Below are 98,484 nucleotides of genomic sequence, written 5' to 3' on the forward strand. Positions count from 1 at the left end.
GCGGACTCGGGCGACGCGGACTCGGGCACCGGGGCACCTGACGGCGCCGCGGGGTCCCCGGTCGCCGGGGACCGGCCCGGCCTCTACGGCGGATCCGGCGCCGAGGTCTGCGACGCCGCGGGGATGGCCGCCTACCTCGCCGAGCACCCCGACCGGGCTGCCGCCTTCGCCGACGTCGAGGGGATCCCGGCCGACGGGATCGACGAGCACCTCGCGGCGCTGACCCCGGTGGTGCTGCGGTTCGACACCGCGGTCACCAACCACGGCTTCGCCGACGGACGGGCGAGGCCCTTCCAGTCCGTCCTGCAGGCCGGCACCGCCGTGCTGGTCGACGAGTCCGGGGTGCCGCAGGTCCGCTGCATCTGCGGCAACCCCCTGGAGCCGCCCGCCGAGCGCCCCGACCCGGACCTGCGGGGGGACCCGTGGCCCGGGTCGTCGCCGGACCAGGTGGTCGTCGTGGAGCGCAGCGCGGCGCGGGTGGCGGAGTTCGTCCTCGTCGACGACGCGAGCGGGGTGGTCGAGGCCCGGCCCGCCCGCACCGCCGGCGCGGCCGACCGTGTCGTCGACGCCGTCCTGGCCGAGCAGGCCCTCGCGTTCGGCAGCGACCTGCCGGCGTCCGCGACGGGGAGCGGGACGACGTCCGCGGACCCGTCGCCTGCCGACCCGTCCGGCGCCGGGGCGACCCCGCCCGTTCCGTCGCCGTCCGGCGGCGGGGACACCTCCCGCCGGCCCGGCGGGACGGACGACGGCGCCCCCGCCGAGGAGGCACCGGGCGAGGAGGCGCCCGCCGAGGAGCCACCGGCCGAGGGGCCTCGCAGCGGGGAGACACCGGCCGAGGAGCCACCCGCGCCGGTCGAGGACACACCCGCCGAGGACAGGCCCGCCGAGGACGCACCGGCGGAGGAGGCACCGGCGGAGGAGGCACCTGCTCCGGCCGAGGAGGTGCCGGCCGAGGAACCAGCCACCGAGGAGGTGCCGGCCGAGGAACCGCCCGCCGAGGAGGCACCGACCACGGAGCCACCGGCCACGGAGCCACCGGCCACCGAGGACGTGCCGGCCGAGGAGTCACCCACCGAGACCGAGGAGCCACCCACCGAGGAGCCACCCACCGAGGAGCCACCCACCGAGGAGCCACCCACCGAGGAGGCTCCCGCCTCGTGACCGGCGCCGGGTCCCCCGTCGCTCAGCGCGCGGCGGCGGCGTAGCGGTCGGCCACCACCCGCAGGTGGTCACGGACCTCCGGCGGGGACACCACCGTGAAGGCCGCACCGGTGAGGCCGAGGGCGGCCACCGCCCAGTCGACGTCGTCGGCCTCGATCCGCACCCGGCAGCGCCCGGGGCCGTCGTCGGTCACGGTGGCCCACGGCCCGATCCGGGCACGCACCTGACGCGCGGGTGCGCTCACCACCGCCTCGGCCACCAGCCGTCCCCAGGCGCCGCCGATCCGCTCGCGCACGTAGACCGCGGCGTCCCGGGCGGGGAAGCGGCGCGGCCCGAACACCGCACCGGTGCCGCGCGGGGCGTCGAGCCGGTCGAGCCGGAACACCCGCCAGTCGCCGCGGTCGAGGTCCCAGCCGACGAGGTACCAGCGGCGCCCCAGCGCCACGAGCCGGTGCGGCTCGACCGTGCGCTCGGTCCGCTCCCGGTCCGGCGGCGCGTAGCCGAAGGCGATCCGCTCCGTGTCCCGGCAGGCCAGCGCCACGGCGGTGAGGACGGCGGGATCGACGGCGTCGGCGCTCCCCGGCGGTGGGGCGACCCCCGCCGGGACGGTGACCGCGCGCAGCGCCTCGACGCGGCGGCGCAGCCGGACCGGCATGACCTGCACCAGCTTGGCCAGCACCCGCACCGACGTCTCGGCCATACCGGCGACGGGACCGGCGGCGGCCGCCTGCAGGCCGACGGCCAGCGCGACCGCCTCGTCGTCGTCGAGGACCAGCGGCGGCAGCGCGGCGCCCGGGGCCAGCGTGTAGCCGCCGTCCACCCCGCGCGAGGCGTCGACGGGGTACCCGAGCTCGCGCAGCCGGTCGACGTCGCGGCGCAGCGTGCGCACCGAGACGCCGAGGCGGCCGGCGAGGTCGGCACCCGACCAGTACCGCCGGGCCTGCAGCAGGGAGAGCAGGCGCAGGGTCCGGGCACCGGGGTCGCTCACGGGCCCATCCTCCCCGACACAGCGGACAGGATCTGTCCTCAATGGCCGGGAGCATGGTCCTCACAGACGGACGACGACCACCCGGAGGACACCGTGACCGCTGCCACCGCCCCCACCCTCACCGGCGAGCGCGCCGACCTGCTCGAGACGCTGGCGACCCACCGGTGGTTCCTGCGCCACACCGTGGCGGGCCTGACCACCGAGCAGGCCACCCGGCGCACCACCGTCAGCGAGCTGACCCTGGCCGGCATCGTCAAGCACGTCGCCATGACCGAGGCCTCGTGGGCCGACTTCGCCGTGCGCGGGACCGCGGCCATGGAGCAACCCCCGGAGGAGTGGGCGCAGCAGTGGGTGCTCGGGCCGGGCGAGACGCTGGAGACCGTCCTGGCGCTCTACGCCGACGTGGCCGCCCGCACCGACGAGCTGGTGCGCACCGTCGACCTCGACTCCTCGCACCCGCTGCCCGAGGCCCCCTGGTTCGAGCCCGGCGCCGTCCGGTCGGCCCGGCGGGTGTTCCTGCACGTCGTCGCCGAGACCGCGCAGCACGCCGGCCACGCCGACATCCTGCGGGAGGCCCTCGACGGCCAGAAGACGATGGGCTGACCACCGGCGGCCGGACGGTGTGCGCGCGGGTGCACTTCCCAGGTCCGGGAGTGCACCCCTCCGCACACCGTCCGCGGGCGCCGTTGTCCCCGGAGCTCCTCCCTGGGCCACGGCACGTCCCGGGTCGTCGAGAATGCGGTGCCGGCTGCGTCCCCGGGACACCCGTGGCCACGACGGGCCGCGCGACGGCGGAGGAGAGCCACCGTGACGATCCGGCGGATGGACCACGTGAGCGTCGTCGTCGACGACCTCGAGGCCGCGAAGGCGTTCTTCGTCGAGCTCGGCATGGAACTGGAGGGCGAGGCGCCGATCGAGGGACGCTGGGTGGACCGCGTCAACGGGCTCGACGGCGTCCGGGTCGACATCGCGATGATGCGCACCCCGGACGGCCACGGCCGGCTGGAGCTGACGAGGTTCCACTCCCCGGAGGCGGTCCGCGCCGAGCCGGCGGACGCACTCGGCAACACCCTCGGCCTGCGCAGCGTCATGTTCGCCGTCGACGACGTCGACGCCACCGTCGCCGGCCTGCGGGCCCACGGCGCGGAACTCGTCGGAGAGGTCGCGCAGTACCAGGACAGCCACCGGCTCTGCTACGTCCGCGGCCCGGCGGGGATCATCGTCGCGTTGGCCGAGCAGCTCGGCTGACCCCGGCCCCGCACCGCGCACGTCCGGCCGTCGGCCGCTGGGAACCAGCCGCCAGGGACGCGGGAGGAGCGCACGGGATCCGCCCGGACCGGCCCTAACCGCCGGGCGGGGCGGCCTCCAGCTCGGCCACGCGGGCGGCGGCGCGGTCGCGGTCGGCCGCCGCCCGCTGCGCCGCCCGGTCGGCCGCACCCGCCCGCCGCTGGGCCGTCCCGGCCTCGGCCTCGGCCGCCACCGCCTCCTCGCGGACGCGCGCGAGCTCGGCGGCGAGCTCCTCGGTGCGGGCGGCGAGCTCACCGGCCCGTCGCGCCGCCCGGCCGGCCCGGTCGCGCGCCGCCCGGGCCGACCGCGCGGCCTCGTCGGCCAGGTCGGCTGCGGCCTCGGCGTCCTCGCGGGCGTCGGTGAGCTCCCGGCGCCACCGCTCCTCCTCCGCCGCCCGGCGCCGCTCCTCCTCCGCCGCCCGCCGCTGCTCCTCCTCGGCCGTCCGGCGGTCGCGCGCCCGCCCGCCCGCGGCGGGCGCGGCGGGTGCCCGGCCGGCCGGCGGCGGCACCACACGCAGGTCGGGACGCGACCCCAGGCCGGTGCCCGTGGACGACAGCGCGCCGGTCAGCCGGCCGGCCAGCAGCGCCTCCCCCGCCGCGGGGTCGGCCAGCGCGGCCCGCAGCGTCTGCTCGACCTGGTCGGCGACGGCGTCGCTGAGCGGGTGCCCGAGCCGTGCGGCCACCGCCCGGGCCTGGCGGGTCAGGGCGGCCAGCAGCCGCGAGCGCTGCGTCCCGAGGGCGCGCAGCTGGTCGCCGGCGAGGCTGTCCTGCGCCTCGCGCATCAGCCCGCCGAGCTCGACCAGCCCGGCGATCTCGTCGGGGTGCTCCCGCACCAGCGCGTTGCAGGCCCAGGCCGCCGTCGAGGGCTTGCCGAGTGCGGCGACCTCCCGCGCCAGCGCCCGGTCCCCGGCCGCGCGGGCCCGGCGGGCGGCCTCGGTGCGGGCGGCGACGAAGTCGCCAGGCGCCACGCCGTAGAGCTCGTCGGCGACCTCGTCGAGGTCCACGGGGGCCTCCTCCCGGTCCGCGCCCGACGCCGACCCTGCCACGGGACGATCCGGCGGGCCGCAGGACGTTGTCCTGCGCGGTGTGCGGGTGGTCCACTGCCCGCACCGGACGTGAGGAGACCCGATGACGACGTGCGGACACCTGGACCAGGTCCGGGACGTGGCCCCCGACTCGACCGCGGGCTGCAGCGACTGCCTGGCGATCGGGTCCCGGTGGGTGCACCTGCGGATGTGCCTGTCGTGCGGGCACGTGGCCTGCTGCGACTCCTCGCCCAACCGGCACGCCACCGCCCACTCGACCGGCACCTCCCACCCGGTCATCCGGTCGATGGAGCCGGGCGAGGACTGGCGGTGGTGCTACGTCGACCGGACCGTCGTCTGACGCGGCCGTGCCAGCCAGGGCCGCGCGGGTGCGCCCGCACGGCCCCGGTGGCACGGTGGGCGGCGGAGGACGGCGCCGTCCCCCGTCCGGACACCCGTCCCGACCCGCCGGCGCACCTCCGGCCGGCGCCCGAACTGATGCCGGAGGACTCAGCCATGGTCCCCTCCCCCGCCTCTCAGCCCAGCGCCGCGCCGGTCCCCACCGGGCCGCCGACGGTCCTCTTCGTCGGCGCGTCCGACGCCGGCGGCTCGCAGATGGCGGCCGCCCTGCTCACCCGGTGCGCGGGCGGCCGGGTGCGCGCCCTGTCGGCCGGGTCGGTGCCGGCCGCGCGGGTCGACCCGGCGGCCGTCGCGGCGATGGCCGAGCTCGGCGTCGACCTCTCCGCCCGCTTCCCCAAGCCGCTGACCGCCGACGCGCTGCACGTCTCCGACGTCGTCGTCAGCCTCGGCGGCGCCCGGCGCTGCCCGGTGCTGCCCGGCACCCGCTACCTCGACTGGCCGGTCGCCGACCGGGGCGCCACCGACGTCGACGGCGTGCGCGGGGTGCGCGACGACCTCGACCGCCGCGTGCGCGGCCTGTTCGAGGACCTCACCGGCCGGGACCCGGAGAGCCGCTGACCGAGCCGGGTGCGCAGGTCCCGGGGACGATCCGGGCCGCGCGGCCGCCCCCCGGCCCTAGGCTGGGCACGCCCACCCCGCCGGCGTCCGGAGGTCCCCGTGCTGCTGCGTCTGCTCGGCCTGCTGCTCGCCGTCTGGATCGTCGTGACCGTCGTCGGCTGGGTCGTCGAGGGCCTGTTCTGGCTCGCCGTCGTCGGCCTGCTGCTGCTCCTCGTCACCGGCGCCCTCGGGGTGCGCGAGCGCATCCGCCGCTGACCCCGGACGCGGCGGCGCCCCGGCCCGCAGCGTGCGGACCGGGGCACCGGGAGCGGACGGTCAGTGCCTGGTGGCCACCGCCACCGGCCGGCTCAGCCGCACCCCGGCCGCGGCCGCGACGCTCACCGCGCCCAGGAGGGCGATCGCGGCGCCCAGCCCGCCGAGGACGCCGGTGAGCCCGAGGACGACCAGTGGGCAGGCGAACTGGCCGGTGAACAGCGCCGAGGTCCACACCCCGGTGGCGCGTCCGCGCTGCTCGAACGACAGCGAGCCCAGCGCCCAGGACAGCATCGCGGGCAGCAGCAGACCGTTGCCCAGTCCGGTGACCACGGCCGCGACGACGACGGCCGGGACGGTGTCGGCGAACCCGAGGCCGAACAGGCCGATGCCGGAGAGGGCGAAGGCGGCGGGCACGGTGACCGTCGGACCGAGCCGGGCCAGGCGGCCGAACGAGAAGGCCCCGACCGCGGTGCCGAGGGAGCCGATCGCGCTGATCGCGCCGATGGCGCCGGGGGACTCCACGCCGATCGCGTCGAGCGTGAAGGACAGCTCGACGATGAGGACGTAGAACACCAGGCCGCCGACGAGGGTCACCCCGACCGGGACGGCGAGCTGCGCCCACGGCAGGCGCGGGAGCCGCTCGTCGCGCGCCAGCCGAGGCGCGGGCTGCCAGACGTAGCGCGCCGCCAGGGCGGCCAGCGGCAGGCTGACCGCGTAGAGCCAGAACGGCGCCCGCCAGTCCTGGGCGCCCAGCGCTCCGCCGACGCCGAAGAACACCGTGGCCGAGACGGTCGTGAACACGACCTGCAGGCCGAAGTAACGCTCCCGCTGCGCGCCGGAGAAGTAGTCGGCCAGCAGGGTGGTGCAGCACGTCATGATCGCCGCCTCGGTGAGGCCGACGACGACCCGGCTGGCGACGACCATCTGGAGGGAGTCCAGCCACAGCGGCGCGGTGCCGGCGAAGGCGTAAACCACGAGGGCCCCGACCAGCAGCCGCTTGCGGCCGACGCGGTCGACGATGCGGCCGGCGATCACCGCCGTCAGCCCGATGACCAGGGCCGGTGCCGTCAGGACCACGGGGGTCAGCGTCTCCACGCCGGGGGTGCCGGCGAAGGCGTCCTGGATGCGCGGGAGGACCGGGGCGAGCAGCACCGCGCCCAGCACCGACAGGCAGCTGGAGAACAGCAGGACGAGGGCCTGCGCCCTGCCGGCGGGGCGGCCGGTCGCCGGGTCGACGGCGATCTCCTCGACGCTCGGGACGGCGTCGCTGCGAACTGACACGGGCACACTCCGGAGGACGGGCGCCGGTCCCGGTGATCGGCGTCACTGGCCGGGAAGTGTCAGCAGCCACGAGCCGGAGCGGAAATCACTTCTCCCGGGGTGCGGTATCACCCAGGTCGATGCCCTCGCGGGCGCCGGGCGAGACGGCCATCTCCGCGGCCCGCGAGACGACGTCGCGCAGGTACCGGTGCTCGGGGTCGTCGTCGTAGACCGGGTGCCACCACATGGCCTCCACGAGCGGGCCGGCCTCGAACGGGGTGGGCAGTGCCCGGATGCCCGACCCGAGCGGCAGCAGGTCGACCAGCCGGCGCTGCAGCAGTGCGATGCGGTCGCTGCCGGCGACCAGCACCGGCACGGTCAGGAAGCTCTCGTTGACCACCTGGACGCGCGGCTCGATGCCGAGCTGGCGCATCTGCCGCGCGGCCGGCGTCGACGCCGTCTGCCCGTGGTAGGTGGCCACCCACGGCAGCCGCTCGAGGTCCTCGACGGTCAGGCCGTCGTCGACGACGGGGTTGTCGGCGGCCACCACGCACACCCACTCGTCGCGGTAGAGGTCGCGGTGGGACAGGTCGCCGACGAATCCGTGGGGCAGCAGCAGCAGGTCGGTCGACAGCAGGACCTGGTGCGCGGTGTCGACCATCGCCGGTGAGTGCGGGGTCAGCCGCAGCCGGGTGTGCGGCGCCTCCTCGGCGAGCAGCTCGGCGATGGTGTCGCCGAGGACGACGACCACGTAGTCGCTGACCAGCAGGGAGAACTCCCGCGTCGACGACGCCGGGTCGAAGCCCGGCTGCGCGGTGAAGACCCGCTCGACGCCGGTGAGCGCCACCCGCACGAGCTCGCGCAGCTGCACCGCCAGCGGCGTGAGGCGGTACTCGTTGCCGACACGGGTGAGCAGCTCGTCGCCGAAGTGGCGGCGCAGCCGCGCCAGGGACGCCGACAGCGCCGGCTGGGACAGCCCCATGCGCGCTGCGGCGCGGGTGACGCTGCGCTGCTCGAGCAGTGCGTCGAGGGACACGAGCAGGTTGAGGTCCAGGCTCGCGAGGTTCACGGGCGCGACGCTAGTGACCCGGCGCGGTATCGGCGCCGTCTATGGCTCCCATCAGACATCTCGTCTTCCGCGGCGGGCCGTTTCCCCGGACGGTGGTCCGCGTCACCACGAGGAGGACCCGAGTGCCCGACCGCACCTACCTGGACACCGCCGAGCTCGACCGCACCGACCCCGAGGGCGCGATCGCGGCCGCGGCAAAGCGCTGCTCGAACTGGGGCCGCTGGGGTGCCGACGACGTGCTCGGCACGCTCAACCTCCTCACCGAGGACAAGCGGCGCGAGGGTGCCGCGCTGGTCCGCCGCGGGGTGAGCTTCTCGCTGTCGCAGCGCTTCGACGCCGACGGCCCGCAGAAGGGCTGGCGCCGCCGCACCAACCCGGTGCACACGATGCTCGACACCGGCACCGACGCCGAGCGCGGCGTGCAGGGCTTCCCGCACGGCATCGGCGGCGCCGACGACGTGATCGCCATGCCGCTGCAGGCCTCCACCCAGTGGGACGGCCTCGGCCACATCTTCGACCACGGCGACGCCTGGAACGGCCGCCGCGCGGGCGACGTCGTGACCAGCCTCGGCGACGCCGTCACCGGCATCGAGACCGTCGCCGACCGCATCGCCGGCCGCGGCGTGCTCCTCGACGTCGGCCGCGCGCGCGGGGACGACGGTGAGCTGCCCGACGGCTTCGCCATCACCCCCGCGCACCTCGAGGCGACCATCGCCGCGCAGGGCGACACGGCCCGGGTCGGCCGCGGCGACCTGCTGCTGGTGCGCACCGGCCAGCTCACCCGCGCCCGCCGCTCGGTGGCCGCCGGCACCGGCTGGGGCGACTACGCCGGCGGTCCCGCGCCGGGCCTGTCCTTCACCAGCGCCGACTGGCTGCACGCCACCGACATCGCCGGGATCGCCACCGACACCTGGGGCTTCGAGGTGCGGCCCAACGAGTTCGACGTCGCCTTCCAGCCGCTGCACCAGGTCGCCATCCCGCACATCGGCCTGTTCCTCGGCGAGCTGTGGGACCTCGACGCCCTCGCCGCCGACTGCGCCGCCGACGGCGTCTGGGAGTTCTTCCTCGCCGCCGCCCCCCTGCCCGTGACCGGCGCCGTCGGCGCCCCGGTCAACCCGATCGCCGTCAAGTGAGGGAGGCCCCCGTGCCCGCCGTCAGCACCGTCCTCGTCGTGGGGGCCGGCCTCGCCGGCGCCGCCACCGCGATCCGCCTGGCCGAGGCCGGCGTCGCCGTCGACCTGGTCGAGATCAGGCCCGAGGTGGCCGCGCTCGGCTCCGGCATCACCCTCCAGGGCAACGCGCTGCGCGAGCTGCGCACCCTCGGTGTCTGGGAGCAGGCGTCGGCCGCGGGGTACGCGTTCGACGTCACCGGCATCCGGGCGCCGGACCCCGCCGGCAGCGTCGTCGCGGAGATCCCCGACGCGCGCACCGGCGGCCCCGACCTGCCGGCCGTCATGGGGATGTCGCGTCCCGAGCTGGCGCGGATCCTCACCGACCGGGCCGCCGAGGTGGGCGTGAAGGTCCGCCTCGGGACGACGCACACCGAGCTGCGGCAGGACGGGGCCGGCGTCGACGTCGCCTTCGCCGACGGCTCCACCGGCCGCTACGACCTCGTCGTCGGCGCGGACGGCCTGCGCTCCTGGACCCGCCGCGCCCTGGGCATCGAGCTGGAGACCCGGCCGATCGGCATGGGCATCTGGCGCGCGTTCGGGCCCCGCCCGGCCAGCGTGACCCGCACCGACCTGTACTACGGCGGGCCGTCGTTCATCGCCGGCTACTGCCCCACCGGCGAGGACTCGCTCTACGCCTACATCGTCGAGCCCGCCCAGGACCGCTCCACGCTGACGCCCGAGGAGCAGCTGGCCACGATGCGCCGCCTCGCCGAGGCCTACCACGGCCCGTGGGACGACGTCCGCGAGACGCTCACCGACCCGTCCCGGGTGAACTACACCTGGTTCGAGACGCACGTGCTGCCCGCACCGTGGAACCGCGGCCGCGTCGTGCTGATCGGCGACGCCGCGCACACCTGCCCGCCCACGATCGCCCAGGGCGGCGCCCAGGCCCTCGAGGACGCCTACGCCCTGACCGACCTGCTGCTCACCCGGCCGGTGCTGGACCAGGACCTCTGGGACGCCTTCACCGCCCGCCGCTTCGACCGCGCCCGCACCGTCGTCGAGGCCTCCAACCAGCTCGCCCAGTGGCAGCTCGACCACGTCCGCGGCGACATCCCGGGGCTCATGCGCTCCGTCGCCCAGCTCGTCTCCCAGCCCGCCTGACCAGCCTTTATCGCGATAAGGGCTCCTCCTCGGAGAGAGACACATGACCCAGCGCCTGATCACCCACCTGCGGCACGTCGACCTCGCCGTGCCCGACTTCGGCAAGCAGCTCGACTTCTTCTCCGGCACCTGGGGACTGAGCACCGAGCACACCGACCCGGGACTGGCCTTCCTGGCCGCCGAGGGCTCGCCGGAGCAGTACGTCGTCCGGCTGCGCGAGTCCAGCGACAAGCGGATCGACCTCATCAGCTTCGGGGCCAAGGACCGCGCCGACGTCGACACGCTGGCCGGGAACCTGGCCCGCGACGGCGTGCAGCTGGTGCACGAGCCGACCGACCTGCAGACCCCCGGCGGCGGCTACGGCTTCCGGTTCTTCGACAACGAGGGCCGCACCATCGAGGTCAGCTCGGACGTGGCGGTGCGGCAGCACCGGGCCGTCGAGGAGGGCGAGTCGATCCCGGTGCGCCTGTCGCACGTGGTGGTCAACTCCGCCGACCCGGAGGGCACGGTCGCCTTCTACGAGAAGCACCTGGCCTTCGCCCTGTCGGACACGCTCATGCACCCGCGGATGGGCAACATGATGTGGTTCATGCGGACCAACGCCTGGCACCACTCCATGGCGGTCGCCCGCGGCCCGCACGCCTCGCTGCACCACGCCAGCTTCGAGATGCGGGGCATCGACGAGTACATGCGCGGCACCGGCCGGCTGCTGCGCGCCGGCGTCGAGAAGATCTGGGGCCCGGGCCGCCACATGGCCGGCAACAACACGTTCTCCTACTTCCTCGACCCGCACGGCAACACCGTCGAGTACACGACCGAGCTCGAGGTCGTCGACGAGGACACCTGGCACCCGCACCTCTACGACTTCAGCGACCCCGAGGTCTCCGACCAGTGGGGCACGGCCAACGCGATGAACGAGTTCGTCGCGAAGAAGTCGTTCAACGACCCCGACAAGGGTCTGTTCGTCGCTCCCCCGGTCTGATGCGGTTCGCCACCTGGGAGGCCGGCGGGGTCGTCTCCGCCGGCGTGGTCAACGACCTGCCCGACGGCAGCCCCGGGCTGCACGCGCTCCCCGCCCGGACGACGGTGCTCGACCTCGTCCGGGCGGGGCTGCCCGCCGCCCTGGAGGCCGGCGCGGCGGCCCTCGCCGGCCCCGCCGTGCCGCTGGACGACGTCCGGCTGCTGCCCCCGCTGCAGGCCCCGACGGTGCGCGACTTCGTCGCGTTCGAGGAGCACGTCGAGGGCGTGCGGAAGGCGATCGACGGCGCCGCCGGCGTGGTCGAGGAGTGGTACCAGGCGCCGACCTTCTACTTCACCAACCCCTACGCGCTGGTCGGCGCGCACGACGACGTCGCGGTGCCCCCGGGCTCGCAGCGCTTCGACTTCGAGCTCGAGGTCGCCGTGGTGGTCGGGCGCGACGGCGCCTCGCTGACGCCCGAGCAGGCGCGCGAGCACGTCTTCGGCTACACCGTCCTCAACGACTGGTCGGCCCGCGACCTGCAGGCCCGCGAGATGCGGGTCAACCTCGGCCCGGCCAAAGGCAAGGACTCCGCCACCACCCTCGGCCCCTGGCTGGTCACCGCCGACGAGCTCGAGCCGTTCCGGGACGACGACGGGTTCCTCGCCCTGGACATGCGGGTCAGCGTCAACGGCACCGAGATCGGCCAGGACCTGCTGAGCAACATGGGCTGGCCGTTCGAGGAGCTCGTCGGCTACGCCTCGCGCGGCACGCAGGTGCGGGCCGGGGACGTCCTGGGCTCGGGCACCTGCGGCAACGGCGGCTGCCTGGCCGAGCTGTGGGGCACCCGCGGCGAGGCCGCCCCGCCGCCGCTGCGCCCCGGCGACGTCGTCGAGATGACCGTCGAGGGCATCGGCACCATCCGCAACCGCGTGGTGCCCGGCGTCGACCTGCCCCCGGTGCGCGCCGCCCGGCCCCGGCCGCGCACCCGCGAGCGCCCGGCGTGAGCCTGTCCGGGAAGGTCGTCGTCGTCACCGGCGCGGCCCAGGGACAGGGCGCGGCCGAGGCCCGGCTGCTGGCGGCCGAGGGCGCGACCGTGGTGGCCACCGACGTGCAGCCGGAGCCCGCCGAGGACCTCGGCGGCGCGGCCTACCGACGGCTCGACGTCACCGACGCCGCCGGCTGGGCCGAGCTGGCGGAGGCCCTGAGGAGCGGGCACGGCACCGTCCACGGCCTCGTCGCCAACGCCGGGATCACCTGGCGCGCACGGCTGGCCGACCTCGACCCCGCCGACCTCGCGCGGGTCACCGAGGTCAACGTCACCGGCACGCTGCTCGGCATCCAGGCGCTCACCCCGCTGATGACCGGCGGCGGCTCGATCGTCGTCGTCGGCTCGGTGGCGGCGCTGACCGGCCACTTCCCCGTCGCCTACACCGCATCGAAGTGGGCGCTGCGCGGCCTGGCCAAGGCCGCGTGCCTGGAGCTCGGCCCGCGCGGCATCCGGGTCAACACCGTGCACCCCGGCTACGTCGAGACGCCGATGACCGCCTCGGCGGCGCCTGCGTTCCGCGCCGCCAACGTCGCCGAGACCCCGCTCGGCCGCACCGGCACCGTCGACGAGGTGGCGCCCCTGGTGGCCTTCCTGCTGTCCGACGGCGCCTCCTTCGTCACCGGCGCCGAGATCCCCGTCGACGGCGGGATGACCGCCCACGGCGGCGTGAAGTCCATCAGCGACGCCGTCCGCACCGCCTGAGAGGAACCACCCGTGTTCGAGTACTTCCCCACCGGTCCCTACACCTGGAACCTCGGCGTCGTCGCGACGCTGAACTCCGGCGGGCTGATCGACGAGGTCGACCGCGCCTGCCGGCCGATCAAGGACGCCGCGAACGCCGGGGAGGACGCCGGCACGCCGGAGTTCCTGCGCGCCTGGACCGCGCTGACCGACCAGCTCGTCGCCCAGGCGGAGGAGGCGGAGAAGGCGGGGCACGTCCGCACCGCCGGGCAGCTGTGGTTCCGCGCCAGCAACTACCTCGCCCAGGCCGAGCGGATGCTCGCCTCCTCCGACCCGAACCGGGTGCCGACCTACCGGCGGATGCTGGAGATCGCGCAGAAGGCGTTCGAGACGCACAGCCCGCGGGTCTCGCGGGTGGAGATCCCCTACGAGGGGACCACGCTGCCGGCCTACTACTCCCAGGCGCCGGCGGCCGACGACGGCCCCGTGCCGGTCATGGTGCTGGTCAACGGGCTGGACTCCACCAAGGAGCACATGTACGCCTCGAACCACTGGGAGGAGCTGGCCGCCCGCGGCATCTCCTGCCTGATGCTCGACCAGCCCGGCACCGGCGAGGCGCTGCGCCTGCAGGGGCTGACCGCGCGGGTCGACACCGAGGCGTGGGCCGGCGCCGCCGTCGACTGGCTGGAGCAGCGCGACGACGTCGACGCCGCCCGGATCGGCATCGTCGGCTGGTCGCTGGGCGGCTACTACGCCCCGCGGGCCGCCGCGTTCGAGGAGCGCTTGGCCCTGTGCGTGGCGTGGGGCGCCAACCACGACTGGGGTGCGGTGCAGCGCCGCCGTCGCCAGCGCGAGGGCGAGCGCCCGGTGCCGCACTACTGGGAGCACGTGCTGTGGGTGTGGGGCCAGGAGGGCGACGAGGACCACCTCGACGCGTTCCTCGACTTCGCCGACCAGGTGACCCTCGAGGGCGTCGTCGAGCGGATCACCGTGCCGTTCCTGGTCGCGCACGGGGCGAACGACCGGCAGATCCCGCTGGAGATGGCCCACCGCTCCTACGACCAGGCCGTCCACTCCCCCAAGCGGGAGCTGCGGGTGTTCACGCCCGAGGAGGGCGCCACCGAGCACATCGGCCTGGACCACCTGCCGTACGTGAGCACGTTCATCGCCGACTGGGTGGCCGACACCTTCGCCGAGCTCGGACGCGGGCGGGCGTCGTGAGCATGCTGTTCGTCAAGCTGCCGGTGCGCGACCTCCCGGCGGCGCGGGCCTTCTACGAGGCGCTCGGCTTCCGCGTCGAGGAGACCTCCTCCGACGAGGGCGAGGCGGCGGTCGTCCTCGGCGACGAGCTCGTCCTGGCGCTGCACACCCGGGAGCGCTTCGCCGCGCTGCTGCCCGGGGAGGCCGGCGACCCGGCGCAGGCGCCGACCGTGGTCCACACCCTCACCGCGGACAGCCGCGCCGACGTCGACGACCGGGTCGCGCGGGCGGTCGCCGCCGGTGGCCGGCCCGGGCTGCCCGCGCGGGAGGCGGACGCCCGCTACACCGGCAGCTTCGCCGACCCGGACGGCAACGTCTGGGAGGTCGTCTGGATCGACCAGCTGCACGTCGTCAACTAGGCGCCGGACGTCGACCTGCTGCCGTCTCCCGAGCGCGGAGACGGCAGCGGGTCGACGACGGGCGGTCAGGCCACCTGGAACGAGCGCTTCGCCAGGCCGACGAAGAAGCCGTCGACCGCGGTGGTCACGCCGGCGGTGGGGTCGGTCGCGGCGCCGAGCGTGACGAACAGCGGCGTGAAGTGCTCGACCGTCGGGTGGGCGTAGCGCAGCCCGGGCGCACGCAGCCGGAACCGCGCCAGCTCCTCGACGTCGCCCCGGTCGAGCGCGTCGGCGGCCCACGCGTCGAAGTCCGCCGACCAGCCGGGGACGACGTCGGGCCGGCTCCAGTCCAGGTAGGGCAGGCCGTGGGTCATGAAGCCCGAGCCGACGACGAGCACGCCCTGCTCGCGCAGCGGCCGCAGGCGCTCGCCCAGGGCCAGCAGCGTCGTCGTGTCGTGGGTGGGCAGGCTCAGCTGCAGGACCGGGACGTCGGCCTCCGGGTACATCACCTTCAGCGGCACCCAGGCGCCGTGGTCGAGCCCGCGGCCGCGGTGCTCGAACACGTGCGCGGTCTCCGGCAGGACGGCGCGCAGCTGCTGCGCCAGCGCGGTCGCGTCCGGGGTGTCGTAGCGCATGCGGGCGTACATCGGCGCGAAGCCACCGAAGTCGTAGACGAGCTCCGTCGGCGCGGTGCTGGTGATGCCGAGGGAGTCGGACTCCCAGTGCGCGCTGACGATGAGGACGGCCCGCGGCCGGGGCAGCGCCCGGGCCCAGCCGGCCAGCTCCCGCATCCACGCCGCGTCCTCGAACGTGGGCGGGGCGCCGTGGCTGAGGTAGAGCGCCGGCAACAGGCCGTCGTCCGGCGTCCACGCGCGGTGGCCGCCCAGCGCGGCCACGTGCTTGAGGTGCGCCCGGAACGGGTGCCGCGGGTCGATGAGCGCGTCGGCGGCGGCGGTGGGGTGCACGGCTAGCCCGCCAGCGGGAGGTCGAGGTCGGCCAGGTCGACGTCGGCCAGGTCGAGGTCGGCCAGGTCGAGCGTGTGCTGGGTGTGGTCGCGCTTGACGGCCAGGTAGCGGGCGTTGGCGGCCGACAGGTGCACGCCGGTGGGGACCCGCTCGGTGACGGCGACGCCGAGCAGCTGGAGCTGGGCGGCCTTGTCGGGGTTGTTGCTCAGCAGCCGCACGCGGCCGGCGCCGACGGCGGACAGCATCTGCGCGGCGGCGGTGTAGTCGCGCTCGTCCTCGTCGCGGCCCAGCGCGAGGTTGGCCTCGTAGGTGTCGAGCCCCGCGTCCTGGAAGGCGTAGGCGTCGAGCTTGGCGTACAGGCCGATGCCCCGGCCCTCCTGGCGCAGGTAGAGCAGGAACCCGCCGGCGTCGGTGATCCGCTCGACGGCCTCGCGCAGCTGCGGGCCGCAGTCGCACCGCTGCGAGCCGAGGACGTCGCCGGTGAGGCACTCGCTGTGCGGCCGCACCAGGGGCGCCTCGCCGCCGGCCGCCGAGCGGGCCAGCGCGCCGCGCCAGTCGCCGAGGCCCAGCAGCAGGTGCTCGCGGCCGTCGGCCAGCCCGTCGAAGGTCGTGACGTCGGCCGTCGTGGCGTACCCGTCGGGGAAGCGCATCGGCACGGTCACGCGGGTGCGCACCGTCGCCGTGGGGGCCGCGACCGGCGCGAGGTCCGCGCCGAGGGAGAGGGTCATCGAGCCTCCGTTTCGTTGTCTCTACAACCATGACCCTAGTCCCAGGAACTTGAAGGCACAAGTGAACGGGGGGACGATGTCGTCGTGGAACCCCGGTGGCTCAGCGACGAGGAGATGACGGCCTGGGTGCGCCTGGTCGCCGTCGTGGAGCTGCTCCCCGGCGTCCTCGACGGCCAGCTCCGCCGCGACGCCGGCCTGACCCACTTCGACTACCTCGTGCTCGCGATGCTGTCCGAGGCGCCGCGCCGCACCCTGCGCATGACCGAGCTGGCCACCCGCACCAACGCCACGCTCCCCCGCCTGTCGCACGTCGTGCGCCGGCTCGAGGAGCGCGGGCTGGTCGAGCGGGCGCCCTGCCCCGCCGACGGGCGGGCCACCAACGCGCGGCTCACCGACTCCGGCTGGGCGACGGTGCGGGCGACCGCGCCGGGGCACGTGGCCACCGTCCGCGAGCACGTCCTCGACGCGCTCACCCCCGAGCAGGTCGGCCAGCTCTCCGCCATCGCCGAGGCCCTGCTGACCCGGCTCGACCCCGACCGGCGCCTCTACGTCCGGCAACTGGCCGACGACCCGGGCACCTGCCGGGACCGCTGAGTCGTCGGGCCTCGACCACGGGGTCGCTCAGCCCACCTCGACCCGATCGCTCAGCCCGCGATGCGGGTGGCCATGCCGGTGTAGTCGACGACCAGTCCGTCGTCGTCGACGGTGAGCTCGAACGCGCCGTGCGCGTCGTCGGAGTACCGCCACCGCCGGGGACCCAGTCGCCGGTAGGTCTGGTCGATGCGCGTCACACCGAGCGCCGGCACGTCGACCCACGCCACGGGCGTGGTCGCCTCCTCCCCCACCGCCAGCGATGCGAGCCGCCGGATGGGCAGGGTGTTGGTCAGCGGGGTGGCGGCGACGTCGACGTCGACGCAGCCGTCGAGCCCCGGCGCCGGCTCCCCGTCGCGCGACCACCGGCGGTCGGCGTCGACGGTGAGCAGCAGCCGCCGCTCGCCCTCCGCGGACACCGCGGACGCCTCGACCGCCCGCGTCGCCCACCCGTCGTCGGCCTCCACGCGGAACGAGCACGCGAGCAGGGTCTGCGGGCCGGCCAGCACCTCGGTGCCGTGGAACAGCCAGCCGCCCGCGCGCCGCTCGACGCGCGCCAGGCTGTGCCCGGCGTCCTCGTCGGTGCGCCGCCACGCCACCACCCGGGTCCGCATGCGGGCAGGCTAGGAGCCGCCACCGACGGGACGGGACCCGCCGACGGGCGAGGGCACCCCGGCGGAGCGCGCGAGGACCGCCGCCTGCACCCGGCTGGTGAGCCCGAGCTTGGCGAGCACGCGGGAGACGTGCGTCTTCGCCGTCGCCTCGGTGATGACCAGCGCCGCGGCGACGTCGGCGTTGGCCATCCCCTGCCCGAGGCAGCCCAGGACGTCGAGCTCCCGCGGCGTCAGCGCGGCGAGCTCGGGCGGCGGTGGCTGCGTTGGCGGTGCGGCGGTCACGAACCTCTCCAGCAGCCGGCGGGTCACCTCGGGTGCGACGACGCCCTGGCCGCCGGCGACGCGGTGGACGGCGTCGACGAGCGTGGCGGCGTCGGCGGACTTGAGCAGGAAACCCGCCGCTCCCGCCTGCAGCGCGCCGAAGACGTACTCGTCGAGGTCGAAGGTGGTCAGGACGAGCACCTCGGCCAGCCGCGCGCCGACGACGCCGCGGGTGGCGGCGATGCCGTCGGTGCCGGGCATCCGCAGGTCCATGAGGACGACGTCGGGGCGCAGCGCCCGCGCGGCGCGGATCGCCGCGGCACCGTCGGCGGCCTCGCCCACCACCTCGATGCCCGGGTCGCCCTCCAGCAGCAGCCGCAGCCCGCTGCGCACCGCCGGGTGGTCGTCGGCGAGCAGGACGCGCACGCTCACCGCGCCACCTCGACGGGCAGCTCGACGGGCAGCTCGACGGGCAGCTCGACGGGCACGGCGACCGGCAGCTCCGCGGCGACCGACCACCGCGAGCGCGTCCCGTCGGCCCAACCGGCGGCGAAGCGCCCGCCGAGGGACTCGGCGCGCTCCCGCATGGTGAGCAGGCCCAGCCCGGCGCCCGGCACCGCGCCGGCGGGCCGGCCGTCGCCGCTGTCGACCCGGAGCACCAGCCGCCCGTCCGTCACGTCCACCGCGACCTCCGCGCGGCCGCCGGGCGCGTGCTTGACCGCGTTGGTCAGGGCCTCCTGCAGCAGCCGGTAGGCCGCCTGCTCGACCGCGGCCGGCAGCGGCGGCAGCGGTCCGGCGTCGAGGGAGACCGCCAGCCCGGCCGAGCGGGCGCCGGCCACCAGCCCGTCGAGGCGGTCCAGCCGCGGCGCGGCCGCGACCGGCCCGTCGCCCGCACGCAGCAGCAGGATCAGCGCGCGCATCTCCTCCAGCGACGTCAGGCCGGCCGCCCGGATGGCCTCCAGCGCCGCCCGCTCGCGGTCGGCTCCCCCTCCCGGCGCCGGTGGCCGGGCCAGCGCGGCCTCGGCGTGCAGGGCGACGGCCGAGACGTTGCCGGCGACGGCGTCGTGCAGGTCGCGCGCCATCTGCGCCCGCTCCTCGGCCCGTGCCTCCGCCGCCCGCAGGTCGGCGAGGTCGCGCAGGTCGTCGGCCCGGGCCCGCGCGAGGTCGGCCAGCTCCCGCTCGCGCCGCACCGCCAGGCCCCACCACAGCGGCGTGGTGACCAGCGCGAACGTCTGCAGGCCCAGCAGGACGGTGATCCGCACGTCGCCGGTCGCCGTCCACCCCAGGACCAGCGACAGCACCACCAGCGCCCAGGACGCGGCCCGCAGCCGCAGCACCGCCCGCGACCCGGCGAGCAGGGCCGCGCCGTAGACGAGGTCGAACAGCACCAGCAGCATCCCGAGGCTGCCGCCCAGGGCGACGTCGACGGCGAAGAGCGCGGCACCGGCCAGCAGGGCGGCGACCGGCCGCCGGCGCTTGCCGAGCATGACCAGGCAGCCGAGGACCAGCGGGACCGCGTGCAGCCAGGGGGAGTCCCTTGGCGCGCCGCTCCAGATCCCCACCAGCCCGGCGGCGAGCAGGAGCAGCCCGGCCAGCCCGGTGAGGACGGCGTCGCTGACGTCGCGGGCGCGGTCGGTGCCGCGCACCCGCGTGACCCACACGTGCCGGAGGAGGGCGAGCAGTGCCACCCGTGCATCCCAGCACGGCCGCCGCCGTCCGACGTCCGTCAAAGGAGGTATGCGGGAGGCCCGGGACACCTCCTCCGGCCGACGACGGCGGCCCCCGCGACGGCGAGGGTCGGACCGTGGACCCCGAACTGCTCGCCCTCGTCCCCCTCGCCCTGGTCGACAGCACCAGCGTCGGCACGCTGCTGCTGCCGGCGTGGTTCCTGCTCGTGCCGGGCCGGGTGCAGGCCCGGCGGCTGCTGGTCTTCCTCGGCACGATCGCCGGCTTCTACCTGCTGGTCGGGCTGGCGCTGCTCGCCGGCGCCCAGGCGCTGCGCGACCGCGCCGCCGAGCTGGCCGACTCCCCCGCCCTGGCCGTGCTCCAGCTCCTCCTCGGGGCGGCGCTGTTCGTCCTCGCCTTCGTGACGGGCCGCGGGCGCGACGGCGACCGCCGGCCCGGCCGGGTGCTGCGCTGGCGCGACCGCGCGATGGGCGCCGGGGAGGACGGGGCCGGCGGCGGGACCGGGGTGCTCGTCGGGCTCGCCCTCGGCGCCGGGCTGCTCGAGGTCGCCACGATGCTGCCCTACCTGGCCGCCGTCTGGCTGCTCAGCGCCTCGGACCTCGGCGCGGTGGCGCAGGGCGGGGTGCTGGCCGGCTACTGCCTGGTGATGGTGCTGCCGGCGCTGGTGCTGCTCGGGCTGCGGCTGGGGGCCGCCCGGTGGGTGCAGCCGCTGCTCGCCCGGGTCGGCGCGTGGCTGGAGCGCAGCGGCGCCGAGACCACGGCCTGGGTGGTCGGCATCGTCGGCTTCCTGCTCGCCCGGGACGCCGTCGGGCGGCTGCCCGCGCTGACCGCGCTGGTCGAGGGGATCGGCGGAGGAGGAGGCTCCTGACCGGACTCTCCATCGGGTGTGCCGCCGCGGCTCACGGGTAGGGGCCGATCGAGTGGTACACCACCGAGCAGAGGAGACCCCCGTGACGATCCCCGACACGACGACCCGCGACGCCGCCACCGGCCAGCGCGACATCAAGTCCCACGAGACGACCAGCTTCGCCGACCTCGGCAAGGAGATGTGGTCCTACCTCACGGGCAAGGGCGCGGCGATCAACTACGAGTTCGTCGACATGACCGTCGAGGTGCCCCGCGAGACCGGGCCGCAGGCGCCGCGCGCCACCTGGAAGCTGAACGGGACCCTGCGCATCACCACCGCCGAGAACGCCAGCCGGGGATGACGCCCGGGGACGGCCTCTTCCCCGCGCGCGCCCTCGAGGTGACCGGCGACCTCCGCCTGGAGGTCGACGGCGTCCCGGTGCGGGTGGAGGCGTCGGGGTCGGAGATCGCGGTGCGGTCGACCGACGTCCGGCGGCTGTTCAGCGCCGTCCGCCTCGCCGGCGGAGCGGCCACCCAGGGCCCGCCCGGCCGCGCCGAGCTGGCCCGGGTGGCCGACACGCTGGCCGAGCACGGCCTGACGGCGCGGCTGGAGGGGCCGGCCGGCCGGGTGCTGAGCCTGGGGGCCGACGTCGACTCGGGGGCGGGGTCGGCCCTCCTGGGTACCCGGCGTGCACGGCTGCACCCGGCCGGCGCGCTGCACACCGGCGGCGCCGCGCCCGTGGCCGCCGGGCTGCTTCTCGTCGCGCTCGCCGTCCTGGCCCGGCGCCGCCGGCGCTGATCCGCGCACCGGCCGCCATCCCCTGTCCGGGGACGGCGGCCGGTGCGGGCTCAGGCGGTGCGGGCCTCCTGCCACAGGTCGATGCCGGCATCGACGGCGTGCTGGTCGATGCGGGTGAGCTCGTCGTCGGAGAACTCCAGCCGGTCGAGCGCGGCGACGTTCTGCTCCAGCTGCGCGACGCTGCTGGCCCCGATGAGCACGCTGGTCACCCGGGGGTCGCGCAGCCCCCACGCCAGCGCCATCTGCGCCAGCGACTGCCCCCGCTCCTGCGCCATCCCGTTCAGCGCCCGCACGTGGGCGAGCGTGGCGTCGTCGAGCAGGTCGGTCGACAGCGACTTGCCCTGGCTGGCCCGCGAGCCCTCGGGGATCCCGTCGAGGTAGCGGTCGGTGAGCATGCCCTGGGCCAGCGGGGAGAACGCGATGCAGCCGGCGCCCACCTCCTCCAGGGTGTCGAGCAGGCCCTCGGTCTCGATCCAGCGGTTGAGCATCGAGTAGCTGGGCTGGTGGATGAACAGCGGCGTGCCCAGGTCGGCGAGGATCGCCGCGGCGCGCGCGGTGTCCTGCGGCGAGTAGCTGGAGATGCCGGCGTAGAGGGCCCGCCCCGACCGGACGGCGGTGTCCAGCGCGCCCATCGTCTCCTCCAGCGGCGTCGTCGGGTCGGGACGGTGGGAGTAGAAGACGTCGACGTACTCCAGCCCCATCCGGCGCAGCGACTGGTCGAGGCTGGCCAGGACGTACTTGCGCCCGCCGCCGCCCTGGCCGTACGGGCCGGGCCACATGTCGTAGCCGGCCTTGGTCGAGAGCACGAGCTCGTCGCGGTAGGGGCGGAGGTCGTCGCGCAGGTGCCGGCCGAAGTTGGTCTCGGCGCTGCCGTAGGGCGGGCCGTAGTTGTTGGCCAGGTCGAAGTGCGTGATGCCCAGGTCGAACGCCCGCCGCAGGATCGCCCGCTGCCGCTCGAACGGGACGTCGTCACCGAAGTTGTGCCACAGCCCGAGGCTGATCGCCGGCAGGTCCGTGCCGCTGCGGCCGGTGCGGCGGTAGGTCATCGAGTCGTAGCGGTCCTCGGCTGCGGCGTAGGTCATGCGCCGATCCTGCCCCCGGCCCGGTCGACGCGAGGCGGGTGGTCATGCTGGCCTCCGGTACGGAACGGCACCGGTCGGGACAGGGGTGGGCATGGGAGTCGTCAGCGGGGTTCAGGTGGCGGGGCCGTCGGCCGGGCGGTGGGCGTCGTGACCGACGTGCGCCCGGTCCGCGCCGAGGACGCCCTCGACCTCGCCGCCGTCGCCGCGTGGCTGGCCGGGCACGCCGACCCCGGGCGGGCCGGCGTCGACCTCTCCGCCGTCCCGGAGGTGCGCCAGTTCTCCGGCGGCGTCTCCAACCTCACCTACCTGCTGCGCTACCCCGACGGCGACCTCGTGCTGCGCCGGCCGCCGCGCGGGCAGCACACCGGCACCGCGCACGACGTCGCCCGCGAGTACCGCATCCAGGAGGCGCTGGGTCGGGTGCTGCCCGCGGTGCCGCGGACGGTCGCGCTGTGCGAGGACACCGCCGTCACCGGCACGCCGTTCTCCGTCGTGCGGCGGATCGAGGGGCCGATCCCCCGCCGTCGGATGCCACCGGGCGTCGACCTCTCCCGCGAGCAGGTGGCGCGGCTGTGCACGAACGTCGTCGACCTGCTGGTCGAGCTGCACCGGGTCGACGTCGACGCCACCGGGCTGGCCGGGCTCGACCGCGGGCCGGGCTACGTGCGCCGCCAGGTCGACAACTGGACCGGGCGCTACGCGCGGGCACGCACCCGCGACGTGCCGTCGTTCGCGCGGGTCACGGCGTGGCTGGCCGCACACCAGCCCGCCGACCGGCCGCACACGCTGGTGCACAACGACTTCCGCCTCGACAACGTCGTCCTCGACCCCGCCGACCCCACCCGCCCGGTCGGGCTGCTCGACTGGGAGCTGGCCACCGTCGGCGACCCGCTCATGGACCTCGCCAGTGCGCTGGGCTACTGGATCCAGGCCGACGACGGCCCGCTGGTGCGCCGCCTCAGCCGCCAGCCGACGACGCTGCCCGGGATGATGACCCGCGAGCAGGTCGTGGCGCACTACTGCGCGCGCACCGGGCATCGGGTCACGAACGGCGAGTGGGCCTGGTACGAGGTGTTCGGCCTGTTCCGCGTCGCGGTGATCGCCCAGCAGGTCTGGGCGCGCTACCGGTCGGGGCAGACCACCGACCCGGCGTTCCGCTCCTTCGGCGTCGCCGTCCGGCTGCTCGAGCGGCGCTGCCTCTCGGTGATCCGGCGCGCCGGCCGGCTCACCCCCGACCGCGCCGCCGCCCAGGTGGGCAGCCCGCTGCTGACCCGCCGGCGGATCCGGCCGCGCCGGTGGACCCCGCCGGCGTTCCACGATCCCGGCCCCACGGCGCCGCTGCGGATCGCCCGCCGGCTCGACCCCGGTGACCACGGACCCGAGGACGTCGTGTTCGACGCGGCCGGGCTCGCGGTGACCGGGCTGCGCGACGGCAGCGTGGTGCGGATCGACGTCGCCACCGGCGCACGCACGCCGGTCGGGCGGACCGGCGGGCGGCCGCTCGGTGTGGAGCCGTGCGCCGACGGCAGCGTGCTGGTGTGCGACCACGACCGCGGGCTGCTGCGCGTCGGGCCCGACGGCGCGGTCGAGGTGCTGGTGTCCTCGCTCGACGGCGAGCCGCTGACCTTCGCCAGCAACGTCGCGGCCGCACCCGACGGCACGGTGTGGTTCACGACGTCGACCGACCGCTGGGACGTCGAGCACCACCTCGGCGACTTCTTCGAGCACTCCGCGACCGGCCGGCTGGTGCGGCGGGACCCCGACGGCACGGTGACGACGGTGCTGGCGGGGCTGGGCTTCGCCAACGGCCTGGTGCTGGCGCCCGACGGCTCGCACCTGCTGCTGGCCGAGACCGCCCGGTACCGGGTGCTGCGGCACTGGCTGACCGGGCCGCGGGCGGGCACCACCGAGCCGCTGGTCGAGCTGCCGGGGTTCCCGGACAACCTCAGCCTGGGCAGCGACGGCCTGCTGTGGGTGGCGATCGCCGCGCCGCGCAACGCGCTGCTCGACCGGCTGCTGCCGCTGCCGGGCGTGCTGCGGCTGGCGCTGTGGAACGTGCCCGCCCGGGTGCGGCCCGCGGCGACGCCGATCGCGTGGGTGGTGGCGTTCGACCCGGCCGACGGCCGGCGCGTGCACGACCTGCGCTCGGCCGACGCCGGGTACGGGTTCGTCACCGCGGTGGCCGAGCGCGACGGCACCGTGGTGGTCGCGGGCCTGCACGAGGACGAGCTCGCGGTGCTGGATCCGCTGGTCCCGTGACCGGGCCGGCCGGCCGGCGGGTGCTGCCCGACGGTCGGCTCACCGTGCGACCGCCGACGGCCGCGGACCTCGACGCGGTGTCCGCCGTGCACGGCGACCCACGCACCCACGTGCACGACCCGGCCGGACCCGATCCCGACCCGGAGGCCAGACGGGCGCGCCTGGTCGGCCGGCTCGCGCACCGGGAGCGGCACGGCTTCGGCTACGGACGGTCAGGCGGTCGGCCGCCACAGGTCGGCGTCCACCGAGCCGTCCTGGGGTCCTCCGGCGATCGCGGCCACAACCTCCCGGATGCCGGCACGGCCCTCCGGCGTCGGGGTCAGCGGGTAGACGTGCACGGCACCCTCGCAGACGGTGACCTCGACGTCCGCACCCTCGGCGGCGGCCCGGTCCCGCAGCCGCAGCGCGTCGGGCAGCAGCAGGTCCCGGGTGCCCACCCAGATCCGCACCGGGGCGAGGCCGGCCAGCGGGCCGTGCACCGGGCTCAGCCGCGGGTCACGGGGGTCGTCCCCGCCGGCCCAGGCACGACCGACCTCGACCAGTCCCGCGCTCGACAGCCACGGGTCGCGGGCCTCGGCGGCCGCGACGGCGGGGTCGGCCAGCGTGAGGTCCAGCCACGGCGCCAGCAGCACCAGGGACCGGGGCCGTGGCAGGTCGGTCCCCAGCAGCGCCTGCGCGAAGCCGAGGGCCAGCCCGCCGCCGGCGGAGTCCCCGGCGAGCACAACCTGCCCGCCCTCGCCGGCCAGCTCCCGGTACAGGGCGGTGAGCAGGCGGGCGGCGTCGCGGTGGGTGTGCTGCGGCGCCAGGCCGTACTGGGGCAGCACCACCCGGACGCCGGCGTCGGCCAGCCGACCGGCCAGCGTCCAGTGCTGCGGCGCCACCGGGGAGACGTAGGCGCCGCCGTGCAGGTAGAGCGCCGTGCGCGCGGCCGGGCGGCCGCGCGGGGCCACGGTGGTCACCTCGAACCCCTCGACGGCGCGGCGGGAGACCGCGTGCCGCCGCCGCACCGCGGCCGGCACCGGCGCCGGGCGCTCGGGCTCGGCCAGCCGCTCCCGGGCGCGCTCGGCGGAGGCCATGCGGGGCTTGCGGGTCAGCCGCAGCACGACCGCGACCGCACGCATCCGCAGGCTCATGTCCGGTTCCGGGGTGTGCTCACGTCGTCCTCCCGCTCCCTGCCGGCCGGCCCGGTCAGTCCCTCCGCCGCGACCGGCCCCACCAGGCCAGCAGGACGCCGGCCAGGGTGGCCACGCAGTACACGGCCATGCTCACCGCGTAGCCGCCGGGCAGCCACTCCAGCAGCCACCGGCGGTCCGGGTGGACCAGCTGGCGGACGACGCCTTGCGCGCCCACGAGGAGCAGCACCGCCCCGAGGACCTGCGCGGCGTCCGCTCCGCCGTCCCGGTCCCCGGGGCGGTGCTCGTTCACGGGACGTCCCGGCGCAGGACCCGCACCCAGCCGACCGCCATCGGGAGCAGCAGCCAGAGGGCCAGCGACGTCGCCAGCCGCAGCCAGCCCCGCCCCTCCAGCAGGCCCTCGTACATGGGGGCGGAGGTCGAGGTGAGGTCCAGCCAGTCCCGCACCCAGTGCAGCGCGGCGACGGCGTTCACCAGCACGGTGAACGCCGTGGGCAGCACGAAGTACAGGACGATGGCCAGCGGGGAGCTGAGCAGCAGCATGCCGAAGGCCACGCCGACCAGGACCGTCGCGACCTGCACCGCCAGCACCTGCCCGACCTGCCCGGCGGTCAGGGTCCAGTCGGCGGGGTCGTCGGTGACCAGCGGCGTCAGCAGGGTGCCCGCCACCGCCACCAGCGCGCTGGCGGCCACGGCCAGCACCGCCAGCACGCCCGCGGCGGCGACCTTGGCGGCCAGCACGCGCGAGCGCCGGGGCACCAGGCCGAAGGTGGTCCCGGCCGTGCGGGCGGACCACTCGCTGGTCACCAGCAGGATGCCCAGCACCGGCAGCAGTACCCCGACCGGCAGTTGGGCGCCGGTCAGGTGGCCGGCGAGGCTGCGGGCCGGCGGGTCGAAGAACACCTGCAGGACGACGACGGCGACCGCCGCCACCGCGACGGCCACGAGCAGCCAGGCGCCCGCGCGGGTGTCGTACGCCTTGCGCAGCTCCACCCGGACGAGCCGCGCGGGGCCCGGGGGCGCCGGCTCGGCACCCGCCGCCGGTCCGCGGCTCCGGAGCGGCGTCGTCGTGCCGCTCACGCCCGCACCTCCCCGACCGTCCCGCCGGCCGGGCCGTGCGGCCCGGCCGAGGTGAGCGACCGGAACAGGTCCTCGAGCCCGGCGCCCCCTGCGGGCTGCAGCTCGAGCAGCGGGACACCGGCGCGCGAGGTCGCCTCGCCGACGGCGCCCGCGTCGGCGGCCGCGATGACGGCGTCCCCGTCGGCCGGCCCGAACCCGATCCCCGCCGCGGTCAGAGCCCGCTCCAGCGCCGCCCGGTCGCGGGCGCGGACCCGCACGCCGGTGTCGGCCAGCAGCTCGTCCATGGCCCCCTGGGCGACCACCCGGCCGCCGGCGATGACGACCAGCCGGTCGGCCACCGCCTCGACCTCGCGGAGGAGGTGGGAGGAGAGCAGCACCGTGCCGCCCCGGTCGGCGAAGCCGCGCAGCAGGCCGCGCATCCAGAAGATCCCCTCGGGGTCGAGACCGTTGGCCGGCTCGTCGAGGACCAGCACCCGCGGGTCCCCGAGGAGGGCACCGGCCAGACCGAGGCGCTGCCGCATGCCGAGGGAGTACGCGCCGACCCGCTTGCGTGCGGCGGTGCCGTCGAGCCCGACGTGGTCGAGCAGCTCGGCCACCCGCCCGCGGTCCACCCCGAGCACCGTCGCCGCGAGGGTCAGCGCCTCCCGGCCGGTGCGGCCCGGGTGCTGGGCCGCCGCGTCGAGGAGGACACCGACCTCGCGGCCGGGGTTCGGCAGGTCGCGGTAGCGGCGGCCGCCGACCGTCGCCGTCCCGCGGGTCGGCGCCGCGAGCCCGCACAGCACCCGCAGTGTCGTGGACTTGCCGGCCCCGTTGGGCCCGAGGAAGCCGGTGACCGTCCCGGGTGCGCAGGTGAAGGACACGTCGTCGACGGCGGGGTGCCCGCCGTAGCGCTTGCTGAGGTGCTCGATGGCGATCATGCCGACGACCGTGGCCGTCCGCGGCCCTCCCCGGCATCGGCCACCCGGTCCGACCCGGCCGACGTCGGTCGGTCCCCGCGGCGGACGACGTAGACCTTGGTCGGTACCGGGAGTCGGGTCCCCTCCGTAGCGTCGACGGGGTGAGCACGGTCACCCGCGCCCCGTCCGGCGGCCTCGAGGACCCCGCGGTCGACCCGGCGCTGCTGCTGGCCGACCCGGCCGGGGCGCCCGACGACGTCCCGCGGGCACGCCGGTCGCCGCGGGACTGGATCGTCGACGTGGTCTCCTTCGTCGCGACCGTGGCGTTCGCGGTCGGCACGCTCGGCGAGATGACGAGCCGGCCGGTGCCTCCCCCGGACCCGCTTCTCTTGGCCGAGCTCGTCGTCGGCCTCGGCTCGTGCGTGGCCCTGTGGTGGCGGCGCCGGTGGCCGGTGGCCGTCGCCGTGGGGGTCACCACCGTCGGCGCGCTGCTCGACGCCGGCGGCGCCGCGATCCTGGTCGCGCTGTTCACGGTGGCGGTCCACCGGAGGTGGCCGACCGTGGTGGCCGTGACCGCGGTCAACGCGGCCGCCTTCGCCGCGTACGTCGCCGTGCGCACGGTCGACGGGATGCCGGAGCCGGTGTTCGTGTCCCTCGGCCTGGCGCTGCTGGCCGCGGTGGTGTCGTGGGGGATGTTCGTCCGTGCCCGCCGGCAGCTGCTCGCGTCCCTGCGGGAGCGGGCCGTCCGGGCCGAGGCCGAGCAGCGGCTGCGCGTGGAGCAGGCCCGCCACCTCGAGCGCAGCCGCATCGCCCGCGAGATGCACGACGTCCTGGCCCACCGGCTGTCCCTGCTGAGCATGCACGCCGGCGCCCTGGAGTTCCGGCCCGACGCCCCGGCCGCGGAGGTGGCCCGGGCGGCCGGCGTCGTCCGGGCCAGCGCCCGGCAGGCCCTCGTCGACCTGCGCGGGGTGATCGGGGTGCTGCGCGACGGCGCGGACGGCGAGGCCCCCGAGCGCCCGCAGCCGACCCTGGGCGACCTCCCCGCGCTGGTCGAGGAGTTGCGGCAGGCGGGCCTGCGGGTGCAGGCGGAGTACCGCGTCGCCGACCTGGGCTCGGTGCCGGCGGGGACCGGGCGGACGGCCTACCGGGTGGTGCAGGAGGCGCTGACCAACGTGCGCCGGCACGCCCCGGGCACCGTCGCCACCGTGGCGGTGACCGGCGGGCCGGCACAGGGCCTGACCGTCGAGGTGCGCAACCCCGCGCCCGCGGGCGGGACCCCGCCGGCGCTCCCCAGCGGGGGGACCGGTCTGATCGGTGTCCTGGAGCGGGTCAGCCTGGCCGGTGGCCGGCTGGAGCACGGCTGGACACCGACCGGCGACTTCCGCGTCCGGGTGGAGCTGCCGTGGTCGCCGGCGACCGCGTGAGCGGCCCGGCCGGCACCCCGGCGACGTCGGCCGGCCCGGTGCGGGTCCTCGTGGTCGACGACGACCCGCTGGTACGGGCGGCCCTCGCCATGGTCCTCGGCGGCGCCGCCGACGTGCTGCTCGTGGGAGAGGCCGCCGACGGCGACGAGGTGCCGGCCGCCGTCGGGCGGACCACCCCGGACGTCGTCCTCATGGACATCCGGATGCCCCGCACCGACGGGCTGGCCGCCACCGAGCGGCTGCTCTGCCGCCCCGGCGGTCCGGCGGTGGTGGTCCTGACCACCTTCGACGCCGACGCCGAGGTGCTGCGGGCGATGCGCGCCGGGGCGAGCGGCTTCCTGCTCAAGGACACCCCGCCGGCGGTGATCGTCGACGCCGTCCGCCGGGTGGCCGCGGGCGAGCCGATGCTCTCCCCCTCGGTCACCCGCCAGTTGATGGCCCACGCCGCCGGGACCGCCCGGGACGGTGGGGGCGGGGACACCCGCACCCCGGCGCGGGCGCTGCTGGACCGCCTCAGCGACCGGGAGCGCGACGTCGCGCTGGCGGTGGGGCGGGGACTGCCCAACGCGCAGATCGGGGCGGAGCTGTACATGAGCGTCGCGACGGTGAAGGCGCACGTGTCGCGCCTGCTCACCAAGCTGGAGGTGGCCAACCGCGTGCAGGTCGCGCTGGTCGTGCACGACGCCGGGCTGCTCTGAGACCGGCGCCCGGCGGCATCCGCGGGCGGCTCGGGCGGGCGGCTCAGGCGTCCGCGGCGGTGCCCGCCAGGTCGACGTCGGCGGCGGCGACCGTGCCCGCCGTGCGCCCGGGCGCGGCCGCGAAGCCCCAGTAGAGGTTGGTGTGCGCGATGACCTGCGCCACCGGCGGGGCGCCCCACTGCGACTTGTCGCCCGCGGTGTGCGCGTCACCGACCAGGACGGTGTCGTAGCCGCGGACCAGCGCCCCGTGCAGCGTGGCGCGGACGCAGGCGTCGGTCTCCGCGCCGGTGACCACCACCCGCCCGACACCCAGCCCGGCCAGCACCTGCTCCAGGTCGGTGTCCTCGAACGAGTCGCCGTAGTGCTTCTGCACCCGCGGCTCGCCGTCGGCCGGCGCGAGCTCCGGGACGACCTGCCAGTCCTCGCTGCCGCGCACCAGCTCCTCGTCGTCGTGCTGCACCCAGACGACGGGGACCTGCTCGGCGCGGGCCCGCTCCACCAGGCCGGCGATGGTGGTGACGACCTCGTCGCGGGCGTGCGCCCCGCCGACGACACCGTTCTGCACGTCGACGACGAGCAGTGCGCTGTGCGGCCTGTCCGGCAGCGTGGTCATGCGTCCCCTCCCGGGCGTGGACGTGTGCTCGGGGTCACCCTCGCACGCACCACCGACGGACTCAGCGCACGGTGTACGGGCCGGTCGGGACGGCGTGGTAGCCCTTCGCCCCCACGGTGCGCGCCAGCTCGCTGCGCGGCGGCCGGCCGGCGGCGAGCAGGTCGAGGGCACGGCGGAAGTCGTACTCCGGCGTCCAGCCGAGGTCGGCGCGGGCGGCGGCGTTGACGTAGACGCGGTCGAGGGACGGGAACAGCCGCCAGCCGAGCCGCTGGTACAGGGCCGGCGCGTCCGGGAACAGCCGGGCGACGACGGCCGGGGCGTCGGTGCGCAGCCGCGCGAGGTCGTCCCGGCCGAACGGCGTGGTGGCGCTGACGACGTAGCGGCCGAAGCCGAGCGCCGGTGCCCGGTCGAGCGCGGCGCGGTGGGCGGAGACGACGTCGGCGAGGTCGACGCGCCGGTGGAGCAGCTCGTTGACCTTGACGTTGTCGTCGTCGTAGGCGGCGCGGACGTCGTCGCTGTCGTCGCCCTCCGGGAAGAACCGGGAGGTGCGCAGCACGACCACGGGCAGTCCGCTGTCGCGGGCGACGAGCTCGCAGAGGTCCTCGGCGGCGACCTTGGTGGCGCCGTAGACGTTGCGGACCCGCGGCGGCACCTCCTCGGTGACCCACGCGGCCGGCTCCCCCGGCGCCGGCGTCAGCGCGCGGCCGAAGGCACTGGTGGTGCTGGTCACCACCACCCGCCCGACGCCGGCGGCCACGGCCTCCTCGAGCACGGTCAGCGTGCCGGTGACGTTGGTGTCGACGAACGCCTGCCGGTCGTGCGTGCCCACGTGCGGCTTGTGCAGCGTGGCGGTGTGCAGCACGGCCTCGGCGCCGGCGAGCGCGGCCCGGACGGCGGCGCGGTCCCCGACCGACGCCACGACGTCGGTCCACGGCGAGGGCAGCAGGTCCAGGCCGACGACCTCGTCGCCGGCGCCGCGCAGCACGCGGACCAGCGCCTCGCCGAGGTGTCCCGAGCTGCCGGTGACGAGGACGCGCACGGGCTCCACCCTGGCAGGGCGGCTCAGGCGGCCGCGAGCACCCTCCGCCGCGCGACGACGACGGCCGGCCGGCGGGTCTGCAGCAGCGCGCACACGGCGAGCGCGCAGACGGCGTCCAGCCCGGCGGACAGCCAGATCACCGTCTCGCCGGTGCCCGCGCCGTAGGCGGTCCAGGCCAGCGACGACGCGGCCAGCCCCCACCGCGCCGGCGAGATGCCCGACGTGTCCTGGGCGCGGTCGCGCAGCAGCCGCAGCGGCGGCAGGACGGCGGCGGCGACGCCGGCCACCCCGGCGACCGCGCCGAGGACGGCGGCGACCGCGGCGTCGGACGCGTTCGCGCGCAGCGCGCGGGCGGTGCGCAGCTCCGGCCGGGTGAGCAGCAGGGCACCCAGGACGGCGGTGTTGCCCGCGCCGACGACGACGTGGGTGAGCGCCTGGACCGGGTTGCCGGCCAGCAGGGCGAAGACGAGCCAGTGGACGTTCAGGGCGACGGTGAGCCAGGCCGCCGCCGGGGGCAGGCCCCGCGTGCGGCGCTGCAGGCAGGAGAGGCGGACCTGGGGCCAGAGGACGGTGGTGCTGAGGATGGCCGCGGCGAGGCCGAGGACGGTGAGCACGGGAGAGCGACGGTTCCGTTCGGGGGGATCTGCGAGGGGCACGGCCACCGGCGGGCCGCAGCCGCACACCGGTCCCCGGGCGCTCGTCGCCGTCGACGGCGCCGTGGGTCGGCCGGGGAGGTCATCGGCGGACCGCACCCCGAACGGAACCCGATCGACCGCTGTCGTCCTGTGACCTCCCGCACGGCGGGCCGCCGAGCACCGTCGCGGTGGACCAGCGCCGGGCGAGCCGTCCGGTGGACGAGCGCCGGCGCCGCGGCCGGCCGGACCCGGCCCGAGCCGGTCGGGGACGCCGCAGACGGCAGCGGCCGCCCGGTCGGGGGACCGGGCGGCCGCTGGACCGCGTGTGCCGGCCCGACAGCCGCCTCTCGGCGAGTGGCCGCTCGCAGCGGCAGGAGGTGAGGCCCGGGGGCATGGACCGGACCGGCACCTGCTGCAACGCCTCGGCGCGGCGGGCATTCCCGGGGGCGCCGGGAGAACGGCGGACCGCCGGCGCGGGTAGCCCGCCGGTCAGGGCAGGCCGGCCCCGCCGGGGACGAGGCCCGGGCCGGGCAGCGCGGCGACGGAGGTGACGACGTGGTCGACGAGCCCGTACGCGCGGGCCTGCTCCGGGGTGAACCACCGGTCGCGGTCGGAGTCGCGTTCGATCTGCTCGACGCTCTGCCCGGTGTGCCGGGCCTGCAGCTCGTTCACGTCGCGCTTGAGGCGGCGCAGCATGTCGGCCTGCACGGCGATGTCGGACTGCGTCCCGCCGACCCCGGCCGAGGGCTGGTGCACCAGGATCCGGGTGTGCGGCAGCGTGTACCGCTTGCCGGGCGCGCCGGCGGTGAGCAGGAACTGCCCCATCGAGGCCGCCATCCCGAACGCGTAGGTGGCGACGTCGCAGTCGATGAACTGCATGGTGTCGTAGACGGCCATCCCCGCGGTGACCGAGCCACCGGGCGAGTTGACGTAGAGGTGCACGTCGCGGGAGGGGTCGTCGGCGGCCAGCAGCAGCATCCGCGCGCACAGCTGGTTGGCGACGACGTCGTCGACCTCGCTGCCCAGGACGACGATCCGCTCGCGCAGCAGCCGGTCGCCGACGGCGTCCTGCAGCGAGTGGTGGGCGGTGGACTCTCGCATGGTCGGGGTGCGCACGGGGACCTCCAGGACGGCCGGGGACCGGACGTCCGGAGTCAATCGGGAAAGCGACGGGAATGCGCTCCTGAATGGCGCGGTTCCGCCATTCGCGCAATTCTTGTGCTCCTGGCGGAATGGTCTTGACAGCGCGGGCGAAGGGCTGTCGGTCCGATGCACCGCGTGATAACACTCGCGCATGGACGTGCACCTGCGGGACCTCCGGTACTTCCTCGCGGTCGCCGACGAGCTGCACTTCACCCGCGCCGCCCAGCGGCTGTTCGTCTCGCAGCCGGCCCTGAGCCGCCAGATCCAGGTGCTCGAGCAGCACGTCCGCGCGCCGCTGTTCGTCCGCTCGCCCCGCGGCGTGAGCCTGACCAGCGCCGGCCGGGCCCTGGTGCCCTACGCCCGGCGGACCGTCGACACCTGGGACGCGGCCCAGCAGGCCGTCGCCGAGGCGGTCGCCGCCGACAGCCGGACCCTCACGGTCGGGATGTCGATCGGCGTCGGCCGCGGCCTGGTGCCGGTGGCCGTCGAGGCCTTCCTCCGGCGCCACCCGGGCTTCCGGGTCGACTTCCAGCAGCTCCCCTTCGACGACCGGAGCCTCGGGCTCGACTCCGGCGTCAGCGACCTCGCGTTCTGCTGGCTGCCCCTGCCCGCCGACGGCGGGCTGGCCCACCGCGTGCTCGTGCGCGAGGAGCGGCACCTGGCCCTTCCCCGGGACCACCCGCTGACCGGGCGCGACGAGCTCACGATGGCCGACCTCTACGACGAGCCGTTCATCGCCCTCCCGGAGTCGACGGGCAGCCTGCGCGACTACTGGCTGGCCGTCGACGCGCGCGACGGCCACCCCGTCCGCATCGGGGCCGTGGTGCACGGTCCCGAGGAGGCGGTGACCGCGCTCGGCCGGGGGCTGGGCGTCGCCCTCATCAGCGCGGGCAACGCGGAGATCTACCGGCGTCCGGAGTACGTGGTCCGTCCCGTCCGCGGGCTGCCGCCGGGCGAGCTGGCCATCGCGTGGCGGGCCGACGACACCCGCCCGGTCGTGCACGACTTCGTCCGGTGCTGCGTGGCCGCTCTCGAGGACCCGGCTCCCCGGCCGGAGGCCGGCACGGTTCCCTAGGCCGGTGCGCGCACGGCCCCCGGCGGCGCCGGGACGGCGGGGCCCCGGGCGACGGCCTCGCGCCAGGCGACCAGCAGCAGACCGGACCAGGCGGTGCCGATCAGCAGCGAGGTGAGCGCCGTCGTCGGGGTGTCCCAGCCGAGGTGGACGCGGGACGCCACGAGCAGGAGGGCCAGCAGTTCCGCGCCGGTGACCGCGGCGGCGCGCGCTCCCCAGGGACGCCCGGCCGTGAGGAGCCCGGCGAGCGTGACCGCCGCGGCCGTCACCACCGGGACCTGCGCACCCAGCACCCAGTCGCGCACCGCGGGGTCGCTCGGCTCGGGGGACACGAGGCCGGTGAGGACCCCGGCGAGGGCCAGTGCGAGCAGCGGCACCAGCGCCGCCGCGAGGGCCGACGTCCGGTCGGACAGGTCCATCGCCCGGCCCTGTCCGCGGCGCCGCCGGCAGGTGAGGACCGCGACCAGGCCGAGGGCGAGCAGGACCCACGTGCTGCGCAGCGTCCCCACCACCAGCCACGCGACCGCGGTGAGGCGGTCGCCCCGCAGGCCCGCCAGCTGGTCGACCAGCCAGCCGTCCCCGCCGCGCAGCCCGCTCCAGGCGAACGCCACCACCAGCAGCCCGTACAGGGCCAGGGCGAGCACCACCAGCACCCCGGCCAGCAGACCCGCGGCCGCTCCCCGGACCGCGAGGCGCTGCGCCGGGGCACCGGGGTGGCGACGGCCGAGCGCCCGCACCGTGCGGGTCCCGCCGAGCCAGCCGGCGGTGGCGCGGACGACGTCGGGGTGCCGGCCGATCCAGTGGCCGGCCACGACCACCGCGGCACCGGCCAGCGCGACGACGACGAGGGCGCCCCCGCCGCGTCCGACGTACCGGCTCACCTCCGCGTAGGACGCCCCGACGGCGTACCCGGCGCCGGTCAGGGTGGCGCTCCAGACGACGGCCGACGGCACCGCGAGCACCAGGTAGCGCGACCAGGACAGCCCGGACCCGCCGGCCAGCCGCGGCACCACGGTGCGGGCGACGGTCACCCACCGCGCCAGCGCCACCACCGGCCGGCCGACGCGGCGGTAGAGGTCGGCCGCCCGGTCCCACCCGCGCTGCAGACCCGGACGCCGCGCGGGCGCGCCCCCGGCCGCCGTCCCCGCGCGCCGCCGGCCGGCGGCGAAGGCCAGGGCGTCGCCGCCGGACGCGGCCCCGGCGACGAGGACCGCCGCGACCCAGAGCGGGACGACGCCGAGCCCGGCGACGAAGCCGGTGAGGACGACCGAGGCGACGCTGGGCAGCACGACACCGGCGAGCACCGCGGGCTCGGTCGCGACGACCGCGCAGGTGACCAGCAGCACGAGCCAGGGCGGCAGACCGGCGAGGACCTCGATCACCGGCCGGGCCGGGGGCTCACCAGGGGACCGGCCGCCCGTCGCGGGTGAAGGTGCCGCTGGGCCCGTCGTCGGGCAGGTCGACGGCGTACAGGACGCTCGCGGCGCCGTCGGCGACCGGGCGCCCGCCGGCGCCGCCCATGTCGGTGGCCACCCACCCCGGGCAGACCGCGTTGACCAGCACGCGGCGGCGACGCAGGTCCGCGGCGAGCTTCACCGTCAGCATGTCCAGCGCGGCCTTGGACACCGAGTAGGCGGGCGCTCCCCCGGCGCCGGCGGTCTCGCCGAAGGAGCCGGCGCCGCTGGACACGTTGACCAGGCGGCCGCCGGGCCGAAGCAGCGGTGCCAGCGCCACGGCCGTCCGCCAGGCGCCGACCACGTTGACGGCGAAGGCCTCCTCGACCACGCCGAGGTCTGCCTCCGCCGCGCTCTGCCAGGTGTCGTAGTGGACGCCGGCGTTGTTGACCAGCACGTCCAAGCCTCCGTGCCCGGCCCGCAGCCAGGCCGCCAGCGCATCGACGCTGCCCTGGTCGGTGACGTCGAGCCCGCGGACGACGACGGGGCCGGTCATGCCCCGGGCCGCCTCCTGCCCGCGGGCCTCGTCGCGCGACCCGAGGACCGTGGTCACCCCGCGGGCGGCGAGCAGGCGCGCCACCTCGCGCCCGATGCCGCGGTTGGCGCCGGTCACGACGGCGACGCCGGTGGTCCTCACCGCCGCTCCGGGTCGGCGCCCGGGGCCCGCTCGGACCGGGCCGGGCACGCACCCACCGGGTCGTCGACGAGGACGGCCGGGACGAGCGCACCGGTGGGGGCCAGCAGCAGGACCCGCACCACCACGGCGGCGTCGCGGCCGGCCGCACCGTCCGGCCGGGGACGGCGGCTCATGACCACCGTCCGGCCCGGACCCGGCACGCGCGCCACGGCCCACCGCCGGGCACGGCGCGGCCGGCGGCCGGCGAGGCAGGTCACGACCGGGCGCCCGGTGCCGGCCGGCGAGCTCACCGCAGCGCGTCCGCGAAGTGCGCGCCGGCGAGCGACACCGCGTCGTCGACGTGGACGTCGCCGTCGTAGAAGTCGAACTGGGTGCCGTCCAGCCAGTGCTGGTCGACGTCGCCGGGCACCGCCGCCGCGAGCCGGTGGGCACCGAGCGGGACGGCGGCGTCCTCGCTGTGCACGAGGAGGACCGGCTGGCGCACCCGCCGCGCCGCCGCGATCGGGTCGTAGGTGAGCCACCCGGGCCAGGCCATGACGGCGAACCGGTTGCCCCACGCGGGCACCGCGCCGCGCAGCGGGTCGAGGTAGAAGTCGACGTCGAACGGCATGGCGGCCAGGGGGTCGCCGGACCCCACCGCCGGGACGTAGGTGACCTCCCCCGTCCCCTCGTGGTGGCTGCGCGCGCGGGCTCCGGCGGTCATGCGCAGCGCCACCTCGTCGGCCCCGCCGTAGGTGTCGGCCACGATCTGCGCGTCGTGCAGCCACGGCGCGACCAGCGCCAGGGCGCGCACCCTCCGGTCGGTGACGGCGTTGCTGACCGTGTAGCCGGCCGAGGCGCACACGCCGAGCGCGCCGACCCGCCGCGGGTCGACGACGTCCGCCGGCCGGCCAGGTAGCCGACGGCGGCCCCGATGTCGCGGGCCTTGAGGGCCGGCGACTCGTAGTCGCGCAGGGCTCCCCCCGCTGGCGCCGTAGCCGGTGTGGTCGAAGGCCAGGGTGGCGAAGCCCCGGGCAGCCAGGCGCGCGGCGTACCGGTCGGCCATCTGCTCGCGGACGCTGGTCCAGCTGCCGGTGACGACCACACCCGGCAGGGGTCCGCGGGCGTTGCCCGGCCGGTACAGCACTCCGGCCAGCGGGGTGCCGTGCGCGGGGAAGACGACGGCCTCGGCCGTCACGCCGTCGGTCCGGCGGCGCACCTCGTCACGGATCCGGGCCGGCGCGAGGCCCGTGCGGACGGGCATCGGCGGTGCGCTGGTCATGTGCCACCTCCACGGTCGGGGCGGACGGCGGTGCGAGGAGGGCGGAGGGCCCGGTCGAGTCCGTCCACGGTGGCGCGGGCCCGGCCCGGAGGCCAATACCGATGGCGATCGGCTCCGGCTATCGACCGTGCCGCCGTCCCCCCGAGGGGTGACGCCGCCGGGACGGGCGGTCGACCGGGGACGGGGAGCGGTCGATGACGTCCGGGCGACCACCCGCCGACCCGAGGACCGTGACATGAGCTCCCGTCCCGCGCTGCTGTGGCGAGGTGTGCACCGGCACCTGCGCCGCCCGGCCGACCTGGTGGAGCAGACCCGTCAGCTCTTCTACGTCCTGGCCCTCGTCCCGCTCGTGGTGGTCACGCCCGGGGCCGCGGTGCAGGCCGGTGGCGGCTGGTCGCGGGCGGCGGTGCTGACGGCCGGGGCCACCCTGGCCGGCTCGTGGACGCACCGCTACGTCACCGGGGTCCCGCGGTCGGCCCTCGACCTCGCCGACGTCGTGGCGATCACGGTCTTCGCGCTCGCCGCCCCCGGGCCGGAGTGGGTCTTCGGCGTGCTTCCCGGGCATGTACCTGCGCGCCGTGTACGGCCGGACGGCGCACGTCGCCGCCTACGCCGTGGCCATGTGCGCGGGGATGACGCTCGCGGCCCTCGCCTGGCCCGGCCTGCCCGGGCGCATGGAGGTCAACGACCCGGCGATCGTCTTCATGACCCTGCCGATCGTGGGGCTGACCGTCATCGGGGCGCGCCACCTGGCGGTGGCCCTGCTGGCGCGGGAGGCGACGCGGGAGCGCGACGCCGTCCTGGTGGCGCTGGGCGGGGAGCTGCTGGGCGTGACCGACCCGGTGGAGATCCGGCAGCGGGTGTGGGCTGCGGTCGAGGCCGTCTGCGCGAGCACGCCGGGCCTGCGGGCGCTGCTGGTGGGCGATGGCGACGCGGCCGGCCGGCCGGTGGTCGCCCGCAGCGGCGGCTTCGTGCACGACGTCGCGGTCCTCCCGCCCGCCGCGCTGGCGCCGGTGGCCGGCGGTGACGGCCTCGAGGTGGCCGACACCGCCCCGCTGACCGCGGCGACCGGGAGCGAGGCCGACTGGGTGGTGCTGCCGGCGCTCTCCGCCCACCGGCACGTGCTCCTGGCCGGGGCGCCGGGCGGGGTGCCGACTGAGGTCCTGACCGCCTTGCGGTCGCTCGGCACCCTGGCCGCGCTGGCGCTGCGGGCCGGTGACGAGCGCCGCGACCTGGAGGTGCGGGCCCGCACCGACGCGCTCACCGGGCTGGCCAACCGCGGCGCCTTCGCCGCGGCCCTCGACGACGCCGCCGCGTCCGGCACCACGGACGTGTGGGTGCTCTTCGCCGACCTCGACGACTTCAAGACGGTCAACGACGCCCTCGGCCATGCCGTCGGTGACCTGCTGCTGCAGCACGTCGCGGCCCGGGTCGCCGGGACGATGCGGGAGCAGGACGTCTGTGCCCGGCTGGGCGGTGACGAGTTCGCCGCGCTCGTCCGTGGCGCGACCGAGGCCGAGGCCCGGGCGATCGCCGAGCGGCTGGTCGAGCGGCTGTCGGCGCCGGTGCGGCTGGACGGCCGGCTGGTCCAGGTCGGTGCCAGCGTCGGTCTCGCGCCGCTGGTGCCCGGCGTCTCCGGTGACGAGGCGGTGCAGCGGGCCGACCTGGCGATGTACGCGGCAAAGTCCTCGGGCAAGAACCGGGTGCGCACCTTCTCCCCGGCCCTGCGGGACGCCGTGGGAGGTCGGACGCTCGTCGGTGAGCTGCGCCGGGCGGTCGACGAGGAGCAGTTCGTCGTCCACTACCAGCCGATCGTGGCGGTCGCCGACGGCCGGTGCGCCGCCGTCGGGGCGCTGGTGCGCTGGGCGCACCCGACGCGCGGCCTGCTCTCCCCCGCCGCCTTCCTCGAGGCCGCGGAGGACAGCGGCCTGATCGTGGCGATCGGTGAGTCGGTGCTCCGGCGGGCCTGCGCCGACGCGGCCGGCTGGTCCGACGACCGGCCCGTGGCACTGCACGTCAACGTCGCCCCCGCCCAGCTGGCCGACCCCCGCTTCCCCGCCGTCGTCCGGGCGTGCCTGCGCGAGAGCGGGCTGGCGCCGGCACGGCTCGTCGTCGAGATCACCGAGTCGACGGCGCTGGACCTCGGCGCGGTGCAGCCCGCGCTGGACGCGCTGACCGGGCTCGGCGTCCGGCTGGCCGTCGACGACTTCGGCACCGGTTACTCCGCGCTGACCACGCTTCGGACGCTGCCGGTGGACGTGGTGAAGATCGACCGGTCGTTCGTGGCCGGGGCCGGTACCGAGGTGGTCGACCGGGCGGTGCTCGAGGCGGTCGTGCAGATGGCCGGCCGGCTCGGGCTCGAGACCGTCGCCGAGGGCGTGGAGGACCCCGCGCAACAGGAGTTCGTGGCCCGCGCCGGCGTCACCACCGTGCAGGGGTACCTGCACTCGCGCCCGGTGCCCTGCACCGAGCTCGCCGCCTGGCTGGCCGATCCGGCCCGCCGGCCGGCCGGCGCGGACCTGACCGCCGGTCCCCCCGTCAGTCTCACCCCCGCCTGACCGCCCGCCCCGGGCGCAGTGCCGGCCCGGGTGCGGCGCCGGCGCGGCTCGGCGGTCCGCCCGGCCGCCCTGTCCCCGGGCCCTGTGCCCGGCCCTCGGGCGGGCCGGTGGACGACGGCCGCCCCGACCCTCCGAAGAGGGCCGGGGCGGGCCGGTGTCTCTGCCGGGCCCAGCAGTGCTGCCGGGCTCGGCAGGGGATGTCACCACGAGCGACGGGGACATCCCGAGCGGACCCGCCGGGACGCCGTGGGGCGTCCCGGCGAGCCGTGCCGTCAGCTGCAGCCGCTGGTGGAGCCGCAGCCCTCGCAGACGTAGCAGCTGCCGGCGGGGCGCATCTTCGTGCCGCAGGTCATGCACAGCGGCGCGTCGGTGGCGGTGCCGGTGACCAGCTCGAGGAGCTCGGCCGAGGAGTGGGCCTCCTTGACCGGCTTGTCCGCGATCTCGGGCTTGGCCGGCTGCTCGGTCGGCACCGAGCCGCGCAGCGCCTCGACGTCGACCTCCTCGGCCTCGACGACCTCGGCGGTCGAGGCGGAGCTGCCGTAGGTGCCCGCGACCTGCGCCGCGCGCTCCTCGGCGGTGAAGATGCCGAGGGTGGCGCGTGCCTCGACCGGCAGGTGGTCGAGGGCCAGGCGCCGGAAGATGTAGTCCATCACCGACTGGGCGATCCGGATGTCCGGGTCGTCGGTCATGCCGGCCGGCTCGAAGCGCATGTTGGTGAACTTCTGGATGTAGGTCTCCAGCGGCACACCGTGCTGCAGCGCGATCGAGATGCCGATCGAGAAGGCGTCCATGACACCGGCCAGGGTCGAGCCCTGCTTGCCCAGCTTGAGGAACACCTCGCCGAGGCTGCCGTCCTCGTACATCCCGGCGGTCATGTAGCCCTCGGCACCGGCGACGCTGAACGACGTCGTCATGCTCTGGCGCTTCTTCGGCAGCCGGCGGCGCACCGGGTGCGACGTCGTGGTGACCGGGGCGGCCTCCACCTCGACCGTCGCGTCCGCCTTCTTGGCCCCGTTCTTGGCGGAGTGCGCGTCGGACAGCGGCTGACCGACCTTGCAGTTGTCGCGGTAGATCGCCAGCGCCTTGAGGCCGTACTTCCAGCCCTGGAAGTAGATGTTCTCGACGTCCTCGACGGTCGCCGTCTCCGGCATGTTGACCGTCTTGCTGATGGCGCCGGAGATGAACGGCTGCACCGCGGCCATCATCCGGACGTGCCCCATCGGGGAGATGGCCCGCTCGCCCATCGCGCAGTCGAACACCTCGTAGTGCTCGGGGCGCAGGCTCGGGGCGTCGACGACGTGGCCGTGCTCGGCGATGTACTCGACGATCGCCTCGACCTGCTCGTCCTGGTAGCCGAGGCTCTTCAGCGCCCGCGGGACCGTCTGGTTGACGATCTGCATGGACCCGCCGCCGACCAGCTTCTTGTACTTGACCAGCGAGAAGTCCGGCTCGATGCCGGTCGTGTCGCAGTCCATCATGAAGCCGATGGTCCCGGTGGGGGCGAGCACCGAGGCCTGGGCGTTGCGCCAGCCGTTCTCGGCGCCGATCTCCAGGCACTCCTGCCACTGGGCGGTGGCGGCCTTGAGCACGTCGGCGTCGTCGGCGCCGACCGGGCGGATGGCGTCGTTGGCCGCGGCGTGCTTGCGCATGACCCGGGCGTGGGCGTCGGCGTTGCGGGCGAAGCCCTCGTAGGCCCCGACGATGCCGGCGAGCTCGGCGGAGCGCCGGTAGGCGGTGCCGGTCATCAGCGAGGTGATCGCCGCCGCGAGGGTCTGCCCGCCACGCGAGTCGTACGCGTGACCGGTGGCCATCAGCAGCGCGCCGAGGTTGGCGTAGCCGATGCCCAGCTGGCGGTAGGCGCGGGTGGTCTCACCGATCGGCTCGGTCGGGAAGTCGGCGAAGCAGATGGAGATGTCCATCGCCGTGATGACCAGCTCGACGGCCTTGACGAACGTGCGCGCGTCGAAGGTGCCGTCGTCCTTGAGGAACTTCATGAGGTTCAGCGACGCGAGGTTGCACGAGCTGTTGTCCAGGCTCATGTACTCCGAGCAGGGGTTGGACGCGTTGATCCGGCCCGTCTCGGGGTTGGTGTGCCAGTCGTTGATCGTGTCGTCGTACTGGATGCCCGGGTCGGCGCACTCCCAGGCGGCCTTCGTGACCTTGCGGAACAGCGCCTTGGCGTCGACGGTCTCGATGACCGAGCCGTCGAGGCGGGAGCGCAGACCGAAGTCGCCGCCCTCCTCGACCGCGCGCATGAACTCGTCGGAGACGCGGACGCTGTTGTTCGCGTTCTGGTACTGGACGCTGGTGATGTCCTTGCCGCCGAGGTCCATGTCGTACCCGGCGTCGCGCAGCGCGCGGATCTTGTCCTCCTCGCGCGCCTTGGTCTCGATGAACTCCTCGACGTCGGGGTGGTCGATGTCGAGGACGACCATCTTGGCCGCGCGGCGGGTGGCGCCACCGGACTTGATCGTCCCGGCGGAGGCGTCGGCGCCGCGCATGAAGCTGACCGGGCCGGAGGCGGTGCCGCCGGAGGACAGCAGCTCCTTGGACGAGCGGATGCGGGAGAGGTTCAGGCCGGCGCCGGAGCCGCCCTTGAAGATCAGCCCCTCCTCCCGGTACCAGTTGAGGATCGAGTCCATCGTGTCGTCGACGGCGAGGATGAAGCACGCGCTGACCTGCTGCGGCGCGCTCGTGCCGACGTTGAACCACACGGGGCTGTTGAAGCTGAACACCTGGTGCAGCAGCATCCAGGTCAGCTCGTGCTCGAAGACCTCGGCGTCGCCCTCGGTGGCGAAGTAGCCGTGCTCGCGGCCGGCGGCGGCGTAGGTGAGCACCACCCGGTCGATGAGCTGACGCAGGCTGGTCTCCCGCTGCGGGGTGCCGACGGCGCCACGGAAGTACTTCGTGGTGACGATGTTGGTGGCGTTGATGCTCCACTCGGCGGGGAACTCGACACCGCGCTGCTCGAAGTTCACCGAGCCGTCGCGCCAGTTGGTCATGACGACGTCGCGGCGCTCCCACGTCGCCTCGTCGTACGGGTGCACCCCGGCGGTCGTGTAGACCCGCTTGACCTTCAGGCCCTTCCCCCTGGTCGGCGCCTTGACGGCCCGACGCGTACGGCCTGCCGGGCGGTCCTCGATCTCGGTCACGAGCTCTCCCTCGGTGAGTGGTCCGGGCGGCTGGGGAAGAGAGCCACCCTGTTCCTATCTGGCGGTGCTGACGGTTTCTGGTCGTGCTGCGCGGCCGGCGGCGCTGCCGGCCGGTGGTCAGGTGCCGGGTGGCGCCGGCTGGGTACGCCCGCCACGACGGCGCGGCGCGGGCGGGTCGAGCTGCATGCCCGGCAGCGGAGGGGTGCCCCCGGTGTGGTGGCGTGCCCGCAGCTCGGTGATCTCCTTCTCGAAGTCCTCGACCGAGGTGAAGGCGCGGTAGACGCTGGCGAAGCGCAGATAGGCCACCTCGTCGAGCTCGCGCAGCGGCCGCAGGATCGCCAGGCCCACCTCGTGGCTGGGCACCTCGGCCACCCCGCTCGCCCGGATCGCGTCCTCCACCTGCTGGGCCAGCTGCTGGAGCTGGTCCTCGTCGACCGGCCGCCCCTGGCAGGCCCGGCGCACGCCGGCGACGACCTTGGAGCGGTTGAACGGCTCGCTGACGCCGCTGCGCTTGACGACGGCGAGGACGGCCTCCTCCACGGTGGTGAAGCGGCGACCGCAGGCCGGGCACGAGCGACGGCGGCGGGTGGTGGCCCCCTCGTCGGCCTCGCGCGAGTCGATCACGCGGCTGTCGGGGTTGTGGCAGAACGGGCAACGCACTGCGGTTCACCTCCTCCGGGAACGGGCTCGGCACCGGGACCCCGGTGGCGGACGGGACGTGCCGGCGGACTCCCCGGGTGCTGTGCGCACCCCGCCCGCCGGCCTCTGCTGCCGGCCTCTGCTGTGGACCTCCCTGGGGACATCCGGTGGACGTCCGGGGGAGGAGCTGAGGACGACCTGTGGAGGACTTCCTTCAGTGCAACTACTAGATGTGGGGGGACAGTAGGCCGCCCTCCACTACATCTGCAAGGCGAGGGCAGGCGTGTCTCTTCCGCCGAGACCCGGTCGTGACCCCTCCGTGACCACGGGCGAGCACCTCCCCCACCCGTCACACGACACGCCGCGACGAGCGGTGTGTCGGCGCGCAGGAGGCCGGTCGCGGGTGTAGACGCACCCCTCCCCGACCGTGGTGGGGACACGCGCCGTCCACCCACCGGCCACCACCCGGCGACGGACCGCGACCCCGTCGGGCACCCGTCACGGGACGACCGGGGGGCGACGCCCCCGGTCCGGCGGACCGCTCAGGCCGACGGCCGCACCGGCGGTCGCCCGCCGCGCGCACCGGGCACCAGGTCACCGACGCGGATCGGCCGGGTCAGCATGTCGTGGTCGCCGGCGGCGGGAGCCGCCATCGCGGGTGCGGCACCGGCAGGACCACCGACGGCGGGCGCGGCAACGGTGGGCGCGGCGACGGCGGGCGAGGCGACGGTGGGCGTGGCGACGGTGGGCGCGGCGACGGTGACGTCCGGCTGCCCGGCTCCGCGCTCGACGGGAGCGGCGTCGACCGCGGGGCCTCCCGCGACGGCGGGCATCTCCGTCGTGACGGCGCGGTGCCGTCCGGCGGCGGACCCGGCAACGGATCCCGCAGGGGCGCGGTGGCGGCCCGCGATGCCGGCACCGACGGCGGGCTGCTCCGCGGTGACGTCGGCACCGTGCCGGCGGGAGCGGCGGGGCCGGACGGCGGCAGGCGCCCCGGCCGCGGCCGGCATCGCAGCAGTGGCCGGCATCGCAGCAGTGGCCGGCATCGCAGCAGTGGCCGGCATCGCAGCAGTGGCCGGCATCGCACCGGTGGCCGGCGCCGGCGCGAGCGACAGGTGGCGCTCCGGCAGCCGCACGTCGGCCAGGCCGACCCACGTGCCGGCGCCCTCCACGACGCCGGGGACCTGGGCCCGCAGCTGGACCCAGGCCTCGCAGCCCCCGGTCTCGTCGTGCCGCCAGCCGAGCATCGCGCCCGGCACCCAGGCGCCGTCCACCAGCACCTCGACGTCCTGGGGCGATCCGAAGGCCACGGCTGACCTGCTGTTCACGGCTGCTGACACGCTCCTGACCGTAAGTGACCGTCCGCGGCCAGTTCGTGAGCGACCGGGCGTCGATGGTTGACGAACCGTGCCGGACGCTCTCGTCACTTCCCCGGAGCCCCTCCCGCCCCTCCGGCGCCACCGACGGAGGTCAGGGCACCTGCAGGACCTGGCCGGGGACGACCACGGAGCCCTCCAGGTCATTGAGGACCACGATCGCGTCGACGACGGCGCGCACGTCCTCGTCGGGCCCGGTGACGCGGTCGGCGATGGACCACACGGTGTCCCCCTGCTCGACGACGACGCTGCTCTCCCCCGCCAGGCGCAGACCGGGGTCCGGCGCCAGGACCTCCCGGCCCACGACGGCGCCCGCGAGGCCCGAGGCCAGGACGAGGACGGCGACCAGGCGGCGTCCGCGGCGGGTCAGCCGGACGGGCGGCGGGGTGCACCGGCCACGGACGAGGCCCCGCGCCGGCGCGGACTGCGGCGGGCGGCCGCCCGGCCGGACCGGGTCACGGCGGGTGCGAGGGGCCGCGGCGGCCGGGCCGGTGGTCCGCGGCGCCCGGTCGACCGGACGGTCGGGAACCGGCCGCAGGTGCCCGGTGACACGGGGGCCGGAGCCGGGCAGGCCGGCGGCGGGGACACGGGAGCGGGCTCCACCGGAGCCGTATCCACCGGAGACCGGCCCACCCGAGCCGGGCGTACCGGAGCGGGCCGCCACCGGGGACGGACCGACCGCAGCGGTGCGACGGGGTTGGCGACCACCCGCGCCCGCCGCTCCCTGCACCTCCTCGCGGAGCAACGGCCGCCACGGGACGCGGACCGCTGCGTCGAACTCCAGGACCGCCTGCCGCACGCTGCCCATGACCACTCCCTCGTCAGGCCCTCTCGAACACGCGTTCGACTCGAACGTGTGTGCGATGTCTACCGCATGGCAGTGACGGGGTCGACCCGACACGGACCCCGTTTCGAACACACGTTTGAAGTGCCGGCCCCGAGGCGCTACGGTCCGGTGAGCAGCCCTCCGCCCGCCGTCGGCGCCGACGCGGGCGGCGCCTGCCGGCTCGCGACCGGAGCCTCCGGTCGCGGGACGGACGGGCGCTCCGCCACGGGCGGTGGGCAGGACACGAGGGCCGCGGGGACGCGGCCGGCGAGGAGGAGACGTGGCGGGCACGAGCGGCACCGGCCAGGGCACGCGCGCGGGCACGGCCACCCGGCGCACCAGCGGCAGGCGCGAGACCGCCTCCGGCGGCGGGACGGAGACCGCCGCGGTGCGCACCTTCCCCGACCGGGCCGAGGCCGGTGACGGGCTGACCCAGCGCCAGCGCCGGGTCCTCGAGGTCATCCGCGACTCGATCGAGCGCCGCGGGTACCCGCCCTCGGTCCGGGAGATCGGCGAGGCGGTGGGGCTGTCCTCCGCGTCGTCGGTCGCCCACCAGCTGTCGGTGCTGCAGAAGAAGGGCTGGCTGCGGCGCGACCCCAACCGCCCGCGGGCACTCGACGTCCGGCTGCCCGGAGACACCACCGCCACGGCCGAGTCCGCGCCGGCGGTCCCCGCGGCCGCCGACGGCGCCACCGCGCCCACCTACGTGCCGCTCGTCGGCCGGATCGCCGCCGGTGGCCCGGTGCTGGCCGAGCAGGCGGTCGAGGACGTCTTCCCGCTCCCCCGCGAGCTGGTCGGCGAGGGCACCCTGTTCATGCTCCGTGTCGCCGGTGACTCCATGGTCGACGCGGCGATCTGCGACGGCGACTGGGTCGTCGTCCGTCAGCAGCCGACCGCCGAGAACGGCGAGATCGTGGCCGCGATGCTCGACGGCGAGGCCACCGTCAAGACCTACAAGCGCCGCGACGGGCACGTGTGGCTGCTGCCCCACAACGCCGCCTACGAGCCGATCCCGGGCGACGAGGCCACCATCCTCGGCCGCGTCGTCACCGTCCTGCGCCGCGTCTGACCGGTCCGCTCGGCGGTCCCGTGGGCGGGCCGCTCAGCCGGAGGACGGTGGGGCCGGCTGCCGGCGGAGCAGCCGGCCACCGATCCACAGCAGCAGCGTGGCCACGGCGGCCGCGATGAGCCCGGCGACGACCGAGGACAGGCCGGTGCCGCCGTCGTCAAGCAGGGCCGCCAGCGACGGATCCGCGGCCGCCGACGGCGTCGGGGCGGGGGTCCGCGCGGGGACCGGCACCAGCGTGACGTCGCCCGGCAGGCCCTCGCCGGCGACGAGGAGCGCGCTGCCGTCCGCGGTGAAGGACACCGCCTCCCCCTGGGGAGCGGGCGGCAGCGGGATGCGCACCGGTTCGCCGGCGAGCGCGGCCGGGACGTCGGCACCGGTGAGCGCCCAGACGTAGGCGTCGGTGTAGGTGCGCAGCGCGATCCGGCTGCCGTCGCGGGCGACCGCACCGCCCGTCACCAGCAGCTGCCCGGCCCGGCCCACCGGGCCACCAGGCGTGCCGGTCAGCGTGAGCGTCACCGTGCCGACGTCGGCCAGCGCCACCGTGCCGGCGTCGGTCAGCGGCGCCGCCGGGCGGTAGACGTGGCTGGCGCCCAGCACCTCCTTGGTGACCACGTGGGGAGTGCCGTCGGGGGCGACGAGCAGCGCCTCGGCGTCGTGCGGGCCGTCGGGGTAGGTGAGCCGGTACAGCGACGTCGTGCCGTCGGGCCGCAGCGCGATGAGCGCGACGGTGGTGCGGGTGGCGTTGTTGTCCCCGGTGTCGGCCAGCCAGACCGTGCCGTCGGGCCCGACACCGAGGTCCTCGGGGTCGTAGGGGTCGAGCGGCGCGACGGTCTCGTCGACGACCCGGCACGCCTGGTCGAGCACCGACACGGTCACCTGGTCCCCGCCGTCGGGGATGGCGAGCATCCGGTCGCCGACGTCGACCAGCCCGGACAGCTCGGCCAGCCGGGGGTCGGTGACCTGGCACCGCGGTGACGGTCGGGCCGGCTCCTCGGCCGACGCGGGGACCGCGGGGAGGAGCGCCAGCGCCAGACCGAGGCCGACCGCAGCGGCCCGCCGGGCGCTACGCGGGGGGACGGCCGACTCGGGCACTCGCCCAGCGTGACATCACGACTGCGTCGAGTGCGTGCACCACGCCCAGCAGCAGCACCCCGACGGCGGCACCGACGACCGCGTCGGTGACCCAGTGGAAGTCCAGCGACACCATCGCGATGCCGGTGGCGACCGGGCCGACGACGCTGAGCAGCCACAGGGTCCGCTGCACCCGCGGGTCGAGGCGGTAGTCGACGGCCAGCCAGCGGGCCACGCCCCACATGAGCACGGCGTTGGCCACGTGCCCGGAGGGGTAGCTGGCGCCGTCGCGGTGGAAGAAGGACCCCGGGTAGGCCGGCGCAGTGCGGCCGGTGCCGTACTTGACCGCGTAGACGACGAGCGTCAGCAGGACCAGGGCGGTGAGCACGCGCACCAGCGGGACGAGCGTGCGCCGGCGCCAGCACAGCCAGCCGACGAGCCCGGTCAGGACGATGAGGATGGTGCCGCGCCCGCCGATCTGCGTCACCGCCCACACCGGCCAGTAGCCCGGGGAGTCGCGCAGGTCCCAGCTGCTGACCACCTCCGAGACCTGGAGGTCGAGCCGCTCCAGCACGCCACGGCTGAGCAGGTCGGCGGTGACGGCGACGGCGACAGCGAACGCGGTCAGCAGCAACCACCACGGCGGCCGGCCGGTCGTCACTCCGGCGCGCGCGGGGACGGGGGCCGACGGGTCGCCGTCGGCCGGCGCTCCGGGCCCCGGCCGCACCGTGCCGCTGCTCAGACGGCCGCTGGTCACCCGGTCACGGTACCGGCCCGTGACCCGTCCGTGACCTCGTCGACCGCAGACGGCGAGCCGCCCGGGTGGCCGGCGGGGCGCCGGTCACCCGGGCGGGTGAGAGCAGGAAGGGGTCAGCCGACCGGTGCAGCGAACCGCTCGAGGGCGGCGGCGAGTCCGCCGTCGACCCGCGCGGTGAGCCGGGTGCCCTCGGCCTCGTGCTGCTCGCTCAGGACCTCGCCGTCGCGGTGGACGCGGGCGACCAGGTCGCCGCGGTCGTAGGGCACGAGCACCTCGACCTCGACGTCGGGGTGCGGCAGCCGGGCGGCCACGATCTCGCTCAGCCGCTCGATGCCCTCACCGGTCCGCGCCGAGACCCACACCGCGCCGGGCAGGGCCTGCCGCAGGGTGAGCACGTCGTCCTCGGTCATGGCGTCGACCTTGTTGACGACGATCAGCTCGGGCACCGCCGCAGCGTCGATCTCCCGCAGCACCACGTGCACCGCGTCGATCTGGCCGAGCGGGTCGGGGTCGGAGCCGTCGACGACGTGCAGCAGCAGGTCGGCGCCGGCCACCTCCTCCAGCGTCGACCGGAACGCGTCGACGAGCTGGTGCGGCAGGTGCCGCACGAAGCCGACGGTGTCGGTCAGCGTGTACTCGCGGCCGTCGGGCGACTGCGCGCGGCGCACGGTGGGGTCGAGGGTGGCGAACAGCGCGTTCTCCACCAGCACGCCCGCGCCGGTGAGCCGGTTGAGCAGGCTGGACTTGCCGGCGTTGGTGTAGCCGGCGATCGCCACGCTGGGGACGGCGTTGCGGTCGCGCGCCGAGCGCTGGGTGGCACGGGCGGTGGCCATGCCGGCGATCTCGCGGCGCAGCTTGCTCACCCGCGCGCGGATCCGCCGCCGGTCGGTCTCGATCTTCGTCTCACCGGGTCCGCGGGTGCCGATCCCGCCACCGCCGGCGACACGGCCACCGGCCTGCCGGGACAGCGACTCACCCCAGCCACGCAGCCGCGGGAGCATGTACTGCATCTGCGCGAGCTCGACCTGGGCCTTGCCCTCCCGGCTCGTGGCGTGCTGGGCGAAGATGTCGAGGATCAGCGCGGTCCGGTCGACCACCTTGACCTTGAGGATCTTCTCCAGCGCGTTCAGCTGGCCGGGGGTCAGCTCGCCGTCGCAGATGACGGTGTCGGCGCCGGTGGCGGCGACGACGTCGCGGATCTCGTTGGCCTTGCCGGAGCCCACGTAGGTGCCGGCGTCGGGCTTGTCCCGCCGCTGGCTCACCGCCTCGAGCACCTCCGAGCCCGCCGTCTCGGCGAGCGCTGCCAGCTCGGCCAGCGACCGGTCGGCGTCGGCCTGGGTGCCCTCGGTCCACACCCCGACGAGCACGACCCGCTCGAGGCGCAGCTGCCGGTACTCGACCTCGCTGATGTCGGCGAGCTCGGTGGACAGCCCCGCCACCCGGCGCAGCGCGCCACGGGCCTCGAGGTCGTAGGAGCCGGTGGTGTCGTCGGCCTGGTCGACCGGGCCCTCCGGCACGGGACGCGGGGTCCCGTCCGCGCGCTCGGCCCGGTCCTGCGCGTCCGCGAGCACGGCGCGGTTCTGTGCGGTCGTCATCGGGTCCAGCGTGACACGCGCGTCGTCAGCGGTCACCTGGGTTGTCGTCGTGTGTGCAGTCGTCGTCATACAGAGGGTGCAACACCGGACGAGCCCGCGTGCATCCCGCCGGCCGGCGGGTAGGGCTGCGGGCGAGGGCACGCACGACCACCGATCAGGGAGACAGCCGTGAGCACCAGCGACGACGCCGGCATCGACGACCCGGGCCGCGACCCCGTGGGCCTCGATGTGCCGCGCAACCCCTTCGGCGGCGCCGACCAGGACACCGGGGCCGGCTCGCCGCGGGGCACCGGCAACGTGGGCCCCGGGGACAAGCCCGAGGCGCCCACCGACGAGCCGGAGACCCGGGCGGACACCCCGGACAACCCCTAGGAGTCGAGCCACTCCGCGGTGAGCTCGCCGGCGGCGACCACCACGGCCGGGCCGTGCAGCACGGTCGTCCCCGGCGAGACGTCGACGGTCAGCCGGCCGCCGGGGACGTCGACGACGACCGTGCCCTGCTGCGGCCCGTCGGCCCCGGCGGCCAGCGCGGCGTAGGCGGTGGCGCAGGCGCCGGTGCCGCACGACCGCGTCTCGCCCACCCCCCGCTCGTGCACCCGCAGCCGCACGTGCGCGTCGGCGCCCTCGGCCGGGCGCGCGAGCACCTGCACGAACTCGACGTTGACGCCGTCGGGGAACAAGGCCGGGTCGACGCCGGGTGGCCGGGTGAGGTCGAGGGCGTCGAGGTCGGCGTCGGTGGCGCAGACCAGGTGGGGGTTGCCCATGGACACCGCCTGCCCGGCGAACGCCTGCCCGGCGACGGTGGCCTCGCCGCGGCCGAAGGGCCGGGCCGGCCCCATGTCGACCCAGTAGGTGCCGTCGGGCGACGCACCCACGCGGCGGGGGCCACCGCGGGTGCCGACGAGGACGCCGTCGGCGCAGGCCGCGCGGTCGAGCAGGCCCTCGGTCACCAGGACGTGCAGGAACAGCCGGATGCCGTTGCCGCACATCTCCGCGTGCGAGCCGTCGGCGTTGCGGTGGTCCATGAACCACTCGCAGTCGGCGAGGCGGTCGCCGAGGACATCGGGCGCGTCGGGCACGTGCACGCTGCGCACCACCCGCAGGACGCCGTCACCGCCGAGGCCCGAGCGGCGCTCGCACAGCCGCCGGACCAGCGCGGCGTCGAGGCGGTCCTCCGGCCAGCGGTCCCCGTCCGGGTCGGGCAGGACGACGAAGTCGTTCTCGGTGCCGTGCCCGAGGAGGAACCGGTCGCTCACCGCCCGATCGTACGGCCAGCGAGCAGCTCCCCCACCGCGCCGGCGAGGTCGGGACGGGCGGCGTCGAACCACGTCGTCGTGGCGTCGCGGCGGAACCAGGAGCGCTGCCGGCGGACGAAGCGGCGGGTGGTGGTGACCGTCCGCTCGCGCGCCTCCTCGGCGGTGAGCTCGCCGGCGAGCTGGGCGAGCACCTGCGCGTAGCCGAGCGCCCGGGACGCCGTGGGGCCCTCGCGCAGGCCCTTCCCCGCCAGCGCCTCGACCTCGGCGACGAAGCCCGCGGCCCACATCCGGTCCACCCGCTGCGCCACCCGGGCGTCGAGCTCGGCGGGCTCCCGGTCGAGGCCGACGACGACCGCCGGGTAGTGCGGGCGCGGCTCGGGGAGGGTGGCGCGGAAGGGACCGCCGGTCAGCTCCACGACCTCCAGGGCGCGCACGATCCGCCGCCCGTTGCTCGGCAGGACGGCGGCCGCGGCGTCGGGGTCCACGGCGGCCAGGCGGGCGTGCAGCGCGGCCGGGCCGGCGTCGGCGAGCTCGGCCTCCAGCCGGGCGCGGACGGCGGGGTCGGTGCCCGGGAAGTCGAGGTCGTCGAGGACCGCGCGGACGTAGAGACCCGACCCGCCCACCAGCAGCGGCAGCACACCCGCTTCCCGGAGCCGGTCGACCTCGGCGCGCGCCCGGCGGGCGTAGTCGACGACGGAGGCCGCCTCCCGGACGTGCCAGACGTCGAGCAGGTGGTGCGGCACCCCCCGCCGCTCGGCGGCGTCGGGCTTGGCGGTGCCGATGTCCATGCCGCGGTAGAGCTGCATGGAATCGGCGTTGACCACCTCGCCGCCGAGCGCCAGCGCCAGCTCGACCGCGAGCGCGGTCTTGCCGGTGGCGGTGGGCCCGACGACCGCGACGACCGGCGGCCCGCTCAGCTGCTCTGCCACGCGGCCACCAGGTACCCGACGCCGAACGGCGCCTCGTCGGCGAGCAGCCGGCCGGTGACCTCCCGGCCGGTCAGCAGGGCGCCGACCGCCCGCCACACCGGCACGCCCGCCGCCAGCAGCCGCGCGCCTTCCGCGGTGTCGAGGGCGGCCAGCGCCGCGGCGTCCCCGGCGGCCAGGGCGGCGGCGACGGCGGCGTCGAACGGGGCCGCGGCGTCGTCGAGGTGCCCGGGCGCCTTCAGGCTGCGGCGGGCGGAGCCGTCCCCCATGGCCAGCACCACGACCGGCCCGGGGAGCCCGGCGACGACGCCGGCCAGGTCCTGCGGGCCGACGCCGACCCGCGCGCCGGCGTGCCCGGTCGCGTCGAGCAGCCAGGCGCCGACGGTCAGGCCCAGGGGTGTCCGCCGGCCGCCCGGGCGCAGGCCGCCGTCCAGTGGCAGCTCGACGTCGACGCCGAAACCGCGCAGGTCCCCGCCGTCGCCGGGCCCGTAGCGACCCTCGGCGTCCGGGGCGACGACGACCACCACGTCCGGCCGGGCGGCGAGGACGGCGTCGACGGCCTCGGCGCAGGCGCCGCGAAGCCCGGCGGTGTCCGCCGCGGCCCGGCCGGCGACCTGCGGCAGCAGCAGCGGGGGGCACGGGCAGAAGGCGACCGAGACCGGTCCGGAGGGCGGGCTGCTCACCGCAGCAGTGTCGCGGATGCGGCGTGGGACACTGCGGTGCGTGTCGAGCACGGAGAACCCCGGAGCCAGGTCGCAGCAGGTCCCCGTCCCCGAGACGGCCGGCCCGGACGCGGTCACCCCCGACGCCGGGACGCCCGCCGCGCCCACCCCCGAGGCGGCCGCGCTGGCCGACCCGACGGCGGACGGGACGGCCCCGCCGGAGGCCACGGCGGAGGTGCAGCCGGAGGTGCCGGCGACGGTGCCGGCGCCACAGGAGACCTCCCCCACCGAGCAGACCGTCGCCGTCCCCGCCGAGCAGACCGTGACCGTCCCCGCCGAGGAGCCCGCCGCGGCCGAGGGCTCGGTGCCCGAGCGGACCGTGCCCGTCCCCGCCCGGCCGGCTCCCGCCGTGGCGACCGTCTCCGACCCCGCGCAGTGGGGCCGCGTCGACGAGGACGGCACCGTCTACGTGCGCACCGCCGACGGCGAGCGCGCGGTCGGCTCGTGGCAGGCCGGCGACCCGGCCGCGGGGCTGGCGCACTTCGCCCGTCGCTACGACGACCTCGCCACCGAGGTGTCCCTGCTCGAGGCGCGGCTGAAGGCGCACACCGGCAACCCGTCGGAGATCCGGGCCAAGGTACAGGCGCTGGCCGACTCCATCCCGACCGCGACGGCCGTCGGCGACCTCGACGGCCTGGCCGCCCGCGCCCGCGCCATGATCGGGACCGCCGACTCCGCCGCCGCCGAGTCGCGCGCCGAAAAGGCCGCCGCCCGCGCCGCGCAGGTCGCCCGCAAGGAGGCGCTGGCCGCCGAGGCCGAGCAGATCGCCGCGGAGTCGACGTCGTGGAAGACCGCCGGCGACCGGCTCAAGGCGATCGTCGAGGAGTGGAAGACCATCCGCGGCATCGACCGCAAGACCGACGAGGCGCTGTGGTCGCGGTTCGCCGCGGCGCGCGACGCGTTCGGCCGCCGGCGGGGCGCCCACTTCGCCGCGCTCGACGTCCAGCGCGGCGAGGCCCGCGCGGCCAAGCAGGCGCTCATCGCCGAGGCGCAGCAGCTGTCGACGTCCACCGACTGGGGCCCGACCAGCGCGGCCATGCGCTCGCTGATGGACCGCTGGAAGGCCGTGCCCCGCACCGGCCGCGACGGCGACGACGACCTGTGGAAGCAGTTCCGCGCCGCCCAGGACGTCTTCTTCACCGCCCGCGCCGAGTCCGACAAGGCCCGCAACTCCGAGCAGCTGACCAACCAGCAGGCCAAGGAGGAGCTGCTCGCCGAGGCCGAGAAGCTCGACCCGACCGGCGACCTGCGGGGCGCGCAGGCGGCGTTGCGGCGCATCCAGGAGCGCTACGACGCGATCGGCCACGTGCCGCGCGGGGCGATGCGCTCGCTGGAGGACCGCATGCAGGCAGTCGAGCAGCGGATCCGCGGCGCGGCCGACTCCGGGCGGGTGCGCTCGGCGCCGGAGAACCCGATGGTCACCTCGATGCGGGCAGCGGTCACCAAGGCCGAGGAGCAGCTGGCCAAGGCCGAGGCCGCCGGCGACGCCCGCCGCATCGACGAGGCCAGGGTGAACCTGGCGACCCGCCGCGAGTGGCTGGCCGAGGCCGAGCGGGCGGCCTCCCGCCGCTGACGCACGATCAGGTGGGCTCAGCGCCGCGCGTCCTGGCTCACCTCCGACGGTGAGCCAGGACGCGGCACGATCAGGTCACCTGATCGTGCGCGGGCCCCGTCGCTGACCAGCCGCCGGCTCGCTCAGCAGCCGCCGACGGGAGCGAGCGGGGGCGGGACGCCGATCCCCGGCATGCCGAGCGGGACGCCGGGCGTCGTCGGGCGGGTGCCGGCCTCGTGCGCGTCGCCGGCGCGGGTGCGCCGGTGCGACAGCAGTGGCCCGTCGGCGACGAGGTGGTGCGGCGCGGCCCCGGTGACGACGGTCTCGACGACGTCGCCGGGGCGCACCCCCGCGCCGCCGGCGAAGTGCACCAGCCGGCCGTCGCGGGCGCGGCCGCTCATCCGGCCCGTCCGCGCGTCCTTGCTGCCCTCCCCCGCAGCGGCCAGCAGCTCGACGGTGCGCCCGACCTGCCCCCGGTTCTCCGCCCAACTGATCTCGTCCTGCAGCGCGGTCAGCCGCAGGTAACGCTCCTGCACGACCTCCTTGGGCAGCTGGCCGTCCATGTCGGCGGCCGGCGTCCCGGGGCGCTTGGAGTACTGGAAGGTGAAGGCGCTGGCGAACCGCGCCTGCCGGACGACCTCGAGGGTCTGCTCGAAGTCGGCCTCGGTCTCGCCGGGGAAACCGACGATGACGTCGGTGGTGATCGCGGCGTCGGGCATCGCGGCGCGGACCCGGTCGATGATCCCGAGGTAGCGGTCCTGCCGGTAGCCGCGGCGCATTCGGCGCAGGACGTCGTCGGACCCGCTCTGCAGCGGCATGTGCAACTGGTGACAGACGGCCGGCGTCTCGGCCATCGCCTCGATGACGTCGTCGGTGAACTCGCGCGGGTGCGGGCTGGTGAAGCGGACCCGCTCCAGCCCCTCGATGCGCCCGGTCGCGCGCAGCAGGTCGGCGAAGGCGCCCCGGTCGCGGAACTCCACGCCGTAGGCGTTGACGTTCTGGCCGAGCAGCGTCACCTCGAGCACGCCCTGGTCGACCAGAGCCTGCACCTCGGCGAGGACATCCCCCGGCCGGCGGTCCCGCTCCTTGCCGCGCAGCGCCGGCACGATGCAGAACGTGCACGTGTTGTTGCACCCGACGCTGATGGACACCCACCCGGCGTAGGCGGACTCCCGCCGGGCCGGCAGCGTCGACGGGAACACCTCGAGCGCCTCGGCGATCTCCACCTGGGCCTCGGCGTTGTGCCGCGCGCGCTCCAGCAGCGCCGGCAGCGACCCCACGTTGTGCGTGCCGAAGACGACGTCGACCCACGGGGCGCGGCGGACGATCTCCCCGCGGTCCTTCTGCGCCAGGCACCCGCCGACGGCGATCTGCATGCCCGGATGGGCGTCCTTCACCGGGCGCAGGTGGCCGAGGTTGCCGTAGAGGCGGTTGTCGGCGTTCTCCCGCACCGCGCACGTGTTGAGCACGACGACGTCGGCGTCCTGGCCCTCCGGTGCGGCGGCGTAGCCGGCGGCCTCGAGCAGCCCGGACAGCCGCTCGGAGTCGTGCACGTTCATCTGGCACCCGTAGGTGCGCACCCGGTAGGTGCGCGGCGGGCTGGCGAGCTCGGTTCCCATGGCGCTGACGAGGGTACGGCGCGCGGCCGACGCCCCGTGGCGACCGCGGTGTCGTCACGGCCAGCGCTGATCCGTTACTGGTTCGTGATGACCTCGGGACCGCGCCGTCCCCCTGCGGCCCTAGTGTCTGCCGCGTGACCAGCCAGACCGCCGGAGGACCTCTCGTCCAGCTCACCGGCGTCAACAAGTGGTTCGGCGACCTGCACGTCCTCCAGGACATCGACCTGGGGATCGACCGTGGCGAGGTGGTCGTCGTCATCGGGCCCTCGGGTTCGGGCAAGTCCACGCTGTGCCGCACGATCAACCGGCTGGAGTCGATCCAGCAGGGCGAGATCAGCATCGACGGCGAGAAGCTCCCCGAGGAGGGCAAGGCCCTCGCGCGGCTGCGCAGCGACGTGGGCATGGTCTTCCAGAGCTTCAACCTCTTCGCCCACAAGACGATCCTGCAGAACGTCACGCTGGCGCCGACCCGCGTGCGCCGGCAGTCCAAGGCACAGGCCGAGCAGCGCGCCCGCGAACTGCTCGAACGCGTCGGCGTCAGCGCCCAGGCCGACAAGTACCCGGCCCAGCTGTCAGGTGGCCAGCAGCAGCGCGTCGCCATCGCCCGCGCCCTGGCCATGGACCCGAAGGTCATGCTCTTCGACGAGCCGACCTCGGCCCTCGACCCCGAGATGATCAACGAGGTCCTCGACGTCATGGTGGGCCTGGCCCGCGACGGCATGACGATGATCGTCGTCACCCACGAGATGGGCTTCGCCCGCAAGGCGGCCAACCGGGTCGTGTTCATGGACGGCGGCCGGATCGTCGAGGCCGCCGACCCCGAGACCTTCTTCACGGCTCCGCGCTCGGACCGGGCGCGCGACTTCCTGTCCAAGATCCTCAACCACTGACGTCCACGCACCACCGCACCGGGAGGACCCCCATGCGCACCACCCGCAACCTCGCCGCACTGGCGGCGCTCGGCCTGGCGCTGAGCGCCTGTGCCAGCGAGGCCGGCAACCAGGCGACGGAGTCGGCGGAGAACACCGCCGAGGTGCAGGAGGACGTCGAGTTCGACGCCGGCACCACGATGGCGGAGCTCAACGAGGCCGGCGCGATCACCATCGGCACCAAGTTCGACCAGCCCGGCTTCGGCCTGCTCAACCCCGACGGTGTCCCCGAGGGCTTCGACGTCGAGATCGGCAAGCTGATCGCGGCCGAGCTGGGCATCGCGGCGGAGGAGATCGAGTGGGTGGAGACCGTCTCGGCCAACCGCGAGCCGTTCATCCAGAACGGCCAGGTCGACATGGTGATCGCGACCTACACGATCAACGACGCCCGCAAGCAGCTCGTCGACTTCGCCGGGCCGTACTACCTCGCCGGCCAGGACATCATGGTCGCCGCCGGCAACCCCGAGGGCATCCAGGGCCCCGACGACCTCGCCGGCAAGAACGTCTGCTCGGTCGAGGGCTCGACCCCGGCGCAGAACATCCGGGACAACTACCCCGAGGCCACGCTGACGCTCTTCGACGTCTACTCGAAGTGCGCCGACGCGCTCACGAACGGCCAGGTCCAGGCGGTGACCACCGACAACGTCATCCTCACCGGCCTGGTCGCCGGCAACCCCGAGGGCTTCGAGCTGGTGGGCAACCCGTTCACCGAGGAGCCCTACGGCATCGGCCTGACCCTGGGTGACACCGACTTCCGCAACTTCGTCAACGACGTGCTCGAGGAGTCCTTCGAGAACGGCAGCTGGGCCGACGCCTGGGACCGCACGGCCGGTGCGATCACCGGCGAGGAGGCCCCGGAGCCGCCGCAGGTCGACCGCTACTGATGCCGGGGCGGGCCGTCGTCCGGGGGATCCCCCGGACGACGGCCCGCCGTCCGTCGGACCTCGGGAGGAGGCGCCGTGCAGTTCTACGCCGACAACGCGGGCCTGTTCTGGGACGCGTTCCTGACCACGCTCGGGATGTCCGTGCTGGCCGGGCTGCTCGCCGTCGTGCTCGGCACGCTGCTGGCCGCCTTCCGGGTCAGCCCGATCCTGCCGCTGCGCGGGCTGGCCACCTTCTACGTGGAGACCTTCCGCAACACCCCGCTGACGGTGGTCTTCTTCTTCATCATCTTCGGGCTGCCGCAGATCGACTTCGTCATCGGCTTCTTCCCCGGCTCGGTCCTGGCCGTCGGCCTCTACACCGCCGCCTTCGTCTGCGAGGCGGTCCGGTCCGGCATCAACTCCGTGTCCCCGGGACAGGCCGAGGCCGCGCGGGCCCTGGGGCTCACCTTCGGGCAGTCGCTGCGCCAGGTGGTCCTCCCCCAGGCCTTCCGGACCGTGGTCCCCCCGCTGGGCAACGTGCTGATCGCCATGGTCAAGAACACCTCGATCGCGGCGGGGTTCTCCGTGAGCGAGCTGAGCTCGCTGCTGCCGCGGCTGGTCAACGCCAACGCCGGTGAACTCGTCCTCGTGCTGGTGGGCGTCGTGGCCTGCTACATGGTGATCACGCTGCCTGCGGCCCTGGCCCTCAACCGCATCGAGCGACGGGTGGCGATCCTGCGATGAGCACCCCGGTCCTCTTCGACCTCCCGGGTCCCCGGGCGCGGGCCCGGATCCGCATCGCCACCATCGTGGGCGGGCTGCTGGTGCTCGCCGTGATCGCCTTCGTCCTGTGGCGGCTCGGTGGCAACGGCCAGCTCGATCCGGCGCGGTGGTCGGTGCTGACCGACCCGCGCACCGGCGTGCCGCAGGCGCTGGGCGAGGCGCTCGTGCGGACCCTGCAGGTGGCCGCCGTCGGCATGGTGCTGGCCACCGCGCTCGGGCTGCTGCTGGCCGTGGGCCGGCTGTCCGACCACCGCTGGCTGCGGATCCCGTCGGCGACGTTCATCGAGTTCTTCCGGGCCATCCCGCTGCTGGTGGTCATCTTCGCGCTGTACTTCGTGCTGCCGAAGTTCGGTGCCGAGATCAGCGCCTTCGCCGCGCTGACCGGCGGGCTGGTCCTCTACAACGCCTCGGTGTTGGCCGAGATCTTCCGCGCCGGCATCCTGTCGGTCGACCGCGGCCAGCGCGAGGCCGCCTTCGGGCTCGGCATGCGCAAGGGCCAGGTCATGACCCTGGTGCTGCTGCCCCAGGCCATCCGCCGGATGCTGCCGGTGCTGGTGGCGCAGCTGGTGGTGCTCCTGAAGGACAGCTCGCTGGGCTTCATCATCGGCTACTTCGAGCTGCTCCGGCAGGCGCGCAGCCTGGTCGAGTTCTTCACCCCACGCTTCGGCAACGAGTACACCTTCCAGCTCTACGTGGCGGCCGGCCTGATCTACATCGTGATCAACGTGCTGCTCTCGCAGGTCGCCAAGTACGTGGAAAAGCGCACCCGCCGCAACCGCAAGACGGCGGCCACCAGCGAGGTGGCGGCCTCCGCCGAGGCTCCGGTGGGCACGCCGGCCGGACCGGCCTGACCCGGGGCGGCGGGCCGGGGACACGGGCCGGTCACGGCGCGCACCTCCGGGCCCGTCGCCCACCCCGCTCGCCCGGGCTCGTCAGACCCGGCCGCGTGCCTGCCGATGGAGCAGGCGTGGACACCGCACTCCGCCCGATCGTGCCGCCGCTGCCGTCGCTGCCGTCGCTGGCGCGCCTGCCCGACGGGCAGACCGACGCCGCCCAGGACTTCGTGAACCGACTGCGCGCGGCCGCTCCGAGGTTCGCCGCCGCTGCGGGGGCGGACTCCGCCGTCGTCCGGGAGGTCGTACCGCCGGCCCGGCACCGCCGGGCGCGCTGCCGGGTGGTCCTGCGCGCCGCCGACGGCAGCGAGCGCGACCTGACCTTCCTCGGGCCGGTCAGCCGTGCCGCGGCACTCGCCGACCGGGCGTTCGCGTCGACCATCCAGCAGTGGCTGGACACCCGGCACGACGACGAGGGCGCCGGCCTGGTCCCCGACGACGAGGCGCCCGGTGGCCACGCCGTCGACCTCACCGCCTGGACGCCGCCGACGGCCGTCTCAGCACTGCCGACCGCGGTGGTCCCCGCGGTGGCGGCCGGGAGTCTGCCGACCACGGCGATGCCCCTCGCCTCCCTCGCCGGCCGCTCTCCCCACGCGGCCGTGCCCGCTGCCCGGGGCGGCGACCTGCCCACCGAGGCCATCACGGTGGCACCGGTCGCCGGCTGACCGACCCGCTCGGCCCGGGAGCCGGTGCCCGCGCAGAGTGCTGCGGCCGCCGACCCCGGGCCGACGGGGCGCTCCTGGCCGGGCCGCGTCGTCCGGCGGGGACGGGGCGGGGAGCCGCTCAGGCGTCCTGGTCGCTCCAGCCGGAACCGCCGTCAGCGTCGGCGAGGTCGGTATCGGGGTCCACGGCACCGAAGCCGGTCTCGTCCATCACGTCTCGGACGACACCGGCGGCCAGCCCACCGCCGTAGCCCTTGCGGGCGAGCATCCCGATCAGCCGGCGGGTGGCGGTGGTGCGGTCCACACGGCGTAGCGACGGCAGCCGCCGCTCGACCAGGCGCCGGGCGGCGGCCCGCTCGTCGTCGTCGTCGACCCCGGCGAGGGCCTGCTCGGCCTCCTCGCCGTCGACGCCCTTGGCCCGCAGCTCCGCGCGCAGCGCCCGGCGGGCGAGGCCACGGCCGGCCTGGCGGGAGGTCACCCAGGCGCGGGCGAAGGCGGCGTCGTCGATGAGGCCGACCTCGCCGAACCGGTCGAGGACGGCGGTCGCCGCCTCCTCGGGGACGCCACGGCGCGCGAGCAGGTCGGCCAACTGCTGGCGGGTCTTCGCCGTGCCGGTCAGTGCCCGCAGGCAGATGGCGCGGGCCACCGCCTCGGGGTCGGCCGGCTCGTCGTCGGCCCCGTCGGGGCCGGGGAACGGAGCAGCGGCGGCCGGGCCGTCCGGGTCAGGGGACGGCCCGGACCGCCGCTGTGTGCGGCCGGCGCGATCGCCGAAGCCCGACTCGCGGGCCCGGCGTCCGCGCCGGCCGCCGGACCGGTCGGGGTCGGTCCCCTCGGGGAGCGCCCCGGACCAGCCGGTCACCGGACGGCTCAGAAGTCAGCCGGCTCGGCGGCCGGGGCGTCGACCTGCGGGCCGATGCCCAGCTTCTCCTTGATCTTCTTCTCGATCTCGTCGGCGAGGTCGGGGTTGTCGCGCAGGAAGTTCCGCGCGTTCTCCTTGCCTTGGCCGAGCTGGTCGCCCTCGTACGTGTACCAGGCACCGGACTTGCGGACGAAGCCCTGCTCCACGCCGATGTCGATCAGACCGCCCTCGCGGCTGAAGCCCGTACCCCAGATGAGGTCGAGCTCCGCCTGCTTGAACGGGGCGGCGACCTTGTTCTTGACGACCTTGACGCGCACCCGGCTACCGACGGCCTCGGTGCCCTGCTTGAGGGTCTCGATACGGCGGATGTCGATCCGGACCGAGGCGTAGAACTTCAGCGCGCGGCCACCGGTGGTGACCTCCGGCGAGCCGTAGACGACGCCGACCTTCTCCCGCAGCTGGTTGATGAAGATGCAGGTCGTGCCCGAGTTGCTGAGCGCACCGGTGATCTTGCGCAGGGCCTGGCTCATCAGCCGGGCCTGCAGGCCGACGTGGCTGTCGCCCATCTCGCCCTCGATCTCGGCGCGGGGCACGAGCGCGGCCACGGAGTCGACGACGATGAGGTCGAGTGCGCCGGAGCGGATCAGCATGTCGGCGATCTCGAGCGCCTGCTCACCGGTGTCGGGCTGGCTGACCAGCAGCGCGTCGGTGTCGACGCCGATCGCCCGGGCGTACTCCGGGTCGAGCGCGTGCTCGGCGTCGATGAAGGCGACGATGCCGCCGGCCGCCTGGGCGTTGGCCACCGCGTGCAGGGCGACCGTGGTCTTGCCGGAGGCCTCCGGGCCGTAGATCTCGACGACGCGGCCACGCGGCAGGCCACCGACGCCGAGGGCGATGTCGAGGGCGATGGAACCCGTCGGGATGACCCTCATGGCGACCTCGGGCGAGTCGCCCAGGCGCATGACGGATCCCTTGCCGAACTGCTTGTCGATCTGGGCGAGGGCCATGTCGAGGGCCTTGTCGCGGTCCAGCGTTGCCATGCTGCTCACCTTCGGGGAAGTCACGTGTCGTGGAGTCGATGCGGTGTCGGAGGCGACGCTAGGCCGGGGGTCTGACACTTTCCGGGAACCGACTCGGCCTGTGGAGGGACGACCGCCCTGTGGACGCCACTGTAGGGCGAACAGGTGTTCGAGTCGAGCGACACGCGGGCCGGCCGCCGTGGGCTGTCGACGGCGGTGCGGTCGCCGGAGCGCTTGGTCAGTCCGCGGATCTCGATCACGCCGTCGACGCCAGGGACGCCGGGACCCTCGCCGCGTCGGCCGCCGGGACGGACCTCGCGGGCGGCGGCTACTCCGTGCGGAGTACGGCTGGGAGGGGGTCAGCGCTCCTTCGGCGGGATGTCGTACTCCTCGCAGATCGCCAGCCACACCCGGCGTACCGGCACCCCGGCCTCGATGGCGTCGACGGCGGTGCGCCCGCCGAGCGCGGCGAAGACGTGGTCGCGCGTGACGCTCTGGGCCCGCATCGACCCGAACCGCTCCTCGAGCCGGGACCAGAACTCCTGCAGGCGCACGCCTCCGACGCTAGCGCGCGTCCCCGTCGGCCCGGGGGGCCACGTCGGTGCGGGCCGCGTGGTCCGACATGCCGGCGCGCAGCCGGCGGACCAGTGCGGCGGGGTCGTCGGCGGCCAGGCGCAGCTCGTCGACCGGCCGCCCGCCGGTGCGCGCCAGCGGCAGCACCAGCGACGTCCGCAGCTCGACGTCGACCTGGGTGGAGGCGACGACGGCGAGCGACACCGCCCGCCGGCCGCCCTCCTCCGCGACGACGACGCTGCGCGACCCCTCGACGCTGCGCCGGCGCACCCGGACCGCGGCGACCTCCTCCCACGGCACCCGGACGTCGGTGGAGAAGCCGGAGCGCACCCGCAGCCCGGCGTCGTCGACGGTGTGCGGGTAGACGTGCATCGCCGCGAGCAGGCCGAGCATCCAGAGCAGCCCGTAGACGCCGACGACGAGCAGCGCGACCCGCAGCGAGGGCCAGGGCAGCAGCCAGTCGACCAGGGGGATCTCGACCGCGGACAGCACGATGAAGGTCCACAGCACCGGCGAGGCCGCCGACGCGTAGGGGAACGCGTCGGCCCCGGCCGGGACGTCGGGGCGGCGGCGGACCCAGCGGGTCAGGCTGCGCCAGATGCCGGACTCGAAGGCGACCGCCGTGCGCAGCAGCCCCCGGGCGGTCACGGGGCCTCCTCCACGGCGGCGCCGTGCGGGACCAGCGCGCGCAGCCGCTCCAGCACGTCGTCGAGCGCCGACACCAGTCCCTCGAGCCGCTCCCCCGACAGACCGCCGAACAGCTGCCCGGCCAGTTCGGCCTGACCGCGCCCGAGCTCGTCGAGCAGCTCCTCCCCCCGCGCCGTCGGGGTGACCAGGGTGGCCCGCCGGTCGGCCGGGTGCTGCTCGCGGGAGACCAGCCCGGCCGCGACGAGCCCGTCGACCAGGCCCGTGACGTTGCGGGCGCTGACGCCGAGGGCGTCGGCCAGGGCGCGCTGCGTGGTGGGACCCGTGGCCCGCAGCTGCCACAGCAGCGTGGTGCGGGCGACGGTCAGGCCGGATGCGGCCAGGGACGTGGCCATGTCGCGGCCGAGCAGCACCGTCAGCTCGAGCACGCGGTCGAGCGCGGTGACCCGCGAACCGTCGTCCGTCATCGTGAGCCTCCTACACCGTGAAGTCACTTCACGATAGCAGGCCGGCGCCTACGCTGGAGGCATGTTCCCCACCACCGGCTCGGCCACCTGGGACACGGTGCTGGAGATCGGCATCGCGCTGTGCCTGCTCGTCTCGCTGGTGCTGCTGTGGCGCAACATGCGCGGCCGCTGAGCGCTCAGCGCCGGACCCACACCACCGCCAGCGGCAGCACCAACGCCGCCGACACGGCCGACACCAGGCCGAAGCCGCCGGCGGCCAGCAGCGGCCCGCCGATCGCGCCGGCGACCGCGGCGCCCAGGCCCATGAGCAGGTCGGTGCCGCCCTGCGCCGCCGGGCGGACGTCGGCCGTCACCGACTCGGTGACCAGCGTGGACCCGGCGATCAGGCCGCACGACCAGCCGATGCCGAGCAGCAGCAGCCCGACGCCGAGCCGGCCCGCGGCCTCCGGCGGCGCGGTACCGGCGATCGCGGCGGCCGCGAGCAGCAGCCCCCCGCCGGCGGCGACGGTGGCCCGGCGCCCGGCCCGGTCGGCCAGCATCCCGACCAGCGGGCTGAACAGGTACATCCCGGCGACGTGCACGCTGATCACCAGGCCGACCAGGCGCAGCGTCGTCGCGTCGTCGTGCCCGCCGGCGTGCCCCATGTGCACCGGGGTCATGACCATGACGCCGACCATCACCGCGTGGGAGACGACGACGGCGGCCAGGCCCAGCCGCCCGTCGGGCGAGGACCAGACCGCCCGCAGCGCCTCCCGGGTGCGCCCGCGGGCGGGGGCCGGCGCCCCGGCCGTCGCCTGCAGCCGGCGGGACAGCAGCAGCGGGTCGGGACGCAGCCCGGCGAGCAGCACCGCGGCGACGACGGCGAACACCACCGCGGAGACGGCGAAGCCCCCGCCGAGCGCCGGCAGCCCGAGCGCCCGGCCGAGGTCGGCGCCGGGCCCGGCGAGGTTGGGACCCAGCACCGAGCCGACCGTCGTCGCCCAGACCACCAGGGACAGGTCGCGGCCGCGCCGCTCGGGGGCGGCGAGGTCGGCGGCGGCGTAGCGCGCCTGCAGGCCGCAGGCGGTCGAGGCGCCGAAGGCGAACAGGCCGGCCAGCAGGAGCGGCAGCGACGACAGCACGGCGGCCACGACGGTCACCAGCGCGCCGCCGACGGCGATCGCGTACCCGGCGGCCAGGCCGGCGCGGCGGCCGGAGCGGTCCGACAGCCGGGCGAGCGGGACGGCGAGCACCGCCGCGCCGAGCACGCCGGCGGTCTGCCCGAGGCCGGCCGCGGCGTCGCTGCCGGCGACCTCGCGGGCGAGCAGGCCGCCGACGGTGATGCCGACGGTGACGCCGAGCCCGGCCAGCGCCACCGACCCCGACAGGACGCCGACCGTGCGGCGCTGGACCCGTCCGACGTCGGGGGCCGCCTGCGTCGTCATCGGGGGGTCACAGGCCCAGCGAGCGGCCGATGATCTCCCGCATGATCTCGTTGGTGCCGCCGTAGATCGACTGCACGCGGGCGTCGCGCCACGCCTTGGACACCGGGTACTCGTCCATGTAGCCGTAGCCGCCGTGCAGCTGCAGGCACCGGTCGGCCACCTTGTTCTGCAGCTCGCTCGTCCAGTACTTGGCCATCGCCGCGTCGACGGCGGTCAGCTCCCCGGCGCCCAGCTGGCGGACGCACTCGTCGACGAACGTCCGCGCGATCGTCGTCTCGGTGTGCAGCTCGGCGAGGACGAACCGGCTGTGCTGGAAGCTGCCGACCGGCCGCCCGAACGCGGTCCGGCTCGTCACGTACTCGCGCGTCTGGGCGAGGACGGTCTCGCAGGCGGCCACCGCGCCGACGGCGATCGAGAGCCGCTCCTGCGGCAGGTTCTCCATGAGGTGGGCGAAGCCGCGGTTCTCCGTGCCGAGCAGGTTCTCGGCCGGCACCCGCACCTCGTCGAAGAACAGCTCGGCGGTGTCCTGGGCCTTGAGGCCGACCTTGTCGAGGTTGCGGCCGCGGGTGAAGCCGGGCATCCCCCGCTCCACCACCAGCAGGCTGGTGCCCTTGGCGCCGGGGGCGTCGGGGTCGGTGCGCGCGACCACGATGACGAGGTCGGCGTTGATCCCGTTGGTGATGAACGTCTTCGCGCCGCTGAGCACCCAGGTGTCGCCGTCGCGGCGGGCGGTGGTGCGGATGGCCTGCAGGTCGCTGCCGGTGCCCGGCTCGGTCATCGCGATGGCGGTGATCAGCTCGCCGCGGCAGAACCCGGGCAGCCAGCGGGCCGCCTGCTCCTCGGTGCACAGGTCGCGCAGGTAGGGCGCGACGACGTCGTTGTGCAGCCCGAACCCGAGGCCGCTGGCGCCGACGCGGGTGACCTCCTCGTCGAGGACGGCGTTGTAGCGGAAGTCGCGCACCCCGCCGCCGCCCCACCGCTCGTCGACGTCGAACCCGAGCAGCCCCTGCTCGCCGCCGGACAGCCAGACCTCGCGCGGCACGATCCCCTCGCGCTCCCACTGGGCGTGGTGCGGCGCCACGTTCTTCTCCAGCCACGTGCGGACCGTCTGCCGGAAGTCCTCGTGCCCGGACTCGTACAGGGAGCTGCGCATGCCCGGCAGTGTGCCCCACACCACCCCCCGGATCGGGCGACCCGTCCGCCGCCGGCGTCCGCGCAGGCCAGCGGACTGTCGTACCCCCGGGGACACTGGGGACGTGCCCGCTCTCGACCGGTTCTCCGCGCCCACCCGAGCGTGGTTCACCGGCGCCTTCGCCGAGCCCACGGCCGCCCAGGAGGGTGCCTGGGAGGCGATCAGCAGCGGTGAGCACGCCCTCGTCGTCGCCCCCACCGGGTCGGGCAAGACGCTGGCCGCCTTCCTCTGGTCCCTCGACCGGCTGACCAGCACGCCGCCGGCCGACGAGAGCCGCCGCTGCCGCGTCCTCTACGTCTCCCCGCTCAAGGCGCTGGCCGTCGACGTCGAGCGCAACCTGCGGGCGCCGCTGACCGGCATCGGGCAGGCCGCCCTGCGGCTGGGGCTGCCCCGGCCGGAGATCTCCGTGGGGATCCGCTCGGGCGACACCCCGGCCGACGAGCGGCGCGCGTTCACCCGCCGGCCCACCGACATCCTCATCACCACGCCCGAGTCGCTGTTCCTGCTGCTCACCAGCTCGGCGCGGGAGGCGCTGCGCGGGGTCGAGACGGTGATCGTCGACGAGGTGCACGCCGTCGCCGACAGCAAGCGCGGCGCGCACATGGCCGTCTCCCTCGACCGGCTCGACGAGCTGCTCGACCGCCCGGCGCAGCGGATCGGCCTGTCGGCCACGGTCCGCCCGATCGAGGAGGTCGCCACCTTCCTCGCCGGCGGCCGGCCGGTGCAGGTGGTGCAGCCGACGTCGGTCAAGCAGTGGGACCTCTCGGTCGTCGTCCCGGTCGAGGACATGAGCCAGCTGGGTCAGCCCACCGGGGAGCTGGAGGGGTCGGCGGCCGGCGACCAGCCGCGGACGTCGATCTGGCCGGCGGTCGAGGAGCGGGTGCTCGACCTGGTGGAGGCCCACCGCAGCACCATCGTGTTCGCCAACTCCCGGCGGCTGGCCGAGCGGCTGACCAGCCGGCTCAACGAGATGGCCTACGAGCGGGCCACCGGCGAGGCCGTGCCGCCGGGCACCAACGCCGCCGCGCTCATGGCGCAGGCCGGCTCGGGCGGCGGCGTCCCCGAGGGCGTGCGGCCGGTCGCCGCCGCCCACCACGGGTCGGTGTCGCGCGAGCAGCGCGCCGTCGTCGAGGATGCGCTGAAGTCCGGGCAGCTGCCGGCGGTGGTCGCGACGTCGTCCCTGGAGCTCGGCATCGACATGGGCTCGGTCGACCTCGTCGTGCAGGTGGAGGCGCCGCCCACGGTGGCCGCGGGCCTGCAGCGGGTCGGCCGCGCCGGGCACCAGGTCGGCGCGGTCAGCCGCGGCGTGCTGTTCCCCAAGTACCGCGGCGACCTCGTGCAGTGCGCGCTGGTGGCCGAGCGGATGAAGGCCGGCGCGATCGAGTCGATCCGCTACCTGCGCAACCCGCTCGACGTGCTCGCCCAGCAGATCGTCGCGATCGTCTCCGAGGGCCCCCGCACCGTCGAGGAGGTCGCCGCGCTGCTGCGCCGGTCGGCGCCGTTCTCCGGCCTGCCCGACTCCGCGCTGCACGCCGTCCTCGACATGCTCGCCGGCCGCTACCCCTCCGACGCGTTCGCCGAGCTGCGCCCGCGGCTGACCTGGGACCGGGTCACCGACACCCTCACCGCCCGCAGCGGCGCCCAGCGGCTGGCGGTCACCAGCGGCGGCACCATCCCCGACCGCGGGCTGTTCGGCGTCTTCATCGTCGGCGGCGGCGAGGGGTCCGGCGGGCGCCGGGTCGGCGAGCTCGACGAGGAGATGGTCTACGAGTCGCGGGTCGGCGACGTCTTCCTGCTCGGCTCGTCGTCGTGGCGGATCGAGGAGATCACCCACGACCGCGTGCTGGTCTCCCCCGCCCCCGGCCAGCCCGGGAAGATGCCGTTCTGGCACGGCGACGCCCCCGGCCGTCCGCTGGAGCTGGGCCGGGCGCTGGGCGCGTTCCTCCGCGAGGTCGGCTCGGCCACCCCCGAGAAGGGCCGCGAGCGGGCGCAGGCCGCCGGCCTCGACGACTGGGGCGCGGCCAACCTGCTCGCCTACCTCGCCGAGCAGAAGGCGGCCACCGGCCACCTCCCCGACGACCGCACGCTGCTCGTCGAGCGGTTCCGCGACGAGCTCGGCGACTGGCGGCTGGTCGTGCACTCCCCCTTCGGTGCGCAGGTCAACGCCCCCTGGGCGCTGGTGCTGGCCGCCCGGCTGCGCGAGCGGTACGGCGTCGACGTCGCCTCCATGCACTCCGACGACGGCATCGTGCTCCGCCTGCCCGACACCACCGGCGAGCCGCCCGAGGCCGACCTCGCCGTGCTCGACCCCGACGACGTCGAGCGGGAGGTGACCGCCGAGGTCGGCACCTCGGCGCTGTTCGCCAGCCGGTTCCGCGAGTGCGCCGCCCGGGCGCTGCTGCTCCCCCGCCGGGACCCACGGCGGCGCACCCCGCTGTGGCAGCAGCGCCAGCGCGCCGCCCAGCTGCTCAGCGTCGCCAGCGAGTTCTCCTCCTTCCCCATCACGCTGGAGGCCGCCCGCGAGGTGCTGCAGGACGTCTACGACGTGCCGGGCCTGGTCGAGCTGATGCGCGACGTCCGCTCCCGCCGCGTGCGGGTCGTCGACGTGCAGACGCAGGCCGCCTCGCCGTTCGCGCAGTCGCTGCTGTTCGGCTACGTCGGGCAGTTCCTCTACGAGGGCGACGCCCCGCTGGCCGAGCGGCGGGCGCAGGCCCTGGCGCTCGACACCGGCCTGCTCGCCGAGCTGCTCGGCCGCTCGGAGCTGCGCGAGCTCCTCGACTCCGAGGCGCTGGCCGAGGTCGAGGGGGAGCTGCAGCGACTGCCCGCCGAGCGCCACCCCCGCGACGTCGACGGCGCGTCCGACCTGCTGCGCGGCCTCGGCGACCTCACGCCGGCCGAGGCGGCGCTGCGCGGCGTCCCGGCCGCGTGGCTCGAGGAGCTGGTCGCCTCCCGCCGGGCGATCGTCGTGCGGATCGCCGGGGAGGAGCGCCACGTCGCCACCGAGGACGCCGGCCGGCTGCGCGACGCCCTCGGCACCGCGCTGCCCGTCGGTGTGCCCGAGGCGTTCACCGAGCCGGTCGCCGACCCGCTGGGCGACCTCGTCGGCCGCTACGCCCGCACCCACGGCCCGTTCCAGCCCGCCGAGGTCGCCACGCGGCTCGGGCTCGGCGTCGCCGTCGTCACCGCGACGCTGCAGCGGCTGGTCGGCACCGGCCGACTGGTCACCGGGGAGTTCCGGCCCGGCGGCAGCGGCCAGGAGTGGTGCGACGCCGAGGTGCTGCGTTCGGTGCGCCGCCGCAGCCTCGCCAAGCTCCGCCAGGAGGTCGAGCCGGTGCCGATCGGCACGCTCGCCCGCTTCACCCCGTCCTGGCAGTCGGTGGGCAGCCGCATGCGCGGGGTCGACGGCGTCCTGGCCGTCGTCGAGCAGCTGGCCGGGGCGCTGGTGCCGGCGAGCGCCCTGGAGTCGCTGGTGCTGCCGTCCCGGGTCCGCGACTACCGGCCCGCGATGCTCGACGAGCTCACCAGCGCCGGCGAGGTGCTGTGGGCCGGCGCCGGCGGGCTGCCCGGCGGCGACGGCTGGGTGAGCCTGGTGCCCGCCGACCTCGCGCCGCTGCTGCTGCCCGACCCGGTGGAGCTGCCGGAGGAGGGCGGCGTCGCGTTCGCCGTGCTGGAGCAGCTGGCGGCGGGGCAGGCGGTGTTCTTCCGCGGCCTGTCCGATCTCGTCGGCGCCACCGACGACGCCGCGCTCGCCGACGTCGTCTGGGACCTGGTGTGGGCCGGGCTGCTCACCAACGACACCCTGGCGCCGCTGCGCACCCGGCTGGCCGGCGGCGGCACGCACAAGCGCACCCCCGCGCCGCCGCGGGCCCGGGTCGACCGCGCCCGCTACGGCCGCCCGCGGCTGGGCCGGCCGGCGATGCCCACGCGCACCGGCCCGCCCACGGTCGCCGGCCGCTGGTCGCGGCTGCCCGAGCGCGAGGCCAACCCGACGCGGCGCACCACCGCCCGCGCCGAGGCGCTGCTCGAGCGGCACGGCGTGCTCACCCGGGGCGCGGTCATGGCCGAGCAGGTGCCCGGCGGCTTCTCCGCCGTGTACCCGGTGCTGCGCGCGTTCGAGGAGAACAACCGGGCGCGGCGCGGCTACTTCGTCGAGACGCTCGGCGCCGCCCAGTTCGGCACGGTCGGCTCGGTCGACCGGCTGCGCGCCTTCGCCACCCCCGACCGGGCACCCGAGGGCCCGGTGGTGCTCGCCGCCACCGACCCGGCCAACGTCTACGGGGCGGCGCTGCCCTGGCCCGACCGCGGCGGGCCGTCCGACGCGGAGTCCGCCACCGGGGTCGCCGTCGACGTCGGCGAGGGCACCGGGGGTACGGCCGGGAGCAAGCGGGCCAGCGGGCACCGCGCCGGGCGCAAGGCCGGGGCGCTGGTGGTGCTCGTCGACGGCGAGCTCGTGCTCTACGTCGAGCGCGGCGGCAAGACGCTGCTGTCGTTCACCGAGGACGAGACCGCGCTGAAGGAGGCGGCCACCGCGCTGTCGGGCGCCGTCGCGGCCGGGGCGCTGGGCCGCATGGTGTTGCAGAAGGCCGACGGCGCCTCGGTGCACCAGGACACCCCGCTGTCGGCCGCGCTGCAGGCCGCGGGGTTCGCGGCCACCCCGCGCGGGCTGCGGCTGCGCGGCTGACCCGACGGGCTCCCCGCGGCGCCGCGTACCGTTGACCGTCGCAGTCGTGAGGGATGAGGGAACAGGTATGGCAGCCGGCACGGTCCGCTGGTTCGACGCGGAGAAGGGCTTCGGGTTCATCGAGCCGCAGGAGGGCGGGGAGGACGTCTTCGTCCACTTCTCGGCCATCGAGGACACCGGGGGCTTCCGCACCCTCGACGAGGGGCAGCCGGTCGAGTTCGACGCCACGGAGGGGCCGCGCGGCCCGCAGGCCGACCGGGTGCGGCCCACCGGCAGCGCCCCGCGGGCCCGCCGGGACGACCGCGGGGGCTCCCGCGACGACCGCGGGGGCTCTCGCGACGACCGCGGCGACCGGGGCCGCTCCGGCGGGAGCCGCGCGCCGCGCGGTCTCGTCGTCCAGGGCACCGTCGCGCGCTTCGACGCCGACCGCGGCTTCGGCTTCATCGTCCCGGAGGACGTCTTCGTGCACGTCTCCGCGGTGATCCGCGGCGGCGACCTCGAGGAGGGCGACCGCGTCGAGTTCGAGCTCGTCGAGGGCAACCGCGGCCTGCAGGCCGAGTCCGTGCGGCTGCTGGCCTCGACGCCCCGGCGCGGCGGCTCCGACCGCCCCGCGCCCCGCGACCGCCGTGACGACCGCCGGGACGACCGCGGCGGCCGCGACCAGCGCCCGGCCCGCTCCGGCGGTGCCCGCGGCGGCGACGCCGGCGGCAGCGCCGAGGGCACCGTCCAGTGGTTCAACGGGGAGAAGGGCTTCGGCTTCATCACCCCCGACGACGGCGGCGACGACGTGTTCGTGCACTTCTCCGAGATCGAGGAGACCGGCGGCTACCGCGAGCTCGAGGAGGGCCAGCGGGTCGCCTTCACCCGCACCTCCGGCGCGCGCGGCACCAGCGCCACCGGCGTCCGCCCGCTGGACTGAACGAACGGCCACCCTCCTCCCCACGCCGCGCTCGCTCGGCGTGGGGACCTGGAGGGGGGCCGTTCCGTCCCGTCACCTGCGGGCGCGCAGCCAGGGGGCGAACCAGCGCGTCAGCCGCGGCATGACCACCTGGCCGAGCAGCACGACGACGACGGTCGCCGACAGCAGCAGCCGCACCGGCAGCGGCCACGAGGTGATGTGCGGGGCCACCAGCAGCGAGAAGCCGAGGGTGATGCCGAAGACGGCCGCGATGGTGAGCACGGTGAGCCGCCAGCGCGGGCCCGGCCGGGGCGGGGTCAGGGCGGTGAAGAAGCTGTCCAGCCCGGCCACGCGGGCGTAGTCGGCGCCCTCCGACAGGGACTCCACCCGCGCCAGCGCCGCGCGCCGCTCCGCCGAGCGCTCCCAGCGGGCCAGCGCCTCGCCGTCGGCGAACCGGTAGACCAGGTGGTAGCGGTTCGAGCCCGGCCCCGGGCGCAGCAGGCTGGTGCCCAGGTTGCCGGGGAACCGCTCGGCCAGGCCCAGGACCTCGCCGGCCCACTGCTCGAAGGCGGCCCGCCGGTCGGCGTGGACGTGGCGGGCGACGGTCACCGTGACCGGCTCCGCGACCCCGGAGACGTGCTCCGGGGCGATCTCCGGGGTGCCGGTGGGGGTGGGCTCGGGGTCGCGGCGCACGGACGGTCCAGCGTCCCCGGCGACCTCGCGCTTCCTGACCCCGGCGTGACCTCTCTCGCGCTCGAGCAGCGCGGATGCCCGCGGGGGACAATGAGGTCGTGCCCGAGGGAGACACCGTCTGGTTGGCCGCCAAGCGGATGAACACCGCGCTGGCCGGCCAGACGCTGCGCCGCGGCGAGCTCCGGGTGCCCCAGCTGGCCGCCACCGACCTCACCGGCCGCACCGTCGCCGAGGTGGTCTCCCGCGGCAAGCACATGCTCACCCGCCTCACCGACGGGTGGACGCTGCGCACCCACTACCGCATGGACGGCAGCTGGCACATCTATCGCAAGGGCGCCCGGTGGCGCGGCGGGCCGGCGTTCTCCATCCGGGCCGTCCTCGCCACCGACCGGTGGGACTGCGTCGGCTACCGGCTCCACGACGTCACCATGGTGCGCACCGAGCAGGAGGACACCGTCGTCGGTCACCTCGGCCCCGACGTGCTGGGCCCCGACTGGGACCTCGACGAGGCGTTGCGCCGGCTGCGGTCGCACCCCGACGAGCAGGTCGGCGTGGCGGTCCTCGACCAGCGCAACCTGTGCGGGCCCGGCAACCTCTACAAGGTCGAGGGTCTGTTCGTCTGCGGCGTGCACCCCTGGATGCGTGTCGCCGACGTCGAGGACCTGTCCGGCCTGGTGGAGCGCACCCGGGCGCTGATGCTGGCCAACCGCGACCGCCCGGAGCAGAGCACCACCGGCGACCTGCGCCGCGGCCGCGACCACTGGGTCTACGGCCGCAAGGACAAGCCGTGCTACCGCTGCGGCACCCCGATCCTGCGCGGCGACCAGGGGCCGGACCTGCAGGAGCGGATCACCTACTGGTGCCCCACCTGCCAGGCCACCGACGCACCCGTCGACCCGCTGGCCCGCACCGGCGAGCCCGACCACCCGCGCCCGCTCACCAGCGCCACCTGAGGACGGACACACCGCGGGCCCGGTCCGGGACCGGGCCCGCGGTCGTGCGTCAGGCGTTCTCGGGGCGCTGCGCCTGCTGCTCGGTCTTCTCGAACGACGGCGCCGCCGTGCCCGGGCCGATCGCGCCGGCCGCCCCGGTGCCGCCCTCGACGGCGGTCTGCCCGCCGCCCATGCCCGCGCGGATCTGCTCCAACCGCGAGGCGCCGGCGACGTCGAGGGTGGCCTTCTGCACCTCGAGCATGCGGCCCTCGACCGACGTCTGGGCCAGCTCGGCCTGACCGAGCGCGTTGGCGTAGCGGGCCTCGATCTTGTCGCGGACCTCGGCCAGGCTGGGGGTGTTCCCCGGTGCCGAGAGCTCGTTGACCTGCCGCATCGAGGCGGCCACGTGCTCCTGCATCTTGGCCTGCTCGAGCTGGCTCATCAGCTTGGTGCGCTCGGCCAGCGTCGTCTGCAACCGCATGCGGCTCTGCTCGACGGCTCCGCGTGCCTGCTCGGCGGCCTGCAGCGCCTCGTCGTGGCTGCGCTTGAGGTCCTCCATCGCCTGCTCGGCGGCGACCAGCTGGGTGGCGAAGGCCTGGGCGGCGTTCTCGTACTCCGTGGCCTTGCCGACGTCGCCCCGGCCACGCGACTGGTCGGCCAGCACCAGCGCCTGGCGGGCCGAGGCCTGCAGCTTCTCGACCTCACCGAGCTGCCGGTTGAGGCGCATCTCCAGCTGTCGCTGGTTGCCGAGGACCGCGGCGGCCTGGTTGGCCAGAGCCTGGTGCCGCTGCTGCTCGGCCTCGATCGCCTGCTGGATCTGGATCTTGGGGTCGGCGCGCTGGTCGATCTGCGCGTTGGCCGAGGCCGTCAGGTACCGCCACAGCTTGACGAGCGGGTTGGGCATGGCGAGCTCCTCCTGGTCCGGCGCGGTCCGGCGCCGCCTCTGGCAGACCGACCGCCGCGGTCCGCGGCGGTCACGTGGTCATCGTCCCAGCAGGACGGGTACCCGGGCCAACAGGGAGGTCCCCCGTCCTCCCTCCGGGGATCCCCGGGTGGCCACGGCGGCCGGGCCCTATGGTCGGGCGATGGACCGCGACGTGCCCGTCCCCACCGGCCCCGTCCTGACCGTTCTCGGCGAACTCGTCGTCGACCTGCTGCCGGTGCCGGACGCCGACGCGGGCCCCGAGGGCACCGCGCCGCACTACGTCGCCCGTCCCGGCGGGAATGCGCTCAACGTCGCCGTCGCCGCGGGACGGCTGGCGACACCCGTCGCGCTGCTGGCGCGGCTGGGCACCGGCCCGATGGCCACCGCGCTGCGCCGGCACGCGGAGCTCTCCGGCGTCGACGTCTCCGGCATGGTCGCCGCGTCGGAGCCGGTCAGCCTCGCCGTCGTCGGCCTGGGGCCCGACGGCTCCCCCGACTACGGCTTCCACGTGCAGGGTGCGGCCGACTGGCAGTGGACCGACGAGGAGCTGGCCGCCGTCCTGCCCCCGGCGACGGCGGTGCTGCACGTCGGGTCCATCTCCTCCTGGACACCGCCGGGCAGCGAGGCGATCGCCCGGCTGGCCGAGCGGCTGACCGGCACGGCCCTGGTGAGCGTCGACCCGAACCTGCGCCCGATGCTGGCCGGCGGGCCGGTCGGCGCGGCGCTCGGCAACGACCCGGACGGCGTGCGGGCACGGCTGGACCGGCTGGTCGCCGTCGCCGACGTGGTGAAGGTCAGCGCGGAGGACCTCGCCTGGCTCGAGCCGGACACGACCGACCTCGACGACGCGGTGCAGCGGTGGGCGGCACGCGGCCCGGCGCTGGTCCTGCTCACCGACGGCGGGGCGCCGCTGCGGGTCGCCCGGCCGGGCCGCCCGGTGCTGCACCGGTCGCCCCCGGAGGTGACCGTGGTCGACACCGTCGGCGCGGGTGACTCGCTGGCCGCCGGCCTGTTCTCCGGCCTGCTCGCCGCCGGGGTCACCGGCCGGGCGGCCCTCGAGCAGCTCGCCGACGACGACCTGCTCGCCCTCGTCGACGACGCGGCCCTCGTCGCCGCGCTCAACTGCACGCGGGTCGGCGCCGACCCGCCGACCGCCGCGGAGCTGGCCGCCGCGAAGGAGCAGCGGGCCGCCAGGACGGCCTGACCGGGCCGGTCGGAGGTCCCGACCGGCCCGGTCGACGGTCCGTCAGGCGGCGCCGGCCCGGTGCGCCCCGTGGGCGCCGCCGCCCCCGCCCCCGGTGCCCTGACCGGAGACGGTCTGGCCCGAGTTCTGGGCGTGCTCGACCTGCTCGACGCGGTCCTCCTCCGCCATCTGCGTCAGCCGGGCGCCGGCCTCCGCGTCGCGGGTGAGGTTGTCACCGGTCTGCGGGTCGAAGACGTGCACCTTGCGGCTGTCGAGCCAGAACTCGGCCTCGCGGCCCTCGCGGATGCGGCTCGTGGCGTCGATCGACACGATCGCCTGCGTCCGGATCTCCTCCGCGTCGAGCTCCCGCGACAGGTCGCGCAGCTGGGCGGTGATGGCCTCCGGCGCCTCGTAGGGGATGTAGGCGTACTGCGAGTCCCCCAGCCACTCGGTGACGTCGACCCGGGCCCGGAAGGTCGAGCCGAGCGGCATCTTCGCCTCGTCGACCAGCGACGCGTCCTCGAAGTACTCCGGCCGGATGCCGACCATGAGCAGGTCACGACCGCGGACCGCCGCCACGCGGCGCTCGTCGAGCCGGATCGGCCCGAACGGCGTCGAGAGGCTGTCACCCTCCAGCGTCGCGGGCAGGAAGTTCATCGGCGGGGAGCCGATGAACCCGGCGACGAAGAGGTTGACCGGCTGCTCGTAGAGCTCCCGCGGCGACGCGACCTGCTGGATCTTGCCCTTGCGGAGCACGCAGACGCGGTCGCCGAGGGTCATGGCCTCGGTCTGGTCGTGGGTGACGTAGACGGTGGTGATGCCCAGGCGCCGCTGCAGCCGCGAGATCTCGGTGCGCATCTGACCGCGCAGCTTCGCGTCGAGGTTGGACAGCGGCTCGTCGAAGAGGAACGCCTCGGCCTGGCGGACGATCGCGCGCCCCATGGCGACCCGCTGACGCTGACCACCGGAGAGGTTGGCCGGCTTGCGCTCCAGGTGCTCCTTGAGCTCGAGCACGTCGGAGGCCTCGGTCACCCGGCGGCGCACCTCGTCGTCGGGGGTCTTGGACAGCCGCAGCGGGAACGCGATGTTCTCGTAGACGGTCATGTGCGGGTAGAGCGCGTAGTTCTGGAAGACCATCGACAGGTTGCGGTCCCGGGGCGCGAGGTCGTTGACCCGCTTGCCCCCGATGATCATGTCGCCGCTGGTGATGTCCTCCAGCCCGACGATCATCCGCAGCAGGGTCGACTTCCCGCAGCCGGAGGGGCCGACCAGGATCATGAACTCGCCGTCGGCGATGTCGAGGCTGACGTCGTTCACGGCCGGGTAGCCGTCGCCGTACTGCTTGACGATGTTCTTCATCTCGATGGAGGCCATCAGATCTCGTCCCCTCTGGACGTCAGTGGAGTGGGGAGCACAGCCGGGTCAGCCCTTGACCGCGCCGTTGGTGAGGCCGGCGACGATGCGCCGCTGGAAGAGGAGGACGAGGACCACGACGGGGATCGTGACGATCACCGCGGCGGCGGAGATACCCCCGGTGGGGTCCTCGAACTGCGAGGCGCCGGAGAACAGGCCCAGCGCGGCCGGGACCGGACGGGCCGCGCTCGTCGACGTCAGCGAGATCCCGTAGACGAAGTCGTTCCACGCGATGAAGAAGGCGATGATCGCGGTGGTGAACACCCCGGGCGCGGCGAGCGGGACGATCACCTTGCGGAACGCCTGCCACGTCGTCGCGCCGTCCACCTGGGCGGCCTGCTCCATCTCCCAGGGGATCTCCCGGAAGAAGGCCGACATCGTCCAGATGGAGATGGGGAGCGTCAGCGACAGGTACGGGATGATCAGGCCGGGCCACGTGTCGTAGAGGCCGATCTGCCGCCACACGTTGAACAGCGGCGTGACGATCGAGATGACCGGGAAGATCGCCACCGCGAGAGCCGTGGACAGGATCAGCGTCTTGCCCGGGAAGTCCAGCCGCGCGATGGCGTAGGCCGCGAACATCGCGAGCAGGCAGGAGATCGCCGTCGCGATGAGGCAGATGCCGAAGGAGTTGCGCAGCGCCGGCAGGAACAGGTCACTGGCCCCGCCGGTGAGGATGAAGCTGTAGTTCTCCGTCGACCAGGTGGTGGGCAGGAACTGCCCGTTGGCGATGTCGGCCGCGGACTTGAACGACAGCGACACGATCCACGCGATCGGGAAGAGCGCGTAGATGACGATGAGGATCCCGCCGACGATCCACCAGGTCCTCTCCCGCGACGACATCAGCGGTCCCCTCTCGCCTGGGCCAGGTCGACCTTGAAGCCCTTGATGAAGCCGAACGCGATGAGCACGACGCAGAGGAACAGCAGGACCGAGACCGCCGACCCGAGACCGATCTCGAGGCGGGCGATCGTCTGGCGGTAGGCGAGGAAGGACACCGACTCGGTGTTGTTGGCCCCGCCGGTCATGATGAAGATGCTGTCGAAGACCCGGAAGGCGTCGAGACTGCGGAACAGCAGGGCGACCATGATCGCCGCCTTCATGTTCGGGATCGTCACCTTCCGCATGCGCTGCCACCAGGTCGCGCCGTCGACCTTGGCGGCCTCCTGGAGGACCTCGGGCACCTGGGCCAGGCCGGCGAGCAGCAGCAGCGAGATGAACGGCGTCGTCTTCCAGATCTCGGCGGCGCAGACGACGACCAGCGACGTCCCGAAGTCACCGAACCAGTCGGTGTCGGCCGAGACGCCCGGCAGCCAGGCGAACCAGCTGTTGACGAAGCCGGTGTCGATGTCGAACGCGAACTGCCACGCGAACGCCGACACCACCGTGATGACCGCGTACGGGATGAGGATGGCCGCCCGGACCACCGGCCGGATCGAGCTGAGGGCCTTGGCCATCACCAGGGCGAGGGCGAAGCCGAGGACCAGCTCGACGGCGACGGTGATGACCGTGATGAGCACGGTGACGCCGAGCGACTGCCACCACAGCGGGTCGCTGAGGATCACCCAGTAGTTGCCCAGGCCCACGAAGGACCGGTTGTTCGGGTCGGTGAGCCGGTAGGAGAACAGCGACTCGTAGACCGCCTGCAGGATCGGGTAGGCGGTGACGAGGAGCATCACCAGGAAGGCCGGCCCGGCCAGCATCCACCCGAGCCTGCGCTCGGCGCGGGACCGGTCGCTGATGGACCCGCGCGGTGAGGAGACCGGCTGGGTCTTCTCGACCGGAGGGAGGGTCGTCTGGGTCATAGCAGCTGCTCCCCTGCCAGGATGGAGCCGATGAGTTCCTGGGCCTCCGCGCCCGTCGAGCCGGGGTCGACCGACGCCGGCGGGTGGTAGACGCGCTGGATGCCGCCGGTGACCTCGTTGTAGTAGGCCGTGAGCGGCCGTGACGCCGCGAGCTCGAGGGACTCGCGGATGACCGGGGCCTGCGGGAAGACCTCGATGACCTCCGGGTCGTCGTAGACGGCCAGGTTCGAGGCCGGGTTGCCGTTGGTCGTGAAGTAGTAGGCCTGGTTCTCCTCCGAGGTGATGCACTGCACCGCCTCGAAGGCCAGGTCGACGTTCGGGCTGAGGGCGCCGATGCCCAGGTTGATCCCACCGAACGGCGGAGCCGCGGGGTCGTCCTCGTTCACCCGCGGATAGATCGTCCACCCGTAGTCGTCGGGCACCGACTGGTCGAGCGTGCCGCCCTCGACCGCGGCCAGGGCCCGCGGCCAGACGAACGGCCAGTTGACCATGAAGCCGGCGTTCTCACCCTCGAACCCGGTCGCCGAGGCGTCCTCGTTCTCCGTGGAGAAGGCCGGGCTCACGGCACCGGAGTCGGCCACCGCCCGCATGACCTCGGCAGCCCGTGCCGCGGGCTCCGACTCGAAACCGAGCTGGATGTCCTCGGGCGCCTCGGCCTGCTCCTCGATGATGGACCCGCCGGCCGACTCGATGAGGGCGTTGAGCCACACCGTCAGGGACTCGGCCCGCAGACCCTGCGCCCCGATGAGCACACCCTGGGACTGCGCCGCCGTGATGAGCTGGTCCCAGGTGACCGGCTGGGACATGTCCAGCCCGGCCGCCTCGGCCACGGACTTGCGGTACCAGAGCAGCTGGGTGTTCGCCCAGAAGGGCACCGCGGCGAGCCGGTCGTCCCACGTCGAGCTCTCGACCGACGCCGGGACGACGTTCTCGGTGAACTGGTCCGCGAGGTCCTCGGGGACCTCGGCGAGGAACCCGGCCTCGGCGAACTCGGGGACGAAGATCGGGTCGAGGCTCATGATGTCGATCGAGGCGTCGTTCGCCGCGAGGCGCCGCACCAGCTGCTCGCGCTGCCCGGCCGCCTGCCGGGGCAGGACGGCCGTGGTGATGGTGTAGGCACCGCCGGCCGCCTCGGTGCACCGGGCGGCGATCTCCGCCTGCCCCCCGGAGTCGGGGTTGATGTACCAGGTGAGCGTCTGGCTGCCGCCGTCCCCGCCCCCGCCGCAGGCGGCGAGGGTCGAGGCCAGCACGAGCGCCGCGGCCCCACCGCCCAGGACCCGCCGCGACCGCCGGAGCGGGGACCGGGGCAGCCGGTGCCCCCCGGCTCCTGTGACCTGTCTACCGATGGACACCGTCTACGCCTCCGTTCGGCGAACCTCGTCGATCACCGCGTGGTCGACACCGTGGCCCAACCCACAGACGGCCGCAACCCGGCCGTGTCCGTGACGTGACCGGCGCGTGACCGGCGCATTGGCGCGCCGGATGCCGGTCAGGAGCGGTTGACGATCACCGAGGGGGTCGTCAGCTCCGCCGGCGTCGACGGGAGGACGTTGCGCACGTAGGACCGCGCGGCCGCCGTCGTCCCGACGTCGCGTCCGGCCTGCTCGGAGAGGAACCACCGGTGCTCGAGCACCTCGTGGAAGACCTCCGCCGGCTCCAGGCGGCCGACGAGGTCGGGCGGGATCGTGTCGATCACGGGCTGGTACACCTCGGTCAGCCAGCTGGCCCCCGCGGCGGCCTCGGACACCGGCGCGCCGGCCTTCTGCTCCAGGTAGGCGCGGTAGGCGCGCAGGTCGTTGAGCAGCCGCCGCGCCTGGTTCTCCTGCACCTCCAGGCCGGTGAGCCGGAAGAGCTCCCGTCGGTGCTGTCCCGGTGAGGAGACGCGGGTCTGCACCCGTAGGCGGGCGCCCTCGTCGGAGGTCACCAGCTCGACCTCGCCGACGTCGAACCCGAGGTCGTTGAGCCGCTGCAGGCGCTCGGCCACGCGGTAGCGCTGCTCGTCGGCCTGGAACACCTCCTCGTGCGTCACCTCGTCCCAGAGGGACGCGTAGCGCGGCGGCAGGCTGTCGGCCACCTCGATGGGGTCGACGCCGTGCGGCAGCAGCTCGCCGAACTGCAGGTCGAGCAGCTCCGCGCCCACCCGCTCGCGCGCGAGGTCGAGGTCGTAGTGCCGCTGCCCGCGGCTGAGCGAGGGGTGCCGCTCCACGGTCTCGGCGTCGACGAGGTAGGCGGCCAGCGCACCGGCGTCGAGCCGGAACAGGGTGTTCGACAGCGAGCAGTCGCCCCAGAAGACCCCCGCCAGGTGCAGCCGCACGAGCAGCACGGCCAGGGTGTCCATGAGCTGGTCCACCGACTGGCGGGCACTGGGCCGGGAGAACAGGTACCGGTAGGACATCGAGTACTCGAGGTAGCGGGTCACCAGGATGGCGTCCTGACCCTGCGGCCGGTCCACGCAGATGCCCAGGACCGAGACCGACGGCAGGCCCTCCTCCTCGAAGGCACCGAGCAGCGCGTACTCGTGCCGGGCGAGGTGCTCGGAGATCTCCTTGAGCGCGAACACCCGCCCCTGCGAGGCGACGAAACGCACGACGTGGCGCGAGATGCCGCGCTGCGGCACCGTGATCAGCAGCTCCGGGTCCCACTCCTCGAGCGGCTGGTGCCACGGCAGCCCGAGCAGGGACGCGCCCTCGGTCCCGGGGGGACGGAAGAGGTACCGCACGGCGACCTCCGGTGGTGGCCCGCAGCGATCAGCCGCCCTGTGCGGAACGGCGCCGGGTCCACCCTGCCACGCGCCCGGCCCGTGCGCGGGCCGGGCGTGACGTCAGGCGGCGAGCGAGACGGCGCCCCCGGCGCGGTGGGCGGCCCGGGTGGCGCCGACGAGCGCGAGGGCCGGCTCCGGCTCGGCGACCGGGGCCGCCGCGACGGTCTCCTCGGCGGGCGCGGCCTGCGCCGCGGGGGCGCCGGCGGGGGCGAGCGGGCGGACGCGGCCGTCGGGACCGCGCAGCTCCGTGCTGACCTCGGCGAGGAGGTCGGCGAGCTCGACGTCGAGGGCGTCGCAGATGGAGGCGAGCAGCTCGGAGGAGGCCTCCTTCTGGCCGCGCTCCACCTCGGAGAGGTAGCCGAGGCTGACGCGGGCGGCACCGGAGACGTCGCGCAGGGTGCGCCGCTGGCGCAGCCGGTGGCCGCGCAGGGTCCGCCCGAGCTCGGTGCGCAGCAACGTCATGGCCGTCTCCTGTCTGGCAGGGGGAAGAGCGGCGGCACCCGTGGGTGCCGTGCGCCCACGGTACGCGGCGCCCCTGCCGGGCACCGACCCGGCGGGTCCGCGTCCGCTCACGGCGTAACACCCGCACCGGCCTGCCCGTTCCCGGTCCCCACGCCGAGCAGGTGACGTGCCGGAACGGCCACCTCCTGGGGCCCGCGCCGAGCGGAGCGAGGCGTGGGGAGGAGGGTGGTCCTTCCTCAGGCGGCGGTGTCGGTGCGCGACCCGGTCGGCCCGGCGGCGCGCCGGGCGGCGGCCGCGCGCACGGCCCGGGCACTGGTCCGGCGCAGCGTGAGCGCCCGCCAGACGTAGTCCACGCCGGTGACGATGGTGAGCACCAGCGCCGCCGCCATGACCCACCACCGGGCACTGGCCAGCAGCCCGCTCAGCGGCAGGATGTAGAGGCCGATCGCCAGCGCCTGCACGACGGTCTTGGCCTTGCCGCCGCGGCTGGCGGCGATGACGCCGTGCCGGATCACCCAGAACCGCAGCAGCGTGACGCCGACCTCGCGGACGAGGATCGCCAGCGTCACCCACCACGGCAGCAGGGCGAGCACGGACAGGCCGATGAGCGCGGTCCCGGTGAGCGCCTTGTCGGCGATCGGGTCGGCCAGCTTGCCGAACTCGGTCACCTGGCCGGTGCGGCGGGCGATCAGCCCGTCGTAGCGGTCGGTGATGATCGCGGCGCCGAAGAACACGGTCGCCCACACCCGCCGGCCGTCGTCCATGCCGCCGTCGGAGAGCAGCAGGACGGCGAAGACCGGCACCAGGGCCAGTCGCAGCACGGTCAGCGCGTTGGGCAGGTTGACCAGGCGGGCCGACTGCGGCGGGGTCGCCGCCGGGTCGGGTGCCACGGCGCTCACGAGGACCTCACCGCGACCTCACCGCCCGGCCGGGACCGGTGCCAGCGCGGCGGCGACGAGGTCGACGCCCTCGGTGCCGACGACGTCGGCGACCACCAGCTGCCCCGGACGGGCTTCGGCGGGGACCCCGGTGAGCGTGGTGGTGCCGTCGGCGTCGGGGTCCTGGTGGGCGGCGTGGCCGGCCCACACCCCGCTCCCCTCCTCCGCCGAGAGGTCCTCGGTCAGCAGCACCTCGACCCGGGTGCCGACGCGGTCCTCGGCGCGCTGGGCCGTCAGCTCCTCGACCAGGTCGGTGATCCGGCGGACGCGCGCGTCGATCTCGGGCTGGTCGAGCTTGCCCGGCAGGCCGACCGCCTCGGTGCCCTCCTCGTCGGAGTAGCCGAACACCCCGACGGCGTCCAGGCGTGCCTCGGTGAGGAACCGCTCGAGCTCGGCGACGTCGTCCTCGGTCTCCCCGGGGAAGCCGAGGATGACGTTGGTGCGGAACCCCGCCTCCGGGGCCAGCGCGCGGGCCCGGCCGACGAGGGCGAGGAAGTCGTCGGTGCCGCCGAAGCGGCGCATCCGGCGCAGCAACCCGGGCGAGGAGTGCTGGAAGGACAGGTCGTAGTACGGGGCGACGCCGGCGGTGCCGGCGATGACCTCCAGCAGGCCCGGGCGCAGCTCGGCCGGCTGCAGATAGGCCACCCGCACCCGGACGATCCCCTCGACCGCGGCCAGCTCCGGCAGCAGCCGCTCCAGCGAGCGCAGGTCGCCGAGGTCCTTGCCGTAGGAGGTGGAGTTCTCGCTGACCAGCACCAGCTCGGTGACGCCCTGGCCGGCCAGCCACCGGGCCTCGGTGAGCACCTCGGCCGGGGGGCGGGAGACGAACGACCCGCGGAAGGCGGGGATGGCGCAGAAGGCGCAGCGGCGGTCGCAGCCGGAGGCGAGCTTGAGCGCGGCGGTGGGGCCGGACGCCAGCCGGCGGCGCTGCACCCAGCCGTGGCCGGGGATGGCCGGGGCCTCCGGCGCGGCGACGGCCGCGGTGCGGGCCACCGGGCTGATCGGCAGCAGCGTGCGCCGGTCGCGCGGCGAGTGCGGGACCAGCGGGCGGTCCTCGAGGACGTCGTCGAGCCGGTCGCCGATGGCGGTGTAGTCGTCGAAGCCGAGGACGGTGGCCTCGGGCAGGGCGCCGGCGAGCTCGGCGCCGTAGCGCTCGGCCATGCAGCCGACGGCGACGACCCGGGCACCGCTGTCGGTGGCGGCGAGGATGGCGTCGACCGAGTCCTTCTTCGCCGACTCGATGAACCCGCAGGTGTTGACCAGGACGGCGTCGGCGCCCTCGGCGTCGTCGACGAGCCGGTAGCCGTCGGCGGCCAGCCGGCCGGCCAGCTCCTCCGAGTCCACCTCGTTGCGGGCGCAGCCGAGGGTCACCAGCGCCACGGTCCGGGCAGGGCTGGGCGGGGCTGTCACCGGGCCATCGTAGGTGCTGCCGGCGAGCGCACCGTGGCGCGACGGGGAACCGTGCCCGTCCGGGCGCTCAGTCCTCGCCGCCGGGCAGGGTGCCGCCACGGAGCGTGAACAGCACCGACTCCAGCTCGTCGGGCTTGATCAGGACGTCGCGGGCCTTGGAGCCCTCGGAGGGACCGACGACGCCGCGGGTCTCCATGAGGTCCATGAGCCGGCCGGCCTTGGCGAAGCCGACCCGCAGCTTGCGCTGCAGCATCGACGTCGAGCCGAACTGGCTGGTGACGACGAGCTCGACGGCCTGGCACAGGAGCTCCAGGTCGCCGCCGATGTCCTCGTCGACCTCCTTCTTCTCCCCCGCCGCGGCGGCGCTGAAGACCTCCTCGCGGTACTCCGGCTCCGCCTGGCGCTTGGTGAACTCGACGACCGCCTCGATCTCGGCGTCGGAGACGTAGGCGCCCTGGACACGGATCGGCTTGCCCGCGCCGATCGGCAGGAACAGGGCGTCCCCCATGCCGATCAGCTTCTCCGCACCCGGCTGGTCGAGGATGACCCGGCTGTCGGTGAGGCTGGAGGTGGAGAACGCCAGCCGCGAGGGCACGTTCGCCTTGATCAGGCCGGTGACGACGTCGACCGAGGGCCGCTGCGTCGCGAGCACCAGGTGGATGCCGGCGGCGCGGGCCTTCTGGGTGATCCGCACGATCGACTCCTCGACGTCGCGCGGGGCCACCATCATCAGGTCGGCGAGCTCGTCCACGATCGCGAGGATGTAGGGGTAGGGGCGGTAGACCCGCTCGCTCCCCGGCGGCGCGGTGATCTCGCCGCGCTCGACCTTGCGGTTGAAGTCGTCGATGTGCCGCACCCCGGTGGCGCGCATGTCCTGGTAGCGCTGCTCCATCTCCTCGACCAGCCACGCCAGCGCGGTGGCCGCCTTCTTGGGGTCGGTGATGATCGGCGTGATCAGGTGCGGGATGCCGTCGTAGGGCGTGAGCTCGACCATCTTCGGGTCGACCAGGATCATCCGCAGCTGGTCCGGGGTGGCCCGCAGCAGCAGCGACGTCAGCAGCGAGTTGATGCACGAGGACTTGCCGGCGCCGGTGGCACCGGCCACCAGCAGGTGCGGCATCTTCGCCAGGTTCGCGCAGACGAAGCCGCCCTCGATGTCCTTGCCGAGGCCGACGAGCATGGGGTGCTGGTCCTGCTTCGCGACCTGGGAGCGCATGACGTCGCCCAGGCTCACCGTCTCGCGGTCGGTGTTGGGCACCTCGACGCCCACCGCGGACTTGCCCGGGATCGGGGCGAGGATGCGGATGTTGTCGTTGGCGACGGCGTAGGCCAGGTTGCGGGTCAGCGCGGTGATCTTCTCGACCTTGACCGCGTTGCCGAGCTCGATCTCGTAGCGGGTGACCGTGGGGCCCCGGGTGAAGCTCGCGACGCGGGCGTCGACGCCGAACTGCTCGAGCACGCCGGCGATCGCCTCGATGGCGGCGTCGTTGGCCTGCGAGCGGGCCCGTGGCGGGGTGCCCGGGCGCAGCATGCTGATCGAGGGCAGCACGTAGTCGCCCTCGACCGGCTCGATGACCAGCTGCTGGGGCTCCTCGACGGGCGGGAGGTGCTCCGGCGGCGCCGTCCGGTCCACGACCACGGGCCGCAGGGCCGGTGGCACAGCCGGTGCGGTCTCGGGCTCCGGCGCGGGCTCGTGCCGCACGGCCTCGCGGACGTCGACGGCCGGCACGTGGTCGATGGGGCCGGTCGGCATCGTCGTGGACTCGGCGGCCAGCATCTCGTCGAGGGCGGCGCGGGCGCGGCGGCCGCGCGGCGCGGTGGCCGGCGGCTCCTCCTCCTCGTACGGGTCCTCGTCGGTCTCCTCGTCCCACTCCTCGTCGGCACGGCCGGTGGCCCGGTCGACGAAGCCGCGCAGCCGCTCGGGCACCTGGTGCAGCGGCGTGGCGGTGAGCACGAGGACGGCGAAGACCGCCAGCAGCGACAGCAGCACCACCGCGACGACGGCGCCGAGGCCTGCGGTCAGCGGCGTGCCGACCGCCCAGCCGACCAGCCCGCCGTCCCCGGGACGCCCGCCCAGCGGGTCCCCGGCGTCGCCGACGACCGAGGCGATGCCGAGGACGGCGAGCAGGGCGCAGAGCCAGCCGATGGTCAGACGGCCGCGGGCCTCCGGGTGGGGGGCGCGGCGCAGCAGCCGCAGCGCGACGAGGAAGAGGAAGGCGGGCAGCACCACGAGCAGCGAGCCGACGACGAAGCGGACGCCGTCGGCGAGGCCGGCCCCGACGGGACCGATGCCGTCGAACCACGCGGCCGCGCCGAGGACGACGGCGAGGCCGAGGACGGCCAGGCCCACGCCGTCGCGCCGGTGCTCGGGCGCGAGCGGCTCGGCCTCCTCCGGGCGGGCGATCGAGCGGGCCAGGCCACCGGCGCCGCGGGCGAGCAGCCCCCAGGCGCCGGCGGCGGCGCGCCAGACGCCGGCGGCGGCGCCGGGGCCCTGCTTGGGGGCGGGCCGGCGCGCGGGGGGCTTGCGGTTGCCGTTGCGGGCGGGGGTGCGCGCGGCCGGCCGCTTCCCGGCGGCGGTCGACCCGGACCGGCCCTTCGGGGCCGAGCCGGACGGCCGGCGCGAGGGCGTGGTGCGGGCAGGCATGCGTCGAACGGTAGCCGCCGGCCGGCGTCCTCCCAGGCAGGCGGGACGTCGTGTCCCCGCCCTACGGTCGGGCCATGCCTCCCGCGCAGCCGACTCCCGCGCAGCCGACTCCCCCGCAGCCGACTCCCCCGCAGCCGACTCCCCCGGCCGTGCCGTACGGCAGCTGGCCCACCCCCGTCACCTCGGCGCTCGTCGTCCGCGCCGCGGCCCGGCTCGGCGAGGTCGTCGTCGACGGCGGGGACGTGTGGTGGTCGGAGTCACGCCCCGCCGAGGGTGGGCGCTCGGCGCTGGTGCGCCGGTCGACCGACGGCGCGGTGGCCGACGTGCTCCCCTCCCCGTGGAACGCCCGCACCCGGGTGCACGAGTACGGCGGCGCGGCCTGGGCGGTCGCCGGGGGCACCGTCTGGTTCACGCACTTCGACGACCAGCGCCTGTACCGCCTCGACCCGGGTGCGGCCGCGCCGGTCGCGCTCACCCCGGAGCCGGACCTGCCGGCCGGCGTCCGGTACGCCGACCTGACCCCGACCGGCGACGGCGGCCTGCTGGCGGTGCGCGAGACGCACGCGGCCTCCGGTGCGGCGGCCGACGTCGTCAACGAGATCGTGCGGATCGCGGCCGACGGCACGACCGAGGTGCTGGTCACCGGGCCGGACTTCGTCTCCGACCCGCGACCCGGCCCCGACGGACAGCTCGCCTGGCTGCAGTGGGACCACCCCGACATGCCCTGGGACGCCGCCCGGCTGGTGGTCCGCGCCGCCGATGGCACCGAGACGGTGGTGGCCGGGGGGCGCTCCCCCGACGGGCGGGGCGAGTCCGCGGTGCAGCCGACCTGGGACGCCGACGGGACGCTGTGGTTCTGCTGCGACCGCACCGACACCTGGTCGCTGTGGCGCCGGCGGCCGGGCGGGCCGGCGGAGCTCGTCCTCGACCCGGGCCACGACCTCGCCGGCCCGCAGTGGGTGTTCGGTGCCCGCTCGTTCGCGCTGCTGCCCGGCGGCCGCGTGGTGGTCCCCGGCGGCGACGACCGGCTGCTGGTGCGCCGGCCCGACGGGTCGACGGCGGAGCTCGCGCTCCCCGGGTACACGGCGGTGCGCTACCTGGCGGCCGACGGCGAGGGGGTCGTGTGCGCGGGCGGGGGCCCACGGACCGAGCCGGTGGTGCTGCGCGCCGGCCTCGACGGCGCGGTCGAGGTGCTGCGGCCGGCGCGCGACCTCGGCCTGGACCCGGCCTGGTTCTCCGTCCCGGAGCACGTGACGTTCCCGACCGAGGACCGCGGCACCGGCATCGCCGAGGCCCACGCCTACGTCTACCCGCCCACCAACCCCGGCGTGACCGCGCCGGAGGGCGAGCGCCCGCCCCTGGTCGTGATGGTGCACGGCGGGCCGACGGGGGCGCACGACCGTACGTTCAACCCCGAGATCCAGTACTTCACCTCGCGCGGGTTCTGCGTCGCGCACGTCGACCACCGCGGCTCGGCGGGCTACGGGCGCCGCTACCGCGACGTGCTGCAGGGCCACTGGGGCGTCGCCGACCTCGACGACGTCGTCGCCTGCGCGCGGTACCTCGCCGACGCCGGCCGGGTGGACGCCGCGCGCATGGCGATCCGCGGCGGGTCGGCCGGCGGGTTCACGACGCTGGCGGCGCTGTGCCTGCGGCCGGGCACGTTCACGGCCGGGGCGAGCCACTTCGGCGTCGCCGACCTCGCGGCGCTGGCCGCCGACACGCACAAGTTCGAGTCGCGCTACCTCGACGGGCTGGTGGCGCCCTGGCCCGACGGCGCCGACGTCTACACCGCGCGCTCCCCGATCACGCACGTCGGTGCGCTGGACACCCCGTTGGCGGTGTTCCAGGGCTCCGAGGACCGGGTCGTCCCGCCGGAGCAGGCCGAGGTGCTGGTGGCGGCGCTGCGGGACCGGGGTGTGCCGCACGCGTACCTGTTGTTCGAGGGTGAGCAGCACGGCTTCCGCCGGGCGGAGAACATCCGGGCCGCCCTCGACGGCGAGCTGTCCTTCTACGCGCAGGTGTGGGGGTTCGACCTGCCCGCCGACGAGGGCATCGCGCCGATCCCCGTCGTCCGCTGAGGTCACGGCGGGGCCGCGAACTGACAGAGTGCGCGGTGCCCGTGCGCTGAACCGATGACGTGCGGCGCCCGTACGTCCGTCCGACGAGGAGCCGCAGCACCGGGAGGTCGCGCATGGGACGGCACAGACCGGCGCCGGTGGAACCGCTGGACGTGCAGGCGGCCTACGCCGCGCACGGCGCGGAGCTCTACCGCTTCGCGCTGCGCCAGCTCGGGGACGGCGGCGCAGCGCAGGACGTCGTCCAGGAGGTGTTCCTCCGCGCGTGGCGGGCCTCCGGCTCCTTCGACCCGCAGCTGGCCAGCCTGCGGACGTGGCTGTTCGCCATCGCGCGCAACGTGGTGGTCGACGAGGCCCGCCGGTTCGCCGTGCGGCCGTGGCAGCGGCAGCTGACCGACGACGCCACCCAGGACGCGCCCGCCGTGGCCCCCGCCGACGAGCACCTGGTCGACGTGTGGGTGGTCGAGGAGGCGTTGCGCCGGGTCAGCGAGGAGCACCGGACGGCGATCGTGCAGACGCACCTGCGCGGCCGTCCGTACGGGGAGGTGGCCGCCGAGCTCGGCGTGCCGGTCGGCACGGTGCGCAGCCGGGTGTTCTACGGGCTCAAGGCGTTGCGCCTGGCCCTCGACGAGATGGGAGTCGAGCCGTGAGCGGCCCACACGGGGACGAGCACCGCGAGCTGCGCGAGATGCTGGGCTCCTACGCTCTCGGGCACCTGAGCCCGGCCGAGCGGGACCGCGTGCGCGCCCACCTCGACGGCGACCCCGAGTGCCGGGCCGAGCTGGCCGAGATCGCACCGCTGGCCGCACGGCTGGCCGGCGTCGACGCCGACGCGCTCGACGCGACCCCCACTCCCCCGCCGGACCTCGGCGCCCGCATCATGGCCCGCATCGCCGAGGAGGAGCAGCGGCGGGTGGTCCCGCTGCGCCGGGCCGGGGTGCGGCGCCGCGCGCTGGCCGCCGCGGCGGTGGCCGGGGTGGCGGCCGCGGGCGGCGTCGTCGGCTGGGCGGTCCGGCCGGTGCCCGACCCGCCGCCGCTGGAGCCGGTGGCGGTGGAGGCCGTGGCGCCGGGTGTGGAGGCCCGGGCGGACCTGGTGCCGCACACCTGGGGCGTGGAGGTGAAGCTGACCGGCACCGGGTTCGAGCGGGGAGAGGTCTACCGCGTCGCGGTGACCGACGACTCCGGCAACGAGGTGCCGGCCGGAGAGTTCCTCGGGGTCGGCGCGACCGAGCTGCGCTGCAACCTCAACTCGTCGGTGCTGCGCGACGACGCCGTCGCGTTCGAGGTCGTCGACGCCGACGGGGACGTGGTGGTCCGCTCGGACTTCTGACGCCGTCCCGGGACGTGGAGGGGGGCGCCGGCCCCCGTGCCCGGCGCCCCCCTCGTGTCCGGCGCCCGTCGCCGGGCGTCGTACAGGAGGGGGTACGGCCGGTGCACCGTCCGTGTTCACCGGAGAGCCCGGAAATCACCCGGGATCTCCCCCCGGGCGTGTCGCGCGGGGAGCGCGGGGCGTGGGGGTAGCGGTCCTGCTGCTAGACCTCGAGGACCGTCGGGATGATCATCGGCCGGCGGCGGTGGGTGTCGCTCACCCACTTGCCCACGGTGCGGCGGATGCTCTGGGAGAGCCGGTGGGCGTCGGTCTGCCCGTCGGACAGCTCCCGCTTGAGGTTGTCCTCCACGAGCCGCAGCACCTCGTCGAACGCCGTCGGGTCGTCGGAGAACCCGCGGGTCGACAGGTGCACGGGCCGCACGATGGTGCCGGTCGAGGGCTCGATGACGACGGTGAGCGCGACGAACCCCTCGTCCCCGAGGATCCGGCGCTCCTGGAGCGACTCCTCGCCGACGTCGCCGACGTTCAGCCCGTCGACGTAGACGTTGCCCACCGGCACCGAGCCGGTGATCGAGGCCTTGCCGTCGACGAGGTCGACGACCACGCCGTCCTCGGCGAGCAGCACCCGGTCGCGGGCCATGCCCGTCTCCTCGGCGAGGGCCGCGTGCGCGCGCAGGTGCCGCCACTCGCCGTGGACCGGCATGAGGTAGCGCGGCTTGGCGACGTTGAGCAGGGTGCGCAGCTCTCCGGCGGGGGCGTGCCCGGAGACGTGCACCCGGGCGGTCTCCTTGTGCACGACGGTGGCGCCGAGCCGGGCCAGCCCGTTGATCACCTTGTAGACGGCGGTCTCGTTGCCGGGCACCAGCGAGGAGGCCAGCACGATGGTGTCGCCGGCCTCGATGGTCACCTGGTGGTGCTCGCCGCGCGCCATGCGCCCGAGCGCGGACAGCGGCTCGCCCTGCGACCCGGTGCTGACCAGCACGACCTGCTCGGGCGGCATGCTCGTCGCCTCGTCGAGGCTGACCATGAGCCCGGGTGGCACGTGCAGCAGGCCGAGGTCGCGCGCGACCCCCATGTTGCGCACCATCGAGCGGCCGACCAGGGCGACCTTGCGCCCGTGCGTGTCGGCCGCGTCGAGGACCTGCTGGATGCGGTGCACGTGGCTGGCGAAGCTGGAGACGATGAGCCGCTGCGTGGCGCGGCGGAAGACGTCCTCGAGCACCGGGCCGATCGACCGCTCGGGCGTGACGAAGCCGGGGATCTCGGCGTTCGTCGAGTCGGCCAGCAGCAGGTCGATGCCCTCGATGCCGAGCCGGGCGAAGGCGCCGAGGTCGGTGAGGACGCCGTCGAGGGGCAGCTGGTCCATCTTGAAGTCGCCGGTGTGCACGAGCACGCCCGCGGGCGTGTGGACGGCGACGGCCAGCGCGTCGGGGATCGAGTGGTTGACCGAGATGAACTCGCAGTGGAACGGACCGGCCAGGTGGTCGTCACCGGCGGCCACCTCCACCAGCGTGGGGACCAGCCGGTGCTCGCGCAGCTTCGCCGCCACCAGCGCGAGGGTGAACCTCGAGCCGACCAGCGGGATGTCCCCGCGCAGCCGCAGCAGGTAGGGGATCGCGCCGATGTGGTCCTCGTGCCCGTGGGTGAGCACGACGGCCTCGATGTCGGCGAGGCGGTGCTCGATGACGCCGAAGTCGGGGAGGATCAGATCGACGCCGGGCTGCTCGGCCTCGGGGAACAGCACGCCGCAGTCGATGACCAGCAGCCTGCCGTCGAACTCGAGGACGGCCATGTTGCGGCCGATCTCGCCCAGCCCCCCGAGCGCGATGACGCGCAGGCCACCGGCCGGCAGCGGCGGCGGGGTCTTGAGGTCGAGGTGGGGCTGACCGGCCTGGCCGGCGGAGCTGACGGTCACGTGACGTGTGCCTCTCGGAGGTGGATCCCGCCGGCGGCGAGGTCGGTGCGCAGTTGCGCGATCTGTTCGGGGGTGGCGTCGACCAGCGGCGGGCGGACGGGTCCGGCCGGCAGCCCCAGCTCGCGCAGCGCCGCCTTGGTGAGGATGACGCCCTGGGTGCGGAAGATGCCGGTGTAGACGGGCAGCAGGCTGTCGTTGACCTGCCGCGCCCGCGCGAGGTCACCGGCCTCGACGGCGGCGATCAGCTCGGCCAGCCGCGTGCCCACGAGGTGCCCGACGACGCTCACCACACCGACCGCGCCCATCGCCAGCAGGGGCAGGTTGAGCATGTCCTCGCCGGAGTAGTAGGCGAGGTCGGTGCGCGCGAGCGTCCAGGCGACGGCGCCGAGGTCGCCCTTGGCGTCCTTGACGGCCACGATCCTCGGGTGCTCGGCGGCCCGGACCAGCGTCTCGACCTCGATGGGCACCACCGAGCGCGGCGGGATGTCGTAGAGCATCACCGGCAGGTCGGTGGAGTCGGCCACGGAGGTGAAGTGCCGCAGCAGGCCCGCCTGGGGCGGCTTGTTGTAGTACGGGGTGACGACGAGCAGGCCGTGGGCGCCGAGCCGCTCGGCGTCGCGGGCCCGGTCGATGCTGTGCGCCGTGTCGTTGGTGCCGACCCCGGCCACGACGACGGCGCGGTCACCGACGGCGTCGAGCACCGCCCTGAGGACCGAACGCGTCTCGGCGTCGCTGATGGTGGGCGACTCCCCCGTCGTCCCGGTGACGACCACGCCGTCGTGGGACTCGCGGTCGACCAGGTGCGCGGCCAGCTCCTGGGCCCCGGCGAGGTCGATCGAGCCGTCCTCGGCCAGCGGGGTGACCATCGCCGTGAGCACGCGCCCGAACGGCCGGGCGGGGTCGGTGGTCATGCGTGCGAATCTACCCAGCGTCGCCGGCGGCGCCCGGCCCGGCAGCGGCGGCGCGCTCGTACTCGGTGACGCGGTAGCGCAGACCCGTCGCCGAGGTGGCCCAGCCGTCGTCGGGGGTGCGGGCGACGGGACGCCAGCCGCCGTCGATCGCGGGGGCCCGCGTGTCGCCGTCGACGGCGAGGTCGACGTCGGTGACGAGCAGCCGCCGGGCGTGCGGCAGGAACGCCGCGTAGACGGCCGCGCCGCCGATCACCCAGCAGTCGGGGGCGGCGGCCAGCGCCTCCTCGACCGATCCGGCGCGCTCGGCACCGTCGGCCGACCAGCCCGGGTCCCGGCTGAGGACGACGTTGCGCCGGCCGGGCAGCGGCCGGTTGCGCGCGGGCAGCGACTCCCAGGTCCGCCGGCCCATGACGACGGTGCCGCCGGCAGTGCGCTCCCGGAACAGGCGCAGGTCCTCGGGCAGGTGCCACGGCAGCCGGCCGTCGGCGCCGATGACCCGGCCGTGCGCCTGCGCCCAGATCAGCGCTGTGCCCGTCAGCGCCGTGCCCGTCAGCGCTGTGCCCGTCGGCGCCGCGTGCTGCGCACGGTCACACGGCCACGGCGGCGCGGATGGCCGGGTGGGGGTCGTAGCCGTGCAGGACGAAGTCCTCGTAGCGGTGGTCGAACAGCGACGGCGCTGGGGCGATCTCCAGCCGCGGGAAGGGCCGTGCCTGCCGGGAGAGCTGCTCGCGGACCTGCTCGACGTGGTTGCTGTAGACGTGGCAGTCGCCGCCGACCCAGATGAACTCCCCCGGCTGCAGGCCGACCTGGGCCGCCACCATGCGGGTGAGCAGCGCATAGCTGGCGATGTTGAACGGGACGCCGAGGAACATGTCGGCGCTGCGCTGGTAGAGCTGGCAGGACAGCCGGCCGTCGTGGACGGCGAACTGGAACAGCGCGTGGCACGGCGCCAGCGCCATCTCCGGCAGGGCGGCCACGTTCCACGCCGAGACCACCATGCGGCGGGAGTCGGGGTCGGTGCGCAGGGTGTCGAGGACGCCCTGGATCTGGTCGACCGTCCCGCCGTCCGGCGTGGGCCAGGAGCGCCACTGCACGCCGTAGACGGGTCCGAGGTCGCCGTCGGCGCCGGCCCACTCGTCCCAGATGGTGACGCCCTGCTCCTGCAGCCACCGGACGTCGCCCTCGCCGCGGAGGAACCACAGCAGCTCGATCGCGACCGAGCGGAAGTGCACCTTCTTCGTCGTCACGAGCGGGAAGGACGTCGACAGGTCGTAGCGCAGCCGCTCGCCGAAGGTGCTCACCGTGCCGGTGCCGGTGCGGTCGGACTTCGGCGTCCCCTGCTCGAGGATCCGCCGCAGGAGGTCCTCGTACTGCGTGTCGACTCCTCCGCTGCTGCTCGTCACGGCCGCCGAGCCTAGGCGACGACGGTGCGCGCGACGGGGAGCGCGGAGGTGAGGTCGGCCGCGAGGTCGCCCCGCCCGGCGACGGCGACGTCGTCGAGGTCGAGCCAGCCGGCCATGAGGCCCAGCTCGTCGGCGAGGGCGGCCGCGACCTCCGGGCGGTCGACGCCGTCCTCGGCGTGCACCGCCTGCACCCGCAGCACGCCGGCCTGCCGGTCGGCCTTTAGGTCGGCGCGCGCCACGAGCCGGTCGCCGAGCAGGAAGGGCAGCACGTAGTAGCCGTGCACCCGCTGGGCGGCCGGCGTGTAGATCTCCAGGCGGTACCGGAAGCCGAAGATGCGCTCGACCCGGGGTCGCTCCCACACCAGCGAGTCGAACGGCGACAGCAGCGCCCGCGCGCGGATCCACCGCGGCCGGCGGGCGGCCGGGTCGAGCCAGGCGGGCGCTCCCCACCCCGCCACCTCGACCGGCGTCAGCTCGCCGGCCTCCTGCAGCTCGTCGATCGCCTGCCGCGCGGGGACCGGGCGCAGGCGGAAGTAGTCGCGCAGGTCCCGCTCGGTGGCCACGCCGAGCGCGCGGCCGGCGGTGCGCACCAGCTCCCGGACGGCGTCGGCGGGCTCGGGGGTCGGGGCCTGCAGGACGGCGGCCGGCAGCACCCGCTCGGGGAGGTCGTAGACCCGCTCGAAGGACGTCGTCCGCGCCCGGGCGGTGAGCGCCCCGGTGTAGAACAGCCACTCCAGCGCCACCTTGCCGGCGTGCCAGTTCCACATGCTCCCGGGCCGGTCCGGGCGGGGCTCGTCGAGGTCGCTGGCCCTCGTCGGACCGGCCTCGCGGACCCGGTCGAGGACCTCTGCGACGTAGCCGGGCCGCTCCCGCTGGATGCGCACCATCGAGCCCCAGGCGTGCTCCTCGGCCGCGGCCATCCGCCAGCGGAGGTGGGGGTGCAGCCGCACCGGCAGGTAGGACGCCTCGTGCGCCCAGTACTCGAACACCTCGTGACGGCGCCCGGTGAAGTCGTCGAGCACCGGGCGCCGGTAGGCGCCGAGCCGGCTGAAGTACGGCAGGTAGTGCGAGCGGGACACCACGTTGACCGAGTCGATCTGCACGACGGCGAGCCGGTCGACCACCCGGCGCAGCTGGCGGCTGTCGACGGCACCGGCCGGACGCGGGTCGGCGAAGCCCTGGGCGGCCAGCGCGATGCGCCGGGCGAGGGCGGCGGGGAGCCGTTCGGCGGTCGGGGCGGGCACGCGCCGATCCTGCCCCCGACCGGTGACGATCCGCTCCGCCGCGGGACCCACCTAGGCTGCGCGCGTGGACCCGCTGCCCCCCTTCCCGCGCCTGACCGGCACGGCGGAGGTGTCGGTGCGTCCGGCAGTGCCGGCCGACGCCGGCGACGTCGCCCGTGTCCAGGAGACCGCCTGGCGGGCCATGGCCGAGGCCGCCCTCCCGGCCGCGGTGCTCGACGCCTGGGACACCGCCGCCGCCACCGAGAGCTGGAGGTCCGCCATCACGTCACCTCCGACGCCCGGGCACGGCGTCCTCGTCGCCGTCGACGACGGCCGCGTGGTCGGCTTCGCCGCCTACGGGCCTGCCGAGCTCGGCCCCGACGACCGGCCGCACCCTGCGGGACCGACCACGGAGCTCGCCGTCCTGCTCGTCGAGCCGCGCTGGGGACGCCGCGGTCACGGCAGCCGGTTGCTGGCCGCCGCCGCCGACCTCACCCGGTCGACCGGCACCGCCCGCCTGCAGACCTGGGTCGCCGACGCCGACACGGTGACCGGCCGCTTCCTCGAGTCGGCCGGCTGGGACCGGGACGGCTGGGTCCGCACGCTCGATGCCGGTGGCACCCCCCTCCGCGAGGTCCGCTGGCACGCGCTGCTCGAGGAGGCCGGATGACGTTCACCGGGTTCCCCGACGAGGGGTTGCTCTTCTACGAGGGGCTCGAGGCCGACAACTCCAAGACCTACTGGACCAGGTCGAAGGACGTGTACGACTCATGCGTCCGCGCCCCGATGCAGGCGCTGGTCGACGCCCTCGCCGCCGAGTTCGGCGCGGCCAAGCTGTTCCGCCCGTACCGCGACGTGCGCTTCAGCAACGACAAGACGCCGTACAAGACGCACCAGGGCGCCGTCGTCAACCCCGAGGGCCGGGGTGCCGGCGCGTGGTACGTGCAGATCTCCGCCGAGGGGCTGCGCGTGGCCGGCGGAGCGTGGCGGCTGGAGTCCGACCAGGTGGAGCGCTTCCGCCGGGCAGTGGCCGACGACCTGCAGGGGCCCCGCCTGCGGACCGAGGTGGACCGCCTGGCGTCCGCCGGCTGGGAGATCGGTGGCGACCGGCTGAGCCGGGTGCCCAAGGGGTACGACGTCGACGACGCCCGCGCGGACCTGCTGCGTCACCGCTCGCTGCACGCCGGACGCCTCTTCGAGTACGCGGGCTGGCTGCACGGACCGGCCGCCGTGGACCGCGTCCGGGACGCCTGGCAAGACCTGACGGCGCTCAACGCCTGGCTCGCCGACAACGTGGGCGCCACGGCGAAGGAGAGCAGCCGACGCTGACCCCGCTCGCGTCACCGCGATGGTGCCGAAACGCAGAAGGGCCCTCACCGGGGAGTGAGGGCCCTTCTGGGAATGGTTGTCCGGCGGCGTCCTACTCTCCCACCCCGTCTCCAGGGCAGTACCATCGGCGCTGAGAGGCTTAGCTTCCGGGTTCGGAATGGTACCGGGCGTTTCCCTCTCGCCATGGCCGCCGTAACACTGTGAACAGAACCCCGGCCGGCCCCCACCCCTCAGCGCCCGCACGTGTGTGCGGGCGCCGAGTGGTGGGGGGGTTGGGTGCGTTCAGAGCTGCACAGTGGACGCGCGAATCTTGGTGACCGTGTCCTGCGTGTTGGCAGGATAAGTGTGTGTGGTCAAGCCCTCGGCCTGTTAGTACCGGTCAGCTCACACACCTTGCGGTGCTTCCACTTCCGGCCTATCAACCCGCTGGTCTGGGCGGGGGCCTTACCCCATTGACTGGGTGAGAGACCTCATCTCGAAGCGAGCTTCCCGCTTAGATGCTTTCAGCGGTTATCCCTGCCGAACGTAGCCAACCAGCAGTGCACCTGGCGGTACAACTGGCACACCAGAGGTTCGTCCGTCCCGGTCCTCTCGTACTAGGGACAGCTCTTCTCAAGTCTCT

General features: G+C 75.4%; 95 protein-coding genes and 2 rRNA genes. 39 read left to right on the top strand and 58 right to left on the bottom strand.

Going from position 1 to position 98,484, the window contains the following annotated elements; translation table 11 throughout:
• Nucleotides 1-1,161 (top strand): DUF6777 domain-containing protein (locus BM165_RS24880; RefSeq protein WP_177225234.1); only part of this gene is annotated, 1,161 nt, incomplete at its 5' end.
• Nucleotides 1,162-1,183: 22 nt separating this feature from the next.
• On the opposite strand, the gene BM165_RS17130 is transcribed toward BM165_RS24880, so the two are convergent.
• Complete coding sequence (locus BM165_RS17130; RefSeq protein WP_075014745.1) at nucleotides 1,184-2,149, bottom strand: helix-turn-helix transcriptional regulator; 966 nt, start codon at nucleotides 2,147-2,149, stop codon at nucleotides 1,184-1,186.
• 93 nt (nucleotides 2,150-2,242) lie between these two features.
• On the opposite strand from BM165_RS17130, the gene BM165_RS17135 reads away from it, so the two are divergent.
• Nucleotides 2,243-2,752: a DinB family protein gene (locus tag BM165_RS17135; RefSeq protein WP_075014746.1), complete on the top strand. Its 510-nt coding sequence runs from the start codon at nucleotides 2,243-2,245 to the stop codon at nucleotides 2,750-2,752.
• A gap of 204 nt (nucleotides 2,753-2,956) precedes the next feature.
• Complete coding sequence (locus tag BM165_RS17140) at nucleotides 2,957-3,397, top strand: VOC family protein (RefSeq protein WP_208976784.1); 441 nt, start codon at nucleotides 2,957-2,959, stop codon at nucleotides 3,395-3,397.
• A 94-nt stretch (nucleotides 3,398-3,491) separates the two neighbouring features.
• Here the strand turns inward: BM165_RS17140 and BM165_RS26115 are convergent, their stop codons facing one another.
• Complete coding sequence (locus BM165_RS26115) at nucleotides 3,492-4,439, bottom strand: hypothetical protein (RefSeq protein WP_075014747.1); 948 nt, start codon at nucleotides 4,437-4,439, stop codon at nucleotides 3,492-3,494.
• A 124-nt stretch (nucleotides 4,440-4,563) separates the two neighbouring features.
• Between BM165_RS26115 and BM165_RS17150 the strand changes: the two genes are divergently transcribed.
• The 3 genes from BM165_RS17150 to BM165_RS24885 all read left to right on the top strand — a co-directional run bounded on the left by BM165_RS17150 (nucleotide 4,564) and on the right by BM165_RS24885 (nucleotide 5,693).
• On the top strand, nucleotides 4,564-4,821 hold the full coding sequence (locus tag BM165_RS17150; protein WP_075014748.1) for a UBP-type zinc finger domain-containing protein: 258 nt from the start codon (nucleotides 4,564-4,566) through the stop codon (nucleotides 4,819-4,821).
• A gap of 155 nt (nucleotides 4,822-4,976) precedes the next feature.
• Nucleotides 4,977-5,438: an arsenate reductase/protein-tyrosine-phosphatase family protein gene (locus BM165_RS17155; protein WP_075014749.1), complete on the top strand. Its 462-nt coding sequence runs from the start codon at nucleotides 4,977-4,979 to the stop codon at nucleotides 5,436-5,438.
• Nucleotides 5,439-5,537: 99 nt separating this feature from the next.
• Nucleotides 5,538-5,693, top strand: a complete 156-nt coding sequence (locus BM165_RS24885; protein WP_177225235.1) for a hypothetical protein — start codon at nucleotides 5,538-5,540, stop codon at nucleotides 5,691-5,693.
• A 60-nt stretch (nucleotides 5,694-5,753) separates the two neighbouring features.
• On the opposite strand, the gene BM165_RS17160 is transcribed toward BM165_RS24885, so the two are convergent.
• The gene (locus BM165_RS17160; protein WP_143108204.1) at nucleotides 5,754-6,974 is read right to left on the bottom strand and encodes an MFS transporter; all 1,221 of its coding nucleotides are present in this window, start codon (nucleotides 6,972-6,974) and stop codon (nucleotides 5,754-5,756) included.
• Between the two features lie 85 nt (nucleotides 6,975-7,059).
• The gene (locus BM165_RS17165) at nucleotides 7,060-8,022 is read right to left on the bottom strand and encodes a LysR family transcriptional regulator (RefSeq protein ID WP_075014750.1); all 963 of its coding nucleotides are present in this window, start codon (nucleotides 8,020-8,022) and stop codon (nucleotides 7,060-7,062) included.
• A 122-nt stretch (nucleotides 8,023-8,144) separates the two neighbouring features.
• On the opposite strand from BM165_RS17165, the gene BM165_RS17170 reads away from it, so the two are divergent.
• The 7 genes from BM165_RS17170 to BM165_RS17200 are packed head-to-tail and all read left to right on the top strand — an operon-like array spanning nucleotide 8,145 to nucleotide 14,606.
• Complete coding sequence (locus BM165_RS17170) at nucleotides 8,145-9,155, top strand: cyclase family protein (RefSeq protein ID WP_244274294.1); 1,011 nt, start codon at nucleotides 8,145-8,147, stop codon at nucleotides 9,153-9,155.
• Between the two features lie 11 nt (nucleotides 9,156-9,166).
• Nucleotides 9,167-10,297, top strand: coding sequence for an FAD-dependent monooxygenase (locus tag BM165_RS17175; protein WP_075014751.1), 1,131 nt, complete (start codon nucleotides 9,167-9,169; stop codon nucleotides 10,295-10,297).
• Nucleotides 10,298-10,340: 43 nt separating this feature from the next.
• Nucleotides 10,341-11,279 carry a VOC family protein gene (locus tag BM165_RS17180; protein WP_075014752.1) on the top strand — a complete coding sequence of 313 codons (939 nt, stop codon included), beginning with the start codon at nucleotides 10,341-10,343 and terminating at the stop codon, nucleotides 11,277-11,279.
• Nucleotides 11,279-12,262: a fumarylacetoacetate hydrolase family protein gene (locus BM165_RS17185; protein ID WP_075014753.1), complete on the top strand. Its 984-nt coding sequence runs from the start codon at nucleotides 11,279-11,281 to the stop codon at nucleotides 12,260-12,262. The genes BM165_RS17180 and BM165_RS17185 overlap by 1 nt, the downstream gene beginning before the upstream one ends.
• Nucleotides 12,259-13,008, top strand: coding sequence for an SDR family NAD(P)-dependent oxidoreductase (locus BM165_RS17190; RefSeq protein WP_075014754.1), 750 nt, complete (start codon nucleotides 12,259-12,261; stop codon nucleotides 13,006-13,008). Before BM165_RS17185 ends, BM165_RS17190 begins: the two co-directional genes overlap by 4 nt.
• Before the next feature lie 12 nt (nucleotides 13,009-13,020).
• A complete protein-coding gene (locus tag BM165_RS17195) occupies nucleotides 13,021-14,208 on the top strand; it encodes an alpha/beta hydrolase family protein (RefSeq protein WP_075014755.1) in 1,188 nt (395 codons plus the stop codon).
• A gap of 2 nt (nucleotides 14,209-14,210) precedes the next feature.
• Nucleotides 14,211-14,606 (top strand): VOC family protein, encoded by a 396-nt coding sequence (locus BM165_RS17200; RefSeq protein ID WP_244274306.1) that lies wholly within the window; start codon nucleotides 14,211-14,213, stop codon nucleotides 14,604-14,606.
• Nucleotides 14,607-14,671: 65 nt separating this feature from the next.
• Here the strand turns inward: BM165_RS17200 and BM165_RS17205 are convergent, their stop codons facing one another.
• Together BM165_RS17205 and BM165_RS17210 are read right to left on the bottom strand one after the other, a co-directional pair.
• Nucleotides 14,672-15,550, bottom strand: a complete 879-nt coding sequence (locus BM165_RS17205; protein ID WP_075014757.1) for a dioxygenase family protein — start codon at nucleotides 15,548-15,550, stop codon at nucleotides 14,672-14,674.
• Between the two features lie 2 nt (nucleotides 15,551-15,552).
• Nucleotides 15,553-16,278 carry a GTP cyclohydrolase II gene (locus BM165_RS17210; RefSeq protein ID WP_075014758.1) on the bottom strand — a complete coding sequence of 242 codons (726 nt, stop codon included), beginning with the start codon at nucleotides 16,276-16,278 and terminating at the stop codon, nucleotides 15,553-15,555.
• An 84-nt stretch (nucleotides 16,279-16,362) separates the two neighbouring features.
• Between BM165_RS17210 and BM165_RS17215 the strand changes: the two genes are divergently transcribed.
• On the top strand, nucleotides 16,363-16,872 hold the full coding sequence (locus BM165_RS17215; RefSeq protein ID WP_244274295.1) for a MarR family winged helix-turn-helix transcriptional regulator: 510 nt from the start codon (nucleotides 16,363-16,365) through the stop codon (nucleotides 16,870-16,872).
• 50 nt (nucleotides 16,873-16,922) lie between these two features.
• Here the strand turns inward: BM165_RS17215 and BM165_RS17220 are convergent, their stop codons facing one another.
• The 3 genes from BM165_RS17220 to BM165_RS17230 are packed head-to-tail and all read right to left on the bottom strand — an operon-like array spanning nucleotide 16,923 to nucleotide 19,432.
• Nucleotides 16,923-17,483 carry a putative glycolipid-binding domain-containing protein gene (locus BM165_RS17220; protein WP_083427446.1) on the bottom strand — a complete coding sequence of 187 codons (561 nt, stop codon included), beginning with the start codon at nucleotides 17,481-17,483 and terminating at the stop codon, nucleotides 16,923-16,925.
• Nucleotides 17,484-17,492: 9 nt separating this feature from the next.
• Nucleotides 17,493-18,176 (bottom strand): response regulator, encoded by a 684-nt coding sequence (locus BM165_RS17225; protein ID WP_075014760.1) that lies wholly within the window; start codon nucleotides 18,174-18,176, stop codon nucleotides 17,493-17,495.
• The gene (locus BM165_RS17230) at nucleotides 18,173-19,432 is read right to left on the bottom strand and encodes a sensor histidine kinase (protein ID WP_083427447.1); all 1,260 of its coding nucleotides are present in this window, start codon (nucleotides 19,430-19,432) and stop codon (nucleotides 18,173-18,175) included. The genes BM165_RS17225 and BM165_RS17230 overlap by 4 nt, the downstream gene beginning before the upstream one ends.
• 116 nt (nucleotides 19,433-19,548) lie before the next feature.
• Between BM165_RS17230 and BM165_RS17235 the strand changes: the two genes are divergently transcribed.
• The 3 genes from BM165_RS17235 to BM165_RS17245 all read left to right on the top strand — a co-directional run bounded on the left by BM165_RS17235 (nucleotide 19,549) and on the right by BM165_RS17245 (nucleotide 21,075).
• Nucleotides 19,549-20,298, top strand: coding sequence for a GAP family protein (locus tag BM165_RS17235; RefSeq protein WP_075014761.1), 750 nt, complete (start codon nucleotides 19,549-19,551; stop codon nucleotides 20,296-20,298).
• An 82-nt stretch (nucleotides 20,299-20,380) separates the two neighbouring features.
• A complete protein-coding gene (locus BM165_RS17240) occupies nucleotides 20,381-20,638 on the top strand; it encodes a hypothetical protein (protein ID WP_244274296.1) in 258 nt (85 codons plus the stop codon).
• Nucleotides 20,635-21,075: a hypothetical protein gene (locus BM165_RS17245; RefSeq protein ID WP_075014762.1), complete on the top strand. Its 441-nt coding sequence runs from the start codon at nucleotides 20,635-20,637 to the stop codon at nucleotides 21,073-21,075. The genes BM165_RS17240 and BM165_RS17245 overlap by 4 nt, the downstream gene beginning before the upstream one ends.
• Before the next feature lie 50 nt (nucleotides 21,076-21,125).
• Here BM165_RS17245 and mgrA read toward each other — a convergent pair whose 3' ends face one another.
• The gene (mgrA, locus tag BM165_RS17250; protein ID WP_075014763.1) at nucleotides 21,126-22,157 is read right to left on the bottom strand and encodes an L-glyceraldehyde 3-phosphate reductase; all 1,032 of its coding nucleotides are present in this window, start codon (nucleotides 22,155-22,157) and stop codon (nucleotides 21,126-21,128) included.
• Nucleotides 22,158-22,304: 147 nt separating this feature from the next.
• Between mgrA and BM165_RS25210 the strand changes: the two genes are divergently transcribed.
• A complete protein-coding gene (locus BM165_RS25210; RefSeq protein WP_244274297.1) occupies nucleotides 22,305-24,416 on the top strand; it encodes a phosphotransferase in 2,112 nt (703 codons plus the stop codon).
• Nucleotides 24,417-24,628: 212 nt separating this feature from the next.
• On the opposite strand, the gene BM165_RS17265 is transcribed toward BM165_RS25210, so the two are convergent.
• The 4 genes from BM165_RS17265 to BM165_RS17280 form a co-directional block, all read right to left on the bottom strand.
• Nucleotides 24,629-25,537, bottom strand: coding sequence for an alpha/beta hydrolase fold domain-containing protein (locus BM165_RS17265; RefSeq protein WP_083427468.1), 909 nt, complete (start codon nucleotides 25,535-25,537; stop codon nucleotides 24,629-24,631).
• A 67-nt stretch (nucleotides 25,538-25,604) separates the two neighbouring features.
• A complete protein-coding gene (locus BM165_RS17270) occupies nucleotides 25,605-25,841 on the bottom strand; it encodes a hypothetical protein (protein WP_075014765.1) in 237 nt (78 codons plus the stop codon).
• Complete coding sequence (locus tag BM165_RS17275) at nucleotides 25,838-26,629, bottom strand: hypothetical protein (RefSeq protein WP_075014766.1); 792 nt, start codon at nucleotides 26,627-26,629, stop codon at nucleotides 25,838-25,840. The genes BM165_RS17270 and BM165_RS17275 overlap by 4 nt, the downstream gene beginning before the upstream one ends.
• Nucleotides 26,626-27,546 carry an ABC transporter ATP-binding protein gene (locus BM165_RS17280; protein ID WP_075014767.1) on the bottom strand — a complete coding sequence of 307 codons (921 nt, stop codon included), beginning with the start codon at nucleotides 27,544-27,546 and terminating at the stop codon, nucleotides 26,626-26,628. Before BM165_RS17280 ends, BM165_RS17275 begins: the two co-directional genes overlap by 4 nt.
• Nucleotides 27,547-27,686: 140 nt before the next feature.
• On the opposite strand from BM165_RS17280, the gene BM165_RS17285 reads away from it, so the two are divergent.
• The gene (locus BM165_RS17285) at nucleotides 27,687-28,949 is read left to right on the top strand and encodes a sensor histidine kinase (RefSeq protein WP_143108205.1); all 1,263 of its coding nucleotides are present in this window, start codon (nucleotides 27,687-27,689) and stop codon (nucleotides 28,947-28,949) included.
• On the top strand, nucleotides 28,928-29,647 hold the full coding sequence (locus tag BM165_RS17290; protein WP_075014768.1) for a response regulator transcription factor: 720 nt from the start codon (nucleotides 28,928-28,930) through the stop codon (nucleotides 29,645-29,647). Before BM165_RS17285 ends, BM165_RS17290 begins: the two co-directional genes overlap by 22 nt.
• A gap of 43 nt (nucleotides 29,648-29,690) precedes the next feature.
• Here the strand turns inward: BM165_RS17290 and BM165_RS17295 are convergent, their stop codons facing one another.
• From BM165_RS17295 to BM165_RS17310, 4 genes are all read right to left on the bottom strand, one after another.
• Complete coding sequence (locus tag BM165_RS17295) at nucleotides 29,691-30,260, bottom strand: isochorismatase family protein (protein WP_075014769.1); 570 nt, start codon at nucleotides 30,258-30,260, stop codon at nucleotides 29,691-29,693.
• Nucleotides 30,261-30,321: 61 nt separating this feature from the next.
• Nucleotides 30,322-31,299, bottom strand: coding sequence for an NAD-dependent epimerase/dehydratase family protein (locus BM165_RS17300; protein ID WP_075014856.1), 978 nt, complete (start codon nucleotides 31,297-31,299; stop codon nucleotides 30,322-30,324).
• A 23-nt stretch (nucleotides 31,300-31,322) separates the two neighbouring features.
• Nucleotides 31,323-31,913, bottom strand: coding sequence for a hypothetical protein (locus BM165_RS17305; RefSeq protein ID WP_075014770.1), 591 nt, complete (start codon nucleotides 31,911-31,913; stop codon nucleotides 31,323-31,325).
• Between the two features lie 510 nt (nucleotides 31,914-32,423).
• Nucleotides 32,424-33,050 carry a ClpP family protease gene (locus BM165_RS17310; RefSeq protein ID WP_432276818.1) on the bottom strand — a complete coding sequence of 209 codons (627 nt, stop codon included), beginning with the start codon at nucleotides 33,048-33,050 and terminating at the stop codon, nucleotides 32,424-32,426.
• A 178-nt stretch (nucleotides 33,051-33,228) separates the two neighbouring features.
• On the opposite strand from BM165_RS17310, the gene BM165_RS17315 reads away from it, so the two are divergent.
• The gene (locus tag BM165_RS17315; RefSeq protein WP_075014771.1) at nucleotides 33,229-34,152 is read left to right on the top strand and encodes a LysR family transcriptional regulator; all 924 of its coding nucleotides are present in this window, start codon (nucleotides 33,229-33,231) and stop codon (nucleotides 34,150-34,152) included.
• Here the strand turns inward: BM165_RS17315 and BM165_RS17320 are convergent.
• The 4 genes from BM165_RS17320 to BM165_RS17335 all read right to left on the bottom strand — a co-directional run bounded on the left by BM165_RS17320 (nucleotide 34,149) and on the right by BM165_RS17335 (nucleotide 37,501).
• The gene (locus BM165_RS17320; protein ID WP_075014772.1) at nucleotides 34,149-35,531 is read right to left on the bottom strand and encodes a DedA family protein; all 1,383 of its coding nucleotides are present in this window, start codon (nucleotides 35,529-35,531) and stop codon (nucleotides 34,149-34,151) included. The genes BM165_RS17315 and BM165_RS17320 overlap by 4 nt on opposite strands.
• A gap of 16 nt (nucleotides 35,532-35,547) precedes the next feature.
• Nucleotides 35,548-36,240, bottom strand: coding sequence for an SDR family NAD(P)-dependent oxidoreductase (locus BM165_RS17325; RefSeq protein ID WP_075014773.1), 693 nt, complete (start codon nucleotides 36,238-36,240; stop codon nucleotides 35,548-35,550).
• Nucleotides 36,237-36,413, bottom strand: a complete 177-nt coding sequence (locus tag BM165_RS24890) for a hypothetical protein (protein ID WP_177225236.1) — start codon at nucleotides 36,411-36,413, stop codon at nucleotides 36,237-36,239. Before BM165_RS24890 ends, BM165_RS17325 begins: the two co-directional genes overlap by 4 nt.
• Nucleotides 36,414-36,526: 113 nt before the next feature.
• A complete protein-coding gene (locus BM165_RS17335) occupies nucleotides 36,527-37,501 on the bottom strand; it encodes an alpha/beta hydrolase (protein WP_208976787.1) in 975 nt (324 codons plus the stop codon).
• 563 nt (nucleotides 37,502-38,064) lie between these two features.
• Between BM165_RS17335 and BM165_RS17340 the strand changes: the two genes are divergently transcribed.
• On the top strand, nucleotides 38,065-40,059 hold the full coding sequence (locus BM165_RS17340; RefSeq protein WP_075014775.1) for a putative bifunctional diguanylate cyclase/phosphodiesterase: 1,995 nt from the start codon (nucleotides 38,065-38,067) through the stop codon (nucleotides 40,057-40,059).
• Between the two features lie 272 nt (nucleotides 40,060-40,331).
• Here the strand turns inward: BM165_RS17340 and BM165_RS17345 are convergent, their stop codons facing one another.
• From BM165_RS17345 to BM165_RS23910, 4 genes are all read right to left on the bottom strand, one after another.
• Nucleotides 40,332-43,211: a vitamin B12-dependent ribonucleotide reductase gene (locus tag BM165_RS17345; RefSeq protein ID WP_075014776.1), complete on the bottom strand. Its 2,880-nt coding sequence runs from the start codon at nucleotides 43,209-43,211 to the stop codon at nucleotides 40,332-40,334.
• 117 nt (nucleotides 43,212-43,328) lie between these two features.
• On the bottom strand, nucleotides 43,329-43,871 hold the full coding sequence (nrdR, locus tag BM165_RS17350; RefSeq protein WP_075014777.1) for a transcriptional regulator NrdR: 543 nt from the start codon (nucleotides 43,869-43,871) through the stop codon (nucleotides 43,329-43,331).
• 521 nt (nucleotides 43,872-44,392) lie between these two features.
• Nucleotides 44,393-45,190, bottom strand: a complete 798-nt coding sequence (locus BM165_RS24385; RefSeq protein WP_177225237.1) for a hypothetical protein — start codon at nucleotides 45,188-45,190, stop codon at nucleotides 44,393-44,395.
• A 130-nt stretch (nucleotides 45,191-45,320) separates the two neighbouring features.
• On the bottom strand, nucleotides 45,321-46,034 hold the full coding sequence (locus BM165_RS23910; RefSeq protein WP_143108206.1) for a LysM peptidoglycan-binding domain-containing protein: 714 nt from the start codon (nucleotides 46,032-46,034) through the stop codon (nucleotides 45,321-45,323).
• Nucleotides 46,035-46,332: 298 nt separating this feature from the next.
• Here BM165_RS23910 and lexA point away from each other — a divergent pair, with 298 nt between their 5' ends.
• Nucleotides 46,333-47,121, top strand: a complete 789-nt coding sequence (lexA, locus tag BM165_RS17365) for a transcriptional repressor LexA (RefSeq protein ID WP_075014779.1) — start codon at nucleotides 46,333-46,335, stop codon at nucleotides 47,119-47,121.
• Nucleotides 47,122-47,154: 33 nt separating this feature from the next.
• Here lexA and BM165_RS17370 read toward each other — a convergent pair whose 3' ends face one another.
• The 3 genes from BM165_RS17370 to hflX form a co-directional block, all read right to left on the bottom strand.
• On the bottom strand, nucleotides 47,155-48,213 hold the full coding sequence (locus tag BM165_RS17370; RefSeq protein WP_075014780.1) for an NHL repeat-containing protein: 1,059 nt from the start codon (nucleotides 48,211-48,213) through the stop codon (nucleotides 47,155-47,157).
• Nucleotides 48,185-48,949: a phosphatase PAP2 family protein gene (locus tag BM165_RS17375; protein ID WP_244274298.1), complete on the bottom strand. Its 765-nt coding sequence runs from the start codon at nucleotides 48,947-48,949 to the stop codon at nucleotides 48,185-48,187. Before BM165_RS17375 ends, BM165_RS17370 begins: the two co-directional genes overlap by 29 nt.
• 113 nt (nucleotides 48,950-49,062) lie before the next feature.
• Complete coding sequence (gene hflX / locus BM165_RS17380; RefSeq protein ID WP_143108207.1) at nucleotides 49,063-50,544, bottom strand: GTPase HflX; 1,482 nt, start codon at nucleotides 50,542-50,544, stop codon at nucleotides 49,063-49,065.
• Between the two features lie 168 nt (nucleotides 50,545-50,712).
• Here hflX and BM165_RS17385 point away from each other — a divergent pair, with 168 nt between their 5' ends.
• Entirely contained in the window at nucleotides 50,713-50,916 is a 204-nt protein-coding gene (locus BM165_RS17385; protein ID WP_075014781.1) for a hypothetical protein, read from the top strand.
• On the opposite strand, the gene dapF is transcribed toward BM165_RS17385, so the two are convergent.
• Genes dapF through BM165_RS17400 form a run of 3 tightly spaced genes read right to left on the bottom strand, consistent with a single transcriptional unit; the run spans nucleotide 50,913 to nucleotide 53,409 of the window.
• Nucleotides 50,913-51,800 carry a diaminopimelate epimerase gene (gene dapF, locus BM165_RS17390; RefSeq protein ID WP_075014782.1) on the bottom strand — a complete coding sequence of 296 codons (888 nt, stop codon included), beginning with the start codon at nucleotides 51,798-51,800 and terminating at the stop codon, nucleotides 50,913-50,915. The genes BM165_RS17385 and dapF overlap by 4 nt on opposite strands.
• The gene (gene miaA / locus BM165_RS17395) at nucleotides 51,797-52,729 is read right to left on the bottom strand and encodes a tRNA (adenosine(37)-N6)-dimethylallyltransferase MiaA (RefSeq protein WP_244274299.1); all 933 of its coding nucleotides are present in this window, start codon (nucleotides 52,727-52,729) and stop codon (nucleotides 51,797-51,799) included. Before miaA ends, dapF begins: the two co-directional genes overlap by 4 nt.
• Nucleotides 52,714-53,409 carry a class III extradiol ring-cleavage dioxygenase family protein gene (locus tag BM165_RS17400; RefSeq protein WP_075014783.1) on the bottom strand — a complete coding sequence of 232 codons (696 nt, stop codon included), beginning with the start codon at nucleotides 53,407-53,409 and terminating at the stop codon, nucleotides 52,714-52,716. The genes miaA and BM165_RS17400 overlap by 16 nt, the downstream gene beginning before the upstream one ends.
• 40 nt (nucleotides 53,410-53,449) lie before the next feature.
• Between BM165_RS17400 and BM165_RS17405 the strand changes: the two genes are divergently transcribed.
• Entirely contained in the window at nucleotides 53,450-55,021 is a 1,572-nt protein-coding gene (locus BM165_RS17405; protein WP_244274300.1) for a DUF349 domain-containing protein, read from the top strand.
• A gap of 122 nt (nucleotides 55,022-55,143) precedes the next feature.
• Here BM165_RS17405 and miaB read toward each other — a convergent pair whose 3' ends face one another.
• Nucleotides 55,144-56,619: a tRNA (N6-isopentenyl adenosine(37)-C2)-methylthiotransferase MiaB gene (miaB, locus tag BM165_RS17410; protein ID WP_075014784.1), complete on the bottom strand. Its 1,476-nt coding sequence runs from the start codon at nucleotides 56,617-56,619 to the stop codon at nucleotides 55,144-55,146.
• Between the two features lie 134 nt (nucleotides 56,620-56,753).
• On the opposite strand from miaB, the gene BM165_RS17415 reads away from it, so the two are divergent.
• The 5 genes from BM165_RS17415 (at nucleotide 56,754) to BM165_RS17435 (ending at nucleotide 60,752) form a co-directional block, all read left to right on the top strand.
• Nucleotides 56,754-57,509 (top strand): amino acid ABC transporter ATP-binding protein, encoded by a 756-nt coding sequence (locus BM165_RS17415; RefSeq protein WP_075014785.1) that lies wholly within the window; start codon nucleotides 56,754-56,756, stop codon nucleotides 57,507-57,509.
• 32 nt (nucleotides 57,510-57,541) lie between these two features.
• On the top strand, nucleotides 57,542-58,432 hold the full coding sequence (locus tag BM165_RS17420) for a glutamate ABC transporter substrate-binding protein (protein ID WP_075014786.1): 891 nt from the start codon (nucleotides 57,542-57,544) through the stop codon (nucleotides 58,430-58,432).
• A 75-nt stretch (nucleotides 58,433-58,507) separates the two neighbouring features.
• Complete coding sequence (locus BM165_RS17425; protein WP_075014787.1) at nucleotides 58,508-59,155, top strand: amino acid ABC transporter permease; 648 nt, start codon at nucleotides 58,508-58,510, stop codon at nucleotides 59,153-59,155.
• The gene (locus BM165_RS17430) at nucleotides 59,152-60,045 is read left to right on the top strand and encodes an amino acid ABC transporter permease (RefSeq protein WP_075014788.1); all 894 of its coding nucleotides are present in this window, start codon (nucleotides 59,152-59,154) and stop codon (nucleotides 60,043-60,045) included. The genes BM165_RS17425 and BM165_RS17430 overlap by 4 nt, the downstream gene beginning before the upstream one ends.
• Nucleotides 60,046-60,161: 116 nt before the next feature.
• Nucleotides 60,162-60,752 carry a hypothetical protein gene (locus tag BM165_RS17435; RefSeq protein ID WP_075014789.1) on the top strand — a complete coding sequence of 197 codons (591 nt, stop codon included), beginning with the start codon at nucleotides 60,162-60,164 and terminating at the stop codon, nucleotides 60,750-60,752.
• 118 nt (nucleotides 60,753-60,870) lie between these two features.
• On the opposite strand, the gene BM165_RS17440 is transcribed toward BM165_RS17435, so the two are convergent.
• The 7 genes from BM165_RS17440 to BM165_RS17470 form a co-directional block, all read right to left on the bottom strand.
• A complete protein-coding gene (locus BM165_RS17440; RefSeq protein WP_083427451.1) occupies nucleotides 60,871-61,608 on the bottom strand; it encodes a regulatory protein RecX in 738 nt (245 codons plus the stop codon).
• Nucleotides 61,609-61,616: 8 nt separating this feature from the next.
• On the bottom strand, nucleotides 61,617-62,648 hold the full coding sequence (gene recA / locus BM165_RS17445) for a recombinase RecA (RefSeq protein WP_075014790.1): 1,032 nt from the start codon (nucleotides 62,646-62,648) through the stop codon (nucleotides 61,617-61,619).
• 338 nt (nucleotides 62,649-62,986) lie between these two features.
• Entirely contained in the window at nucleotides 62,987-63,181 is a 195-nt protein-coding gene (locus BM165_RS17450) for a DUF3046 domain-containing protein (protein ID WP_075014791.1), read from the bottom strand.
• A 10-nt stretch (nucleotides 63,182-63,191) separates the two neighbouring features.
• Entirely contained in the window at nucleotides 63,192-63,848 is a 657-nt protein-coding gene (locus BM165_RS17455) for a hypothetical protein (protein WP_075014792.1), read from the bottom strand.
• On the bottom strand, nucleotides 63,845-64,312 hold the full coding sequence (locus BM165_RS17460; RefSeq protein WP_075014793.1) for a MarR family winged helix-turn-helix transcriptional regulator: 468 nt from the start codon (nucleotides 64,310-64,312) through the stop codon (nucleotides 63,845-63,847). The genes BM165_RS17455 and BM165_RS17460 overlap by 4 nt, the downstream gene beginning before the upstream one ends.
• 176 nt (nucleotides 64,313-64,488) lie before the next feature.
• On the bottom strand, nucleotides 64,489-65,736 hold the full coding sequence (locus BM165_RS17465) for an MFS transporter (RefSeq protein WP_075014794.1): 1,248 nt from the start codon (nucleotides 65,734-65,736) through the stop codon (nucleotides 64,489-64,491).
• Between the two features lie 7 nt (nucleotides 65,737-65,743).
• Complete coding sequence (locus tag BM165_RS17470; RefSeq protein ID WP_075014863.1) at nucleotides 65,744-66,889, bottom strand: acyl-CoA dehydrogenase family protein; 1,146 nt, start codon at nucleotides 66,887-66,889, stop codon at nucleotides 65,744-65,746.
• Nucleotides 66,890-66,992: 103 nt separating this feature from the next.
• Here BM165_RS17470 and BM165_RS17475 point away from each other — a divergent pair, with 103 nt between their 5' ends.
• Nucleotides 66,993-71,609, top strand: a complete 4,617-nt coding sequence (locus BM165_RS17475) for an ATP-dependent helicase (RefSeq protein WP_075014795.1) — start codon at nucleotides 66,993-66,995, stop codon at nucleotides 71,607-71,609.
• A gap of 67 nt (nucleotides 71,610-71,676) precedes the next feature.
• Nucleotides 71,677-72,528, top strand: a complete 852-nt coding sequence (locus tag BM165_RS26315) for a cold shock domain-containing protein (protein ID WP_075014796.1) — start codon at nucleotides 71,677-71,679, stop codon at nucleotides 72,526-72,528.
• A gap of 72 nt (nucleotides 72,529-72,600) precedes the next feature.
• Here BM165_RS26315 and BM165_RS17485 read toward each other — a convergent pair whose 3' ends face one another.
• Nucleotides 72,601-73,200 carry an antibiotic biosynthesis monooxygenase gene (locus BM165_RS17485; RefSeq protein WP_083427452.1) on the bottom strand — a complete coding sequence of 200 codons (600 nt, stop codon included), beginning with the start codon at nucleotides 73,198-73,200 and terminating at the stop codon, nucleotides 72,601-72,603.
• A gap of 98 nt (nucleotides 73,201-73,298) precedes the next feature.
• Here BM165_RS17485 and BM165_RS17490 point away from each other — a divergent pair, with 98 nt between their 5' ends.
• The gene (locus BM165_RS17490; protein ID WP_075014797.1) at nucleotides 73,299-74,153 is read left to right on the top strand and encodes a DNA-formamidopyrimidine glycosylase family protein; all 855 of its coding nucleotides are present in this window, start codon (nucleotides 73,299-73,301) and stop codon (nucleotides 74,151-74,153) included.
• 49 nt (nucleotides 74,154-74,202) lie between these two features.
• Here the strand turns inward: BM165_RS17490 and BM165_RS17495 are convergent, their stop codons facing one another.
• On the bottom strand, nucleotides 74,203-75,036 hold the full coding sequence (locus BM165_RS17495; RefSeq protein ID WP_075014798.1) for a PspA/IM30 family protein: 834 nt from the start codon (nucleotides 75,034-75,036) through the stop codon (nucleotides 74,203-74,205).
• Nucleotides 75,037-75,217: 181 nt separating this feature from the next.
• Between BM165_RS17495 and BM165_RS17500 the strand changes: the two genes are divergently transcribed.
• On the top strand, nucleotides 75,218-76,261 hold the full coding sequence (locus tag BM165_RS17500) for a PfkB family carbohydrate kinase (RefSeq protein ID WP_075014799.1): 1,044 nt from the start codon (nucleotides 75,218-75,220) through the stop codon (nucleotides 76,259-76,261).
• A gap of 42 nt (nucleotides 76,262-76,303) precedes the next feature.
• Here BM165_RS17500 and BM165_RS17505 read toward each other — a convergent pair whose 3' ends face one another.
• The 9 genes from BM165_RS17505 to BM165_RS17545 all read right to left on the bottom strand — a co-directional run bounded on the left by BM165_RS17505 (nucleotide 76,304) and on the right by BM165_RS17545 (nucleotide 87,673).
• The gene (locus tag BM165_RS17505) at nucleotides 76,304-77,614 is read right to left on the bottom strand and encodes an ABC transporter ATP-binding protein (RefSeq protein ID WP_075014800.1); all 1,311 of its coding nucleotides are present in this window, start codon (nucleotides 77,612-77,614) and stop codon (nucleotides 76,304-76,306) included.
• A gap of 48 nt (nucleotides 77,615-77,662) precedes the next feature.
• On the bottom strand, nucleotides 77,663-78,496 hold the full coding sequence (locus BM165_RS17510) for a carbohydrate ABC transporter permease (RefSeq protein ID WP_075014801.1): 834 nt from the start codon (nucleotides 78,494-78,496) through the stop codon (nucleotides 77,663-77,665).
• Entirely contained in the window at nucleotides 78,496-79,458 is a 963-nt protein-coding gene (locus BM165_RS17515) for a carbohydrate ABC transporter permease (RefSeq protein ID WP_075014802.1), read from the bottom strand. Before BM165_RS17515 ends, BM165_RS17510 begins: the two co-directional genes overlap by 1 nt.
• Entirely contained in the window at nucleotides 79,455-80,810 is a 1,356-nt protein-coding gene (locus BM165_RS17520) for an extracellular solute-binding protein (RefSeq protein WP_244274301.1), read from the bottom strand. The genes BM165_RS17515 and BM165_RS17520 overlap by 4 nt, the downstream gene beginning before the upstream one ends.
• Before the next feature lie 137 nt (nucleotides 80,811-80,947).
• Nucleotides 80,948-82,177, bottom strand: a complete 1,230-nt coding sequence (locus BM165_RS17525; RefSeq protein ID WP_075014803.1) for a DUF4032 domain-containing protein — start codon at nucleotides 82,175-82,177, stop codon at nucleotides 80,948-80,950.
• A 102-nt stretch (nucleotides 82,178-82,279) separates the two neighbouring features.
• Nucleotides 82,280-82,681: a helix-turn-helix domain-containing protein gene (locus tag BM165_RS17530; RefSeq protein WP_075014804.1), complete on the bottom strand. Its 402-nt coding sequence runs from the start codon at nucleotides 82,679-82,681 to the stop codon at nucleotides 82,280-82,282.
• A gap of 236 nt (nucleotides 82,682-82,917) precedes the next feature.
• Complete coding sequence (gene pgsA, locus BM165_RS17535) at nucleotides 82,918-83,580, bottom strand: CDP-diacylglycerol--glycerol-3-phosphate 3-phosphatidyltransferase (RefSeq protein WP_075014805.1); 663 nt, start codon at nucleotides 83,578-83,580, stop codon at nucleotides 82,918-82,920.
• Between the two features lie 18 nt (nucleotides 83,581-83,598).
• A complete protein-coding gene (locus BM165_RS17540) occupies nucleotides 83,599-85,029 on the bottom strand; it encodes a MiaB/RimO family radical SAM methylthiotransferase (RefSeq protein ID WP_075014866.1) in 1,431 nt (476 codons plus the stop codon).
• A 67-nt stretch (nucleotides 85,030-85,096) separates the two neighbouring features.
• Nucleotides 85,097-87,673, bottom strand: coding sequence for an FtsK/SpoIIIE family DNA translocase (locus BM165_RS17545; protein ID WP_075014806.1), 2,577 nt, complete (start codon nucleotides 87,671-87,673; stop codon nucleotides 85,097-85,099).
• Between the two features lie 74 nt (nucleotides 87,674-87,747).
• Here BM165_RS17545 and BM165_RS17550 point away from each other — a divergent pair, with 74 nt between their 5' ends.
• The 3 genes from BM165_RS17550 to BM165_RS17560 all read left to right on the top strand — a co-directional run bounded on the left by BM165_RS17550 (nucleotide 87,748) and on the right by BM165_RS17560 (nucleotide 91,081).
• Entirely contained in the window at nucleotides 87,748-89,754 is a 2,007-nt protein-coding gene (locus BM165_RS17550) for a S9 family peptidase (protein ID WP_083427453.1), read from the top strand.
• 113 nt (nucleotides 89,755-89,867) lie between these two features.
• On the top strand, nucleotides 89,868-90,401 hold the full coding sequence (locus tag BM165_RS17555; protein WP_075014808.1) for a sigma-70 family RNA polymerase sigma factor: 534 nt from the start codon (nucleotides 89,868-89,870) through the stop codon (nucleotides 90,399-90,401).
• Entirely contained in the window at nucleotides 90,398-91,081 is a 684-nt protein-coding gene (locus BM165_RS17560; protein WP_244274302.1) for a zf-HC2 domain-containing protein, read from the top strand. Before BM165_RS17555 ends, BM165_RS17560 begins: the two co-directional genes overlap by 4 nt.
• A 202-nt stretch (nucleotides 91,082-91,283) precedes the next feature.
• Here the strand turns inward: BM165_RS17560 and BM165_RS17565 are convergent, their stop codons facing one another.
• The 5 genes from BM165_RS17565 to BM165_RS17585 are packed head-to-tail and all read right to left on the bottom strand — an operon-like array spanning nucleotide 91,284 to nucleotide 96,554.
• Nucleotides 91,284-92,996 (bottom strand): ribonuclease J, encoded by a 1,713-nt coding sequence (locus BM165_RS17565; protein ID WP_075014809.1) that lies wholly within the window; start codon nucleotides 92,994-92,996, stop codon nucleotides 91,284-91,286.
• A complete protein-coding gene (dapA, locus tag BM165_RS17570) occupies nucleotides 92,993-93,907 on the bottom strand; it encodes a 4-hydroxy-tetrahydrodipicolinate synthase (protein WP_075014810.1) in 915 nt (304 codons plus the stop codon). The genes BM165_RS17565 and dapA overlap by 4 nt, the downstream gene beginning before the upstream one ends.
• A 10-nt stretch (nucleotides 93,908-93,917) precedes the next feature.
• Nucleotides 93,918-94,460 (bottom strand): dihydrofolate reductase, encoded by a 543-nt coding sequence (locus BM165_RS17575; protein WP_280140727.1) that lies wholly within the window; start codon nucleotides 94,458-94,460, stop codon nucleotides 93,918-93,920.
• Between the two features lie 34 nt (nucleotides 94,461-94,494).
• Nucleotides 94,495-95,310: a thymidylate synthase gene (locus BM165_RS17580; protein WP_075014811.1), complete on the bottom strand. Its 816-nt coding sequence runs from the start codon at nucleotides 95,308-95,310 to the stop codon at nucleotides 94,495-94,497.
• A gap of 11 nt (nucleotides 95,311-95,321) precedes the next feature.
• Nucleotides 95,322-96,554, bottom strand: a complete 1,233-nt coding sequence (locus BM165_RS17585; protein ID WP_075014812.1) for a winged helix-turn-helix domain-containing protein — start codon at nucleotides 96,552-96,554, stop codon at nucleotides 95,322-95,324.
• Nucleotides 96,555-96,618: 64 nt separating this feature from the next.
• Between BM165_RS17585 and BM165_RS17590 the strand changes: the two genes are divergently transcribed.
• Nucleotides 96,619-97,203 (top strand): GNAT family N-acetyltransferase, encoded by a 585-nt coding sequence (locus tag BM165_RS17590; protein ID WP_083427454.1) that lies wholly within the window; start codon nucleotides 96,619-96,621, stop codon nucleotides 97,201-97,203.
• A complete protein-coding gene (locus tag BM165_RS17595; protein ID WP_075014813.1) occupies nucleotides 97,200-97,862 on the top strand; it encodes a DUF2461 domain-containing protein in 663 nt (220 codons plus the stop codon). The genes BM165_RS17590 and BM165_RS17595 overlap by 4 nt, the downstream gene beginning before the upstream one ends.
• A gap of 78 nt (nucleotides 97,863-97,940) precedes the next feature.
• On the opposite strand, the gene rrf is transcribed toward BM165_RS17595, so the two are convergent.
• Both rrf and BM165_RS17605 read right to left on the bottom strand, forming a co-directional pair.
• Nucleotides 97,941-98,057 (bottom strand): 5S ribosomal RNA (rrf, locus tag BM165_RS17600).
• A 154-nt stretch (nucleotides 98,058-98,211) separates the two neighbouring features.
• Nucleotides 98,212-98,484, bottom strand: a 23S ribosomal RNA gene (locus BM165_RS17605); the annotation flags it as partial.

The organism is Geodermatophilus obscurus, from assembly GCF_900115395.1.
In the GTDB taxonomy this organism is placed as follows: Bacteria; Actinomycetota; Actinomycetes; order Mycobacteriales; family Geodermatophilaceae; genus Geodermatophilus; species Geodermatophilus obscurus_B.

What these genes read in the sequence shown, in the direction of transcription:
- BM165_RS17155 (WP_075014749.1), top strand. Translation starts at nt 4,977, where the DNA reads ATGGTCCCCTCCCCCGCCTCTCAGCCCAGCGCCGCGCCGGTCCCCACC.
- mgrA (WP_075014763.1), bottom strand. Translation starts at nt 22,157, where the DNA reads ATGACCTACGCCGCAGCCGAGGACCGCTACGACTCGATGACCTACCGC.
- BM165_RS17460 (WP_075014793.1), bottom strand. Translation starts at nt 64,312, where the DNA reads ATGACGGACGACGGTTCGCGGGTCACCGCGCTCGACCGCGTGCTCGAG.
- BM165_RS17245 (WP_075014762.1), top strand. Translation starts at nt 20,635, where the DNA reads ATGACGCCCGGGGACGGCCTCTTCCCCGCGCGCGCCCTCGAGGTGACC.
- BM165_RS23910 (WP_143108206.1), bottom strand. Translation starts at nt 46,034, where the DNA reads ATGGGCAGCGTGCGGCAGGCGGTCCTGGAGTTCGACGCAGCGGTCCGC.
- BM165_RS17545 (WP_075014806.1), bottom strand. Translation starts at nt 87,673, where the DNA reads ATGCCTGCCCGCACCACGCCCTCGCGCCGGCCGTCCGGCTCGGCCCCG.
- BM165_RS26315 (WP_075014796.1), top strand. Translation starts at nt 71,677, where the DNA reads ATGGCAGCCGGCACGGTCCGCTGGTTCGACGCGGAGAAGGGCTTCGGG.
- BM165_RS17340 (WP_075014775.1), top strand. Translation starts at nt 38,065, where the DNA reads ATGTACCTGCGCGCCGTGTACGGCCGGACGGCGCACGTCGCCGCCTAC.
- dapA (WP_075014810.1), bottom strand. Translation starts at nt 93,907, where the DNA reads ATGACCACCGACCCCGCCCGGCCGTTCGGGCGCGTGCTCACGGCGATG.
- BM165_RS17505 (WP_075014800.1), bottom strand. Translation starts at nt 77,614, where the DNA reads ATGGCCTCCATCGAGATGAAGAACATCGTCAAGCAGTACGGCGACGGC.
- BM165_RS17550 (WP_083427453.1), top strand. Translation starts at nt 87,748, where the DNA reads ATGCCTCCCGCGCAGCCGACTCCCGCGCAGCCGACTCCCCCGCAGCCG.
- BM165_RS17220 (WP_083427446.1), bottom strand. Translation starts at nt 17,483, where the DNA reads ATGCGGACCCGGGTGGTGGCGTGGCGGCGCACCGACGAGGACGCCGGG.
- BM165_RS17530 (WP_075014804.1), bottom strand. Translation starts at nt 82,681, where the DNA reads ATGACGTTGCTGCGCACCGAGCTCGGGCGGACCCTGCGCGGCCACCGG.
- BM165_RS17315 (WP_075014771.1), top strand. Translation starts at nt 33,229, where the DNA reads ATGGACGTGCACCTGCGGGACCTCCGGTACTTCCTCGCGGTCGCCGAC.
- BM165_RS17420 (WP_075014786.1), top strand. Translation starts at nt 57,542, where the DNA reads ATGCGCACCACCCGCAACCTCGCCGCACTGGCGGCGCTCGGCCTGGCG.
- BM165_RS17295 (WP_075014769.1), bottom strand. Translation starts at nt 30,260, where the DNA reads ATGACCACGCTGCCGGACAGGCCGCACAGCGCACTGCTCGTCGTCGAC.
- BM165_RS17210 (WP_075014758.1), bottom strand. Translation starts at nt 16,278, where the DNA reads ATGACCCTCTCCCTCGGCGCGGACCTCGCGCCGGTCGCGGCCCCCACG.
- BM165_RS17200 (WP_244274306.1), top strand. Translation starts at nt 14,211, where the DNA reads ATGCTGTTCGTCAAGCTGCCGGTGCGCGACCTCCCGGCGGCGCGGGCC.
- BM165_RS17150 (WP_075014748.1), top strand. Translation starts at nt 4,564, where the DNA reads ATGACGACGTGCGGACACCTGGACCAGGTCCGGGACGTGGCCCCCGAC.
- BM165_RS17495 (WP_075014798.1), bottom strand. Translation starts at nt 75,036, where the DNA reads ATGCCCAACCCGCTCGTCAAGCTGTGGCGGTACCTGACGGCCTCGGCC.
- hflX (WP_143108207.1), bottom strand. Translation starts at nt 50,544, where the DNA reads ATGACGACCGCACAGAACCGCGCCGTGCTCGCGGACGCGCAGGACCGG.
- BM165_RS17510 (WP_075014801.1), bottom strand. Translation starts at nt 78,496, where the DNA reads ATGTCGTCGCGGGAGAGGACCTGGTGGATCGTCGGCGGGATCCTCATC.
- BM165_RS17185 (WP_075014753.1), top strand. Translation starts at nt 11,279, where the DNA reads ATGCGGTTCGCCACCTGGGAGGCCGGCGGGGTCGTCTCCGCCGGCGTG.
- BM165_RS17335 (WP_208976787.1), bottom strand. Translation starts at nt 37,501, where the DNA reads ATGACCAGCGCACCGCCGATGCCCGTCCGCACGGGCCTCGCGCCGGCC.
- BM165_RS17430 (WP_075014788.1), top strand. Translation starts at nt 59,152, where the DNA reads ATGAGCACCCCGGTCCTCTTCGACCTCCCGGGTCCCCGGGCGCGGGCC.
- BM165_RS17470 (WP_075014863.1), bottom strand. Translation starts at nt 66,889, where the DNA reads ATGCGCAGCTCCCTGTACGAGTCCGGGCACGAGGACTTCCGGCAGACG.
- miaB (WP_075014784.1), bottom strand. Translation starts at nt 56,619, where the DNA reads ATGGGAACCGAGCTCGCCAGCCCGCCGCGCACCTACCGGGTGCGCACC.
- BM165_RS17595 (WP_075014813.1), top strand. Translation starts at nt 97,200, where the DNA reads ATGACGTTCACCGGGTTCCCCGACGAGGGGTTGCTCTTCTACGAGGGG.
- recA (WP_075014790.1), bottom strand. Translation starts at nt 62,648, where the DNA reads ATGGCAACGCTGGACCGCGACAAGGCCCTCGACATGGCCCTCGCCCAG.
- BM165_RS17265 (WP_083427468.1), bottom strand. Translation starts at nt 25,537, where the DNA reads ATGCGTGCGGTCGCGGTCGTGCTGCGGCTGACCCGCAAGCCCCGCATG.
- BM165_RS17500 (WP_075014799.1), top strand. Translation starts at nt 75,218, where the DNA reads ATGGACCGCGACGTGCCCGTCCCCACCGGCCCCGTCCTGACCGTTCTC.
- BM165_RS17180 (WP_075014752.1), top strand. Translation starts at nt 10,341, where the DNA reads ATGACCCAGCGCCTGATCACCCACCTGCGGCACGTCGACCTCGCCGTG.
- BM165_RS17280 (WP_075014767.1), bottom strand. Translation starts at nt 27,546, where the DNA reads ATGATCGCCATCGAGCACCTCAGCAAGCGCTACGGCGGGCACCCCGCC.
- BM165_RS24890 (WP_177225236.1), bottom strand. Translation starts at nt 36,413, where the DNA reads ATGAGCCGCCGTCCCCGGCCGGACGGTGCGGCCGGCCGCGACGCCGCC.
- BM165_RS17555 (WP_075014808.1), top strand. Translation starts at nt 89,868, where the DNA reads ATGGGACGGCACAGACCGGCGCCGGTGGAACCGCTGGACGTGCAGGCG.
- BM165_RS17465 (WP_075014794.1), bottom strand. Translation starts at nt 65,736, where the DNA reads ATGACGACGCAGGCGGCCCCCGACGTCGGACGGGTCCAGCGCCGCACG.
- BM165_RS17515 (WP_075014802.1), bottom strand. Translation starts at nt 79,458, where the DNA reads ATGACCCAGACGACCCTCCCTCCGGTCGAGAAGACCCAGCCGGTCTCC.